The following is a 115343-nucleotide window of genomic DNA, read 5'->3' as shown; positions in this document are numbered from 1 at the left end:
GGGTATTGGCAGAATATCCTTTATCTTATTTGCTTTTATGATAGCAGAAGGCTGTCGTCATACTCATGACATTCAAAAATATGTAGGAAGATTATTGTTATTTGCTTTGATTTCTGAATTTCCTTTTCAATGGATGATAAGCATTATCACAGGGACATCATTTGCTTTTTCTTTAACTATGACAAATATCTTTTTCACTTTAGCATTAGGCGCAATTGCTATTGCTGGCTACCAATTCTTTTTACAAAAGGCTTTAAAGAAATGGATTCCTTTGATATTGTGTAGTCTTGTATCTTTGCTTATTCAATGTGATTATCATATTTTTGGAGTCATTACTATTTTTATCTGTTACTATTTTCAAGATAATAAAAAAAGAAGTTTATATTTAACAATACTTATGGTTATTCAATATTTAATTTATGATCCAATCGTTTATGGTATTGGTTTAACATTTTTTGGATTTGACCCAAGTTATCTTATCTATTTTGGTTATACCTGTGTTTCTTTATTCATAATTAAGCATTATAATGGAAAGCGTGGTAAACATATTAAATATTTTTCTTATGCATTCTACCCACTTCATTTACTCATATTATGTTTTCTCTATTATTATTTATAGAACAAAGTTGAAAAACTTTGTTTTTTACATACATATTCAAAAATGTGGAAAAATAAAATGATGAATAGTTTGATAATATGCTTATGATACAAACAACTATTTATCATATTTGAGAGAGGAGTTTGATATTCTATGAATTCAAATCAAAAAAATATCAAGCATATATGTTATTGTCTTATCATTGTATTTGCTTTGATTATTATGAACTTATCAACGATCTACGCAACTGAATTGACACCTAAAATAGAATTACTTAAACAATATCACTTTGAAAGTGTAGAAACGTCTTCATCAGTTACAATCCCCCACATAATAGGTCTCGATAATCCCCAAATAGAAGAAGAAATTAATCAACTCATCACACAATCAATACAACAATATTTAAATCAATTTAAAGAATCTAATAACACTTATACAAATATCAATGATCCATTAATAAAGAAATGGATTGTTGATATAAATTATCAAGTCTATTTTATTGATTCATCCCTTGCTTCTTTTTCTATAAATGCTACTCAAATCAAGGCATCTTCTTATCTTCAAAAAACTTTTTTTAATATAGACTTAAAAACTGCTAGGCAATTAACAGTTGAAGACTTCTTAGGTAAAAAATATAGCCAAATAATTCAAACAGAAATCCAGAAACAAATAAAAGAAAACAAGAAAAACTTAGAATACAGCTATTTCGATGATGTTATCCAAAATTTGAATATACAAAAAGAACAACCTTTTTATATCAATCAGCAAAATCAGGTGGTTGTAGTCTTTAATGAATTTGATATTGCTCCTGGATATATGGGAATGCCAGAATTTATTATCCCCACTTAAAAAGTGTATCATAAGCAAAAAATGACGTTGGTTATCCAGCGTCATTTTTATGTTCATTAATCCCATCATTTTCATGAATAACGTAGCCATTTTTATCAGTTTTGATATGTCTTCGCTTTAATACATTATGTATCCAACGTCCAAATAATGTATAGGCAAAAGCAGTTAATGGAACTGCCGTGATCATACCTACAAGACCAAAAAGGTCACCAAGTATAAATATTGATAACATAACCCATAACCCTGGTAATCCAACAGATTTCCCAACAATACGAGGATAGATCAAATTATCTTCAATCTGTGATAGAACTTGGAAGAAAACGATAAACCAAATCATTGTTACAAAATCCTGTGACATCACGAGGAAAGCTCCAATAATCATCGCTGATATTGGACCAAAAACAGGCACCAAACTAAAAACAGCTATAATCATTGCAATTAATTCTGGATAAGGAAAGCCAAAGAATATCATCCCAATATAATAAATTATTCCAATAATACATGCTTCTGTCAATTGACCTGTAATAAAATTTTTAAAAATAACGTTAGCTTGATGACCATAATCAAATAATGCCATTGCTCTTTCTTCTCTTAAGAAAACAATAAATACTTTTCTCAATTGGCTAAGTAACCTTTCTTTCCCACTTAAAATATATAATGAGAACATAAAAGCCATAAACCATACAAAGAAAGTTCCCGTAAAAGTGACTGCATTGTCTAATAAACCGTTTGCACTGCTTGCTAGAAAATTAATTACATTTTTAAAGATATCATTCCAAGGCATATTCACAATATTATCAATTTGAACAATATTTTCTACACGATAATCAATATTCAACCAAATAAAAACCTCATCAATACTTGTGACAATACCCTTTAACAGATTCCCCATATTTGATAATAATTGTGCAAGGCTTTCAATGACTTTAGGTAATATAAAACTAACAATCAGTATTAAGACAATCAGTGCAAATATAATCGTTAATGTAATCGCAATACCTCTTGCACCCCGATTAATAATCCCTCTATCGTGAGAATGTTTTTTTATCTTTTGTTCAATGAACATCATCGGAATATTTAAAATATATGCAAAAACAATTGCTATAATCAACGGTTGCAATAAATCCAATAGAAAAAGAAAAACTTTTTCAATAATTATAAGATGACTTGCTACTAAATAAAAAGTAATAGAAAGCATAGCAAGTATTAACCATGGTTTTATCTTATGAAATTCTTCTTTTGTCATCCAATTCTTCATCTTATCCCTCTATTCATATTTATATTATAATATATTTTTTTAATAGTTGATACAAAAAAGAGCCCTAAGGACTCTCATCTTACTTATTCTACTCCTAATATAAATGAATACACAGGTTGTTTTCCATCTACACATTCAAGTTCAGCATCAAAATGTTCTTCAACATAAGTTTCTGCTTCTGCAACTTCTTCAGCAGTTACGTCTTCACCATAAATTAATGTAATAATTTCTGAATCTTCATCAACCAATCCATTTAAAGTTTCCTTTAATGCATCAATCTTACTAGGTACACATGCCGTAATTTCTTTTTCACATAATGCCATATACTGATTAGCTTTAATATCAACACCATCAATATTTGTATCCTTAATTGCAAAAGTAACTTGACCAGTTTTGACATTAGCAATAGCATCATTCATTTCTGCAAGATTTTCTGTTAAAGAAACTTCTGGATTATACATAATACATGCAGATAATCCCTGAGGAATTGTTTTAGAAGGAATAACCTGAACATCAATTTCATCTTCTAAAATAATTGCAGCTTGCTGAGCAGTCATGACAATATTGGAATTGTTTGGTAATATAATCGCATGCTTTGCATTAACATCACGGATAGCTTGAACAATATCTTCTGCTGAAGGATTCATTGTTTGCCCGCCACTAACAACATAATCACAATGTAATTCTAAGAACATATCTTTAATTCCATCACCAGCAGCCACACTAATAATTGCTACTTCTTTTGCTTCTTTTTGTTGTGGAACAACAGGTGTTGCCTTACCAGCTGGAATATCAGCATTTGATTCAATAATAGAATTATGCTGTTCTTGCATATTCTCAATCTTTAACTTTACAAATTCTCCATATCTTTGAGCAGCATTTAAAGCATTCCCTGGTTTTAAAGTATGGACATGAACTTTCACTATATCATCATCTTGAACAACAACAATACTGTTTCCAGGTAATCTTTCTAATTCGCTCTTCAAGCTATCTTCTTTAAAGGCTTTCATTTTTGCTTCATCTAATCTTAAAATAAATTCAGTACAATAACCATAGCCTTCTTCTCCGTCAGATTCTACATCTGCCAAAGCTTCTTTCGCTGCTTCACCTTTGATTTCTACTCTTTCAATTTGTTCTCCAGCTAATGCTGCCATAAATCCTGTGAACACCAATAACAAACCAGCTCCACCACTATCTACAACACCAACTTCTTTTAAAACTGGTAAAAGTTCTGGTGTTCTTTCTAATGATTCTTCGGCTTCTTTCACAAAATATGAGAAGACATCTTCAATTTCCATATCATCTTTTGCATATTTCACAACAGCATCACTTGATTCTCTAATAACAGTTAAAATAGTTCCTTCAACTGGTCTCATAACTGCTTTATATGCAACCTTTGCACCATTTTGGAAGGCGTTTGCGAATTCAACAGCATTAACTTCTTTCTTTCCTTCAAAGGCCATAGAAACACCTCTAAAGATTTGTGATAAGATGACACCTGAATTCCCTCTTGCTCCCATCAACAATCCTTTAGATAATTTTTTAGCAACTTCATAAATATCATTAGAGTCAAGTTTTTCAATCTCACTTGCTCCAGCACTAAACGTTAAAGACATATTTGTTCCAGTATCCCCATCAGGAACAGGGAAAACATTTAATGCATCAATTTCAGGATGATTGTTATGCAACACAATCGCTCCAGTTACAACCATCTCTTTAAATAGACGACCATCTATAATCTTCATGACTTACCTCCAACCTAATCTATTACTCGAATGCTTTGTACAAAAACATTCACGGCTTCAATATCAACGTCTAAAGTCGTTTCTAATACATATTTGACTTTCTTTTGGACTTCATAAACAACTTCAGATATCTTTACCCCATAACCAACAATAATATATACATTTAAAATAATCCCAGTATCGCCATCTTCTACAACAATACCTTTAGAATAATTTTCTCTCCCCAATAAATCATAAAAGCCATCTTTCATAATTTTCTGGCTTGCCATTCCAACAACCCCATAGCATTCAGTAGCAGCCCCACCTGTTATACTTGCAACAACATCTAATGAAAGATTAATATCTCCTAAATCTGTAGTCTTTGTGATCATATCTCTTCCTCCGATCTTATTTTATACATATATACAGTATATATATTATATCTTATTTTTAAATCATTGACAAACATTTCACACATAATGCATACGAATTATACCCCAGTTAAAATCATATGTAAATGAAAAGCGTAAAAAAATGTTGAAATATTCGCACATTTCATATATGATAGATATGCAAATCAAGTCAATTGATTAAATACAGCACTTTTTTAATTCTTTCAAAAAAAGTAAAAAAAGTGTTTGCAATTTTTCTTTTTTAGTGATATTATATCAAAGTATGTGAAACATAAGTTGTAAAGGATGGTGAAGAAAATGGCTAGAAAATGTGAAGTTAGTGGTAAAGGACCAATGTCTGGTAATACTCGTTCTCATGCATTAAATGCATCAAGAAGAAAATGGAATGTAAACTTACAAAAAGCTACTATTTTAGTCAATGGTAAACCAAAAAAAGTAAAAATTTCAGCGAGAGAATTAAGAAGTCTTAGAAAAAGCGCTTAATAATAAAGATTGTATCCTCCGGGATACTTTTTTTATTTTTATTATATGAAACTTTATTTCATTTATTCGTATATTTTAATATGTTTTATGAAACCCATAACCTATCTCTCCTTCTGCTCTTTTCATATCCCTTATTTTTTTATACAATGAAGAGGAAATCATTAAAGGAGGACAAATAATGAAATTTCCAGAAGGTTTTTTATGGGGCGGAGCAGTTACTGCCCATCAAAGTGAAGGTGCATATACAGAAGGAGGAAAATCACCCGCTGTCTGTGATTTATTCCCTAAGCCTGAACATTCGGATTTTAAAGATGGTATTGATGCCTATCATCGTTATGATGAAGACTTTGCATTATTTGAAGAAATGGGATTTACAAGTTATCGCTTCTCAATTGACTGGTCACGTGTTATGCCAGATGGAGAACATTTTAGTGAAGAAGGCATGGCTTTTTATGATCGTTTTATCAATAGTATGATTGCTCATGGTATGGAACCAATGTGCTCATTATACCATTTTGAAATGCCCCAAGTCCTGATGAACGAATATAATGGATTTTATTCAAGAATTGTTGTTGATAAATTCATTACATATGCAAATAAGATGATTGAACGTTATGGTGATCGTGTTAAAAAATGGATATCTTTTAACGAACAAAATGGGATTGCTTTAGAAGGCCATAAAATTGCATATGGTGCCATTTGCCCAGAAGGTGTCAATGAGGAATCTTTTATCAATCAATTGATTCATAATTCCTTATATGCTCATGCTAAAGTTGTTGAAAAAGTTCATACAATAAAAGATGCTATAGTTTTAGGAATGGTTATTTATATTCCACATTATGCAGCAACTTGTCATCCACTAGATGAATTGGCAGCCAGAAAACAAATGAGCAAAACAAATGTCTTCTTAGATATGTTTGTTTATGGTGAATACTCATCATATTATTGGAGTCAAATGGTAAAAAATAATACATTGCCTGACATTCAGGAAGGTGATTTAGAAGTCATGAGAAAAAATACAGTAGATTGGCTTTCATTCAGTTATTACATGAGCGCGACTGCAAAGGATGGAAGTAGTGGTGTAAAAGCTGGTGGCAACTTACAAGTTGAACTCAATCCTTATTTAAAAGCATCTGAATGGGGATGGACAATTGACCCAATTGGTATAAGAATCGCTTTACGAGATTTATATGAAAAATACAGAATGCCAATCATGGTTGTAGAAAATGGTTTTGGTATGCGTGATATATTTGAAAATGGTACTGTGATTGATGATGAACGTATTTATTATATGAAAGATCATATTGAACAAATTGGTATTGCTATAGAAGAAGGGGTAGATTGTAGAGGGTATCTGATGTGGGGCCCTATTGATATTTTATCTTCACAAGGCGAAATGGGAAAACGTTATGGTATGATTTATGTCAATAGAGATGACAAAGATTTAAAAGATATGAAACGTTATAAGAAAAAATCATTCAACTGGTATCAAAAAGTTATTCATACAAACGCAAAAGACATTGAAATCGATTAACATTTTCCTTAAGCAGCACACATGTGCTGCTTTTATACTGTAAAGTTCCTTTGTCAATACACACTAAAAGTATTTTAAAACTTATTATTACCAAATGCATTGTAACAATGTCATTCATGGATTTCTCTCATTTATTTGCAGATATTATAACTCTTTTATTTCTCCCATGTTCTTGGTCTCAATAAATTCTTTGGTATCTTTGTATAACGATTGCCATGACATCCATTCAACTGAATTTGTGTTAAAAATAAACTTTGACTCAAATCTGCATTTTCAACTTTAGCATCTCTCAAATCAGTTCCTAAAAACACATAATTACAACAATCCTTTCCACGAAAATCTTCACCTATCATTATTCTCATACTCAAATCGTGAGTGTATTGCTGACATATTTCTTTTAATCGTTGGCTTACTTTTTGATGATACTTATCTAAATCAACCGTTGAATTATTCAAAACATTCTCTCTCACTTTTAAATTCTCGAGAATTAACTGTTCTAATTGAAAATTCGGATGAATATGATAAGCATCAATGAGATAACTAAGCATCTGTTGGAGTTGAACAACTTTCTGAAAAACTCCAAATATAACCATAGCATTTTCACTACTACGCCATGAAGGCAACTTTTGTGAAACGATTTGTCCTGCTCCAAAGCAATCATAAATCATACATCCCTTCATCTTCATTTCTTTTAGTGAATTGTAAATATGACACTGATTATTATCTAATAAATGATTGCATGGGTTCCCTGCTAATTTATCTTCTGGAAAACCATCTATTTTAGAAAAATATAAGGCCACACAACATAATCCATGGCATTCATGACATTGAATCTTCAAATTCTCCTGTAATCGTTCAATATTTAGTTTCATAGTAGACCTCCTTTGTTTCATTATAATGAAACAAAAGAAAAAGTACAATATCATAATTGTACTTACTTTAACGAAAATTCATGTGCTGGTTGATCATATTTTCTTCCCATAATCATTTTTGCTGTTAAATCCGTATTATTATAAAGAATAGACCATTGTGTTGCGCTCTCTTCTCCTCTTTCATTTTTATGTATATTAGAAGATGCTGCTTTTAAAATATCCATTCCTGCCTGTTCATCTTTTAAAATCCCTTTATTTTGATCTAAGATTGTCTTCATCTTTTCATAACGATCTTGTCCATGTCCAAAGTCATAATCTCCAGGTGTTAACAAGAAGTTCGTTGCCATTTGGTAAGACTTATCATCTTTAACCAGACTTATCTCGTTATTAATATATTCAACAACAACACTTTTCCCATTTGCATCAGCAATTTGGAAATGATAAGCACTTTTGGCAGAAGAATGCATATCATATTGTTTTAAAAATTCAATTGCTTCATCAACCGTTGAAGCTTTATCCAAAACCAATCTCACAGCAGTTGTTGTTGTAATATCAATTTTATCTGTCTGCTGGTTAGTTGCTTCATCAGGTATTAACAAGACTCCAATTGATAAACCTTTCTCATTTAAGCCATCTAATGGCGCATAAGGTGCAGCCAAGGTAATAATTTGCTTTGTTAACGAATCAGGTTGCTTATCTTCATTAAACCCTAAAAACCCTAAATTAACAGTCGACATAGATGCATACCCATTATCAGGTTGCGTCTTCACAAATAATGCTGGTGAATAAGTTAAATCAAAATTTCTGCCAAAAATTCTATCTCCATCTTGCGTCTCAGCATTAAATGTAGAGCAACCCAAATTAGGAATAGAGAATTCAACAGGTAATCCCTTTAATAATTTTTTGACAACAAAATCAACCAATTCAGCATCATTACTTGCTCCAGTTTTTAAAAAGTCATCAAATCCATAATCGCCATCATATTCCATAGTATACAATGTATAATCATCTATTTTTTCTAATGACATTAAAGATGAAATTTCATGTCTAAACACTATATAAAAAACACTTCCAGCAACAATCACTATAACCAATATAGTCAATAAGGTTCTTTTTAATATTTTCTTCCAGTTCATACTTTCCCTCCAAATTTCCAACTTGTTGTATTATAACAAAGATTATCACAATGTCAATATACTTTAAAAAATTTAATTAAATATTTTAAAGTAAAAAAGATAGTGCTGAAGGGCACTATCTTTTTTACTTCTTAAATCCTTTTTTGAATTGCTCAAAAATGGAATCTTTTTTAGCATTCTTTCTTAACTTAGTATACAAATCTTTCTCATCTCTAGAAAGTTTAGTTGGAATCTTAACATCAATTTTAACAAACTGATCTCCATAATTATCACTACGTAAATCCTTAACACCTTTTCCCTTAAGACGTAAAGTTGTTCCAGGTTGGGTACCTTCAGGCACCTTGAGTGTAACATCACCATAAACAGTTGGAACATCAACATCACATCCTAAAGTTGCATCTACTGCCGAAATTGGAATTGTTATATAAATGTTCTTACCATCACGTTGAAAATGCTGATGTGGTCTTACATAAATTTCTACATAAAGATCTCCATTTTGTCCACCATTGGCACCTCTATGTCCTTTACCTTGAACACGTAACTGTTGATGTGTATTAATACCAGCAGGTATATTTAGTTCAACAGTAATATTTTTATTGATATATCCTTTACCCTTACAATGATCACATTTTTCTTTAACAACTTTACCAGTTCCATTACAATCAGGGCAAGTTGTTTGGTTCACAAATGTACCAAATGGTGAACGTTGTTGTGTACGGATTGTTCCAGTACCACCACAACGTGAACACGTTTGAACATCATCAGGTGACTTTGCTCCACTTCCATGACAATGCGAACACTGTTCATCAAAATTAATTTTAATCTCTGTTTTCTTACCTTTGATTGCATCCATGAAGTCAATCTCTAATTGAACAAAACGATCTTCCCCACGCATTGGACCTGTCTTTCTTTGACGCTGTCCTCCACCACCAAAGAATGAACCAAAAATATCTCCTAAGTCAACATCTTCAAAGCCACCAAATCCACCGAATCCGCCAGCTCCTCCAAATCCTCCTGATTGATCAAATGCCGCATGACCATAACGATCATATGCAGCTTTTTTATTATCATCTGATAAAACATCATACGCTTCTTGTACTTCTTTAAATTTATCTTCTGCACCAGGATCCTTGTTAACATCAGGGTGATATTTCTTAGCCATTTTTCGATATGCACGTTTGATTTCATCTGCACTGGCACTTTTAGAAACACCAAGCACCTCATAATAATCTCTTTTATCAGCCATATTCTCACCTCTTGACTAGATAAAACCAAGGCAAAGCCTTGGCTTTATACTATCCTAATTTTTTTCTGTAAAGTCTGCATCGACAACATCATCATTATTTGATGCTGTTTGTGTATCACCTGTCGGATTAGCTCCTTGACCTTGTTGATATTGATATGCTGCCATTTGTTGTGCAACTTGTTCTAATTCAGTCATCTTAGTTTCAAGTGTAGCCATATCATTATCATCTAAAGCTTTCTTTAATTCATCTCTTAAAGCAGTTGCTTGTGTTTTTTGATTTTCATCAATCTTATCACCTTGTTCAGCTAATGCTTTATCAATTTCATTAATCATTTGTTCTGCTTTATTTCTTGTTTCAATATCTTTACGTTTTTGTTCATCTTCAGCCTTATTAGCTTCAGCCTCTTTTACCATTCTATCAATTTCTTCATCACTTAATCCAGTTGAATTTTGAATTGTAATAGATTGTTCTTTTTGTGATTTCATATCTTTCGCTTTAACATTAACAATACCATTAACATCAATACTGAATGTAACCTCAATTTGTGGAACACCTCTTGGAGCTGGTTCAATACCATCTAATTTAAATAAACCTAATTGTTTATTATCTTTAGCCATAGATCTTTCACCTTGTAATACATTGATATCAACAGCTGGCTGATTATCTGCAGCAGTAGAGAAAATTTGTGATTTTGTTGTTGGAATTGTTGTATTTCTTTCAATTAATACAGTCATAACTCCACCCATAGTTTCAATACCTAATGATAATGGTGTAACATCTAATAAAACGATATCTTTAACATCACCAGTAATAACTCCACCTTGAATAGCTGCACCCATAGATACAACTTCATCAGGATTCACTGATTTGTTAGGTTCTTTTCCAAGTAATCTTTTCACTGATTCTTGTACAGCAATAATACGAGTAGATCCACCTACCAATAAAACTTGATCAATTTCACTTGGAGAAATACCAGCATCACTTAATGCTTGTTTCACTGGTCCTTCAGTACGAACAACCAAATCTTTAGTTAATTCATCAAATTTAGCTCTTGTTAATGTTAATTCTAAATGCAATGGACCTGCTGCACCAGCAGAGATAAATGGTAATGAAATTTGTGTTTGCATAACTCCTGATAAATCTTTTTTCGCTTTTTCAGCAGCTTCTTTAACACGTTGCATTGCCATTTTATCAGCACTCAAATCAACACCTTGATCCTTTTTAAATTCAGCAACAATCCAGTTCATAACTTTTTCATCAAAGTCATCTCCACCTAAACGGTTATCTCCAGCTGTCGCTAATACTTCAAACATACCATCTGCCAAATCAAGGATTGAAACGTCAAATGTTCCTCCTCCTAAGTCATATACCAATACTTTTTGTTCAGTATCTAATTTATCAACACCAAATGCTAAAGCAGCAGCAGTAGGTTCGTTAATGATACGTTCAACATCTAGTCCCGCAATTTTACCAGCATCTTTTGTAGCTTGTCTTTGTGCATCATTGAAATATGCTGGTACAGTAATAACTGCTTTTGTAACTGTTTCACCCAAATATGCTTCTGCAGTTGCTTTTAAGTTTTGTAAAATCATTGCAGAGATTTCTTGAGGTGTATATTCTTTACCATTTACATTTTCTTTATAATTTGTACCCATATGTCTTTTTACAGACATAACTGTATCTTTATTAGTAACAGCTTGACGTTTTGCAGCTTCACCAACAACGATTTCTCCATTTTTGAATGCAACAACTGATGCAGTTGTTCTTAATCCTTCAGGATTTGCAATAACTTTTGCTTCTCCATTTTCCATCACACTTACGCATGAGTTTGTAGTACCTAAATCAATACCAATAATTTTGTTTCCCATAATATAAATCCTCCTTATAACTATTCATTAACTTTAACTAAAGATGCACGAATAACGCGATCTTTCAATTTATAACCTTTTTGAAGTTCTTCCACAACGATATTTGAATCAAAATTTTCATCGTTGGTTGTCATCACAGCCTGATGGAAATTTGGATCAAATTCCTTACCTTGAGCTTCAATCGCTTCAACACCATTCTTTTCAAGAATAGCCATTAACTGATCAAAAATCATTTGATACCCTTTTAAGAATGTTTGAATTTCTTCACTCGGTTCCTGAACATTCAAAGAACGTTCAAAATTGTCAACTACAGGAAGTAATTCTTCAATAAAATCTTGCATCATAAATTTCATAGAGTTTTGATGTTCTTTTTCTAACCTTCTCTTTGAGTTTTCCATATCTGCAAAAACTTTATAATAATCCGTCTTCCATGTATTCACTTCTTCTTCAAGCTTTGCAACTTTATCCTCAAGTGAATCAGTTGCTGTTTCTTCAACAACTTCTGTTTCTTCTTGCTTTACTTCTTCATCAACTTTTTTTTCTTTCTTTTCCTTTGCCATACTTTCACCTCTATTCATCATCTTCATCATTGCTTAGCAAAACTGTTTCTAAACTTTTAGAAATATACTCAACCAAAGAAACAACTTTTTCATAAGGCATACGTGTTGGCCCTATAACCGATATTGATCCTTTGGATTCATTGCCTGTTTTAAACGATGCACTGATGACAGAGACATCACTTAAATCTTCAATGGGTGATTCACTTCCAATCCTTACACTTACACCCTCTTCAATAGCAATAGGTTCTAAACTTTTCCATGACTGTGAATTCTCAAAAGCAGAGACCAGCTGTCTAAGTTTATTCACATCATTATATTCAGGTTGATACAACATATTTTCTTTACCCGAGAAATAAACATTACTATTGGCGAATTTCATAAATGATTCTAAAAACGCATTGAATAAAACTTCATGTTCTTTAATTCGAGCACTCAATATTGGCCGCACATCTCTTTCCAAGCGATAAGCCACTTGATTAATTGGTGTTCCATCCAACAAATCATTCATAACATTCACACAACTTGTTAAATCTTCTAAATAAGCATTATTCTTAACTTTAAAAATACGATTTTCAACATGCCCTTTGTCTGTTACAATAATTGCTGTCACACTATGCTCTGTCAAAGGAACAAGTGTAATATTTTGCAATCGTTCATAATCAGAATTAGGACCTAAAGCTACTGTAGTCAAATGAGTAAGTTCACTTAAAATTTGACAACTTTCCTGAATAATCTCATTTAAAGAGCGATGCCGGTCACCAAGAATCATAGCAACTTGATTTTTGACATCGTCATCAACATTAGGCTGCATTAATGTATTGACATAAAAGCGATACCCTTGTGTTGAGGGCACACGTCCTGATGACGTATGTGTTTTTTCTAAATATCCATTTTCTTCAAGAAATGACATTTCATTACGAATTGTCGCACTTGAATAAGGAAGCATATACTTTGTCATAAGTGTTTTTGAACCAACTGGTTCAGCTGTTTCAACAAACTCTTCAACAATACACTTGAATATAAGCAATTGTCGTGCACTCAGCATATCACAACCTCCTTTTAGCACTCCTTTTATCTTTGTGCTAATTTTATTATACTCATGTTTTTAGCACTGTCAACACTTTTGTGCTAAAAAACAAAAATAACTGAATTCAATTCAGTTATCAACTCTGCACTCCCCTTTATATAAACAAAAGAGATCAATACATATATGAATATCAACAGGATGTTTCTTAAATACGTTTTCCTTAGTTCTTTTTGTTGTTTCATAAAATAAGTAAAAATATCTTGTAGCATCCTTTTCAGTTCTAAAAACAAAATCCTGCTAAACCTAAACCACACAATGAGAACATTAACAATCATCGAACGGATCATTTCGAACCAATCGTATAGTTGAGTTTTTCCTATAATAGTTCTTATTTTTTACTAAATACACATAGATAAAAACTAGCAACTAACACATATAAACAACAAAACAGGAATATATATAATATATAACAATCATGCAGAAAACAAATCTAAACAAGCTAATATAAGTTTAAAATATTTGAATGTTCTCATAAAAAAGTATCCTCCTTATAATTATTAATATATGAGGGATAAATCCCCCATATATTAATAAAATACTCTATGTTTATCTAAATATAATACAGCCACTCCAACTCCTAATACTGCTGCACACATAAACGCTACACCACCAATATATAACGCAGCGTTAGCGATTGCAGGTCCAAATAATGCAACACCTTTCCAATAAGCAATAGTAGCTAAAGATTTCATAAAACCAGCTGTGATACCACATTGATATGATGCGATTTTTCTAATGGCACTACTTCTATTCCATAATCCCTTTAAATTCCTTGCTAATGTAGCACTACCACCTTTCCCATTTTCTTCAACATCTAACTCTAAAAACTCTTTATCTTCAATAAAAAGATACATATCAGACTTTCTTAGAAATAAAGCCTGATTATATATATATCCTGCATCATATACAAAAAAGTAAAAAGCTCTTTTTTTTCATTTGATCAGAGTTTCTCAATAGGTCATCTAATGTCTTTATAAATTCATCAACTTCTTCCTTCACCTTTGGTATCCCCATTACAATCAGTGGAACAAAATGACTTTATAATATTTTTAAATAGATATCCTTTCGACAAACATCTTTTCGATAATCAATCTTGATAAAATAAATAAGCATCCCTTGAACAAATAGAAAAACAAGCAATGTACCTAGATTTAAGACTTCATTTTCTAAAAAACGCATGACTGTTGACCATAGAATAGTCATTTCAACTATCCATAAATAGACCTTAATGACCTTAAAATTAAAAACTTTAATAAAAGTATAAATAAGCAAAAACATGCTATAGTCATTGCACCACCAAAATAACTCATCATCACCTTCACTCTCACCTCTTATTCACTATACATTTATAATCCCTATTTGTAAAATCAACAGTACAAAGAGCAATTATCTTGATATCTTTATTGACTTACTATTTTATGAAGATTTAAAGTGATCAAATATTAATAAATACAATAATTAAGACTATGCCAATAACTGTTCCCAAGCGCAAAGAAGTAAATAACAATTTTTTCGTTTATTGTCAATGTTTTAAAAATCAATCAGATTCATTTTTTACCATAAATAAAAATCCCAATAGCAACAACAATAGAAATAATATTATAAATCAAATAGTATCATCTTGAAAAGGAATCACTTATCTTGAACCTAAAAGTAGCAATGCTAATATATATGTAAACCAATCACTAAATTTCATTTTCCCCTCTCATAAGAACAACATTTAATAAATAAATTATATATGATAATAATTCCGATAGAAATCAAGTAAAAATATTCAAAATCATTTATAATTTATATTTAATTATATAGTACATAGTTCCTGATACAACAATATCAAAACAGATCATTCCAACTTGAAGTACAAGAGGCATACTATCAAAAAAAAGATGGTAACGCCAGGAATCCAGTAACTATTAACAAAACAAATAAAATACATATAATAGCTATTTTAAGTTTTTCCAATTTATTAGACTCCATTCTTTTACTTATAATTTCCATACTCCATAACAATTATCCTATAATCATGTATCGTGTTTCTCCCATATTTTAATTATCACAGAACTGATAGAAGACCGTTTTATACTCCCATTATCATTCCACAGAAATCACTAAGTTCCTGTGCTCCAAGCCATCTACATGTATATTTTTTTATCATATTTTTTATTGTACTACTCAAAATATTTTTAATAGATTAGCCCCCATACAAATCATAAATTGCAAAGACAACAATATTCACATGATTTAAAAAGACAACATCTAAATACAGTATTCCACCTTCTTCAATTTCTACGTAATTTAATATAAATCAGAAAGCAATGTTATAGTACATTGTTATAGTACATTGTTATAGTACATTGCCTTGCAATATTGTAATTTTTAAAATCCAAACGAAATTGATGAATAGTCCCAATCGTAAGAGTATCACAAAAATTAAGTTGAAAAGCCTCATTCATTATAGATACAAGATAGAATCCCATAAAACGCTCGTTAAGAATCATTAGACTATTATTAGTCATTTACTTATGCAGATATATTTATCAATATTATATTCCTTATCAGTATCATAAACAGAAGAATCAATCTGATAAACATATCTGATGTTATTCTTGGTCTAAATTTAAGTGGTTTTGAGACAGCAAATTCTAAAATCTTTTAATAACATAGATTCATTAAATTGAGTTATATTTTTTGATAAATCTAACTAAATATTCTAAAAGCATTTATAGCCAACTGATTAAATCAATAATATATACAATCCATTTCCTTATTTTAGAATCACAAACACCCAGATAGAAAGTAACTCCTATCGAATAACAAACAAAAAATATTATGGATCCCAACCAAATAGCTCCATTACATAACTCAGAATTTAAAAGAATAGCAATAATACCTAATATTGATAAAACATCTGTAATTATCAACAAATTAATAACTAACTTCTTATTAACAAACTTCTGGTTTTTCATCAGCATCTTCCTTTCATTTTTATTTATTTTATCGAAAAATATTCCTATAAATTTTCCTTCTTATTTGTATACTGGATGTACCATTTATATAATTTTTCAATTCATTAATTCTCGTATTATATAAATCAATAATTTGAAAATTCCAATTATCTTCTTCACAAAACAAATTCAACATTGACAATATTTTTATTTTATTGCTTTCTCTATTCAAACAAATTCTTAAGTCTATATAATCAAATATCAAATCTAAACATTCTATTTCTATTGATTGACCATATTTCAAAATAATGAGTTCTATTATATTATCTAATTTAAATAAATATTCACTTAAATAATTTTTATTCAAAACAATCATTAATTTTAAGCAGTTCAACATTTCATTTGGTTTATTAATAACATCATCAATATTCTTTTCTAGATAACTAATATGCCAACTGATTAATTCTAAATTGACAACACTAGTGAAAAGAAGTTCATTAAAAAAATATTTACTATGAGTGTCTTTAAAACTATTAAGAAAATTAATTGTAACTTTATATAAAATATATGAAAACAATAAAAATAGAAACAAATATAACTGCCAGTATATTCCAATCGCAAATAAAGTGAAAGCCAATAAAAAAATATATATATTTTCTTGTTTATATATTTTCTTCATTAAAGAATATTTCTCATTAAAATTATTTAAGTTAACATCACTTAGATCACACAAATTTTTATAGAAAACATAATTTGATGGTCCAAATAGAACGATTAATTTTCCATCAACCAAAACAATCGGATATAAACATATAACTGAATATTTTATTTTTTTTATTTTGCATAATAAAATAAAAAAAATAGTTTTTAAATAATGGAGACATAGCCCAGAAGTCATCAATACCATAATATAAAAACAAAAATAAAAAATAGCATGATCAACAAATATTTCTATACTAATTATATAAATATACAATAAAAATGAAATAAGTGTTGTTAGTATAAGCATACCTAAATAATAAATATAAGTTTTCATTATTGTTTCACCAAATATCTTTCTATATAATTTTTTTTATAAACAATATCTAAATAGCAGCAAATAAGCAGCTGCCATTTAGGACAATGTAATACTTCCCTTGTTAATAAAAAGTTCTTTTATTATACAGATATATCATAAATGCTGCAGTTCCTGCAAGCGCTATTCCAGCTAGCCAAAAACCGCCAATAGTCAAAGCAGTTCTTGTTACAACATATCCGAATTTGCAGACTGCTTTAATATAAGACATCTTAGCAATTGTTCCAATAGTTCCTAAAGTTATCCCTACTGCCTTACAAGACATTCTAAACCCTTGACTTCTACCCCATAATCCCTTGATATTCTTATAGAGCATTGTCATGCTTCCACCATCTAAATACATCATCTCCTCTTCTTCAATTTCTACATAGTTTCTTGGTAAATTCATTGTTAATTCCATAACATTCTCCTCCTTTTCTTTACCAAAATTTATATAAAATAGAGTTATGTATATACTCTACTTTATACCATATTAATTCTTAAAACTCAATAATTCTAATAGCCAATCTAAATAAGTTTCTTTCTCATAGACAATTCTCGCTACAACTGGCATTGATTTTATAACATCTATCTGAGATCCATCTGTCGAATGAAGCTGTTTATTGTCCAAAGACACAAGACACTTATATAACACAATATTTCCTTGTTCTGTTTCTTGTGTTAATGTTCCTGAATCTATCGAAACAAGTTTTCCATTTAGTGTTCCATATTTTTGTATATTGACTCCATTAATCGCAACCTTCACATCATTGTTAAGTTGTACCTTAGAGATATCAGTTGCCTGTATATAGGCTTCTACAATCATCTGATCATCTTTATTGGTACTAATTTCAGCAACTGTTTGTCCTTTTTGAATGGTCACACCTTCCTTGATTGTTGAAAGATAATGAACATAACCATCCTGTGATGCTTTCACTGTTGTAAGAGCATCCTGTGACTGATATGCTTTTAACTGTCCTTCTAGCTCAACTAAGGTAGACTGTAATGCTGTACGAGTATTCCCTGCTTCACTAATCAACTGAATCTTTGTTTGTTCTGCTTGTGAAGAACTTGTCTGAGTTAACTGATTGATTTCTTCTATTAGAGACTCTAGTTCAGATTGTTTTGTTTCTAGAGAAGAATTGAGTTCTTCCTTTTTGGCTTTATCTTCCTCTGTATCTTTCAGTTTATAAATTTGATCTTTTAGAGATTGAATTTCTTGTTCTTTCTTTGTTTTCTTTTCTTCTTTTTGTTTTATTGATTTTTGATTATTTTCTTTTGTCTGATTCTCATCCTCAAGAGAGGATATATAATATCTGACTTTCTCATAATATTCCTGTTCTATTCCTGAATTAGACATCTTATTCTGATGAATATTTAATGAATTGATATATTTATTAATAGCTGATATCTTATCCTTTGTATTTGATATTTGTTTTTGTAGAGCACTGTATTGTACCCCTTCACTCCCACTTGATATTTCAAATAAGATATCACCCTTTTTTACAAAAGTTCCTTCCTGAGAATTGAGTGAAGTGAGAACACCATCGGACAAAGCACTTATATAGATGTTATCAGTTGTCGTAATTGTTCCATTTGCTTCGACAATATAAGACTTGCTCATCCATGAACTCATCCAAATCGCAAATATAATCATAAAAAGAATAAAGAGAATAAACATTGTTAGAAACATGGGTGGTTTCTTATCAAAGAAAATACGTGAATCTTTCAGTTCTGATTTTTGATAAAGTTTCATAACTGCATCACCGGTCTAAAGAAGTCTGTAATGACATATTCCTCACTATCATGAATACAGACAGTATAACTTTCACCAGTACTTTCTAAATCATTTTCATAGAAATAAAGATCAAGTTTTGAATTCACAAAATTGATTTCTAAAGGATTCCCTTCATAATGAATATAAACACAATGAGGACAATCTACTTTTTCAACAATATCAAATTGATTTTTATATTGTCTATAATCATGAGCTTGAATCAACAAATCGTAATCAGTTGTAATATCCCCTTCTTCTGAAATGTTTGTTCCACAGAATTTAATAACTAACGGGCCAAAAGTTTGGACCTTTAAGATATCTAACCGATTGGCAAACTTATTGATTTGCTGATCTATATCTTCAAATGAAATTCCTCTCAGTTCTTTTTTCAGAACATTCTTTAAAACCAACTTTTTATTTTCTAAGACTTCTAACTTAGCCATAATTGATTTCCTCCTCATTTATTACTGTTTTATTGACTTTTAGCATTGTCATATTTTGTAAAGAAATCATCTTTGCATACTGACCATTCATTGCGATTAGTTCATCATGAGTTCCTTGCTCAATGATTCTGCCATTTTCAACAAAACAGATCAGATCACAATTGACTATCGTTGACAAACGATGTGCAATAATAAGTGTTGTTGTATTTTTAATCTTTTTAAACAGTAAATCATGTATCTTTCTTTCACTAAAAGAGTCAAGATGACTGGTTGCTTCATCAAAGATAAAGACTTGTGACTTGGAAAGAATAGCTCTTGCAATAGCTAATCTTTGCTTCTCACCACCAGATAAATTGCTTCCCCCTTCTTCTATGAACGCCCCATAACGATTAGGTAATTTTTCAATGAAGGAACTTGCTCCTGCCAGCTGACAGGCTGTCATAATTTCCTCATACTTTGCTTCTGGATTTCCTATTTTTAAATTATCTATGATTGTTCCAGTAAAAAGTTCTATATTCTGTGGAATATAAGCTATATTCCTTCTTAAGTATGCTTCATCTATATCATGAACATTACAACCGCTTATTGTCACTTTCCCCTCTTTAACATCCATAAACTTTAACAGAAGTTTAGCTATCGTACTCTTCCCTGCACCACTTTCTCCAACAAGTGCAACTCGTTTTCCACTAGGAATAGTGAGATTAAAATTCTTAATGACAGGTGGTCTTGAACCATAAGAAAACTGTACATTTTCAAAACAGATATCACCTAACAAATCAATATCATCAATCAGTTCTTCCCGATGTTCATCTTCTCTATCTAATGACATTAATTCATTCAGTCTTGTCATTGCAATATTCGCTTCCTGAAACGTTAACTGCAAAGATACTAAGCTTTGTATAGGCTCTGTAAAATATTGACTCAATGTCTGGAATACCAATAAGTCCCCAATACTCATTTTTCCATCTATGATAAACATTGCACCAATAGCCATAAATACCAATCCACCTAGTGAATTAATGAAACTCGAAATAACTCCCTGAACATTCTGTAATGTCCCTTCTTTATAACCCAACTTCAGCAATGATACAAAACGATTTTCTAATTTATGAATCTGCTGCATTTCATCATTTTGTGATTTAACCGTCTCTATGTTTTGCATAGATTCGATCAGATGACTATTCAATATGGCATTAGATTCCATTTGTTCATAATTCAATTTCTTATAAGGTTTCTTAAATACATAAATAAGAATAACATTAACAACAATCATCACAATCAATATCAAAAATAAACTTGAATTTAAATGAAACAAAATAACTCCTGTTATGAGTGACAAAACAATATCCAATATTAATGAAACAGATACTGTTGTAAAAATATCTTTAATTGTTAATGCATCTTGAAATCTGGTGATGATATCTCCTACTCTTCTCGATGCAAAAAACTCATAAGGTAAATGAATAATGTGGTTGTAATATCCCATTAACAATGGAATATCAACCTTTCTTGAAAGAAACAAGACAATCTGTTGCTTAAATGCTGATAATAAGTTTTGTGATAAAACAACCAATCCATATGCTAACAAAAATATGTAAAGTTTATTCTTTAATTGATAAGGAATAATTTCATCCATTAACACCTTAGAAAAAGTACTTGAGAGAATTCCTATAATACTTAAAACAAAGCTTGCCAGTATAATCGTTAAGAGCAATCTTTTTTGTGGTAATATTAATGCACAAAACAAATCAAACATCCCTTTATCCTTGTACTTCATCTTTTCAAATTCAGATGTAGGTATCATCATGATTAAAACGCCAGTATAGAGTTTCTGTATTTCCTCTCGTTTCAATTTTATATTTCCTTTCGCTGGATCAGAAACATAAAAGATACCATGACGAACTTTTTGAATGACTACAAAGTGATTCAACCCCTCTGTTGTATGAATTTGTGCAATAGCCGGATATGTCATATCATCTGTTATATCTTTCATCTCTGCACGAACTGCCTTGACTTGAAATTTGAGTTTTTCTAAACCATCAACAATACCTTTTACACTTGTACCATAAAGATCAGTTCCAATAACTTCTCTAATTTTCATTAAAGACATTTCCTGTTTATATACAAGTAATACAGTTGAAATAGCAGCTGCCGCACAATCTGATGCATCATGCTGCATTGTACATGGATATTTCTTAAACATATATTTAACTTCCTTCCTTTTTAACATCCCCAAAATTTAAATAGCCAACTCCAAAAGTATCTACACATATCAATCGCCTCCTTGTATTCAACATACAAAGAAATCTCTTTTCTAACGATTGATTTGTCATATCTGACGTTATTTTGTCATATTCAACAGTCTATGCATAAAAAAAGAAAGATGTTTTTATTCATCTTCCTTACCAATATCAATAACATTATTAAAAAAAACTTCAATAGATAGTCTCCCATTTTCTATCTGTATATCAATGTCGCCATTATATTTATTAGCAATATCTTTTATATTTTTAATACCAATACCATGATTAAATTTATCTTTCTTTGACGTCTTATTTTTTCTTATAAAGTTAATACACTCATCATCATTAACATCATTAACAATTTCTATAAGCAAGTCCTCTTGACTTCCCATAAAATTTAAAGTAATAATTTTTTCATCTTTCCCAACTTTCTTTTCTGCTTCAAATGCATTACTCAAAAGATTATAAACAACAGAATCCAAGTCTATGACATCAATTTTTATAAACCCCGTAACACTATATATCACTTTTAATTCTATATTCTCAGATTTCATATCTTCAATATATGAATTCACAATAGCTGAAATATGACTGTGTGAACATTGGAAAACTTGTTCCTTTTGCATAGTCATTTTTAATTTTTGAATGTAAGAATGTAATTCATTATATGACTTTTGACTTTCCAATTGTGATATAACTCTAAAGTGCCCTTGTATATCATGTTTGAACTTTCTTAAGTGTTCATAATTCTTTACTGTATCAATAAAATAACGTTCTTGCATATTTAAAAGTTCATTTTTTAATTGATTTTGTTTCTTCAATCCATCTTTTTCCTTATAATTTTTCACAAAAACAAAGACACTTATTAAACTACATATAATTGAAAAGTAAGAGACACATAATATTGATATTCTTAACCGTATAGGTATTTCATTCTCCAAATAATTGACAAGCGTTAAAGGCAAAATCCCAGCACATATTCCTAAGATTATATTCATATAAATATAGGAAGGAATATCAGACAAATGGATAACAAATTTTAAATGCTCTCGTACATATTTTATAAAGAAAGAGACACCAATGACAACAAATGCACAACATATACTATATAAATCAATTTGTCTATTGTTATTCATGATTTCATAGGGAAATAAAGATAAAGCCAAATATTGTTGAATAATCATAATTATACATACCACTGATAAAACTATAACACTTCTATGTATTATATATGTTTGTGACATCATAAATAAGAGAAGAATTGGTAAAATAAATGCCAATGTTATATGCGTATAATGTTCTAATGTAAATATACAAATTGCAATCAAAAGAAAACTCATATATATTTTTTTTATTTCCTTTAATCTTTTCTCCAAATAATGAATAACCTAAAAAAAGATATAAACAACAATCAATTAATTGCATGATACTCCAAGATAAATTAGCCATTTCTACACCTATCTTTCCTATAATGAATATACTTTTGAGAGACTTCATTAGTATACTTTCTTGAAACAGATAAATACAAAAGACCATTTTTCCTTTTTAATTCAACACTTCCATATGAACATTTCTGAACATGATCAAAATTAACAATATACGATTGATGAATCCTTGAAAATTGTTTATATGGAGATAAGATTTTCTCCACTTTATTTAACAAAATTCTAAAAACCTTCTCATTTCCTTGTCTATCATAAAAATAGCAATATCCTCCAGACGAATGAATATAAGCGACATTAAAAATATCTATACTTTCTCCAGTAATATTGATTAACTGATGTGATTTATATTCATGCATAATTGTATTTAAATGCTTTTCTAATCTATTCATCTCATCTTTTGGAACAAAGCCATATACATTTCTACCTACAGACTCTATTGCCATATCTCTATGACTTGTCAAAAAAATAATCTTGGAATTTAGTCTTTCCATACATATTTTATCTTTAACTGCTATTCCATTCATAATTTTCATTTCAATATCTAAAATGACAATATCAAAAATCTCATCTGACTCCAATAAATACATGCCATCAGCAAAGAAATAATAAAGGACTGTAATATGCTGTCTAGAAAAAAACAATTTTAAAAAATCATGCACTTTTTCACACATGTATTGATCATCATCACAAATTGCCACTTTAATTATGCCCATCTTCAACACCCCTATGTGAATATTATATCATAGTTTCCATAATTTAGGAATCTTGTCGAAATAACAACAACATTATAAAAAATCAATTAAAATGCTATTTAAATAATTCATTCCTAAAGATGTAGTTTTGATATATCCATCTTTAATTTCAAGCATCTTTAACTTAAGATATTTTTGAATAGGTTCTTGATACTTTATCAGAAAATCAATATCAAACATCTGATTTACTTCATTAATTTCAAGTCCTTCAATTAATCTTAATCCCATCATTATTTTTTCAAACAATTCATCTGCTGGTTCAAGTATGATATCTTCACTCAGATACTGATGATTAAGATATTGAGTAAGACTTTTTGTATTTTCTAAACGGTGATGCTGAATCAAAGAATGGGCAGATAATCCTATTCCATCATAATCTTCATAATGCCAATAAACAAGATTATGTAATGATGGTTTATATTTATAGTAGTTACTGACTTCATAATGAATCATTCCCTTAGTTTCAAGATAACGATTAATTTCCTGATACCATTTCGCATCCTCTTCATCATCTAAAGGTTGATAGTTTTGATTTTTTAAAAGAGTATGCTCCTCTAAAATTAATGAGTAAATAGAAACATGAGAAGCATCTAAAGAATTAACTATATCAATATCTTTATAAACATCTTTTAAAGTTTGATTTGGTAGACCATACATCAAATCAACATTAATATCTGTTATCCCTTTCGCTTGCGCTTGTTGAATAACCTCAATGGTTTCTAAAGATGTATGAACTCTGTTGATAGCTCCCAATAATTTATCTTGAAAAGTTTGAACACCAACACTTAATCTATTAATAGAATTGTTTACAAACAAATCTATTTTTTCTTGATCCATAGATTCAGGATTCACTTCAATAGTGAATTCTTTCACGCATTTGGTAAAAGGTGACAAAATATCAAATAACTTTTGAAGTTGTAATAAATTTAACGAACTAGGTGTACCACCACCTATATAAACCGTATCATAATTACCACTTATTTGTTTATGCTGAATTTCGTAAACCAAAGCATCAAGATATTTTTCTACCCACTCAGTTTTATAAAAAACCTTACAAAAATCGCAATATGCACAGATGTGATCACAAAATGGAATATGAACATATAATGATTTCATTATAAGCCAAATTCCTTCGCCAATCCACCTAATGATGTCTCTTTATACGCACTTGATAAATCTTTTCCAGTTTCTTTCATAACACGAACAATTGCATCAAAAGAGACTTTATTTTTACGTAGATATCCCAATTGTTTAGCCAACATAGCCGCATCTAGAGCTCGAAGTGACCCATAGCCATTTCTTTCAATACATGGAATTTGAACATAGCCACCAACAGGATCGCATGTTAAACCTAAATTGTGTTCCAATCCCATTTCTGCTGCATATTCGATTAATGAATTGTTTAATTCATAAATCCACGCCATCGTTGCAGCTGCCATTGCACAAGCTGAACCAACCTCTGCCTGACATCCACCATCAGCTCCAGAAATTGTAGCATTGGTTTTCACAACATTCCCAAAAATTCCTCCAACTGCTAATGCTTTAATAAGGTCTTTCTTTTCTATATGTAATTGCTTATAACAATAATATAAGATAGCTGGCATAATTCCACTTGCACCACATGTTGGAGCCGTCACAATTTGTCCACCATCAGCATTTTCTTCTGCAACAGCATAGGCATAACTTGAAATAAACAATCTCTCACGGTCAGCCTCACGGCGTGTATTTTGAGCTTGTTGAAACATTGATTTTGCAACTCTTTTGAGTTTCAGTTTTCCTTGAATCGTTCCTTCTTTTTTTAAGCCACTTTCAACACTTTGAAACATTGCATCTAATATTTTATAAAGAAATTCTACAAAAGAATCATCTTCATTTTCTAACACATAATCATACAACGAAATGCCTTGTTCTTCTACATATTTTAAGATTTGATCCATGTTTTTTTGTTTGTATACTTCTTTAGGCTTTTCTTCCATATCACCTTTAAAAAGTATTGAACCACCACCAATTGAATAAACTTCAATTGCTTTTATTTCTTGATCCTTTTGATCAAAAATATGAACAATCATTCCATTAGGATGATACGACAAAGCATCACTCTTAAATGAAAAGGTAACAGGAATAGGTGAAAATGTCTTTTCAATAATATAGTCTGTTAAATGCCCTTTACCTGTTAATGCTAACGAACCATGTAAATCAACATGAAAACGCAAGGCATCAGGGAACAATTCTAAAATACGTTTTGCAGCACGTTGTGGCCCCATTGTATGTGACGATGAAGGTCCTACTCCTATTTTATATAATTCTCTTAATGATTCCATTTATTGTCCTCCAATTCTAATGAGAAAAAGTTCTAATCCTCTAAATCTATCAATTTTACCTGTCTTTATATTCACATCAAGTTGTGAAAGTTCATCTAATTTCTGCAATAATTCTTGAATATCATAATCTTTTCCATCTTGACGCACATATTTTAATCGATATGGATTTAACGATAACATTTTTGCTATTTCTTGATCATTATACCCTTTTCGGTCTAATAACTTCACTTGATATAATAAACGTAAAGAATTAGCTATCAAAACAATCAATTTAATAGGTTCTTCATTGTTCATCATTAAATCTTTATATATTTGAATACTTTTCCCTGTTTCTTTATTTAAAATAGCTTTGGTTAATTCAAAAACATTCTCTTCTACTTGCTTTGCAACCATAATATCAATAGTTTCTCTTGTAATATGTTGAGAATATAAACACAACTTATTAACCTCTTGAGAAATCTCCAATAAATCATTTGGCATTCTCGATAACAGAAGTTCTAAAGCATCATCATCTATTTCACATCCACGTTTTTTAATTGCCTGATGAGTTGTTTTAAAAAGCTGATGGTGATCAAGTTTTCCAACCTCAATAAATCGTAAATCTTTTCTTAACTTCTTAACAATCTTTTTTCTTTCATCAAAGTTCTTTTGATCATGATAAATAACAAAGATGGTTGTTGGATTCTCTTTAGATAAATAATCCATTAACATTTGAATATCTTCCTCATTAACATCCTTTTGCTTTTGAGTTGTTAAAAACAATGGATTTTTCATAATAATCATTTTGTATTCAGTTAGAAAAGGTGGGGTTAAAGCATCTTCAATCATTTCTGAAATAGATGTCTCATGACACCAATATGTTATCACATTCATATCTTCCTCATGAATACGATATTGTTTTTTTAAAGCAGCTAATTTTTGTTCCATTAGCATCTTTTCTTCACCATAAATAACACAATTCATTTAACCACCTCACCTTTATCATTATACATGAATCACTTCAAAATGTAACGTGATTTTCCATAAAATCGTATATGAAACATTCCATCTTCATCAGTTCTTAAAATTGTTATTTGTTTACGTTTTAATCTTTCTATAACTTCTGATGATGGATGATGATACATATTATTTTTCCTAACTCCAATCATAGCAATGTCAGGTTGTATCATTTGTAATAAAGAGGCAGAAGTTGCTGTTTTGCTTCCATGATGAGATATTTTTAAAATATCCACATTTAAATTTCGATATTGTTTCCTTAAATCTTCTTCAACCTGTGATGAAGCATCTCCTGTGAATAGAATACGATTTTCAAACAACTCAACAAGCATAATCAATGATTGATCATTATTATCAAAATAAATTTTATTGCTCTTGAACATCTTGACTTTCATACATCCGATTATTCTTTCTTCTTCATATCGATCAATTACCTGGTCAACATGAAAATGTTCTATCAGTGACTCTAAAGCTCCACAATGATCGAAATCACTATGTGATATATAAACATAGTCAAGTTTCTGAATTCCGATAGACTTCAAATAAGGAATAATTGTCTGAGTTGCTAAATCGTAATCTTTATTCCCGCCTGTATCAATGAGAATATTCCCTTGATTCATAGGCAAACGAATCAAAGTGCAATCACCCTGTCCTACATCAATCATAGTCACTTCTGCATATAATTTATATTGACTATAAAATGAAAAAGTCACTAGCAAAGCAATCATAATAGAAATATTTATTTGTATAGATTTGTGCTGCTCTATTCTATACAGAATCATAAAATAGAGAATATAATACATGATGATGAAAGAAAATGATGGTTTTGAAAAAACAATAAATTGATTTATACGCTCTACAAATATCATAATACTTTGTAACCATTGAATACATAGTGAAAGTGGTAACAAGAAGACTGGTATTATAATTGATAAACAACAAAAACAATAAAATGCCTCTATAAAAGGCGTTAAGATATTTCCCACAACAAAAGCAACAAGAGGAATCTGATAATTTAGAGTTAGGATAATTGGTAAACCAGACAAATAAATCATCAATGCAGAAGACTTTATGTGTTTAGTTACTAAAACAATAAAGTAAATAAAATATGAAAATATAAATGAAATATTATAAATGATATATGGATTATAAAGCAAGGAAACAATTACAAGCAAAGAAAGAACATCCAATTGATTCAACCATTTTTTCATAATTTCATATAGAACCATAACAAAAAAAGCACGATACAAAGAAATATTTATAGGAATTGAAAAAACATAAATTCCTATAAAAACATAGGCTAGCCATTTGGCATACTTTTGATGAACACATATTCCTAAACCCTTTTTTAACATCATATATAAAATATGAACATGCATTCCTGATAAGGCAAACAAATGAATTAATGACAGTTGAGAAAGCTGTTGATATTCATTTTGAATATCTTCCGTTCTTTCTCCCAATAAAAATAATCTTTGATAATTAGACACATCTTTTTCAGACGATAAATGATCTTCAATCCATTGGTACAAAGAATATGTTGAATTCTTAACAGAAAGTTGTTTTAGCTTTCCTTTATAAAATATTTTTTGACTATATAAATAAAGTTTTTCATTAAAGGCATTATCATTAGTATTTTCACTCATATCTAATATCTTAAAAGTAAATTGAACTGTATCACCATAGCGAATATCTTCTTCATGATAGAGTTTCATGACCCCCTCATGAAATCTTACGTAACAGTATTTGTCACTCGTTTTGATAACTTGTCCAGTTATACTATGAGGTAGTTCTTGAATACCATCTCTAGGAATAACAACAATAATTGATAGTAGAATTGCCACAATAACATATCGAATCCCAAATCTTTTATATAAATAAAACATAAAACCAAATAAAAATAAGAATGACAACTCATGATAATAAACACCAATTACCACCAACAGACAACTGACAGCATAATAAAAGATATGATATCTTATAAGCATAATAGATCTCTCAATCTCAAATAAGTTTTCTCACCAATTCCTTTAACTTTCATAATATCTTCAATTGTATAAAAAGGTTGTTCCTTTCGATAATCAATAATTTTCTGTGCAGTTTTTTCACCAATTCCACTTAGTGTCATCAATTGTTCTTGTGTCGCATGATTAAGTGAGATAGATTCTTTTTGGATACTTGGCAAATAGAGTCGTGATTCATCTACAACTGATAAATTTAATGACAAAGCTGATAAATTAGCTTGTTGTGTCACACCTACCTCATCAACAATATCTCGAATCGTTTTTTCACCATCATATTCATATTTTCCTTCTTTTAAAAATTCTCCTTCCAAAATAACATAGGAATGACTTTCTTGAGTTTCTATAATCTTTTCCGGCTTTTGAAAATCATAAGCAACTGAACATAAAAACAAAATAATAAAACCACATATTTGATATTTCTTCTTCATCCTATCCTCCTTTAAAATGTCATACATCAGTATGTAAAAAAAGAATGACATTGATTATTCTACAATGTTATTCTCTAGATTATTCCACCAACTATATGACCCTTGTTTTGAACTCTTCATAATTTAAATCATTCATAACAAGATAAATCGCTAATTCAAGTTGAGTATATGTACAATGTAATATCCTATGAATAGGATTAACACTATATTTCATTTTTATCAATTTCTGAACAATCTTCAACATTTCTCCTCTTCTTTTCTGCCTTGTCTTTTTCCTCTGTTGAGTTCTGTTTTCATCCATAATCTATCTTGCTAAATTCTTTATATAAGAAATACTCCTTCTTCATTAAATACTCTTATATATGTCTATCGCCCCCCCTGTCACATCACTTTCCTGTTTTCCTTCACGACTTTTCTCATTATCAAATAATATCCTAAGATTATCCTTCATAGTTATATCAACAATAAATTTCTTGTATAAAAAAAGAGACCTAAGTCTCTGAATCTCTTGAAATATGAAAATGCTGATAAGCTAATTCTGTAACAACTCTTCCTCTTGGTGTTCTTTTAATGAGACCAGTTTGTAATAAATATGGTTCATAGACATCCTCAAGTGTCATAGGTTCCTCACCAATACTTGCAGCCACAGATTCCAATCCAACTGGTCCTCCTCTAAAACGATGAATAATTCCTAAAATATATTTATGGTCAACATCATCCAGCCCTAATTCATCAACTTTTAATCTTTGCAACGCTTCCACTGTTCGGGCTTTAGTGATGATATCATCACCATTGTACTGTGCAAAATCACGTACTCGTCTAAATAAACGATTTGCAATTCTTGGAGTTCCTCTTGAACGTTTTGCCAGTTCACTTTGAGCTTCTAAATCCATATCCATATGATAAACACGACTTGTACGATTAATAATCTGAGTTAATTCATCTTCATTATAATACTCCAATTTTGAAACAATCCCAAATCGGTCCCTTAATGGCGCAGATAAATCTCCTGCTCTTGTCGTAGCCCCAACAAGTGTAAAAGGTGGTAAATCAATACGTATAGACCTTGTTGAAGCTTCTTTACCAATAACAACATCCACACAAAAATCTTCCATTGCTGGATATAATATTTCTTCAACAACCTTGTTCAAACGATGAATTTCATCTATAAACAAAACATCACCTGGCTCTAATGAAGTCAATATAGCTACCAAATCACCAGTTTTCTCTATACTTGGCCCTGTTGTTGTTTTTAAATGAGTACCCATCTCATTTGCGATAATCATTGACATTGTTGTCTTTCCAAGTCCAGGTGGTCCATATAACAAAACATGGTCTAGAGTTTCATCTCTTAGTTTTGCAGCACCAACAAAAACTTTCAGATTGCTCTTCAAATGACTTTGTCCAACATATTCATCAAACGACTGAGGACGAAGTTGATTTTCTTCATCTTCATTATGTGATTTCACATCTAAGACATCACGTTCATAATCCATAATTATCCCCCCCTATCCTTTAACAAGCAAATTTAAAGCTTTCTTAACATAACCATTTGTATCTAAGTGTTCTTGTGACAAAGTATTCATAACTTTATCAACTTCTTGACGCTTATATCCTAATGCTATCAAAACTTCAATAGCTTCATCAAACTCTACAGATGTCAATATCATTTCACTAATAACACCATTAAACTTTCCTTGTAAATCTAAAATAATCTGTTGTGCTGCTTTCGGTCCTATGCCAGGAATTTTCTTGAGATAAACAATATTCTTAGATTCAATCGCCTGGATAATTGCATTCACATCTCCAGTGGCCAAAATACCAATAGCCGTTTTACACCCGATACCTTTAACCATAATTAATTTCAAGAATAAATCCTTCTCTTCTTTAGACAAAAAGCCAAATAGTAAAATACCATCTTCTTTCACTTGCTGATATACATACACCAATGTTTCTTTACCTTTTGTAAATTGATATGGATTAGAAACATATATTAAATAACCAATTCCTTGATTATCAACAACGATATGATCTCTTGCCATATCAACAATAATACCTTTAATATAACTATACATACAAGACTCCTATTTCTTAACATTTGCATCTATTATAACACAGAAATTAGCGGATACAAAAAAATGAGAAACATTTTCTCATTTTTTATATAAACAAACATAATAAAATAGGTAAAAACATTGCTGGAATATAATTCATCAATTTTATTTTTGTAATCCCTAATAAATTCAAGCCTGTTGCAATAATAACCAATGACCCAACACAAGTCATTTCGTTAATAACACTTGTTGTCAAAAGTGGTGCGGCAAGTGAAGCTAACAAAGTTAATCCTCCTTGATAAACAAGAACAACTGCAGCTGATAACATAACACCAATCCCAAGTGTTGAAGCAAAAATCATTGATGAACAAAAATCTAACGTTGATTTTGTATATAACATTGTATTATCATTCATTAATCCAGCATTTAAACAACCTACAATTGTCATTGAACCTACACAAAACAATAAACTCGATGTAATTAATCCCTCAGCTATTGAATGTTTTTGTCCTTCTTTTTTCTTCATATATTTCTTTTCTAAACGATTTACAAATTCTGTAATACGTCTATCAATATCAATGCTTTCCCCTATCACAACACCAATAACCATTGATATAATCATAATCAATGTATTTTCACCCTTGAAAGCGCCTTGTACACCAATAAAAAGAGTACACAAACCCAACGCCCTCATCATTTGTTGTGAAATTCGCTCTGGAATACCTTTATTCACAACTAACCTAATGAAACTGCCTCCTATAACAGTCATTGTATTAATAAGTGTTCCTAACATAATAGCTTCACCCTCTTATTATTCGTAAAAATCAAATTCAAAATCAAGAATTCGAATGGTATCACCTTGTTGAACACCAGCAACACGCAAAGCATCATCCAAACCAATATTACGCATTTTCTGAGCAAAACGTTTGATCCCATCATCGCTATTTAATGCAGCCATTTGAACAATTCTTTCGACTTTTTCACCAGAAACTTCCCAAACACCATTTCCTTCATTGAAAATTTCGAAACCAATTTCATCATCACTCTCATATTTATACAGAACACTATTTTCAACTTCCTCTTCTTCTGTAGCAAATGATGGCGTTTTATCTAATAAATCTGCAATAGCATAAAGTGGCATATCTACGCCTTCTTGAATCAAAGCAATAACTGGAAAAACTGGAATATCATCTCCTAATTTTTCTTTAAAGATTTTCAAATTCTCTTCAGCACCAACCTCATCCATCTTATTAGCAATAATCACTTGAGGTCTTTCCAACAAACGATATTTATAATCACCTAACTCTTTATTAATTGCCAGATAATCTTCGTAGGGATCACGTCCTTCAGTTCCACCCATATCAATAATATGAACAATAACTCGGCATCTTTCAATATGTCTTAAAAACTGATGACCTAAACCTTTACCTTGGCTAGCCCCTTCAATTAAACCAGGTAAATCAGCCATAACAAATGATCTTCCATCTTTTGCTTGAACAACACCTAAATTAGGAACAATTGTTGTAAAATGATAATCAGCAATTTCAGGTTTAGCACGTGTAACAACTGATAGGAAAGTTGATTTCCCAACTGAAGGAAATCCTACCAAGCCAACATCAGCCAATAACTTTAACTCACAAGTCAAATTATATTTAATTCCTGGTTCCCCACGTTCACAAATTGTTGGGGCAGGATTGCGGCTTGTCGCAAAACGGGTATTCCCACGTCCACCACGTCCACCTTTAGCAATAACAGCACGCTGTTTGTCTTCAGTTAAATCAGCCAATATTTTTCCAGTATCTTCATCGTAAATAACAGTTCCAACTGGGACTTTCAAAATCATATCACTAGCATCAGCACCATGCATCTTTTTCGCCATACCATTTCCACCATTACGTGCTTTATACTCACGATGATAACGAAAATCTAACAATGTTGACAAGGATGTTGTTGCTTCAAAAATGATACTTCCACCTTTTCCACCATCTCCACCAGATGGACCACCTTTCGGAACATGAGCTTCACGTCTAAATGCAACAACTCCATCTCCACCTTTACCAGCTTCGACATAAATCTTAACTTTATCAATAAATTTCATTTCTTCACCTTCTCTCATATTTATTCAAAAAAAGAACCCCATTACAAGGGGTTCCCCATTAAGCAGCTGGATAAACTGAAACTTTAGTTCTTGTTCTTCCGTCTCTTTCGAATTTAACAACACCATCTACTTTAGCAAATAATGTGTCATCTCCACCTTTACCAACATTTACACCTGGATGAATTTTCGTTCCTCTTTGTCTGTAAATGATTGAACCTGCTGTACAGAATTGTCCATCAGATAATTTAGCCCCTAATCTTTTTGAGTGAGAGTCACGACCATTCTTAGTTGACCCAACACCTTTTTTAGAAGCGAATAACTGTAAATCTAATTTGAACATCATGGTTTATACCTCCATCTTCGTGATTTTCATGTATTTTGCATAAGATTCCTCTATTGTCTCAAGGATTGTCACAAATGTCTCTAGTACCACTTGTATATCTTTTTGACTTTTCAGAACCTCAATATGAACATAACCTTTTTGAATATCAAGATTTCCTAATTGATCTTTAAGGAAATGATTCTTAACTAATGCATTTGCAATTCCAACACAAGCCGTACTTACTCCTGCACAAACCAAATCTTTTCCATGTTCTGCACTATTGGCATGACCAGAAACCTCAATATCTAAGATTTGTTGATTTTTTTCTTTGATAACGACCTGTATCATTACTCTGCAGTAGCTTCTTCAGTTTTCTTAGCAGCAGCTTTTCTAGCAGTTTTTTTAATATCTTCAATAACTAATTTTGTATAAGGTTGTCTATGCCCTTGTTTCTTATGATAATGTTTTTTAGGATTATATTTGAAAATAACAACTTTCTTTTCTTTACCTTGTTTTTCAACTTTAGCTGTAACAGTCGCACCTTTAATATAAGGATTACCGATTTTAGCAGTCTTATCACCAATGAATAAAACTTTATCTAATACAACTTGTTCTCCTTCAGCAACATCTAATTTTTCTACAAAAATAGTATCTCCAACTTCAACTTTTAATTGTTTTCCACCAGTTTCAATAATTGCGTACATGATGTACCTCCTTCTTTATAAATGATCTCAGACTCGCCAACCAAGGCAGCTTTGCTTTAACACCTTTTATGTGCGGTTGTAGCTAGAGGTCTACAACATTAGTATATTAGCATTTTCCGTTCTATTCGTCAACATTTTTCTAAATATTTTGTATTGTTTGCCATTTATGCAAGATTTCAACTTTTAGTTCACTTCTTACATATTGACTCTTGTAACCATCTGAAGACACCTTTAATCTAAGCAAATTCAGGATTTATTTATTCCTTGGATGAGCATGATCATAAACTTCTTTTAAATGCTGATTTGTGACATGTGTATAAATCTGGGTTGTTGACAAATTAGAATGTCCCAATAATTCCTGCACAACTCGAATATCCACTCCTTGTTCAAGCAGATGAGTTGCAAAAGAATGTCTGAATGTATGTGGATGAACTTTTTTTGTAGCATCATACCTTTGTGTTACACGATTAACAATATCCTCGATTCCTCGATTTGTCATTTTCGCACCATTCTTATTAACAAAAACAAATTGATGTTCTAGATGTTTCACCGCCATCAATTCAGGACGGTCCTCTTCAATATAAGTTTTTAACCAATCAGCAGCATAATCATGAAATGGTACATAACGGTCTTTGTTCCCTTTTCCATGAATCAATAACAGCTGTCTTTCAAAATCAATCTGTGACAATGTTAATTCAACAACTTCAGAACAACGCAATCCAGATGCATACATAAGTTCCAGCAATGCCTTGTTGCGTCTACCAAGTAAAGTCTGAGTATCTATACTGTCTAATAAATCCATCATCTCATCAATATATAAAAAATCAGGATTTCTGAGTGGTTGTTTCAATGAATCAATTAAAAGAAATGGATTGTCATCGATATATCCCTGAGTTTGTAAATAACGATAGAGTCCTCTTAAACTACTCATCTTATGATTGATTGTCTTTGGAGATAGGTTTTCACTATGCAGCTGTGCCAGATACCCTCTTAAGAAAGGATATCTAACATCTTTAAAATCACAAATATTTTCTTTATTGAGATAAACAATAAAATGTTCAATTTCTCTTTTATATCCATCAATTGTTAATGATGAATAATTCTTTTGGTATTTAAGAACATCCAGATATTCCTGAACGTATTTATCAAATTGATTCATCTTTTAAGAATTCCTTCATTTTCTTAATAGCACGTGTTGCATAGGCATCTTTACGTTCTTTCTTCTTAACACGTATTGCCAAATCAGGCAATATACCAAAATTAGCTTTCATGGGCTGAAAATTCGTTTCATCACCATGTGTAATATAATAAGCAAGAGAGCCCATAACCGTTTCCCTTGGGAACACTAATAACTCCTGATTATGTAAGTAGCGAACCATATTCATACCAGCTACCATACCGCTTTGGGCAGATTCCACATAACCTTCAACGCCAGTCATTTGTCCAGCAAAAAATAAATCTTCTCGCTCAATAAATTGATAGGTCGGCTTTAAATAACGTGGTGAACAAATAAAACAATTTCTATGCATAACTCCATAACGAACAATTTTCGCATTTTCCAATCCTGGAATCATATGAATAATTCGATCTTGCTCTGGCCATTTTAAGTGGGTTTGAAACCCCACTATATTATAAAGCGTTCCAACAGCATTGTCTTGTCTCAACTGTACAACAGCATGTGATCTTTTCCCACCATCTTTTTCTAATCCGACCGGCTTCATTGGACCAAAAAGCAATGTCTGTTTTCCACGTCTTGCCATTTCTTCAAAAGGCATACAACCTTCAAAAAACTTTTCTTCATAATCTTTTGGTTTCACAACCTCCGCATTCATCAATGCATCATAAAAAAGATCAAATTGTTCTTCTGTCATTGGACAATTAATATACTCAGCATCACCCTTATCATATCTTGATTTATAATAGGCAATCTCAAAATTAATACTTTCTTTTGTCACAATCGGTGCAGCAGCATCATAAAAATAAAAATAATCCTCATTCAATAAATCTTGAATACTTCTTGATAAAGGTTCACTTGTTAATGGTCCCGATGCAATAATAGTCGGTCCCAAAGGAATACTGTGAACTTCTTCATGAATCACTTCAACCAGTGGATGTGTTGATATGTATTCTGTAACAGCCTTTGAAAAACCAATACGATCAACTGCTAAAGACCCTCCTGCAGGAACTCTATGTTCTTCTGCAAATTTCATAATGATGCTTTCATTCATCCGCATTTCTTCTTTTAAAACACCAACAGCATTCCCTAACCCATCAGCACGTAATGAGTTTGAGCAAACAAGTTCAGCAAAATACTCACTCTCATGTGCGTCAGTCATTTTGACTGGACGCATTTCATACAAACGTACAGGAATACCCTGTTTAATCAATTGATGCACTGCTTCAACTCCAGCCAAACCAGCTCCTATGACATTTACTTTTTCCATTTCATTAGCCCTCTTTCCAATGAAAAAGTCCCTTGTGGGACTTTTTACTTAATGATTGTTTTGCATTTAGGATAAGCAGAACATGCCTTGAATTCGCCAAAACGTCCTCTCTTAATGACAACTGGACTTCCACAATTTGGACAAACTTCATCTGTCACTTGTGGTTCTGCTTTCTTTTTCTCATTTTTAATGTATTTACATTCAGGATAATTAGAACATGCTTCAAACTGCCCAAAACGCCCCTTCTTATAAATCATCTTACTTCCACATTTTGGACAATCTTCACCAGTATATTGAATATCTTCTGGTTCCTTTTTCACATACTTACAAGTCGGATAATTAGAACACGCTACAAAATCTCCATACTTTCCTTTTCTAATGACCAGATCTCCTCCACATTCAGGACATGTTTCACCAGTTTTTTCAGGTTGAATTTGTTCCATATTTTCATAAGCATTTTCTAACAAAGGTTCAAACTTATCTTCAAAAGTCGTTAAAGCATGCACATAGTCATCTTCACCTTCTGCAATTTCATCCAGTTCTTTTTCCATTTGAGCAGTATACTCAACATTAATAATACTTTCAAAGAATTGAACCAGCTTTTCATTCGTAAGAAGTCCCGAATCAGTTGGTTTAAACGCTTTATCAACAGTATCCACATATCGTCTCGTTACAATAGTATCAATAATACTTGCATAAGTACTTGGACGACCAATCCCTAATTCCTCTAATTCTTTAATCAATTTTGCTTCAGTGTAACGAGCTGGCGGTTTTGTAAAGTGTTGTGACTTTTGAATATCTTTACTCAGTAATTTTTCTTCAACTGTCACTACTGGTAATATTTCATCACTTTGTTTCTCATATGCTCCATACACTCTTAAATACCCATCAAACTGAATAACTGATCCACTAGCCTTAAACTCATATCCATTATTATCTAATGACAAAGTTGTTGAATTCAATTTTGCTGGAGCCATTAACGAAGCAACTGCACGCGCATAAATAAGTGCATATAATTTATATTCTTCTGGCTTTAAATACTCCTTAAGACTCTCAGGTGTACGCATAACACTGGTTGGACGAATTCCCTCATGAGCATCTTGAACATTCTCAGTTTTTTTAGAAACCTTTACACTACCAACGTAATCTTTTCCGTATTTCTCTTCAATATATGGTTTCGCTTCTCCAATAAAAGCATCCGACAAACGAATAGAGTCAGTTCTCATGTACGTAATCAAACCTACTGTCTCTTCTCCAATATCAATTCCCTCATATAATTTTTGAGCAATCATCATTGTACGTTTGGCTTTAAAATTCAACTTAGAAGATGCTTCCTGTTGAAGTGTAGATGTAATAAACGGTGGCTTTGAACTACGCTTCTTCTGTGTTTTCTTAACATCTGAAACAATGAATTGCTTATCTAAAGATTCAAATACACGCTGAGTATCTTCAGCATTTTTTAATTCAATCTTTTTATTTTGATACTTAGCAAGTTCGGCTTCAAAAGCAATATCATCTTTCTCAAAGCTTGCTTTGACTCTCCAATATTCCTCTGGAATAAAATCTTCAATCTCTTTTTCTCTTTCGCAAATCAAACGTAAAGCCACTGATTGAACACGTCCAGCTGATTTTGATTTGATCTTCTTTTGTAATAACTTAGATAACTTAAATCCAATAATTCTATCTAAAACACGTCTTGTCTCCTGAGATTTTACAAGATTTTGATCAATCTGACGAGGATTATTTAAAGCAGCAACAACTGCATCATGAGTCACCTCGTTGAAAACAACACGATTTGTTAAGTTTGTATCTAATCCTAATTCATCTGCTAAATGCCAAGAAATAGCCTCTCCCTCACGGTCAGGATCGGTTGCCAGATAAACATAATCCGCTTCTTTCACACATTTCTTTAAATCTTTTACGACATCTTTCTTATCTTTATTAATAACATAATTTGGTTTAAAGTTATCTTCTATATCTATACCTAAGCCACCTTTACCAGTTGTTGCTAAGTCTCTAATATGCCCCTTTGATGAAGTCACCACATAATCAGAACCTAGATATTTTTCAATTGTTTTTGATTTTGATGGTGATTCCACAATCACTAAATTCTTACCCATAGCTTACCTCCTACGTTTTTTCTATTATTAGTTTTTTTTTCCATTTTGTCAACCCAAATCTTCATCTTCAATGATATCAAGAACATTTGTAACCATTTTTGCCCCTTGTTTAATCAATTCATTACAACCATTATAATCATCATAACGGCCTGGTATACAATAAACTTCTTTACCTTGTTCCAAAGCATAGCCAGCAGTAATCATAGTTCCACTTTTTTGACGTGCTTGTGTTACCAAAAGACTGTTTGATAGTCCTGATATAATTCGATTACGAAATGGGAACAGCTTACGTTTTGGTGCTGTCATAAAAGGATATTCACTCATTATCAAATGATGCAACTTTAATTCATCATAGAGTATCCGATTTTCTCTTGGATAGCAATACTCTATTCCTGTCCCCAAAACAGCAATCGTTTTACCATTCTTATTGATAGTACTTTGATGTGCAATTGTATCCACACCCCGTGCCATACCACTAACAATAATATAATCCTGTTCAATCAACTGTTTAACAAAATCCTGAGTAGCACGTTTACCATAATCATCCACTTCACGCATTCCAACAACACCAATACATTTTTCTTTCACTAAGGATAAATCTCCATAATAATACAAGACAAATGGTGGACAATTAATTAACTTTAATTGTTCAGGATAGTCATGACTAAAGAGTGTTGTATATTGAGATTTCAACTTTTTCTTCAATTCACATCGCAATTTTTCATCCACCTGTTCTTTACGCATCAAAGCATTATATATGCTTTGAAAATCACCTTCATACTTTAACGAAAAATACAATACTAATTCTTCCATAATAACCCTCCTACTTCTATATTCATCTTTTTTATGCCATTTTTCTTTTTTTATTTTAAAAAAGTTTTATTTTTTTAAAAAAGATGACTTTCAAGCAAGAGAAAACACTTAAACCTCAAGTTCAAGTGCTAATTGTTCATTCAATATATCAATAACAGGTTGAAAAGAACGACGATGTATTGGCGTCACGCCATACATTTTTAGTAATTCCTTATGTTGTTTTGTAGGATATCCCTTATGTTGAGCAAAACCATATTCAGGATATTGCAAATCATATTTTTTCATAATTCTATCCCTTGTCACTTTTGCCAATATACTGGCAGCACCAATACTCATAGAAAGACTATCACCCTTAATAATTGCATTATGGGCAATTTCATCACCTAATGGCATTGCATCAGACAAAGCAAAATCAGGTTGAATAGCGATATGATGAATGGCATCTATCATACCTTTTTTACTAGCCTGATAAACGTTCAAGCGATCAACATCTTCAACATCAATAATTTCTATCTGATAAGCCAATGCATCACGGATAATTAAGTCATATAAAGATTCTCTCTTTTTTTCAGACAATTGCTTAGAATCATTAATAGCTTCATGATAATATCCTTTTTCAAAAATAACACCTGCAACAACCAACGGACCAGCCATTGGTCCTCGACCAGCTTCATCTAAACCAATAATGTAAGATTTTCCTAATGCATAAGCAGCTTTTTCATACCTTAATCTTTCACACATGTATAGTCCTCCCATGTGACCTTCCCAATACTGCCATCATAAATTTCACTAAAAACCAGTTGAATAACACGATCATAATCTGTTTCTCCACGCAATAACTTGATCTTGCGTTTTTGAGCAATATGATCAAATGCTTTTAGTAACCAATCCGAATCATCTAAATCAATTTCTAGACCATACCTCTCTTTTAATAGATCAGGATAATATTTTGTCAAATATGTCATGACATATACAAACAAATCATCTAAAGGAAGAATATCTTGTTTAATAGAGCCTAAAAGAGCAATATTTCTAGCAATATGTTCATCCTCAAACTTAGGCCATAATACACCTGGTGTATCAAACAATTCAAAATCTTTAGCAACTCGTATAATCTGTTGTGCCTTTGTCACTCCAGGTTTATTCCCTGTTACAGTCGCCTTACGATTAGCCAATTTATTAATAAAAGTAGATTTACCAACATTAGGTATTCCTAAAACCATAGCACGGATTGCTCTTGGTTTGATGCCTCTAGCTTTTTCTTTATCCATTTTAGGTTTCAAAACCTTGCGACATTTCTCAATAATCTTTTGGTATTCATTAAAGTTCTTTAAATTTACGCTCATAGCCTGATAACCAATAGATTCGTAGTAATGAACCCATTGTTTCGTTTTTTCATCATCAGACATATCCTTCTTAGTTAAAACAATCAATCTTGGTTTTTGATTAATAATATCATTTAACATTGGATTTTTTGATGAGTAAGGAGCCCTTGAATCAACCAATTCAATCACAATGTCAATAACCTTCATACGTTCACTTATTTCTCTTCGTGCCTTTGCCATATGGCCAGGAAACCAGTTGATACCACTTTTATTAACCCCCCCTTGGTTTTCTAAATTGTTCATATAAATCTACTCCTTTCGCACTAAAATTTTTTATAATAAAATCAAGCGTTTTTCTTATATATTATATCACATTATTTTGTTTTTTCAGATACCTTTCTGCCAATTTATATTGATCACTATATCTAAAAATTATATCTACACCTTTTTCATTATCAACAAATATATTCTTAATAAAACTATCTACGGTGTTTCTATCAACTGATTCTATCATTCCTGTTTTTTTAAATTTATTTAACCATTCAAAATCATAAGAGTTTATTTTATTGATTTTCAGATTTTCTTTTTCTATATTTAGTTTATTTATTTCATATAGATATTTTTGTTTAAAATCATCATAATCTTCCTCTGAAACAAAATCACATTTATAATCTTTTAATAGCTCATTTAATAATGATTTATATTTTTCTAATTCTTTATCTATCTCGACTATTCTAATTTTTTTTATTTCAGCATTATACTCTGCCCTTGATAATGAAATAGTATCATCAATTTTTTCTTTTATATTACAAACCAATTCTATATGTTGATTTAAAGTACTTAAAATAATTTCGTCCAATTCCTTTTCTTGTATATAATGTTTATTGCATTGCTTGGTTTTGATATAAGTGCTGCAATAATAAAAAACTTTTTCTTTTTTGTTTTTTATTTTTGTAAGTCTATATAAATTTGCACCACATTCAGAACATCTCAAAAAACCAGTATATTTATAAAATTTACCCTCTTTATTAACTCTAACATTTCGATTATATAGAATATCCTGTACTTGATTAAAAATTTCTTCATCAATAATTGCATTATGTCTTTCTTTTGAAATGACCCATTCATCTTCTGGAACTCTTACAATATTATGTGTTTTATGACTTATTCTAGTTCTCTTGCACTGAACAAGTGAACCTATATATGTTTGATTTTGCAATATAGCATCTAACATTTTTGTATTCCATTTCTTTGATATTTTACCAACCTCTATACTATATTTTTCTTTTAAATAAATACTTGGTGTTAAAATATTATTATTAGTTAAATCTTCTATTATTTCCTGTTTGCTTTTTCCCTTTAATACTAGATTAAATATTTTTTTTATGATAATTGCAGCGTCTTTATCAACAATAAGTTTATGAACATCTTCTGGGTCTTTCAAATAACCGAAAGGAGCAATTTTGCCTATAAAGTTTCCAGACTTTTTACTTGCTTTAAGTGATGAACGCATCTTTTTTGAAGAATCCTTAGAATAACTTTCATTCATAAGATTTTTAAATGGTATTTCTAATGAATCCATTACATTAGGTTCTAAATAGGAATCTACTTTATCATTTATTGAAATAAATCTTAATCCATACTGTGGTACTATTTCGTCAATAAAATTTCCTACCTCAATATAATTTCTCCCTAATCTTGATAAATATTTTACTATGACACCATTTATTTTTTTCTTTCTTATATCATTAAGCATTTTTTTATATCTGGGTCTATCAAAATCTGTACCAGTATAACCATCGTCAACGTAATCTTTATATATCATTATATCATCCTTGTCAACTAGGTAGTCATCTATAAGTTTCTTTTGGTTTACAACACTATTTGATTCTTCTTCTATTTTTTCATCGAACAAACGCCTGCGATATATTCCTAATATCCACTTTTTCATTTTCCTTTGCTTCCTCCTCTAAATAATTTACTAAACTTTGATATTCATCTTGATACTTGAATTTAATATCCAAAGTTCCATCTTTTCTAACGAAAATAACATCTATAAGTTCATTTAAAACTTCTTTCGTTAGTCTTTTAATCTTCCTATTTCTTTTATAATGACCTATCCAATAATCATTCTTTCTAATTTTTTTGATATTTTCTTTATAAGTAAATGTATATAATTCTATATCTTCATTTAATTTAGTAATTTTATTTTCAATTTCTTCGGATAATTTAATAAATTCTCTTTTTTCTATTTTATTAAATTTCCATTCTTCATAATATTTCCTTTTATCTTCTTTTAAATTCGATATTTTAAGTTCTGCAATTTTCACTTTATTCTTATATTCATTTTCAATAGAGCCCTGATTATTTTTAAAATAGAGTTTAGATAAACTTTTTTCCAACTCTATTACTAATTTAACTTGTAATTGAATAGATTCTAAAACAGCATTTTCTAAATCACTTGTTTTTATTTTATGAGGCGAACAAGACTTACTTACCTGTAAATAAGTCATACAAAAGTAATTAGAAATTTGGGTTTTCCCTCTTAAATCCTCTTGCTTAGTCATTGCTCTACCACAATCAGAACATTTAAGTATTCCATTAAATATCGAATAATTTGTTGGTGCTTTATGTTTTTTATTTTTATCATTTTGTTTTATTAACTTCTGTACCTTATTAAAATCTTCCTTAGATATAATTGCTTCGTGAGTGTTTTGAGAACGAATATATTCATCTTCATCTTTTGAAATGATTTTTTTACTTCCAAAAGTTGCTCTTGTTGTTTTTAATTGAACTAAATTACCAATATATGATTCATTATGGAGCATTCTACCAATCGTAGATGTACTCCATAGATAATTCGACTTTATTTCAAATGGGTCTAGTGTTAATTTTCTTTTCTTTCTTCTTTGAATTTCTTTTCTACATAAAATCCCACTATCATTAAGATATTTACAAATCGTTGGTCGTCCACTTCCAGATAATGCCATATCAAATATCTTTTTCACAATATCAACTTCATCAGGATCTATTACTAAATGATGTTTATTCTCCGAGTCTAACATATATCCATAAGGTGTTGTTCCTGCAACAAATTCACCGTTTTTCGCCATTACTTTATAAGCACTTGCAACTTTTTTAGATATATCTCTTGAATAGTTCTCATTCATAAGATTTTTTACAGGTACTATCAAACTACTTATTGAATCTGGATCTAAATAAGAATCTACATTATCATTTACGGAAATAATGCGTATGTCATAAACAGGAAATACTTCTTCAATATATTTTCCAACTTCTCTATGATTTCTCCCTAATCTTGATAAATCTTTTACTATAATACCATTTATTTTTCCATTAACCACATCTTGCAACATTCTTTTAAAATCCGGTCTTTCAAAATTAGTACCGGTATAGCCATCATCAATATAGTAATCTTCAATCTCAATGTTAGCCTTATTTTCCAGAAACGATTCAATCAACGCTTTTTGATTTTTAATTGTATAAGATTCACTATTTTCTCCATCATCAAATGATCTTCTCCCATATACACCAATATGCCATCTTCTATTTTCATCGTTTTTTCGACTTAGTTTTTTATTGCCACGACCTGACATTTCCACCTCCTCCTTCCAAATTACAAACAAATCATAATTCAAATTTTATTTTTTTACGAAGGTAGAAATTTTAATTTTGTAAACTTGACTATCTATATAGATTTTTAAGTACATTCGTCAAGCAATCATTGGCGGTTTTGTTTGTATCAGAAAATCTTATTCTTACTAATTTTCCATTAACTTTAAAAATATAAGGGTTTTTTACCTTATTTAAAAAATCAAGTATTCTTTCTCCACTTTGTTTTCTTTTATCAATTTTTATATCAGTTATTTCATCTACTTCATCTTGATTAACTTCATCTAAGGATATTTTTCTACATCTTTCTAACTTTTCTGCCAATTTTTCAATTTCTTTATTGTTCATTTTTAATCTTCCTCTCCTTTAATATGGAATTTTTCTATTCCTACATATGAGTTTATAAACTCATATCTTCTTACACAATAGTTGAAAGTTATCTTTTGATACAAAAGGAAATAAGTCACATTTCATTAAAACATCTATAACCATATTTTTTGCCTCTTTTTTGTTTTTTGCACTTACTTCTACATATTCCATTTTTTTATTACTACTAATACTTACAATATATTTTTTTCTTTTATTAAAATTTTTTAACATCTTTTCCCTCTCTTTCTATTCTTCTAATATCTATTTCAAAAACATTTATTAAAGCCTTATCTATCTTTTGTATTTGAGGCTCTGTTAGTTTACCTAAATAGGCAAATATTCTTATTTTATCAATTACTCTAACCTGCTCTAATAAAATTAAAGAATTATACCTTAAAAAATCATTGTTATGAATTAAAATATGTGTTGGTAATTTTTCTTTTTTTATTATCTTTGTTAATGGAGCAACTATAACAGTCGGACTATATTTATTGCCACAATCATTTTGAAGAACCACCACTGGTCTTTCTCCTTTTTGCTCACTTCCAATAGCAGGATTTAGTGTCGCATAATAAATATCTCCTTTTTTTATATCAGATTTAATCATCTTTCTTTTCAACTTTATATATAATGTGTGGTGGTCTATCATTAAATAGATTTAATATATTTAACTTCTTATCTTTTAAATAATCTGTTAAAACACGATTAACATCTTCTTGTGCCTTTTGCATACTTGTTTGTGAATGATCCATAGTTGTTTCAAATATCAATTTAACTTTTACTTTATAATTTTTTCTTTTCATTAAAATTTCCTCCTTAATATGTAAAAAAGCCAAAGTACATATAAATACCTTGACTTTCATAATATTTATTTCTTTTATTTTTTTAGTTTTAACTGATATTTGTCTTAATACCCTCAGTACGGGATTTCATCAAACTATTGACTTGCTAAATCAATATCACAGGAATTTCACCTCCCCGAGGATCTCTCCGGGCTGCACCCATTGCTTGAGTCTGTGGCTATGCAGGAGTATCTTTAATACTGTTAGATGTAATCGCAAATTAGGTGCTACCTAATTTTATAACCAAGTATAAACCGACAAGCGTACTTGTTAAAGTGCTGAATCTAACAGGAAAGTATCTGATGAATGTGTATCAAATTTTCAAAGAACACATCCTGCTCCACTAAATTAAAAGGAACAGGTGGAAAAGGATTAACGGCTCTATAATTTAACTGGAGGAATTAAATAAATCTTTCAGTTTTATTTTATATTAAAATAGACATAACTATAACCTTGCTATAAAATTTATGTGCTACCAAAATTCTAGGAGGTTATATATTATGTCCAATACTGATTATATCAATGTTATTCTTGAAATTCTACAAATTAATGTTTTTTCTCATCTTTTTGTCCCTGCACCTTTTATGGATTCTTCTTCCTGTATTAAAAAAATTCCTGATTCCAATGGTGTCATTACCTTATTCATTCATCTTCAGTCTCCTGTCGTTCCTCTTGTCTGTCCTCACTGTTCTTCCTTTAACCATCATATCTCTAAAGGTTTGAGATCTATCGAACTTAAACATTTCTCCTTTGGCTCTATCCCTGTCGTTCTTGTCGTTTCCTATCACCTTTATATCTGTAAAGACTGTTCTTCCTATTTCTCTGAAAATATTCCTTTCCAGTTCGACAACAGAAAAGCAACTGTCCCTAATGTTCAGTCTGCTCTTTTTGAAATGAAGGAAAATTATTCTATGGCTTCCATCTCCAGAATGCATGGTCTTGGTAAAAATACAATATATCGTATCTTTAATGAAAATATTCATATCCCTGACAGATTCTATCATCTCTCCTCTGTTATCTCCATTGATGAATTCAAGGCAACTTCCGATAAAGGAACTTATGCTTTCAATATCGTTGATCCTATCACTGGTAAAACTCTTGATATTATTGAAGATAGAAAGGCTTCTTTCCTTAGAAACTATTTCCTTAGATTTCCTTTCCATGAAAGAAAAAAGTAAAATTCATTATTATGGATCTCTCTTCTTCTTTTTACTGTATTATGCATTCTCTTTTTCCTCATGCCCAGATCATATGTGACAGATTCCATTATATAAGACTTGCTGGTCAGAATTTCATACAGTCAAGACTTGATGCTTGTTCTTTCCTTCATGACAAGCCTTTAGCTAAATCCATTAAAAGAAATTTGAGATTATTCTATAAATATAAAAAAGATCTGGATAATGACAAAACATGGTATGATTTTCATCTCAAAAGATATTTTACCTGTGCTTCATATATTGACTATCTTTACACTCTCAGCGAAAGAAGAAACAAGGATAACTGTCATCATAATACTATGTTTGATTCTCTCATTATTATGGAAATGCTTGACAACTATGAAATCTATCAGAATCTCTTAAAACTTATTCATGAGAAACATGATGATTATAAAAATGAATTAAACAGATGGCTTGATTATATCTTTGATACTCAAAACAGTTATTATCTTATAACTGCAAAGAACTTCAGGAAGAAATGGTTTATTCCTCTTTTGTGTTCACTTTCCTATACAACTATTTATAAAAGAAGAACAGGCTCATATAAGACAAGTTTCAATAATGGCTTTATTGAGGGTATGAACAATAAAATCAAACTTATCAAAAGAAATGCATATGGTTTCAGATATTTCTACAATTTAAGAAAGCGCATATTTTTACATCTTGGTTATTCTTACTCTTTTACTTACAAAGATACGAAAAAAGGAATCCCTATTTTTCAATAGTTATTCCTTTATCCTCCACTCTTGACACAGAGCCTATATTTTTTAGAACCTTGTTTTTATTTTTCAAATGCTTTAAAAAATTATTTTGATAAAGATCCATTTCTTGAACTAATTGACTACTTCCTAATTTAGAATTTAGGTAACTATCATTTATAAAGTTAGAAGTTAAAGGACTACAAATAATTATAAAAGTATTGAAGAAAAGGTTCAATCTAATATACCAAAAGAAATTTTAAGGCTGATAAACCTAATCAAAAATGAATATTTCAGACATTTAAAAACCTATAAAATAGAATTAATAGATATTTAAATTTTAACGGGGTATACCCCTTACTCCTCAATTTAGCGGGGAGTGTCTTTTTTTTACTCTAAAATTTGTGGGGTGTATATTCATGTCACTTCCTCCCCGCTAAAAAAAGAGTCCTTTCATATGTTATCATTTGTTTGCGAAAACAATCTTAACTATGAAAGGAGAGTGCTTAACTCATGGATTATGATACTATAAACTTATTTGGTTTACAACCTACTGATGTTCAAAATCTATCTATTACTAGAGAAAATGATTTGATCATTATTTCTATTACTCTTACTCAAAAAATTGAAGTCTGTCCTATATGCGGTAGTCTTCATTCTCATGTCAAAGATTATAAACTTAGAAAAATATCTCATTCTCTCTTTAATATGAATAAATCTGTCATTTATTACAGATGCAGAAGATTTAAATGTATTGATTGTGGTAAAACATTTGTTGAATCTAACCCTTTTTCTTCTCGTAAACAAAGAATTTCTAATGCTACCATTCTCGTTGTCCTCAAAGATTGTAAAAGGCTTAATTATACTTTCTCTTCGATTGCTGAAAAAAATCATATATCTCCTTCCACTGTTATCAATATCTTCGATCAATATGTTGATATGAAACCTGCTCATCTTCCTAGAGTTTTATCTATTGATGAATTTTATTTGGGTACTTTCAAAAATAAATTTGCTTGTATTTTCATCGATTGGGAATCCGCTCAAATCATTGACATTTATCCAAGCAGAAAGAAATATGACCTTTATTCATATATGCAATATATTGATAAAAAGGACTTTGAAAATGTTCAATATGTCAGTATTGATATGAATACAACTTATAGAGATTTTGCTTATCATCATTTTAAAAATATCGTTGTCATGGTTGATTCTTTTCATGTCGTTAAAAACATCAATGATGCTCTTAAAAATTTAAGAATACATATCATGTATAAGTATGATAAAGATAGTGTTGAATATTATCTTCTTATGATGAGAAAAGGTGATATTGAAGATAACTTACCTAAATTTAATAAGAAAATTGGATATATGATCAACAAACCTCAAATATTGTCATTGATACTTGATATAGATCCTTTACTAAAAAAAGCTTATCTTTGGAAAGAAAATTATTTAGACTTCAATGAGGATTATACATTTGATACTGCTTCTATAAGATATGATGAATTATATAATGAACTTAAACAAATGCGTATCAACGAATTCAAAGATGTCATAAGTTTTCTTGAAAATTGGAAAACAGAAATATTAAACTCATTTATCTACATAGATGAAAGAAGAATATCAAATGGTCCTATTGAATCTATCAACGGAAGAATAAAAGTACTTATGAAAACATCATTAAAATATAAAAATTTTGAAAGATTAAGAAACAGGATCATGTTTTGCATCAATAAAAATTCACTACCATTAATGACAAATGAAAAAAACTCACATAAAGTAGAAGGCAAAAAAAGAGGAAAGTATAAAAAAAATAAATAACCAAAAAAAGAATTGTTTTCGCACAATAAAAGGTATCTAAGACCCCGCTAGATTTTAGACACCTTTTTTCAACTATAAATAAAGTGGGGAGTTAATACTCCCCGCTAAATTATAGAGTCTTATTTTGACAAACCCCGCCAAAATTTAGAGACCCGAATTAATCTAATTTATAGATTACTTAACATTTAATTATTATTATGTTTTTTTACTTTACATATAATAATTATTAATATAATAGAAATTGCAACTATAACATATATACATTTGTTATATTCTTTTTTTGAATCTTCCAATAATTCAGAGGGTTCTTTTTTATTATCTATTTTATCATTAGTTTGCTTATTATCTGAATTTTCTTTATCAGTTTTAACTTTATCTTCATTATTAGGTTTATCTATTTTATTACTAGTATTGTCATTTTCGCCATCATTATCTATTTTTCCATCAGTTTTATTATTTTTGCTATCATTATTACCTACGATAGTATTACTAATATTAATTATAGATGAGTTATCATTTAAGTTTATTTTTTTATCACTTGATGTGGCTGCAGTTATTTGTTTTATTTTAATCTCTGTACTTCCTTTAATATTATTTTTGATTTTAAATTTAAATGTCACTATATCAGATGGTGTTATTACAGAATCAGATTTTATTAATATTGTGAATTTACCGTTATTTTCATTATATAAGGGTTCTTTTAATTTATTATTTGCACTTTTTACTTCTACAAATTCTAATTTAGATGCATCATATTCTATTTTCCCTGTTAAAGCGTCAATACCTTCATTTGCTTTTTTTACATTCAAAGTAACTATTACATTTTTGTCATTTACACTTGAATTTAATGTTGAATCTATATTACTTAATGCTTTTACATTTATTGAATAAAATATTAACCCCACAATAATACTTATTAATATATTTTTGTACATATTTTTCCTTTATTAAGTTAAGATAACTTATTTGTTAATTTTCTTATTTAAAATTGATAAATCCACAATATCTATTTTTCCATCTTTATTTAAATCAGCAGCAATTAACCATTTAGAATCAATAATTCTTTGAGTTTCGATTAGATGCTTATTTAATATTGTTAATTCTACAATATCAAAAACGCCATCTCCATTTATATCTCCTTTTATTATTTCTTCTATTTCTTGTTTTTCTTCAATCCGTGTTACTTTTGCTACTATTTCACCAATATTTCCAGCATTATCTCTAATTTTGAATGTATATTCCCCATTTTTAGTAAATGTGTATGTTCCATCTGAACCATCAATTATTGTAACATTTTTCTTAGATATATTTTTTAATGTTGCTTTTACTTGAAATTGAGTTTCACCTGTAACATCATATTCTACAGTAGCTGTTGGTATTATTTTATCTATCCATGTTACTTTTGCTATTAATTCTTTTTCTTCACCATTTACATCTTTATATTTAAATGTGTACATACCATTTTCTGTAAATGTATGGCTGTTTTTTCCAATAGATGTGCAACCATAGGTAAGTTTTATTTTAGCTTCTACATCTTTGTTTGTTATTGAATTTATTGAATATTCAATTTCAGGTTCTTTAAATTCTTTTGTTGTATCTTCATAGTAATTAAATCTTGTTCCACTTACATACTTATTTGGTCCTTCATGATTTCCATATGTTTCTGTGGCTTCTATTTTAACAAATCTTGCTGCAACAGACTCATCTAATTTGATATATTTCCTATTTGCATCATTTGCTAAAACATTTGAATTTTTAACTAAATTCCATTCAACGCCATCTAAACTTATATAGATTTTTGCTGTTTTAATTCTACCATTTAATCCAGCCGGATCATATGATATTTGTGATAGGTATTTAGCTTTATTAAAGCTTATCACATATGTTTTATCTTGTGCTACTTCACCCCATTTAGTATGCCATGAAGTGAATGGACTTCCATCAATCATGTTTTCAGGAGCAAATCCACCTTGGAATGAACCAGATTGAATATAATTAATATTTTCTACATAAACGTATTCTAATGTCTTATCATCATTTTTAGTAAAATGATATTCTCTGATTTCTCCATTTAAAGTTGTACCATGAGATTTATATCTTACTTTAATTTTTTCTTTTGTTTCAAATCTTTGATTGTTATAATCATTCCACGAAATACCATCATTTGAACTATATTCTAAATAATCCGTTTTACCAATAAAAATATTTTCATCATCATTCATATTTAATGTTAGATCATCTACTGTTTCTCCATTTGTAATATCTATAGTAAATATTTGACTTGATCCACTAATTTTTACCTTTATGTCATCTTTTGAATTAATACTTTTAACTTGCTTTTTTGTTAATGTTATAACATGATTTAAAGTTGCTATCCATGTATTTCCGCCATCTAAAGAGTATTGTACTTGGAAATCATAATTATCATATTTTGAATTCATTACAATTTTATTAGCATTTTCACCATCAAATGAGAATGATGCAAGATCTACTTTACTTGTTCCTAGTAGAACTTCTGCTATTTCAGCTGTTGCATCAGGTTGTATTGTATCTTTATTTGTTGCTGTTTTTTTAGCATCTGCAGCTGTCTTTAGACTTTCTGTTTTTAGCATATCAATTTCAATTGCATCAGTGTTATCTAAGTTTGGTTCTATCAATTTTAATAAATCTACCATTGCCATTGGATAATAAGTGTAAGCATCTATTATTTTTTTGCAAGATTTTTCCAATCTGTGCTAGTTTTATTACCAATTTCTTTATAAATTGTAATTAATTTATCATAATCATCTAAATTTATATCTAAGATAGATAACGATTTATTATAAATTTCTTCTTTTTTATTTAAATCAGAATATGAATTAGCAATCAAATAATAAAAGTAAGATTCTAAATATTTATCATATTCATTTAATGCTGCTTGTCCAAGTAATTGGTATCCAGCACTATTTCCTGCTTTTGAATCATTAGCTGGTTTAACAGTAAATGATTTATTATTCCAATTAAATAATAAACGTACAACATTACCGCCATACCATGATGTCGAACTTTTCCCCCATCCGAAGATATTATTTCCTAATGACCAAATTCCTTTTTTATCAGAATTTAACGAATAATTTAAATATGCTTCATGAGCTGGTTGATATACTCCAACAGATGGAATTCCATGTGTTTTTGCTAAGTTTTGACCTAATCTTGATATATTCCAACATATACCTCCGGCTTCCATTACCATCCATGTTTTTGGAGTTTTTGTTTCATCATCATTTAAGCCATATTTTATATTATATTTATCTAATAAGTATTTTTCATTAAATTGTTTTTCGTTTTCTTTAGAATATAATCTATCTTGATTATATTTTGGATGAATATAATTCATGTAATTATAAGGATTTAAACGTTTATTTAAGTCTGCATACTTATATTCTGCATATTCTCTCAACCAATTTAATTCATCATTTGCAATAGAATTATTCATTATAAATCTTAATAATTCCATTTCATAATTTTTAAAATCTTCTTTATATAACATTAAATTATTATCATAAAGATTTTTTACAAGATCAAATCTTTTGTTTATATCATAGCTTGCCATAGGAGAATTAAATGTTAGTGGTGTTGCTGGGATATCAGAACTATAGGCAAATGCTAAAGCTATTAACATTTTTTTATAAATTAACCCATCTTTATCATCACCAATGATTTTTTTATTATTTGTATATAGATTATTTAAGGCAATTAAAAATTTTTCAGAATTATTGATATTTCCAGATTCTATAAACAATTGTAAATTTTGCATATCATTTAGTATCCAAGTTAAGGTTTCTTTCATTGTTTTAGTTGAATCATCTCTCACTGCAGTTTGTATGTTCCAATAACCTAATCGATTAACCAACTCTCTTTTGAAAACTAACTCAAGATTATCTTTATAATTTTCTTCTACACTATTTTTATTTAAAATATTATCATAATATGAAAGTGGTTCTATTTCATTAAATAGTTCTGTTTTAATATTGTAATTTTCTTCGACTAATCTGGCATCTGCGTAAACAGCATGATCTACAGCATTTGAGCCGTTTTGATCAGCATATAGTCTTAAATATTTATAGTTTTTGATATTTAAATCTATCTCAAGTGCATTATTTTGTGATGTCACAGGATCAGATTTATATATTTCTTTCCAATCTTTCCCATCATTAGATACTGATATTTTGAACCAAACATCACCAAGACCATTTTTTGAACTATCAACACCAAGTTTTGCAACAAATCTTGTATATTTGTTTGAATATGTTGATATATCGTATGTAAGTTGACTAGTTGCGTGAACTCCCATTCCTTTATTAAAAAATACCTTTTCTCCGTCAACTAATAAACTTATTTTTTTTCCTTCGATGTTCTTGTCTTTTTTTATTTTTCCCCACCCTACATAAGACCACTTATTTGCAGATATATAGTCCATATCAGAAATATAGTAATAATTTTTTGTTGGAACATCTGTTGCATAAGATTTTATTGGTAACATTAATTGAACCAATAATAAAAGCATTAGTGCAATTGATATAATTTTAAATTTAACTGTTTTTTTCATATTTACCTCACATTTTTTATTAAAAAAGATTAAAAATTATATGGGAAATTATATCCAAAAAATTAATATAGATAATTAATTGGAATGCCACTACTTGTCTTTTTTGATTTTAAAACATTTTTATTATGTCTTACAAGAATTTTTTCTAGCAGAACTATGTTATCATTTTTTTTATATTTTTTCAACACTTTTTGTAAAATTTCTTGATAAAAATTTCAAAAAAATATAAAATTCAGGAAAATTCTTTTTTTTAATTTGAGTACTTAAATGAGGGTGTAAAATTACTATTTCAAAGAAAGGAAAAAGTATGAAAATTAATTATATTAAAAATGGCGATTATTTAATACCTAAATTAGGTATTACTACATCTACCACGAATAGTATCAACAGATATGGATTATTAAAACTAAATTATATTAAAAAACATAAAAAACAATTATATAGAAACCTACCAATGAACAATCACCTTACTGACTATCTTTCTTCGGTAAGTAATGAATGTAACATAAAATTTGAAACTATAATGAATAGAATAATTATAAAAATGTTGTTGATGAAATTATTTTGAAAGAAGATATTTATATATGATTCTAAATGGTAAGTTTTATCATTCCAGAAGCAGTTGCATTTTATTTGAAAGATTGTTTCTATAAAGGTTGTTTATGTGATTCTCCTCTGTATAATCATATTAATTCTACTTTTGATATGCTGTGTTGTTATCAAGAATCAATAGATGATATGATACCAAAAATCAAAGAAATACTTTTAATAAAATATAATTTAAAAATTAAGAATGATAATCCGTTAATTTTTGAAAAAAATAATAAGCATTAGTGAAAAAAACTAATGCTTATTTTATTAAAATTATTGTCTTAGCCAGCCCTGAATTTGTCCTCCCGACAAATTCAATATAGGAAAACTCAAACCCTCTAAAATTTAAAATTAATGGAAATCTTAAACTAGATTTAGTTTTTCTTTTTTGTTAATACCGGTCCTTGTTCTTGATTCTTTTTATAAAAGGAATTCAAATTATCAATTATTTCTTCTACTGTACAATTTTGTTTTATTAATTCTAAATATCTTTTTCTTACTTCATAAAATGACATGAAAGTTTCCATAGGCGATAAATTAGTTTTTATTATATGTCTTCTATCATTCAAAGACATTTTATAATCTTTATGTTTACCACATTCTAAACATATGCATTCATAATAAACATTATTTTCCATGTCATTTGAGTATTTTTCAGATACATCATCTATGTATAATAAGGCTTTGTGTTGCTCTAATTTACAAGACTTATTATTTTTTCTATCATCTTCATTAAATACTCTAACTTCATATAGTTCTTTTTCAATTTCATCTTGTTTAGATATTGCTTCTCGACCATCTTGACTTTGATTTATTGAATTATTCTTTATATTAAGTCTACTTGATAGATTATGAGCTAATTCATCCATTTTTAAGTTATATTCTGTTGAATAATTAGATGAAACATCTTCAAGAGATGACCATATCATACACATATTTGTACCTTGTATAGGATTACTTAACAATCCAACAAAATGTGCAAACACTAAAGCATCATCGAATTCTACATAATTTTCTTCAATTTGTTCTTTTAATGTTAAATCTTCAAATAAGAATGCATATTCTTCCTTTGAATAATAATCAGCTAACAAATATTTTAATTTCATCGGATCTATTTTTGATATTCCGTTTTTTAATAATTTAGATAAAAGTAATTTTATAAAATCTTGTTCATTAAATGCAACACTAGATGTTTTAATTCGCATTATTTTTCTTATCTCTTCACCAGTTGTACTTTTTTCAAAACTACTTTCTGTACTACACATATCATTTAATGCATTTTTCATTACAACTTTTACTTCTTCCGGATTTGTATTATTAGTTATTTTCATTTTGATACCTACTTTCTTGTTCTTAATTCTTTTTATAAAAGGAATTCAAATTATCAATTATTTCTTTTGAAGTAAGTGTTTCTAATTCTTTCTTGTAAGAATCAAATTCACTTTCTAATTTAGAATATAATTCTTCTCTAATTTTTTCTTCCATAATGTCACTTTCCTTTCTATAAAATAAAAAAGAGCGAAGATAGTTTTTACTAAAATCGCTCTCTTTGGTTATTTTACCAATTCCATTTCTTTCATAAGATAGTAGAAATATTTTCCTCCTAAATAAAACATTTTCTTTTGTTCAATAAGCATTCTATCAATACAAGAAGTAAAGTATTTTACTAATAATTCTACTTCTTCTTTTGTTAATGAAACTGATTCGTTATTCTCTATTATTGATTGAATTTTACTATTTGTACCAGTTATCTCTTGGCAAGTTCTGTTGAGTTCCATATACTCTTTTTCCTTGTTTAGTTGATGTGTTTGTTCATTAAGCACATACCAAAATAATTCATCAAATTTCTTCTCCATTTCCTTATCAAAATCCATATATTCATCACCTTTCCTTTTGGATGTGAATATTTTAACACAATAGCCTTTTAGAATTAAATGTGCGATTTATCTCTCATATTCTTTTTTACAATCTTGACTATCATCACTTATGTCTTTACCATCATCAATGATTTCTTTGTCTTTGTTATTAAGATTTAATTTTATATTTAATTCATCTAATCTCTTTGACTTTGTTTTCAATTCTTCCTCTTGTGGGAATGGCTTTTCAATTTCTTTTTTAGCACTTTCATAATTCTTTTTAGTATCTTCAAGATTATTTTCTATACTAGAAAGTCTTGTTTCAATACCATTTAAGACATTATCAATACGGGTTATATTTCCACTAGGATCACTACCCAGTTCAGTTTTATATGATAAATTATTCTTCATACTAGCATAGAACTTTCTGTCCATAGTATCAAAAGATAATATAATTTTAAAACCTTTATATTCTCCAACTTCAAGTGGTTCTGGATTAGTCATAGACTTACATATTTCAATAATCTTTTCTCCTGCTTCTTTTCTTTCAGTAAAGTTTGTACCTTTTATACTCATTTTTTCAAAAGAATTATCCGGAGTATTATTATTGTTAAATACCTCAATATCTTCTTTCATATCTTCAATTCTATTTTCTAATCTTTTTATTTCATTTGGATAATATTTAATAACTTTATCTTCTAATGCATACTTTTCACTCAAATAATTTTGTTTTAATAATTTTAATTTTGCGACCTGTGTATCAAGTTCTGTTTTTTCAATTATATCTGGATTTCCTGCTGCTAGTGCTTTAATTTCAGCATAAGACAATGCAGTTTCATCAATGTCTTCTGCGAACCTCACAGGAGTTTTTGATGTCATTATTTGTGAAATAAATCTTTGCTTATTTTCTACTAATTGATATAAGTATGCGTCAAAAGTTCCCTCTGTTACATATCTATAAATATCTACTTCTGGATTTTTATTTCCTTGTCTTATTATTCTTCCTGACCTTTGTATTAAGTCACTTGGTCGCCAAGGACAATCTAAATCGTGTAAGGCTATAAGTCTATCTTGACAGTTAGTTCCTGCACCCATTTTTTGTGTACTCCCTATAAGAACTCTAACTTGTCCTCGTCTTACTTTATTAAACAATTCTTGCTTCCTTGCGTCTGTGTTTGCGTCGTGAATAAAAGCAATTTCTTCTTCTGGTATGCCTCTATCTATAAGTTTTGTTTTTAAATCATCATAGACATTAAACTTGCCATCATTATGAGGGGTTGATAAATCACAAAACACTAATTGTGCAGATTTATCTTCACTTGTTTTATCCCAAATACTATAAATATTATCAGCACAAGTTGCTACTTTGCTATGTTCAAAATCTTCTAACATATCATTTGTAAGTCTTTGGTCTAGTGCTAATTTTCTTCCATCATTAGTTATTTTTAGCATATTATCAACTGATGAATCTACCATTCTATTTCTTATCTTTTCTGCTCGTTCAGATAAGTCTTTTACTAATTCTTTTTGAATTTCACTAGGCTCTATAACCACATTATGATAGTTGGCTTTTGGTACTGGAAGATTAAGCATTTCAGAAGTTTGAATGTCTGCCACTTCTTTAAAAAGTGCCATTAGTTCTGGTAAATTAAAGAACTTGGCAAACCTTGTTTTTGCTCGGTAACCTGTTCCCTCTGGACTTAATTCTATTGCAGTTACAGTTTCTCCAAAAGTTGAAGCCCAAGCGTCAAATTGTTGAAGATGTCTTTTTTCTAGTTCTCCATATTGCAAGTATCTTTGCATTGTATATAGTTCTACCATAGAGTTTGAGATTGGAGTTCCGGTTGCAAAAATAACACCTTTTCCACCAATAAGTTCATCTAAATATCTACATTTCATAAACAAATCTGATGACTTTTGTGCTTCTGTTTGTGCTATACCACCGACATTTCTCATTTTAGTGTAAAGAAATAGATTTTTATAGTAATGGGCTTCATCTACAAATATTCTATCAACACCTAACTCCTCAAAAGTTACGACATCATCTTTTCTTGAAGTGTCATTTAATTTTGCAAGTCTTGTTTCTAAACCCTTTTTAGTTTTCTCCATTTGTTTGATAGAAAATCTTTCTCCATTATTATTTTTTAAATCTTGAATGCCCAAAGTTATATCTTCTATTTGTTTTTGGATTATTGCAAATTGTCTTTCAACTGACATTGGTATTTTCTCAAATTGTGAATGGGAAATTATGATAGCGTCATAATCTCCTGTGGCTATTCTTGAACAAAACTTTTTACGATTAGCAGTTTCAAAATCTTTCTTTGTAGTTACTAAAACATTTGCACTCGGATATAGTTGTAAAAATTCTTGACCAAACTGTTCTACAATATGATTAGGCACTACAAATAATGATTTATTACATAAGCCTAATCTTTTTGATTCCATTGCAGCAGCAACCATTTCAAAAGTTTTACCTGCTCCAACTTCGTGTGCTAAAAGTGTATTACCTCCATAAAGTATTCGTGCAATTGCATTTACTTGATGTTTTCGTAAGGTTATTTCTGGATTCATTCCATCAAAACTGATATGACTTCCATCATACTCTCGTGGTCTGATAGAATTAAATCTTTCATTATAAACCTTTGTTAATCTTTCTCTACGCTCTGGATCTTTCCATATCCATTCCTCAAAAGCAAGTTTTATTTGCTCTTGTTTTGCCTGTGCTATTGCAGTTTCTTTTTTATTTAATTCTGCTACTCTTTTACCATTTTCATCTTCATAGTAATCGTAAATTCTTGTATCTTTAAGATTTAAACTATCTTCAATAATTTTGTAAGCACTTGCTCTACCAGTTCCATAAGTATTAGTTGCTTTAATATTATATTTATCATAATTTTTACCCTCTATCCACCACTCAGAAGTTGCTTCATTATAATGAACATTTATATTTTGACAAGCATAATTGCTAGGATTTAATAAATATTCTATAAACACTTTTATATCTTCAGGTGGAATCCAAGTAGAACCAAGTCTAACGCTTATTTCACTTGCACTTAAATCTTTTGGTTGAACCTCTTTTAAATATTTAACATTTGTAATAAAATCATATATGTCTTTTTGACTATCTTTTTATATCTTCTTAAATGTCCGCAAATCCTTATTTTATAGGCTCTACGGGCATTTTGCTTTTGTGGTAAACCTCACATATCTAGGTCTATCTTCTTATATTTTCGCTATCAAGCGTGGTTAAAATCGTGGTAAATACTTCTTATGCGATTAGACGCTGAACCTCTGATTTTGCGGTATCTATGGACGCATGAGCATACCAGTTCATTGTGATACTGATGTTTGAATGTCCCATGATATACTGTAAATCTTTCGGGTTCATGTTCTTGCTTGCCAGTCTTGTGCAGAACGTATGGCGTAGCGTATGTGGTGTGATATGTGGCAAGGGGTTATCCTTGTGGTGTTTGTTATATTTCTTTACCATACGGACAAATAAGGCGTTGTAATCAATCGCAACTTTAGGATTGCCTTTCGGATTGACGAACAGAAAATCTTTGTATCCGTCTATCTCTATCAGTTTCCCTTTTGTGCGTTTCCTTATGACCCGTTGAAATGCCTGTATCGTTTCTCTGCTTAATGGCACTTGCCTTGTTCCACTCTTTGTCTTAGGCGTTTCAATATAATAGCCCTGTTCCTTGCTCTTTAATAACTGGTGGTCGATAACCACAACCTCATTCTTGAAATCAATATCGGCTACTGTCAGTCCGCACAGTTCTGAGATACGAAGTCCTGTCTTTAACAGTATCAGCACATCATCATAATACTTGTGATACACGTTATCCGTCTTGATGAATGACAGTAAGGCTTGTTCCTGTTCCTCTGTCAATACTACTTTCTCTTTGGTATCATTTTCTATGATTTCACTTAACTTGAAATTAAAAGGGTTTTTCCTTACACAATCGTCTTGTATGGCGATATAGAATGACGCTTTTAACGAGCGTTTATGGTTGTTAATAGTGTTATAGGAAAAGCCTTTGTCTTTCATGCGTAACGCCCATTCCTTAGCGTCAGAGGGTTTTATCGTATCAATGCTCCTAGCACCTAACTTGTCCTCTTTCAATAACCGCATGAGTTGTTTCCGTTGTTTCTGTGTGCTTTTCTTCACATTTGCCCTCTGTGCGTTCTGTTTGGCGTAGAGTTGGCAAAGCGTCATTTTCTTGCCTGTGCTGTCGATACCGTCCTCAATATCCCGTCTTATCTGCTGTTCCAGTTCACGAAGTGAGGGTTTTTCCCGTTTTCCCTTTGGTGTCGGGTCTGTGGGTGTCAATCTCCAAGCATACACATATTTTGTGTTTCCAAATGCGTCTACATATTTATATAAGTATTTTCCGTCTGTTCGTTGGCTCTCTCCAGTATGCAGGATACGTTCTTTACTATCACGTCTTTTTTCTTTCATGGTGTCTGCTCCTTTCCTTGTTGGAAAGAGCCTTGATATGACTTGTATTCATCATAACACATACAAGGCTCATTTGCATTAGATTGCGTCCAATTTATCAATGACCTTTTCAAACTGTCGGCGTTTAATCTGTATGCGGTTGCCATTCATAATGAGCCAGCCAGCGTCCTTGTTTTCCTCTGCCAAGCGTCTTAACTTGTTTTCTCCGATACGGAAATACTTTGACGCTTCTTCAATGGTAAGGGTGTATTTTTCCCATACGGGAATATCGTTGTTATTCATCAGATACCCCCTTTCCCATGTTTCGTGTCATACTGGATATAGGGGATAAGGTCGGTGCGGTCTATCCTCTGTAAGTGGGCGGTTAATTTACTGGAAAGGGAACTGCTGTATCTTGCCCTGTCAAGCATAGTTCCCACTTTTTCCAGTCCACCTAATGCATCATGTTCTTCTAAGAAATAAAAACTTTTGACAGCAGAAATCACGCCACCCTCTGTGAGCCATTGCTGTGTTTCCTCAAGGGAATTATGTAGTTTCGGTACTTGCAGTTTCAAGACTTCCACAGCCCCTAAAAATCGTTCCCAAAACCGACACGTTTTCCATCTGCTCTTATTACTTTCATTTCTGTTTTGCACGACAAAGCGTAGGTTGTTTGCTAATAGCCCGAAAGCCAGTTCCCCAAGTTCCAGCGGTCTGTCTTTGAATGTCATGGCAAAAACATGAGCCTTATCATCACGCAGTTGCATTTCTGTCCGTTTCCAACTGCCGACTTCATCAAGTGTCTTATTATGTTTTGAACAGACTTCCTTATCCTTATCATAAAAGCGGTAGGATAATCCCGATTTACCAGCACCGATATAAACAGTCTTTGCGGTGTCGAAATCATCAAACTTGCTTTCGTCAAAGTGGTAGCCCTCACTATTAGAAATAAATTCCTCTTTTTCGCATTTCTTCTTTATCTGCTCTATGGTAAAGAATGGCTTTTCGTTCTTATCATCAATGGCAATATCAAGTCTTGTGAAATGAAAGTTATCCAGTCCGTATCTTCGCTCACAGCGTCGAAACATATCCCCAAAGGTATAATTCCTACTGTCGAGAATACGGAAAATATCATCACAACCTCTGCCAGTCATAACAAGATAACAGCCTAGCCCCTGTGGGTTATCCTCTGTCTTTCTTGCGTCCCCCGATACATAAATATCTCCAATCTGCCAGCGTGCTTGATAAGTCTTGAATTTTATCATTGCTGGATAAACATTGAAAATGTCAGTCGGTAAATCTAAAATGTGCATGATTATATCTTCAGCGGTTGCCGTTTCAAATACAATGCTGATGTAATCAATCTTAACGGATAAATTTTTGTGTGTAGTTATAGTGCATTGCTCCTTTCGTATGCCCCGTTTTTTGCGGGTAAAAATCGTGTTTTTTCCTTTATTTATCACAGTTTCTAGGTACTATGACATGTATACGCAGGGCGGTGTTACATATACGCCCTTTATGAACGCCTAAAGGCGTTCCCTTTCTTCCTGTGTCTGATCCGTTCTTAACGCTCACGAGCCTTGTAAGACTCGTGGCTAAACGGAACAGCCCCAGTCAGAAACCTTATTTTCGGTCTGATAGTCCATGCTTATTCATGCTATCAAAATGAAAATACATCTTTTCTATGCTTACTCAAGCGTGTGATTGACCCTAGCGTGCTTAATCACCCTATCTAATACGATAATAACGCCATTAGAATTACTTGTCAAGAAGTTTTGATTGACTTTTTAATAAATATTAAGTATGATATGCTTATAAACACCGAGAAAAGCAACGAAAGGAGCGGTTATACTAAGTTATGGAACATTACGAAAAGAAAATCAGTTTCTTAGGAGAGAATATACAGACCATAAGAAAACACAGAGGAATGAAACAACAGGAACTTGCGGATAAAATCGGTATCAATATGCAGAGCCTTTCCAAGATTGAACGGGGTGTGAATTATCCTACCTTTGACACATTAGAAAAGATAATGGACGTGCTGGGAGTAACGCCCAATGAATTATTATCAGGAGAATGGAAGTATATTGACCACACCGAACCATATATCATGGATATTATCAAACGGGAACAGGACTTCAATGTTTCCTTAGATTATCTGTCTGAAAATGAATTTTTCAATGATGAAAAAGAATGCAGATTTTACATGGAAACCAAACTCATACAGTATATCCATAACTACATTACCAATGAGGTTACGGAGTTAGAAGAACTTATGGAAATCAAGCAGTTGATACAACGTCAAAAAATAGAACGCATGATGAAAGTACATAAGGAAATGCGAGGGTTAGACCGATACAGAGAACAGCCCAAAGAGTATAAATACCATGACCCTTATGATGACTGGATATTCCGTCAACTTGCGGACATAGACAGCAGAAATAACATTCCCGACACTTCGCCACAGTTAGATTTTGATGAAACGGACTATGAAGATTATCTGAAAGAGAAATGGAACAGAGGTCTTTAATTTTCCTCTTGAATGAAAGATACAGCAAACAAAAAGCCCAGTAAAGAGTGCAAAGCACCACCAATGGTGGCAAGGCTCTTGACAGGGCTTTTTCTTTTCTGTGGTTGGTAATCAAGAGGAAGAAAGAAAAAGTGTGTATTTTTCAAGACAGAAAAATGTCAAGGGGGGTGTGCTGATTTTTGTTGTGGCGGATATATGGAACTGTTATAATATGGATATGTTTAAATTACGTTATAAGCAAGAATATTCTGCTGATTTGTCAAAAAACATCATTGCAACTGCCAGTTGACATATTTCCATATCTAAATGGTGGCTATGCAACTGATAATATTGCTAAAATTACACCATGAAAGAAAGGAGTGTTAGCTAATGAATATGGCAGACAGAATACAATATTTAAGGAAATCAAAAGGAATATCACAAGAGGAACTTGCGGATAAAGTTGGAGTTTCAAGGCAGGCTGTTTCCAAATGGGAAAGTGAACAAAGCACGCCTGACTTAGAAAAAATAATTATAATGAGTGATTTTTTTGGAGTAACAACTGACTATATCCTAAAGGGAATTGAACCAGTAGCAGACAAAGAACAAAAAAATAAAGAGCTTACGAGTAAGGTACTTTATATATCATCAACAGCTTTTGTTGCTATTGGGCTGTTTTGTGCATTTGGTAATTGGTATGCAGAACAAACAATGGAAGCAGTTTGGGGTTCAATGATTATTCAAGCTATAGGGATTGTTGGATATTTTATAGCGAGAATACTATCGGAAGAAAAATCCCCCTTTTATGTAAATTGGCTTAATATAATCGGAGTTGCTTTTATGCCTATTTCTATGATTACAGGATATATTTCAGGATTGGTTTTCAAACTAGAAGGGTGGATTGCACCTTATCCGATAGGAATATTTCATACTTTAGTTTTCGTGTTAGTATTCTTTGTAGTTGTGATTGCAAGCTATATTATTCTAAAGAAACAAACAAAATAGTGATTACCTTTATTTTGCAAAAGCAGTTAGTCTTAGGATTGACTGCTTATTAATAAAAGACACCACTTCAATGTGTCAATGGTGTCTTTTTAGTGCTATTTTATCGTCATATCAAGGCTCGTTCAATCGTGGTATATTCGTGGTAAAATGAGTGTTTTTCTATACTTCGAAATGCTTGAAAGTGTAATATTTATAGGGATAATCAAAAATCAGATATAAAGTTTACATTAAATCTTTCATCTGTTTCAGCAAAATGTTCTGCAATCTTTAATTTCTCTCTTACATTACCAGATAAATACTCATCTGCTGTAACCCAATGATTAGGCTCTCCATATTCAGGAACATTGAATATTTCTCCCTCCAAATCTTTAAGCATTTTGTCCATATCCATATTACAAAGTTTTTGCATAAAGGTTATATCAACTCTTGCCTTTTCGGATAGTGAAACAATTAAAGCGTCGTTTGCATTATCAACTGATGTTATCTCTGTTTTAGGCTTGATAGTTCTTTTTGTGAACATATCTGCTTTTCTTGCAAGATTTCCATTCTCATCTAAAATTTCAAGAGAACATAATAGATAATAACTTGAATCATTTGAAAAAGCAGAGTTGTTTCCTCTACTATTGATTAGTCCATATTTCTTTGTAAACCTATCATATAATTGATTTAATTTTACTTGTTCTCTCTTTATATCTTCATCTGGATAATCTTCCGTTTGATATTCCAAAAGAGTTCTAACACAGTCCATTATTTCAATTAAGCCTTTAACTCTATTTTCAGTAGTCATTGCTAATTCTTGTGGGTACATTCTACTATTTTCTCTAAAATAGATTTTGTCATCTATTAAAGTGTATGAGAAGTTTCTTACCGTTAAATCGGCTTCAATGGAATTATCTTCTTCTCCTATATCATCTAATTCATACTCTTTTACTTCGGCGTGTATATTTGATATTGCACTTTCTAACTTATCTTCCAAATTTTCTCCATCAGAGATACAAGCAGAATCATAGCCAAACCTAGTTGAAATCATTTCCATATTTCCTAGTATCATTTCTGGATTATCAATGAAATACTGATTCATTTTTATACCATAATCATTTTCTCCAAGATATACCCAGTCTGGCTCAATATCAGTTATTGAATCTCTTTTTTGTAAGAAAATAATGTCTGATGTGACTTCGGTACCTGCATTTGCTTTAAATGTGTTATTAGGTAGTCTAATAGCACCTAATAAATCTGCTCTTTGAGCAATATATTTTCTAACACTTGGATTTTCTTTATCTAGTGTTCCTTTGCTTGTTATAAATGCAATAACACCACCGGGTCTGACCTTATCAAGTGTCTTTGCAAAAAAGTAATCGTGAATTAAAAACTTATGCTTATCATATTTCTTATCTAATACCTTGAAATCTCCAAATGGAACATTGCCAACTGATACATCAAAAAAAGAGTTAGGAAGATTAGTATCTTCATAACCCTGTACTGCAACGGTTGATTTTTGATAAAGTTGTCTTGCAATTCTACCACTTATGGAATCAAGTTCTACACCATATAACTTACAATCTTCTAATGAATCTGGTAACATACCTATAAAGTTACCAACACCACAACTAGGCTCTAATATATTGCCTGTTTTAAGTCCCATATTCTCTAATGCTTTATACATTGACCTAATTACTACTGGTGGTGTATAAAAGGCTGTTAAAGTAGATCCTCGTGCTTGTGAATACTCTTTTTCATCAAGTAAATTCTTTAATATACTATATTCATTACTCCAAGAAGAATCTTTTTCATCAAAGGCTTGTGGAAGTCCACCCCAGCCGACATATTTCGACAATATCTCTTGTTCTTGTGGAGTTGCAAATCTATTTTCTTCTTCACATTTTTTTAGAACTCTTATTGCTTCAACATTATTATTAAATTTTTCTCTTGGACTACCCTCACCTAAATTATCATTTGTAATTTTAAATTGATTTCTATCAAAAATAGGTATTTCTGGGTGAATATCAAAACTTCTTATTTTATTACTTTTCTTTTTTTCAAATACTGGAACAATGTTTTCTTCTTGAACTTCTGGTTCTTCTTCAATAGAAAGTGATATTTCTTCTTTTACATTTACCTCTATATTGCTTGGCTCTTCATTTATATTATCTTTAATATCACTTACTTTAACTTTAAGATGATCATTTGCAGGATTTTCTTGTACTTTCCTATCAAATTCTTCTTTGGATATTTCACGATTAAATAATGGATACCTAAAATCATATAATACGACATTACTAATCCCAATACTTAATATTTCATATTCATCTGCTCCAATATAAACTCTATCTCCTAAATGATATTGATATTCATATTTTTCTTCGGCTGGTTCTTCAATTATTTTTTCTGTCAAATTATTACTTGCTTCAATAAATTCTCTTTCTTGGTCTTTTTCATCAAGCCACTTCGGATATTCTTCTAATTCTTTTGAATTAAGGTATCTATCTTCGTGAATAAGAGTTTTTATTCTTTTTTCAATATAATTCCACTTGAATAATTGTTCTTTGGCACTAGCGTCAAAATAACCTCTATTAAATCTTACACCTTTATAATCAGTATTAACTCCAATTCCTGCTCCTTTTATTGTAGAAGTAGCACCACTTATTCCATATAAGTTTTTAAGATAATTTATATTATTCTCTGTTGATAAACTATTACTAAATTGTTCGTAAATACTAAACTTTGTATCACGGTGTTGTTCTGTTAAATATCTATCAACAAACTCCTGTGTAAATTCTAAATCAGATACTGATTTTTCACTATTTTCATCAAGAAAACTTAATTGGTCTGTTACACTTGGCAATGGTTCTATTCTATCATTTAACTGATTTAATAAAATCATTGAGTCATAGTGATAAGTTAAATCTTCCCAACTTATAAAACTTTCTGTATCTCTTGATAAGAAATTTCCTTTCCAAAATAAAATACCGTTGTCAAAAGTTTTATAACCATACATTTGGTCATCAACTATAACACCGGTATAATCTTTGTTAAATATTCCTTTGAGATACTCTGCTCTTTTTGTAACATCTTTTTCATTTTGTATAAAGACTTTTATTTCCTTATTTGATTTTCTTAAATGAGGGGTTGTACTTAATATTTGATTTATCTTTTCATCAACTACAACATAATGTGTTTTACTTTGACTTGAATCATAATTGTTTAAGCGTAAATTAATTCGTTCGCTACTATCTCCTCTGCTGATGTCTTCAAGATGTTCATTAAGCCTATCCATTTCATAGGGTCTTGTTGTTTCATTTGTTCTGTTATCTTCTCTTTGGCTTTCATTTCTGATACTATCTGTTCTACTCTCTCCATTGCTACTTCTTGAATATTCATCAAGTGTTCTGGAAGTTGATTGCTCATTAATAGAGTCGTGTATAGAGATTTCTTGTTCTCTTTCAAGTACCTTAACCTCATCATTGCGTATTTGCCCTCCACTTGAATCTTGTTCTCTGGTATCGCTAGGTCTGGTATCTCGTAATCCCCTTTGCGTGTGTAAGTTATACTCATCATTATTCCTCCTTTCAACAGTTTCTCTGCTTTCACTTACATCATAAGATAAATCTTTATCTATATCAAATGTGCGAATTTTATTTATTTCATTTATTCGTAACTTTTTTATAGTATTATAAATTTCACGAATACCCATTTCAGATATTTCGCTAGTGGCTACACCTAATCTAGTTATAGTTTCATAACTATCAAATGCTAATATTGGTGTAAAATCTTCATTAGTGAAATAATCATTCGGATTTAATCCACACCTTTTAATCATTGAAAATGCAATACTATTTTCTAGTGCATTTTGAACCAATAACTGAACTGCTTCATCAGTCATTGGTTCAAGAGAACTATTTTCTCTATAAAACTTTAAATCTTCCAAATAATCTTGCATATTATCTTCAACAAGTATCTTTGATACAGACTTAATTGCAAGTCCAAGAGAACTTTTATCTTCAAGTTCTCCATACTTGTTTTCTAATGATTCAATAATATCTACTTCATAAGGTTTTGGAACTGACCATAATCTAAAACTTTTTCCGAACTTGCTATTAGTATCGGCAATATCAAATACATATCTTAAATTAGTATAGCCATTATCTTCTGAAAGAAGTGCTATTCCTTTTGCACCACGATTAACCCATCTACCAACTTGTTTGTTCCAAGCCTCTATCTTCGCACACGCTACTGCTTCTGGTCTTTGTGCATAAATTAAAACTTTGTCATTAAAAGGGTATTTGTAGTTCATTGCTGCACATTCCAAGAATGACATCCAGTCATCCGGATTCTTGCTTATTTGTGTTAAAGTTTCTCCATATAGGTCTGTTATTAGTCTTAATTTACTCGCCATATTGCACCTCCTGTTCTAAATTAGACTATTATTCTTCTGACATTTTGCTCTTTTTTATTTTCTCCCTTACACTTAATAAGACTTCATAATAATTAGTATTGATAGGAATATTACCTATCTCATAAAACAATATCATAAATAAATCTACAATCTCGTTATTATAAAATCTCATATCAACTATTGTAGTTCCATCTTCTTCTGTTATTGGAACACTATATCTTAATAGTTTATCTTTCATTTTTGATGATTTATTTGAATAATTTTCATTATCAGAATCTATCATATTTTCTAATATTTCTAGTAGTTTATTATATTCGTCTACATTTAATTTAATTTTAATTGGTGGTATTCTTTTTGAATATGCCATTTTAATTCCTCCTATCTTTCTCTATCTTTGTCTTGTTTTACTTTTTCATTTAAAACAATGTTATTTCTGTATGATTTTATCGCCTCTTTTACAGAAGTGTTGCTTAAAATATCATCTACTTTTGCTTGTGCCTCTTTTTTGTTTTTGGCTTCAACCTCAAAAGTAATAGTTCCATTTATATCAACATCAATTTCAAACTTTTTCATTTGCTATCATTTCCTTTCTCTTTATAACCACTTAAAAATTCTATAAATAATTGAGCAGTTTTATTATTGTTCTTTTTTACTAATTCCCATAAGTCAGAAATAATATAAAAATCTGACATTGTTAAATTGGGAATCTTTCTTACCTCTTTTATATCTAATGTTGCTATTTTTTTGCTTGTATTAAATCCAGCATTAAATAGTTTTTCAAATGCTTTTGATATACTGTTTAAATTATATTTTTCTTCCAATTTAATCCTCCTAAACCTTTTCTACTAACTCACAAATATAGATAATTTGCTTATTAGTGTTGTGTCTGCAAGTTATTAAAGTTAAAGTGCTTTTTTCGGCATTTCTAACAATGTTAGCAGTTCCTGTTTTTTCTATATCGTATTGATTAACAACTTTGTATTTGTATTCACTACCTCCATAAAAAATACTAACCTCATCATCTGTTTCCAATTTATATAAGTTCTTAAAAAATGCTGTTCTACCACTACCAGAATGTCCTGCTATTATAACATTCCCGTTTTCCTTATCTGGCATATCAGATTCATTAAGTATTAAAATGTTTCGATTAACATTATTATAATAACTACCTTTACTTGCTAGACCTTTTTCAAGTCCTATCTTTGGTATTTTAATAACTGCAATATAATCAACCTTTTTAGTTTGAGTTGTAGTTGGCTTTTGGTGTTCTTCTTGCTCTTTTTCTTCGGTTGGTGTTGTTTCATCAGTTATTTCTTTTTGTTCTTCGTAAAAAGTATCTATTAAATTTTCTTCATTTTGATTTTGAAAATAATTGTATAGATATTTACCTCCAACTATTCCAATTCCAACAACAATTAGCAAAGAGCCAACTATTATAAGTTGACTCTTACTAACCTTTCTATCTTTATTTTTGTTTTTTCTTTTTAACATAGACAATTACTCCTATTCCTCCAAGAACAAATAATGCTCCGGCAATTTCAATAATATGAGTATCAGTAATTCCTGTACTAGGAACTTCAATTACTACTTTTTCATCAGTCATTGTTGCCTTAACCACTTTTCCATCTTCTAAAATTTCAAAATACATTCTTTCAGGATTTAAAGTGTAACCCTCTGGGGCTTCTTTCTCTAAAATATAGTATTTTCCATATCTAATTTCTGGAATAGTAATTTTACCATTTTCGTCTGTTCTACCACTAAAAATAAGTTCATCTTTTTCATTATAAATTTCAATTAGTGTGTTAGGTAATGGTTCTCCTGTTGATACATCAGTCTTTGTAAATTCAAGAGTTCCAGTAATAGGTTTATCTTTCATTTCAGCCTTTGTAATTTCTCCATTTTCTTTTAATTCAAAATAGATTTTTTCATCTGTAATTGTATAACCCGTTGCTGCCTCTTTCTCAATGATATAGTATTTTCCAACTTTTAAATCTGTAATAATTACTTTACCATCTTTGTCAGTTTTACCAGTAAAGATTAGTTCATTATTTTCATTATAGATTTCAACGATTGTGTTTGGAATAACATCTCCATTTACAAGATCCTTTTTAGTAAATTCCAAAGTACCTTTCTTTAAGTAGTTTAAATTACTGTATGATTCAAAAACTATTGGTGTTTCATCATTTACTTCTTTTAATTCAAAATAGTGTTTATTACTATCTAATACATATTCATCTTGTGTTTTTACTTCAATTAAATAGTATTTTCCAAGAGGTAATTTTTTAGAAATTGCATAACCATTTTTGTCAGTTGTAATAGTATCTACTTTTGTACCTTTTTCATAATAAAGATGATTTCCATCAGCAGATTTAATATCTTCTTCTGCATAGATTTCAAATGTTACACCACTTAATTTTTTATCTTTGTAAGTGTATTTACCATCTTTAATTACTAAATTTTCTCCTGTTTTCTTAATTTCAAGTTGACCTTTTATTGGTGTGTTTTTATAAGTTACTGTTATAAAAGCACCATAAGTTGTATATGAATAATGAGTATCATTTCCTATTGTGAATTTTAATCCATCTTTGTCTTTTAAATAACCATTAGGAGCAGATACCTCAATCAATTTATAATTTCCAGCAGGTAGTTTTAAGTAAGTTATCATTTTACCATTTTCCATTACGATTAGTGCAAATAATAATATTTTTAACATTTAATTTCCCTCACTTTCCGAAAAAAAATGACTCTTTATTAAGAGCCACTAATATTTACTTTTTAATTCTTGATCCAGTCCTTCACCACTTCTGCAAAAGAAATGCAAATAATACCAATACTTTCCGTTTTCATCTATTGCAGATGGATAAACTCTAAAATAATTTATCTCTGGTTGTATTTGATTATCTGGGTGTTCTTCGTTCCAATCTAAAACATAATCTAACTCTTTGCTTTGAATTTCAGTACCTCTCCTTAAAGCCTCACTTTCAGAAGAAAACTCTTTTTTTCCGTGAGTAATAGAATCATAAAAAGTTGTTGACTCTTTGTTCTGTTGTCCTTGATTACTTGAACCATTATTTTTATTACTTTCAGTTGTTTTATTCTCTTGTTTTTCTTCTTGTGATTTGTTACTTGTAGTTGGTACATTGCTAGATTTAGTTTCTGCTTTTTTTGGGGTTTCTGAAACCTTTGTTGATGTTTTAGATTTATTTTCTTGTTTTGAAGTATCTTCTTTTGGACTTTCACTATTTCCATTTGCTGTTTTGTTTCCGGTTTCATCTGTTTCAGTAGTTATATCGTCTTTGCTTTGTTCTTCCTCTTGCAAGTTAAATTCCTCATCTTTATCTTCTACAACATTTACCTGTTCGTGGTTTGAATTTGTCTTAAAACATTTGGTTAGAACAAACGCTCCACTAACTGCTACTGCAAAAACAACAATGACAACTAAAATGATTTTCTTTTTCATAACAATCACACTCCTTTATTTCTTTCAATCTAGCATATTCTAAAATATTTTGCATTTGTGTAAATACTTATATACTTTTTTCAGTTAGTAAATAAATAGTTAGTAATAATACTAGGGAGGATTGTAAGGAGGGATTTGTGGAATATTAACTCCCACTATCTTGCGTCCATAGACTTTTGTCTTTGGAGATGTTTCCCATAAAATTCAATGGCATTAACAACAAAATCTTCAATTTTTTTCTCCTCAATATTCTTTGGGAGTACATTTCTTATTCTGTCTGCATTAAATTTCATTTTGGGAATCTGGTTGGGTTTCTCCTCTGATAAAAAATCTTCTATTTCATCAGTCGTAAGTGTTCCCTCTTGACTCATCTTTTTAAGTCTTATTGCTTGTGCGTGAGATGGTGTTGCTACATTACACTCAATGCAATCTAAAACTGCATATTGTTCTTCATCTTTTAGAAAAGATAATTCAACGGCTGGACTCAATGCGATTTGCTTTTCATCAACTAAATCTAATAACTCTGGTATTAGTGCAGTAAGTCTTATAAACCTTTGAATTTGGCTTCTACTATCTCCAACTTCTTCTGCAAGTAATTGAACAGAATATTTACTTTCTAACTTCTCCCCAACTTGGGCAGAAGTTAAATCTGTTCTTTTGCCTTGATGTGTTAGGGCTTCCAATTTCATTTTATATGCAAATGCTTTTTCACTCGGTAATATTTCTTCTCTTTGTAAGTTGCTATCTACCATTATAATAACAGCCTCATCATCTGTTAAATCTCTAACAATACAAGGTAGTGTTTCATTATTTGCTAATTGACTTGCATACTTTCTTCTGTGTCCAGATACCATTTCATATCTACCATCTGGCTTTTGTCTAACTAATGCAGGAACTAATACTCCATTTTCTTTTATGCTATCACGCATATTAAACATATCTTCATTTTCAATGACTTTAAATGGGTGGTCTGGAAAATCATCAATATCACTTATTTTAATATCAATAACTTTTTCCAACTTATCATTAGTTCTTTCTTCTTCTGTTGTAAAAAGGTCATCTAACTTTGGCAGTGGCATTTTTGGTATGTTCTTTGCCATCATTAAGCACCTCCTTTGCAAAAGAAGAATATGCATTTGCTACCCTTCCACTTTTATCATAAGAAAACACACTTCCTCCTGATGAAGTAGATTCGGCAGTCTTAACTGCTCTTGGTATTTGAGTATTAAATAGTTTTAATATACTCCCATAATTGTCTTTTAATTGAGTTGCTATCTCTTTTGGAAGATTAGCCCTTGAATCAACTAATGTTAATAATGCTCCCTCTATTTTAAGAGTAGGATTTATTTGTCGTCTAACTTTATTTATTATCTTAAATAAATCAGTCATACCTCTTAAAGCAAAGTATTCACTTTGAACTGGTATGATAACACTATTTGCACTAGCAAGAGCATTTATTGTAAGCATACCTAAACTTGGTTGACAGTCTAAAAGTATATAATCATAGTCATCTTTAATACTAGATAAGCAATTCCTTAAAGTATATTCTCTACTCATTGCATAAGTTAACGAATTTTCTAATGCTGATAAAGAAAGATTAGATGGAATTAAATCCACATTTTCACTATGGTGTAATATACTTTCCTTTATTTTAATTTCATCATCATTCATTGATTGCTCCATTAAATCAGTTAAAGTATATTTTAGTTCATTTTCATCATACCAACCTGCATAAGTAGTTAAATTACTCTGAGGATCAACATCTACAACTAACACTCTTTTTCCTTGTTTAGCCAATGCTACTCCAAGATTAAATGTTGTTGTGGTCTTACCAACTCCTCCTTTCTGATTTGTAATTGCAATTACCTTGCACTTACTTTCTTGCATATTCTCGCCTCCTTTCTTTTAATTTAGCCACCTTAATTTAATAAGATGACTATGTATTCCATTTCTGGCATAAAAAAAGAACTGACCATTTTTAATCAGTTCAAATATGTTTAATAAATTTTATTTAATTTTAAGATTAGTTCATCAATAGGTTCTGGATATTTTCCTTGTTGGATTATTATATTTCTAAACTCATTTAAAGCATTTAATACAATTTTTACTTCATTATTATAGATTGGTAATTTAATCTTTTTTTTCATAATAGTTCCCCCATTTCTTATATATAAATTATATCACTTCCATTTAAGAAATAAAAATGTGCAACCTACAAAACAATGGGGTTTAAATGTCGTAATCACCTCTCTAATTCCTAGTTTAAATAATATCAAAATTACTATATTTTGATCATTTTTTTGTTAATTTAACCGTTTTTTGATAAAATCGTGCAAGATATAAAATCGAGAAAGTCCTTTATTTATAAGGGTTTGTTAGTGGGTTTAAATAAATCGTAATCAATCACTGAATTTGTGCCATATTATCCCCCTATTCTAACCATTGAACAGAATCAAAAGGAAAAATAACCAACCCTTTCATTCCAATAATATCATCAATTGTAAAAGTGCCTAATTCTCTTGAATCTGTAGATCTCAACCGATTATCACCCATCACAAAATATTCACCTTCACCAACAACCACTTTAAAATCATCAGTAAATCGTTCAACATTATATGTAATCTTGGACTCATTCACAAAATTCATATCTAAAAAATCTTGTGGTGTCACTTGATTATTAACATACAAAACATCATCTTTAAATTCAATCGTATCTCCAGGCAAACCAATAACTCTTTTTATAATTTTCTCATCTAAAGCTTCACTATATAAAACAATAATATCAAAACGCTTAATATTTTCTGCCTTGATCCCAATACCATTAATTAAAGCTATACTTTGATCATGCAAAGTATTTTCCATAGACGTTCCATCAATTCTGACTGGAATCACAACAAATTTAAATACACAAATTGTCACAACTATAACAACAATCATTTCAATGATTGAATAAAGATATCTTTTCTTCAGTTTCATATTATCACCTTTTACCATTATACCCTTAATATCCAAAAAAGACTAGAAAAAAAGTACGGGAATTTCCCATACTTTTTATTTACGAATTTCTTTAATTCTAGCAGCTTTACCAGATAAACCACGTAAATAATGTAATTTAGCTCTACGTACTTTACCAATCTTAACAACTTCAATTCTATCAATAATTGGAGAATGAATTGGGAAAGTTCTTTCTACACCAACTTGGTAAGAAATTTTTCTAACTGTGAAAGTTTCAGAGATTCCTCCACCTTTTTTAGCGATACAAACACCTTCAAATAACTGAGTACGTGTTTTGTCACCTTCTTTAATTTTTACGTAAACTTTAACAGTATCCCCAGCTTTGAAATCAGGGATGTCGTTTCTTAATTGTTTTTTAGTAATATCTTGTACTAATTGCATATTCATAATATGACTTCCTCCTAAACATTTGTAATCTTCGAAGTTCATACGTTATCATAACCAGCGGAACATCTGCCGTCCAAAGACTGATATATATTATCATTTTATAGCGACAAAATCAATCTTTTTTTTGAATTTCTTTTAATATATTGATTTCCTCTTCAGTAAACTCTCTTTTTTGTAATAAATCAGGTCGTTTATAATATGTCTTCATAAGAGATTGCTGTAAACGCCATTTGCGAATATTTTCATGATGCCCACTCATCAATACATCTGGCACAACTGTCCCATCATATTCATATGGTCTTGTATATTGAGGATATTCTAACAACCCATCACTAAATGAATCATCCTCATGCGATGTTTCTCTAATCGCACCTTCAAGTAATCTAATCACCGAATCACAAACAACCATACTGGCAAGTTCCCCACCAGTCAACACATAATCACCAATTGATATTTCAACATCTACATAATCACGAATTCTCTCATCAAATCCTTCATAGTGTCCACAGATAATTATCAAATGCTTTTCTAATGATAATTTTTGACTATAAGCCTGTTGAAGAGTTTGTCCCTGTGGTGACATTAAAATCACTAGTGAGTCCTTTGTCACAAGTGATTTTAAACAATCTAAGATAGGCTGACACATTAAAACCATTCCTTGTCCACCACCATAAGGATAATCATCAACCTTTTTGTGTTTATTATCAGCAAATTCACGAAAATCATGAATTCGAACTTCCACAAGTGAAGTATCAATTGCTCGCTTAATAATTGATGTATTTAAAAAACCATCAAACATTTCAGGAAACAATGATAAAATATCAATTTTCATTATAAAAACCCTCTATCAACTCAACGTCAATACGTTTGTTTACAATATCTTCATTTTTAACAAAAGCATCTACATATGGAATCAAAATTTTCTGAGTTCCACTCACTACCAAAACATCATGATGATCATATAATTGAACATCCTTCACCGTTCCAATAAGAATTCCTCGATTATAGACTTCACACCCAATTAAATCTCCAACATAATACTCTCCATCATTCAATAAAGTCTCATCCTTATAAGCGTACACTGTACACCCTTTATATTTTTCAACTTTATTAATATCCTGAAAATCAACAAATGAGACCAAAACATGTCCCTTATGAATACGATGCGTAGCAACTGTCATATCTACCATTGTACCATGATCATCAATCAATAAATGGTTCCCTTTTTGAAACCTTTCTTCAATAAAATCAGTAGATACATTAACCTTTAATTCACCCTTAATTCCATGTGTATTGACGATTTTACCAATAATGACTTGTTCCATAATATCCTCCTTAAAAAAAATAGATGTGATATCACATCTATTCTCCATACGATTCAAATTTGATATCTAATTTTTTTTCATGTAAACGCCCGCTCACAGACATCAATTGACGAATTGAATTAGCCATCATACCTTTTCTACCAATAAGCTTTGCAATATCATCATGAGAAGCATAAACATAAAGTACAATTGTATCTTCATCCAATGAAGGCATTTGACGAACCTCTAGTTTATTCTTATCATTGACCAACTCACAAGCAATATCGTGTAAAGTTTTTACGTAATCCATGATTACTCACCAACTTATTTCTTTGCTTTTGAATCAGCAAATTTTTTCATGATACCTTTTTGGCTTAATAAGTTTCTTACAGTATCAGAAGGTTGAGCACCCTTGTTTAACCAAGCCAAAACTTCATCTTCTTTAATTGTAACAACTGCTGGATTTTGCCTAGGATCATAAGTTCCTAATTGTTCGATAAAACGTCCATCTCTAGGCATTCTTGAATCAGCAGCTACAATTCTATAAAATGGTGATTTTTTAGCACCCATTCTTTTTAATCTAATTTTTACAGCCATAATATTTCCTCCATTATTTTTTCATTTGCTTATATATAATATCACAAATAAATTATCTGTCAAGTGTTTTTACTTAACACTCATTTTTTATGAAATCTAATAGGTGTATAAACTATGCTCTCACTTATTATTAATGATAGCATTGCTAAACTAGAGACAATTTCATATTCTTTTTAGTTTCAATAGCAATATGATGATTTTCTATTCTTTATCAAAGCATCAATATTGTAAGATTTTCTCTATGATATTATGACACTAAATATAACCTTTAAATATGCAATATTTCCTTTAGGTTGCATAAAACATTTCCAAAAATATATATCAATTATTCTCTTACCTACTTTGATACAATAAATGCATCTCTATTCTTATATCTGAATAATGAGATGCATCTCTTTCTTATCTTTTCTTTTTCTTTTTATGCCTTTCTTTTTTACGATGAGGATCAAACATCATATTAGATTTTGGTTTTTGAGTTGGCATACCTGTTGTTGGATCCAAATTACCCATTTGCTTCATCATTAACTTAGATTGTTCAAATTGCTTAATCAAACGATTAACATCAGCCACATTACGTCCACAGCCTTTAGCAATTCTTTCTTTACGTTTTGCATTTAAGATTGAAGGATCTCTTCTTTCTGCTTGTGTCATAGAATAAATAATAGATTCAGTCTGTTTCAACTTCTTATCAGTATCATCATCATTGATATTTGGTAATTTAGGCATACCAGGTATCATCTTCATAATTCCAGATAATGGTCCTAATTTACGCATTTGATGCATTTGTTCAAGCATATCATCAAGCCCAAAAGTTCCTTGTTGCATACGATTGAATGTTTTCATTGTTTCTTTTTCATCATAAACATCTTGCACTTTTTCAACTAAAGAAACAACATCTCCCATTCCCAAAATACGATCTGCCATACGATCTGGATAGAACAAATCAATTGCATCTAATTTCTCACCAGTCCCTACAAACTTAATTGGAACATGTGTAATATGACGAACAGATAAAGCTCCACCACCACGAGAATCACCATCTAATTTTGTTAAAACAGCACCAGTAATACTCAAGTGTTCATTAAATGATTGTGCCACATTAACAATATCCTGTCCTGTCAACGCATCAACAACCAATAAAATTTCACTTGGATTTGTAATCTCTTTAATGTTTTGTAATTCTTGCATCAATGGTTCATCAATATGTAAACGTCCTGCTGTATCGACAATGATAACATCATGTTGATTTTCTTGCCCATAAGCCATAGCCTGTTTAACAATATCTTCAGCTGAAATATCAGTTCCTTTTTCAAATACAGGAACATTTAATTGTTGCCCTAACGTTTTCAACTGATCTACAGCAGCCGGACGATAAATATCAGCAGCAACCAATAATGGTTTTTTCGCATATTTTTTTGTTATTAATTTGGCAATCTTTCCAGAAGTTGTCGTTTTCCCACTTCCCTGCAAACCGACCATCATAATAACAGTTGGTTTTCTTGAAAAATCCAACTCACTAACACTTGTACCTAACAATTCCACCAGTTCATCATGAACAACCTTCACAACGACTTGTCCTGGTTTTAATGAGCCTAAAACATCTTGTCCCAATGCCTTTTCCTTTGTATTTGCAATAAATTCTTTAACAACTTGAAAATTGACATCAGCCTCAAGTAACGCTAAACGAATTTCACGAAGCATTTCATCCATATTCGCTTCAGTTAAAGTTGCCTGCCCTTTAATTTTTTTAAGACTATCCTGCAACCTTTCTGAAAGAGATTCAAAAGCCATAAGTCACCCTCCTATATCCTCTTTAACATTTCTAAATAATCATCCAATTGTTCACGAGATGTATTTTGTTCATCCTCTATACGCTTTATTAAATCCATTCTCTGAACATGCTTTTCAAGCAAATGCAGTTTACTTTCATAATCTTCCAATGAAGCGACTGCACGCTTTAAATTATCATAAACAGCATTGCGTGAAACATTTAAATCCTCCGCAATTTCTGCCAAAGATAAATCTTCTTCATAATACAAAGTCAAATAATCTTGTTGTTTATCTGTCAATAAATCACAATAACAATCCATCAGAAGATTAACTCTTTGCTTCTTTTCTAAACTTGACTCCATTTTATTCCTCCATCAAGTTCTTACACAATCCGTAGATATATTGTTCAAGATCAAATTCTTGTAAATCATCCATACTTTCACCTAGACCCATAAATTTAACAGGAATATTCAAGGTATCTTTAATAGATAGCACAATTCCACCTTTAGCAGTTCCATCCATCTTTGTTAAAACAATACCTGTAATATCAGTGATTTTAGAAAATTCTTGAGCCTGAGAAACGCCATTTTGACCTGTCGTTGCATCAATAACCAAAAGTGTTTCTTGTGGTCCACTAGGAACCACACGTTTAATGATACGATTCATCTTTTCTAACTCATTCATCAAATTCACTTTGTTTTGTAAACGCCCAGCAGTATCGCAAATAAGGACATCAACACCTTTATCCTTTGCCTGATTTAAAGCATCAAAGACAACTGATGAAGGATCACCGCCTTCCTTACCTTTTATACATTCAATTCCTAAACGCTCAGCCCAAACAGCCAGTTGATCAATAGCTCCTGCTCTAAACGTATCACCAGCAGCAACCATTACAGTTTTTCCTTCTGATAACATCATATGAGCAAGTTTTGCAATCGTAGTTGTTTTTCCTGCACCATTAACACCTACCATTAAAATCACTGTTAAATCCTGATCATCATAGTTGATTTTTGTTGTCATATAAGAGTCATTGGCATAGATAACAAACATTTTATCAATAATAATATCATTAATCATTTGTGGATTTTTGATATTCTGTAAACGCACTTCTTTTTTGATTTCATCAATGATTGTCATAACCATTGACACACCAACATCACTCATAATCAAAACATTTTCTAATTCTTCAAAATAATCATCATCAATTTCACGATAACGTGCTGCCAATTCGTTAATCTTAGCAGAAAAAGAAGAACTTGATTTATCTAACCCAGCTACATATTTGTCATTTTGCTTTGCTGAATTCCCTACAATTGCATCTTTAATCTTACTAAAAAATCCCATCGAAGACCCTCCTTATGCTGTCTGTGCCAAATCAATAGCATCTTTCAATTTGACACTTACTAATTTTGTAACACCTTTTTGCTGCATTGTTGCTCCATACAAAAGATCACATTCTTCCATTGTCCCTTCTCTATGTGTAACAACAATAAATTGTGTTTCACTTGAAAATTCCTTTAAATACTTTGCAAATCTCTCAACATTTGCAACATCTAATGCTGCTTCAACTTCATCTAAAATACACATTGGAACTGGACGAACTCGTAAAATAGCAAACAAACAAGAAATTGCAATTAATGCTTTTTCTCCTCCTGAGAATAAAGTGATATTTTGAACCGCTTTTCCTGGTGGCTGAACATCTATATCAATACCTGTTTCTAAGATATTATCTGGATCACTATAACGCAATTCCGCTCTTCCTCCACCAAATAAATTTCTAAAAACAATATTAAATTCTTTATTAATCTTCTCAAATGTTTCACTAAAGCGTGTCACCATAATCTCATCCATTTCATCAATCGCTTTCAAGATACTATCTTGAGCACTAATTAAATCCAAACGTTGTGTATTTAAACTCTCATAACGAGTTGAAACGTCTTGATAATCCTCAATAGCCTGTAGATTAACATTTCCTAGTGAATCAATTTTATGACGTAAAAGTCGCACAGTTTCTTTCGCTTCATGCATATTCACTTCAGTTGCTAATTCTTCCTTAGCATATTCATAAGTCATTTTGTATTCGTCATTTAAACGCAACAAATAGTTTGATAACTCTGTTTCTTGTTTTGCCTTTTCAATCTGTTTTTGTGTCATATCTGATTGAATTTCACGTAAATGTGAACGTGAAGCCCTAAGGGTTTCTTCAATCTTATCATTCTCATTAACAAAACTCATACGTAATTCACGTTTAGCCTGAATAGCTTCAGTTAAACGGTCACGACGTTTTTTAGCTTCATTTAATTCATTAATTAGTTGATTATCCTGAGCCCCACTTTGAATCTCAGATAACTCAATACTCCGATTTGTTAAATTCTCATACTCACTTTTAGCGACTTGTAAATCACTTTTCTTGTTCGTCACAACAACTTCTAATTTGGCAAATGACATTTGTTTTTGTAGTAAATTATGAGAAATTTCACGTGCCATGTTATCTAAATCATTTAATTTTGATTTTTTCTCAGTCATTTCTTTTTCTTGCGATTCAATAACCTCTTTAATCATTTCTAATTCACGTTTACTAGCAAACGATGAAGATTGTTGTTTATAACTTCCTCCAGTCAAAGAACCTCCAACATTCACAACTTCGCCATCTAATGTGACAACCTTATATCTTGCAAAAGTTGCACGTGATAAGGCTGATGCATGTTCTAATGTGTCAACAAGAATAATATGCCCCAATTGATTCAAAACAACACTATCAATTGGTGTATTATATCTCACAAAATCACTCATCACACCTAAATATCCTGATGTGTTTTGACATACAACCTGATGTTCTTCTCTAATTCTTCTGGCTTGCATTGTTTCTACTGGTAAGAATGTGGCACGTCCTGATTTATTGTCTTTTAGGAAACGAATGGCATCTCTTGCACCTTCATCTGTTTTGGTCACAACAAACTGAACAGCATTCCCAAGCGCAGTTGACAATGCCAGTTCATATTCTGGGTCGCTTTCTAATAAATCTCCAAGCACACCAATAATGCCATTTAAAGATTGCCTCGCTTTCATAACCGAACGAACCCCATAACTATAACCAGATTTATTTTCGACCACATCAATTAATTGTTCTTTACGTGCACGATTATTATGTAATTGTAAATTTAAGTTTTCTATATTTTGTCTAAGAGCCATCATATCATTACGATTGCGTTCCTGTGATGCTTCTAAATCCATTTTTTCTTCTTTAGTTTCATTATAACGATGAACACGATCATTATATTCATTCACAGCATCCTGTAAAATAGCCTTCATTTGAGCAATACGTGCCTGCAGATCTTCTTTATCTGTATTCTCAAGGATATGCTTACGATTTGTATCAATCTCTACTTTTTGCGTTTCTAATTCATTCACATTATTCATTGCTGTTAAAAGTTGACCTTGTAATCCATTAACCTCTTGATCTAAATCATACATTTTTTTCTTTAATGTTTCATTCTGCTGTTCATTTAAAAGGATTTGTCCATCAATTGTCACTTTCTCTTTATCTAAAAAATCCAGAGATACATTAAGGTCTTTCAAAGATTCAGATAAATTTTCTATTTCTTTAACCAAAACACTCACTTCGATAGACTGTAATTGATCTTTAAGTTCTAAATAAACCTCTGCTTTTTCTTTTTGTCTCTTTAAAGGAGCAATTTGTTTTTCGAGTTCTAAACAAATATCTTCAACACGATCTAGATTATCTTTGGTTCTTTCTAGCTTACGGATAGATTCTAGTTTACGTTTTTTATATTTTGCAACACCAGCAGCTTCTTCAAACATTCCACGTCTTTCTTCTGGTTTACTATCAGCAAAAGTAGAAATATTTCCTTGAGATATAATTGATAAAGAATCTCTTCCAAGTCCTGTATCCATAATCAAATCAACAATATCTTTTAAACGACATGGTTCTTTATTAATTAAATACTCTGCTTCATTATTTTGGCGATAGAGACGTCTCGTAATTTCAACCTCATTATAGTCAAAGTTCATAAAACGATCTTCATTATCAAATACCAAAGTCACTTCTGCCAAACTTTGAGGTTTACGATCTTCGCTGCCATTAAATATAACATCTGCCATATTAGAACCACGTAACGACTTGACTGACTGTTCTCCTAAAACCCAACGCACTGCATCACTAATGTTTGATTTTCCACATCCATTAGGACCTACAATCCCTGTAATTCCTGGTTGAAATTCTATGACCGATTTATCAGCAAATGATTTAAAACCGTGTAATTCAATTCTTTTTAAATGCATAGATTCAAATCCTTTCCTAAAGTGAATTATCCTTGTCTTTTTTCATTAACCTTTCTGTAATATGAAAAGTTCTTTCCTGAGGAAGACGAATAATAAACTTACTTCCTCCATCCTCTCTGGATTTTACATCAATTGTTCCACGATGTAAATCAATAATTCTTTTGACAATAGATAATCCTAATCCATTTCCTTCAATACTTCTTGATTTATCCTGACGATAAAATCTTTCAAAAATATGAGAAATAGCCTCTTTGCTCATTCCTACTCCTGTATCTTCAATTGTCACTTCAACTTCTTTAGATGACTTTTTAACAGAAATAGTCACAACACCATTCTCGTTTGTATACTTAATTGCATTATTTACCAAATTAATCCAAACCTGTTCTAACCTTGATTCATCCGCTTCAATCCGAATATCATTTTTGGGCAACTGAAACTCTATTTCAATATTTTTACTTAAAGCCAAATTATCTTGTGTTTCAATAACACGACTTAATTGTTCAATTAATGAAAATTCACTTGTTTCTAATTTTACATCTTCCCCATCCAAAATTGTTAACTGTAACATATTCTTAGATAAGGTTGATAAACGCTTACTATGAAACAATATAATATCAGCATATTTTTGTCTTTGTACCAATGGCAATTCTTCATTTTTTAATATTGTTGCAAAACCTTGAATAGCAGTCAGAGGTGTTTGAAACTCATGGGAAACATCTGAAATAAATTGTTGCCTTGTTTCTTCCTGTTTAGCTAACTGCTGTGCCATTTGATTAAAACTGCGATTCAATCGGGCAATTTCATCATTACCTGTATAATTAACACGAACACGATAATTTCCTTTAGACAATTCATTTGTTGCTTTATTTAATCGTGAAATTGGTTTAACAATAATATCGGCAATAATCAAGAATGTAATACTCCCTGCAACTAACATACAAAAAACAGCAATCATAGCCGAATCTACAAAGACCATTTCTTTTTTCCCTATATCTTTTTGAACAAAAATAATGTATTTTTGTCCATTAATTTGAAATGATTTCGCATATTTGCGCATTGAAGAATCTCTTAAGGTTATCACTGTCCCTAAATGGTCATTCAATTTCTTATAGTCTTCACTAGATAACTGTCTTCCCGATATTGTTCCATAATCTGTTCTTTGCCCATTGCTTTCAATATAAAAACTAGCCTCTGATGTATCAGCATAACCTGATAAAATTTTAGGCAAATCACCATCCTCAATAATCTGTAAAAGATCAGCAATATGTTCAGAAGAACTTTCTAATTCTTCTACTGCTAATCTTCCTAATTCATCCGAATTTTTACGTAATGAAAAATATCCAGCAATGGAAAAACTAAACAAGATACTAACCAAGAATCCAAGAATCAATTTTCCATAAATGGATTTCATTGTTCAACCTCAATCTTATAACCAAGCCCACGTACTGTCACAACTTTAAAACCTGGCAAATGACCTAAATTTTCTCTAATTCTCTTAATATGAACATCAACAGTACGATCAAATCCATCATAATCCATTCCCCAGATCTTTTCAATCAGTTGTTCACGAGTAAAAATTTGATTAGGATTTTTAGCAAGCTCAAAAGCAAGTTCAAATTGTTTTAAAGGCAAATGTAATGTCTCATCATGATAACGAATTTCATACTTATCACCATCAAAAATAACATCTTGAATTTGAACAATATTTTGGCTATTAATACTATAACGCTTAAGTATTGTTTTTACTCTTGCAAGGAGTTCATCTGGATCAAAAGGCTTTGTCACATAATCATCAATTCCTAATGAAAAACCTCTTAATTTATCAGCTGACTGAGATTTTGCTGTTAACATAATCACAGGAATATCTTTAAATTCTTTCATTTCCTCAACCAATTGAAAACCATCCATGACTGGCATCATGATATCAACAATAGCCAAATCAATATACTCATTTTCCAATATTCCTAAAGCTTCTTCTCCACCGCTTGCCTCTCTTACAGAAAAACCTTCTTTATCCAAATAGAAACGTATTAGCTCTCTAATATGCTCTTCATCATCAACCACTAAAATTTTAGATTTCATGATCATACACCTCGATTCATTTTGTAATTATATCATAATTAAAAGGAAATTCCTATATCTATCAAATAATAAACCAGTAAAACTCTGTTCTTCTTTTTTTATTTATAATTTTGTTAGAATTGTTTTTAATAATCTTTATATTTTCCTGTCTCCAAACTCAAAAACAGCCTTATAATGCATATAAAAAATGGAGTTACATACTCCATTTTCTCACCTTATTGCTCTTTTCTTCATTATTAATGTCTTTTAAATATTGAAAAACCTTTTTTCTTCTTTGCTTTTTCAGAGATTTCTAATAACAATTCACTTGCACCATCAATTTCTTTTTCCACTGCTTTTTGACACCATACCTGAGCTTGTTCTAGATCAATCTTTGTCCCTTGTCCATACGTATAAGCTCTAGCAAGATTCATAAATGCATGGTAATCACCACCATCAGCAGCCTTCTTAAATAATTGGAAAGCTTTCTCAAAATCCAATGGTACTCCATCTTCCTCTTTATAACAAACTCCTAAGTTATTCATTGCTCCATAATGCCCTTTATCAACAGCTTCCTGATAATATTGAATTGCCTTTGTCATATCCCGATACTGTTCCTCTGCCTCAAAATCATATAACACCGCCAAATTATACATAGCTGAAACATGACCTTTATCTGCCGCAATAGTATAATATTTTAACGCCAGAGGGGTATCTTTTTCAACACCAAGTCCTGATTTATATAGAGTGGCAAGAGCATAATATCCACGTGAATAATCTTGATCCACTGCCTTTGAATAGTATTCAATAGCCTTCTGATAATCTTGAGAAACTCCTCGTCCAAATTCATACATATTTCCTAAAGCAATATCAGCATCAAGGTAACCCATTTGAGATGCTGACTGATAATTTTCAAACGCCAAATCATAATCAACATCACAACCAATACCATATTCTAAAAAACGTGCAACATTATATAAACCTCTCGTTGAATTTCGTTGAGCAGCTGCCTTATAAAGTTCAAAAGCCTTTTGCAGATCGATATCAGTACCAATTCCGTCTTCATAACAGCAGGCAAGATTACACTGAGCTGGTGGATATTGAGAATCAGCAGCTATTTGATAACATTCAAAAGCTTTTTGTTCATCAATTGGACCAGCCTTTCCTAGTTCATAAAACAGCCCTAAATTAGAAACAGCACGAGGATAATGACTTTGAGAAGATATTTGATAGTATTCAAAAGCTTTTTGCATATTGACTTCGAGACCAATTCCCATTTCATAGCAATATCCTAAATTACATTGTGCGACTTCATCTCCAAGTTCTGCAGCTTTATAATAATATTCTACAGCTTTTTTATCATTCTGTTCAACGCCAGTGCCTTCTTCATAATACAAACCTAAATTACAAAGAGCACGCGTATAATTCATTGCCGCAGCTTCTTCATAAAGTTCTACCGCTTTAGCAAAATTGCTTTCGCCATCAACACCAATTTCATAAAGATTAGCCAAATTACACAAAGCTCGAGGATTTCTTTGCTGGGCTGCAAGTTCATAATATTTCTTAGCCAATTGGAGATCTTTCTCAACACCAATAGCCATTTCATAGCAATATCCCAAATTACATTGTGCAACATCATACCCTAATTCAGCAGCTCGTTGATAAACTTCTACTGCTTTTTGTAAATCAACAGATGTTCCGATTCCCGCTTCATAACAATATCCTAAATTTGTCATTCCACGAAGATTACCACCTTGTGCAGAGCGTTGATAATATTCAAACGCTTTTTCTAAGTTTCTCTCACACCCAATACCATTTTCATAGTAGTAACCTAACGTACACATTGCCATTGGATCCCCTAATTCAGATGCTTTTTGATAACATTCAAATGCCTTGTTCAAATCTTTATCAACTCCTAGCCCATCTTCATATAGGAACCCAAGACTTGCATATCCTCTTGGATAATTATATGCAGCTGCCTGTTCATAAAGTTCTTTAGCTTTTACATAATCAGGAGCACCATCAATACCTTTTTCATAAAGATACGCAAGATTGCACATTCCTCTCAAGTTGTTTTGCTGAGTTGCTAATTCATAATATCTTTTCGCCTGTTGAAGATCCTGTTCAACACCAATTCCAACTTCATAACAATATCCAAGATTACATTGTGCAATATCATAGCCTAAATCACTTGCCTGTTGATATATTTCTACTGCTTTTTTTTCATCAACTGCTGTTCCGATCCCCGCTTCATAGCAATATCCTAAATTTGTCATGCCACGCAAACTTCCTGCATCACTAGATTGTTGATAATATGCAATCGCCTTCTCTAAATTCTTTTCACAGCCAATCCCATTCTCATAATAATATCCCAATGTGCATAATGCCCCAGAATCATTTAAATCTGCTGCTTTTTGACAATATTCAAATGCCAACTCCTCATTCTTATCACAACCTATTCCATTTTCTAAGTAGTAAGAATATTTACACATTGCATAGACATAACCAGTTTCAGCACTCCGTCTTAGATAATCCATAGCCAAAGACATATTTTCATCTTCAATTAATTTTCCATAAGACATCATTGCTCTTGGATATCCCATTTCCGCACTTCTCAAATAATATTCTTTTGCTTTTTCAATATCTTTTTCTATACCAATACCCATTTCATAGCAATACGCTAAATAGCAATGGGCTGGTGCATAGTTTTGATGAGAGGCTTGTTGATACCAATATACAGCCAACTGCGGATCTTGTTCAACACCCTCTCCAGCTTCATAAAAATATCCCAGTTGTAACTGAGCACTTTCCAATCCTTCATTAGCAGCCTCCTGATACCAGGTTGCTGCTTCATGATAATCTTCCTGAACTCCTATTCCATATTCATAACAATATCCAACACTATACTTAGCTTGTGTAAAACCTAAGTCTGCAGCTTTTTTATAATGCGTCATTCCTTTAATTTCATCTTTATCAACACCTCTACCGAAGCAATAGCATTCTCCTACATAGAACAATGCTCTAGGCATATCTTTTGCTGCTGCTTTTTCAAAATATTCGAATGCTTTTTCATCATCAACTTCACAGCCAATTCCCTCATAAAGACAAAAAGCATAATTACACGAAGCGATTTCATCATCTAAATCAGCAGCCATTCGATAAAAAGCAACTGCTTTTTCTTTATCCATTGGTGTACCTAAACCAATCTCATTCATATAACCTAATGAACAGATTGATTTTGCATGATTCATTTTTGCAGCTTTCTCATAAAGCTGATAAGCCATATACTCATCTTGAACTCGTCCACGCCCATTCATATACATAAGTGCTAATTGAAATAAGTCTTCTTCAAAAGTGGGTGTTTTTTCTTCCTCTAAGGAAGATACTACTGACAGCAAGCAAACATCTGCCCCAATGATTTTACCATCTTTCTCAACATAATAATGTTCTTCTTCAAGATATGGCGAGTTTGTTAAATCCGGATAAGTCATCACATCATAATTCATCATTAATGCGTACACATTCCTTTCCACCAACTCCTCTGGGCAAGTCAATGTTTTAACTTTCATTAATGCTGTCTCATTCTCTATACCATGATCATCTACTAAATAAACCCAAGCCATATCATCATAGTTCATGGCAATAAAATCTACTTTCCATCTGTTAAACAATGGCTCATACATCTTCAATCTTTCTAACAACTCATTCATAAGTTCCCCTCCTTTAATGAAAGGGTACATCTTAGTACCCTAATTAATTTTTATAGATGAAACCGTTTCACTATTTGATTCATCTTCTACATATTCAATTGTAACTGTATCACCAGCTTTTAACAATGGTAACCCATCATTTAATGAAATTGGAGCTATAAAATTTTTATTCAATCCTTCTAAACGGAAATAATAATGAGAATTCCCATTAACAACAGCTGACTGAATACGCTCAATCTTTGCAGTGACTGTTTTTGCTTCAAAATCCACTTTGACTTTTCCATTATCACTCAACAATTTGTAATATTGTTTTTCTGCCTCTGCCACACTGTCTCCTACAGCTACAATTTGATAGTTTTCTACACTTACAAAAGCATATTGTTTTACAAGTCCAGCACCATCTTTTAGTGACATAAAATATGTTGGCTGTCCTCCAGCATTAATGAGAATTGGGAAAGTTGCTGTATATTTTAAATTCTGTACTTTCCCTTCAGCTGAAGACATAGCCGAAAACTCTTCTGCTCCACTAATTGCATAATACTTTGATTCTTTTGTACGCATATTAATCAAAGCAAAACCAACATTAGAGGCATCACTTGATACAGAAGTTAAACCTGTGTATAAATAAACATCATCATCTAAAGCAATATAGTTATAACCATCCGTTGGTTTTAAAACACCCTTTTGTGAGAAAATTGTATTAAAATATCCATTTGTATATTTCCCCCAATTCTCTAATTGGCTTAATAATAAATCAGAAGGATAAACTCTATCCACCCACGTCGGAACATCTTTAATATCATAATACTGACTGCTGCCATCAATCGCATTAACCATAATAGCTCCAGTAATATCCTTACCTCCAAATAATCCAATTTTATAATTATATACTGGTGCAATCCAATATGGTTTTCCATCATCATCAATTTCAAACGATGGTTCTTCAAACATCATTGTTGGATAATGTAATCGAATATGTCTGTTAATATTTCTAAAAAATAAATCTGAATGTGAATATTTCATTCCTTCTTCTAATCGAACAACTTCTGATTCTTGTGTAACCATATCAACACGAATATATGCTGGCAATCCTTCTCCATGGTTTGTAAACCATTTAATCAAATCACTATATGAGATTGTTGTCACTCTAAATGGCTTGTCATTAAAGTTGATTTGTCCATACTCATCATCTACTTCAAACTGTGATACATAATCTACGATTTCTCCCATTTTACGATCACCTAATCTTTGTGCACTATCCTTATCTACAACTGGTATAGATTGATAGTTCACCTTTTCATTATCTTTATAAAAATCTGCATTTTTATCAACATTCAATTGTTCTTGATAACGAGAAGCATGAAAAATAGGTGAACTTATTAACTGTCCAATAAATACATAAGCAATAAAAATAACTGCAACTCCTAAGATATATTTATTGATTTTATCAAAAGAAGCATTAAACAAACTTCTTAGTCCAATAAATATAATCAAACAAAAACTAAAGAAAAAGACGAAGTCTGGTGATCTTAGATTAATAGGCAAGAGTGTAAAATACTCTGCAACCAAAAAGAAGATAAGTGTAATAACCAGTGCTTTGATTGTCCCATTTTTCTTCGGTGTTTTTGACTGGAAGAACTCACCTCTATTGCCTTCTACAACTCTTCCAAAAAACTTTTCAAAAATTTTATCCATTGATTTTCTCCTTTAATTTCCCAACTAATACTTCTAATTCATCTAGCGAACTTAAGGTTGCCCCACTTGCATACATATGTCCACCGCCATGAAATTGATTTGCGATTTCATTCACCGCTATCCCGCGACTGCGAATACTCACACGATAGTTGTGATCAATATCATTTTGTGTAACTGCTAACCACACTTGGAATTCTTCTATATTGGCAAGAGTATTCACATAGTTAGACCCCTGTTCCCTTGATATATCTAACCATGTAAGATCTTCTGTACTTAAATAATACCAAGCCACTCCGCTATCTTCTTGATAATGATTATAAATAAATTTTGTAACTTCTAAGTCAGTTTTTCTTCGCATATATAATTTTTGATAAAGCTGTTCAATATTGATACCCGCATCTAACAAATAAGATGCTGCCTCAAAAGTCTTTGCAGATGTAGAACTATACATAAAACGATTACTATCTCCAATAATTCCTAAATACAAAGCATTCGCTGCTTCAATAGGTATTTCTACACAAGCTTCTTTAAATAATAGAGTAACAATTTCACTGCATGAAGATGCACTTTCTACTTCTATATTGATATCACCATATGTATCAACAACAATATGATGATCTATCTTTATGACTTGATCACATACAGATAAATCACCATCAATACGCTCTCTATTTGCTGTATCCAAAACAATACCAAGCGTTTGACCTTTAATAATTTCCCCCTTTTCAAAATCAGGATATAAATGCATCAAATCACTATCCATATTCCCATGTAATACAATATTTTTTTGTGGAAATAATTTCTTCAATGTCCAATACATGCCTAACTGTGACCCAAATGCATCTAAATCGGGATTCACATGTCTATATAATACAATTTGATCATATTTTTCTTTTATATCTAATATTTTATCCATTCTTATCACCTTACTCAATATAATACCATAGAATGTCTACAATATGAACTTAAAGAAGAAAAAAAGAACTCTTTTGAGTTCTTATAAACCAAGTAACCTTACTGTATCTCTCGCAATCATCACTTCTTCATTTGTTGGAATAACCATAACTTTGATTTGTGAATACTGATGAGAAATCACTCTATTCTCAGGTCCTCTAATAGCATTCAATTCCTCATCCAAGAAAACACCAAATGCTTTAGATACATCATCAATAATAATACGTCTTAAATAGGCGGCATTTTCACCAACACCAGCTGTAAAAGCAATTGCATCACAGCCACCCAATTCAGCATAATAAGCGCCAATATATTTAGAAACAATTCGTGCATATAACAATCCAGTTAATAAAGCACGCTCGTCTCCTTCTTTAAACAGTGCGTTTTCAATATCTCTAGAATCTGAAGATATACCAAAGATTCCCAACATACCAGATTTCTTATTATAGATATCCAAAACTTCATCAGGTGTCTTATTGAGTTTCTTACATAGGTAAGGCATAATTGATGGATCAACATCACCACAACGTGTTCCCATCATCACACCTGCAAGTGGTGTAAATCCCATAGATGTATCAATACACTTCCCATCCAAAACCGCAGAAATACTAGCACCATTTCCCAAATGACAAACAATAACTCTAGAACCTTTTGGTTTCCCAAGCATTTCAATGACTTGTTCTGAAACATATTTATGACTTGTTCCATGAGCTCCATATTTTCTCACTTTTAAATCAGTATAATATTCTAATGGCAAAGCATATAAATATCTTTCTTTATCCAACGTTTGATGAAAAGCTGTATCAAATGTGAAAACATGTTTCACTCCAGGCAATGCATCTTTAAAAGCACGATATCCAACCAAATGTGCTGGATTATGTAAAGGTGCCAATTCACAAAGTTCCTCCACTTTGCTTACAACATCCTCATCAACAACTGCACTATCATTAAAATATTCTCCGCCATGAACAATACGATGTCCAACCGCATTAATTTCACTCAGTTCCTGAACAACACCTTCTTCAACAAGTGCCTTCAATAACATATCTACAGCAACCTGATGATCTGGAATAGAACAAGTATCTGTTTTTTTCTCTCCATTATATTTAATCGTAAAAATTGCATCCTCCATTCCAATTCTTTCAACAATTCCTGAAGTAATAACATCCTCACTTGGCATATTAAATAATTGAAATTTTAAAGATGAACTTCCAGCGTTAACCGCCATAACTTTTGTCATATATTTCATTCCTCCTACGTACATATTCATATTGTACAAAAAAAAACAAAATAACTCAACTAGAAATTGTAAGCGATATCAAATTTTCACATATTTTGGCAATAAAAAGAAATAGATATTCCTTCTTTTTCATTTTATATTTGCTTTTATCATTAAGAAAAAACCCTACTCATAAATGAATTATGACTAGGGTTTTCGTATCTTAATCTCAATGATTATTGTTGTCTACCAGCGATTTGATTTTGTCCCATTTGAACTAATCTCTTAGTGATTTCACCACCAACAGATCCGTTAGCACGAGAAGTTGCATCAGGTCCAAGGTTAACACCAAATTCATTTGCGATTTCGTATTTCATTTGATCGATTGCATTTTGAGCACCAGGAACTACTAATTTATTTTTGCTTGAGTTTGTATTCATAACTTTCACCTCCTGACACAATTAGTTTGTGTCAGATATGAAATCTTATTCAAAAAAATTAAAATAAATTTTCAACATTTTTATAATCGTTATTTATGACAATAAAAGTTGTTTGTTCAATACAGTCCTGAACCATTTTATCAAAGTCCCAGTTTTCTTCAAAAGCTTTTGCCTTATAACTTTTTGGCTTTGTGGCAGGTTGTTTAGGTGTGAAAATTGTACAGCAATCTTCATGTGGTCGAATCGAAATATCATATGTTCCAATTTTATTTGCTAAATCAATGATCTCTAATTTATCCATACATGCAACAGGACGCAGTACTGGCATAGAAATCACTTCATTAATAACAGACATACTTTCTAAAGTTTGCGAAGCAACTTGTCCGATACTTTCACCATTTACAATTGCTAAGCAATTATTTTTTTGAGCAACTCCCTGAGCAATACGATACATCATTCTACGCATAACTGTCATTGCATAACTTTCTTCACAATGTTCATAAACAGCCAATTGCAATTCTGTGAATGGGACAATATGTACAGTAATCTTTCCATGTGTATAATGTCTCAAAACATCAACCAAATCTAAAACTTTTTCTCTAGCTAAATCACTTGTATATGGTGGTGATGCATAATGTATACATTCTATATCAACACCACGTTTTAGAGTTAAATAACCTGCTACAGGTGAGTCTATTCCTCCAGATAACATCAATAAAGCTTTACCACCAATTCCAACTGGATATCCACCTGCACCCAAAATCACATTATCCATTACATAAGTGAATTCTTTTCTCAATTCTACTTTTACAAGAATATCCGGATGATGAACATCGACCTTTAATTCTTTTGATGTATGATGAAATACATGTCCAGCAATTGCTGTATTAATATCATGTGACTGCATAGGAAATTCTTTATCATTTCTTTTTGTATCAATTTTAAAAGTATTTCCAGGATTATTTTCAATAACATGCAGGCATGCTTCTTTTATACTTTCTAAATCACTTTTTACTTGATAACACAACGAAAAAGAATGAATTCCAAAGACTGTTTTTAATTGACGACAAACAGCCTTTGCATCCTCTCCATTTAATAGTATATACATACGATCAAAAGATAATTCATATTTTAAATTTTGAAATGAATTTAAGATTTCTTTTGTATTTTGACATAATTTACGAATAAACAATTTACGATTTTTTCCTTTTGTAGTCAGTTCTCCAAAACGGACTAAAATATGATTACATTCCATCTATTTACCTCTGCTTCTTAATTGTCTTTAACGTTGAAGAAAGATGATATAAAAATTCATCAATTTCTTCTTGCTTTGTATGGTGTGAAAAACTTATACGTATAGCACTTTGAGCAATTTCAATAGGAACACCCATAGCCCCTAACGTTCTTGAAACATCATTCTTACGTGAAGAACATGTACTTTTTGTAGAAACATAACACTCATGTGCCTCTAATGCATGGAGAATCACTTCAGGCTTATATCCAACACATGAAAAATTCAAAATATATGGAGAACTTTCTTCCATTGGTGTGTTTATCACAATATCAGGCTCTTGTATAAATGCATTTCTTACATATCTATTTAATGATTTAACATATTGATATTTATTGTCTTGATTTTCCAGTGCTAAACGCAATGTTTTTGCAAACATAATATGTGTAGCTGTATTTGATGTTCCACCACGTAGCCCTGATTCTTGCTGTCCACCACAAATCAATGGAATTAAAGAAGTTGACTCTTTCTTGAAAAGAACACCGCTTCCTTTTAATCCATAAATTTTATGGGCCGAAAAACTTGCCATATCCACAACAGATAAATCAATAGGTATTTTACCTAATGCCTGAACCATATCAACATGAAACTTTGTTTTCTTATTTTTTTGAGATATGATTTCTCTAACTTCATGAATAGGATTGATAATACCAACTTCATTATTGACATACATTAACGATACTAAAATTGTATCATCACGAATTTTATGACTTAACTCATCTAAATTTAACCGTCCATTTTGATCCACAGAAATAAAATCTACCTGAAATCCAAAAACATCTCTTAACTGAATACAAGCATTGTATACACTTGAATGTTCAATTGCACTAGTAATAATATGTTTCCCTCTATTTTGATATTGAAAAGCACACCCTTTAATCGCAATATTGTTAGATTCACTTGCTCCACTCGTAAAAAAAATCTCTGTTGGTTTAACATCTAACATATCAGCAATCAAACTTCGTGACTTTTCCATCAATGAACTTGTTTGTAACCCCAGTGAATATAATGAATCAGCATTTGCAAAATAATCATTTAATAACGATTGATACATTTGATTAACCTCTTTATCCAATGGTGTTGTTGATACATAATCTAAATAAATCATATATTCCCTCCATATCTCAATATATGTATATATATCATGTTCAATTCTTTTTTTCCAGCAAAAAAGTCCTTAAACGGACTTTTCAGATGATTTTTTTATCAATTCTTCATAAGAACCAGGCTGAATCTTCTCAATAATATCAACAGCTGTTGATAAAGCTTTAGTATATTCACCATTTCTAAACAAAACTTCTGCCTTTGTTAATTCAGTATTGACTTCTAAGAAAGTTGAACGATAACGATTCCCAAAAACAATAGCTTCTTCAACCATTTCTGCAGTCACAATTAAGTTATGTACATTATCATACAATTTATAAATAACATCTCTCGCACCATCAACGCGTTTTGATAATTCAGATAATTCTACAGGTCTATTTTGGCGATAAGCTTGAATTTGTGCAGCCTTATCATAAGAATCCTGAATATAATCTTTGTAAGATTCATTAATCATAGGTAAATGCTTGTTTTTAATTTCAGATTTAATTTCCAATAAAACTATATTAATATTTTCAAGTTCATCAACTGCACGTTGTTCTTGTAAATAGAGATGATCTCTTAGTACAAAGAAATCATTTAAATAACTTTGATGAACAGCTGCATTATCTTTCATAGTTTCAACCTTAACTATCATTTGAGAATAAGAGAAATTTCCTTTAACCATTTCCGCTTCTAAATCATAAGACTCTCTTAAAAGAGCATCAAACTCTTGAAACTTTTCATCAATAACAATATCCAAATCATCTATAACATACAGACTTCTCATACGATTATAATCAATCATCACTTGTTTATATTGATCATAAATTTCCGTAATCAATGTATAACTTGCATCCCATTTTTCTTTAAATTCATCAAAAGAACGCTTTTCACCTTCTAAATCTTGAATTAATGAATCGATCGCATCAGATAAATTCTGTAAAACCTCACCAATATTATCTAATTCTAATTTTTTAATATGACCTATAGATTCTTCTAAAGTCGTTTGAATCATATTTAAACGATTATACGCATCTAATTGATTTAAAGAAAATTTTTCTTCAGTCATTATTTGAATTAATCCCTGAATATGAGCGACCTTCTTAGGCATATATTGGCGAACAACTGCAATGTAACTTGGCAAATCTTCTAAACGCTGATTCACCCAAATCACCTTTGCTTCAATATCTTTAGTAAATTCTTTGGCATCTTCAAATAACTGATTATTCATCATTCCTTCAAGTTTTACAAATGAATCATCAATTTCATTAAATATATCTAAAAGATTTGGAACAAACTCTTCAACTTTAAAACGTATAGATTCAAAATGATCAATTGTTTCCCGATACATTTCTTTTACACGAATAATTTCTATTCTTTGAACATTTTCAATTTCAGTAATCTTTTCAATTTTCTCTAATAATTCTTGAGAATCTTTTTCATAAACAATAAGCATTTCATCTAATTGTTTCATTTTCTTTGAAACTTTACGCAATTTACCATAAAAAAGCTGTTCATCTACTTCATTCACTAATATTCCAAGTTCATTTTTTTGATACTCACAAATTCTTTCAAACTCTTGAGCATATTGTTCATAAAGTTCTGAAACTTCTGGCATATTTTTTGAAATACTTTGTACTCTTCCTAAACGATACTGCAAAGGCAATGATTTCACAGCATTCATTTTATTTTCTACATCAACAATTAATTTTCTATATTTTCTTATACGCAATCCTCTATACACAAATAAGAAAACAATCAGAACGACAAGACCAATACCAGCGAAAATAAGATTTCTTGTTCCAATTTTTTCAATAATCTCCATAATCTTATCCATATTTCCAAAATCCTTTCTTTTACACTTTTATATTTTATCATAAATTCTTTCGAATTTCATCATTTTATGCTAAGAAAGGATAGAAAAAATGGACACATCGTGCCCATTTCATGATTAACCAAGTCTGTTATAGTATTCAACGATTAATGATTCGTTAATTTCTTGATTTAATTCAGATCTTTCAGGTAATCTAATGAATTTACCTTCCATTTTATCAGCATCAACTTCAACAAATCCAGGTACATGGTTTTGAGAAGCTAAACTTGTTTTAATGATTTCTAAAGATTTAGATTTTTCTTTAACTGCAACAACATCTCCAACTTTAACTTGACAAGATGCAATATCTGTTTTTACACCATTTAATAAAATATGACCATGGTTTACCAATTGTCTTGCTTGTCTTCTTGTTGTTGCAAAACCTAATCTGTAAACAACATTGTCTAATCTTGTTTCAAGTAAACAGAAGAAGTTATAACCAGTAATTCCATCCATTTTACTTGCTCTAAAGAAAGTATTACGGAATTGTTTTTCATTCACTCCATACATATGTCTTACTTTTTGCTTTTCAGCTAATTGTAAACCATATTCTGTAGGTTTCTTTCTTTTTTGTCCATGTTGCCCTGGAGCATATGGTCTTTTTGATAATTCTTTTCCAGTTTCTAATGTAGAAAATCCTAAACGTCTAGATTTTTTCCATTGTGGTCCTGTATAACGTGCCATTGTATTTCCTCCTATTGTTTTATTTTGCTAAAACAATAACATGCATAGATCCGTGAGGTTGTGTCTGTACTAAGTATTTCTCTTTGCAGCCAGATACTCTACATCCATATGTTACAAACGCAATTTCTTACACTCTATGTGCTGCTATCATTTATTGCACTAGGTATTTATATCATAAAACATGCTTTAAGTCAATATAATTCAGAAATTTCCTAGGTTTTCTGTGTATTCAATGAAGAGTCCTCTATCTTTTAATTCATTTCATTGCTTTTTTTAATTTTTCGATATACCTTTTCACTATTCTCACATCAAGGTGATTCTATTATTTGTGAAAATACAACATCAGCATACTATTGATTTTTGATCTTTTTACATAATTTTAAAATATATATATCATACAAAAGACTTCTCATTCGTTCTAACATCCTTTCTATTATGGCTTGATAAACTTCACATACAAACAATAATATAACTAACCTATATTGACAATTCCAATAGTTTCTAGACCTATAAATTTAATCTATTTCTGGATAAATTGATAATGGAATTTTTATTCCTATATTTCTTCTCCGTTGCTTGCTATAACCTTTTGATACCATTCAAAAGATTCTTTTTTATATCTTTTGCAACTTCCCTGTCCTTCATTATCTATGTCCACATATATAAAACCATAACGTTTTTTCATTTCTCCTGTTGAACAGCTAACCAAATCAATACATCCCCATGGAAGATAACCCATGAGTTCAACACCGTCTTGAATCGCTTCTTTCATCTGTTCAATATGCTTTCGTATATAATCAATACGATATGTATCATGTACTGTTTCATTTTCTAAAATGTCTATAGCTCCTAATCCATTTTCAACAATAAACAATGGTTTTTGATATCTGTCATATAATTGATTTAAGTAAATTCGTAACCCTTTACTGTCTATTTGCCAGCCCCACTCACTTGTCTGCAGGTATGGATTAGAAACACCTATTGACATATTTCCTATTTTCTTTAACTGTGAAGTATCACTCATCACGACACTGCTCATATAATAACTCAAAGCTAAATAATCCGATGTATTATTTTTAATGATATCTAAATCACCCTCTTTCATTTCTAATTGAACATTTAATTCTTCAAACATTCTTGTTGTATATGCTGGATATACTCCTCTCATCATAACATCAGAAAAAAACAATGATTGTCTTGATTGCTTTAAATTTGCAAAAACATCATCTGGATTGCATGAATATGGATAACTGAGTTGCCCTGCTAACATCATGCCAATTTTTGCATCTGGTATGATTTCATGACATGCTTTTACCGCTAAAGCACTTGCTACAAACTGATGATGTGCTGCCTGATAAATCCTTTGAAATCTTGAAGGATCATCAAAGGATTCATGAAATCCTCCACCTAATGCTGGCATAATAGCTAAGGTATTTATTTCATTAAAATTCATCCAATATTTCACTTTATCTTTATAACGTTCAAAAATCGTCCTGGCATACTTTTCATACAAAGCAATCAACTTTCTATTTTTCCATCCTCCATACTCTCTCGCTAAATAAAGCGGTGTTTCGTAATGAGTAATTGTGATAATGGGTTCAATATTATACTTTAACATTTCATCAAACAAGTCATCATAAAACTGCAATCCAGCTTCATTTGGTTTTTCTTCAATCCCCTTTGGATAAATACGTGTCCATGCAATAGATGTACGCAATGCTTTAAATCCCATTTCAGCAAACAGTTTGATATCTTCTTTAAAGCAATGATAAAAGTCTATTGCTTTATGACTAGGATAATATTTGTTTTGATTGATATATTCTCCATAATGTTCAAACCTTTCTTCATTAACCAGTAAAGTATCAGCTGTAGATGGTTCTTTACCATCTTCGTTATATGCCCCTTCAACCTGATGTGCAGCAATCGCTCCACCCCATAAAAAATGAGAATCAAAAATAGATTCTTTCATACTTATAATCACTCTCCTTTTTCGAGACAATTATATCGTATAAAAAAATCTATGACCTTATCATTTATTTCCTCATTTTTTATTTTTATTGAACATGATGTGATTATTGTTTTTCTCATAATTGATAAAAAACGGATAGTACAAACACATGTCTACAATTAATATTCCTATACATAATAGCAATCCTAACCAACTATTATTAGTCAACATTGCCCCCACTCCAAATGGCATATAAGTACTTATTTCAGCTCCAGTAGGAAAAGGAACTATTGGAATCAACTTCATAAAAATAATACATATCAATAAATTTATAAGGGGTATGCTTGTAAATGGTATAAACATAAAAGGATTAAACACTATTGGAAACCCATATATCAACGGCTCATTAATATTAAATAATGAAGTCATTAATGCAAGTTTACCTAAAGTTTTTGTAGATGTATGTTTAGATTTTATAATCATTAATACATTTAAAGCTAAAGTCGCACCTACTCCACCCATAAATACCCAAGGCATTAAAAACCAATAAGGGTATGGAGCGGGTAAGTTTGAAGCAAAAGCAGTAATATTTGCATAATATATTGTTGTATGCAAAGGAAGTATGAGTGTATAGATAAGTTGCGGTCCATGTATACCTATAAAATATAACAATGATGATAAAAATATAAAGACTGCAAATCCCCATACTCCCTCTGAAATAGGCTTTAAAAGCATTGAGATAAATTGATTAAAATATACAAATATATTTTGATACGATGTTAACATAAAAATATATCTTATACATAAATAGATTGTTAATACAACAACACATGAAACAGCCATCTTCATCAAGTCATCTTTTAAAAATTTCAACCTCAAAATATAATCATAAATCTTTGAAAATATCAAAGAAGATATCATAGCTACAAATATACCAGAAGAATTCATATATTGTAAATCAATCATTGCCGTATAAATACTAGTCAAACTTCCCTGACGAGCAACATCAATAGGTATCAGCAGTAAATAACAAGCCATACTTAAAAGTCCAGCAAACAGTTTATCTTTGTTGTCAATTCGATATTGATATGCGACAACAAAACTAAAAATCAACCCTATAGAATTAGACAATACAACAATCGGTATTTCAAAAAAGGATTTCAATCCTGATGAATCAAGGAAATTCTGATAAGCCTCTAAAGGCAAAGACAAAATAAGCGAAAATAAAGCCTGGACAATCATCAAAGCCCCCAAGGCAACAGAAGAATTAACCAATACTTTGACAAATCTATGCCTAGAAATATCTCTCATAACATGAACAAACCCAGTAAAATACTGTTTTTCCTCACTTGTTTTCATGGGACTTTCTATGAACTGAAACAATAATTGACAATCCATACTTGCATAAATACTTTCAGGAATTATTTTGATGCATGAACACATATTATTAAGTGATTTTATTTGTTCTTGTGATGGCTTTGTTTGAGGTGCAAACAAGATTATGTCATACTCTCTTGCATATTCATCAACAAATGTATCACTTATTGAAGAAAAGTGATATGTCAACTGATTCAACTGAACATATTGATTCAATTTCCTGATAAAAATCTTACTTGTAATCCCTCCACTACAACAAATCAAAATTTTTTTTCATAAAATATGAATCAACTCCTCATAAGAAGATATCTTATCCAATTCTTGAAGCCATTGATTATTCATAATCAAATCAATAATATTTTCATTAATAAATTCACATTCTTCTTTAGAGTTTTTATTCCCAGAAACAAGAAATATATATTTAACATAATTATTTTTCCACAAAATACTTTTCTTTAATGTCATAATCATGACAATTGATTGCTCTGTGCATAATGAAGAAGGATGTGGCATTGCAACTAAGTTTCCAACTTCTGTAGAAGATAAGTCCTCTCTTTCCTCTATGAATTTTTGAAAAGAAAAAGGCAATGAATAAATATTCTCAATTTTATGACACATATCATTCAAGATATCTTCTTTTGTTTGAAATGTTTGCTGTAATAAAACAAGATCTTTCTTAATAAATGATTGCAAATTTCTCATATGTTGACTTTCCTGTAGTTCAATATCATCAAAAATATTTTCCATATATATAATAGGCTTATCTAACTTTAAATTTAATTTTACTGTACTTATTATATAATCAATATGACTTAAATTTACTGATCGTATTGATTGAGCATCATAAACCTGAATATGTGAGTCATCAATATCAAACTTCTTCATCAATCGTTTCTTTAATATTGATGATGTTCCCATACCTGAAGAACAGATAATAACAATGTTTTTCATCTTTGTTTGTTCTTGCAATCTTTCAATTGCCATACTGTAATGCAAAGCGAGATACCCTAATTCACCTTCAGCAATAGGTTTATGGTATTCATCTTGAATAACTTGTGAAGCAATAACTGCACATTCATATGCATCAGCCATTTTCAGTTTAATATCCTTTATAATAGGATTAGGCATATTCAGACCATATTGTATTCTGACTACTAAAGGCATCATATGTAATGCTAATAATGTAAACAATTCAAAATCTCCATCAAAATGATATCCCAGCTTCATTAAAATCTGTTGATTGATTTTTTGTATCATCTGTTCCATTTCATGAGATATTTGTGCAGTTTCTCCATCCATTTGTGTTAATTTCTTTCCATAAAGATGTATTATTACATATTCTACTTCTTCTTTTGGAAAAGTGATAGAGAAATAACTTTGAAGTTCTTCGACAATATCATTAGCTAATAAATATTCAATACCTACATTATCAACTTGAATAGGATAAGTCGTAATCAATTGTTTCTCTTCAATTCTTTTTATTGCAACTATAAGATGAATAATGAGATTTTGAAAACCAGTATCTGTTAACTTATAATTATATTTTTTGAGATGTTTTAAAACAACTTGCCTGATACATTGACAATTTTGTAAATCTATATGATATTCTTCCATAAAACGTTCTAAAGAACTTTCTCTTTTTTGAATACAATTATGAACCAAACAAATTCTTTTATCTATTTCATTTCCCTCTAACTTTAAACCATAAGAGGGCTTTGAAATAACTGTTAGATGATATAAAGCAAATCTCTTTCTCACTTCTTTAAATAATCTATTCATGGTCGAACGACTGATCCACAATTCATCACATAAATCATCTAATTTTATATAGCCTTCTTCTAAAATAAACCGTTGAATAATATAAGTCATTTTATCTTCTGTCTCGCTTGGTATAATACTTCTATTCTCATCTAAAAGAGTTTTCCAATTATTTCGATATTCGTCTTCAATAGAAATGCTATAACCACTTTTAAAATGTGATTTTATTTCTATTCCAATCAATTTTAAATGACTTTTATTCTGATGAATTGTTTCTCTTACAGTACGACTGCTTATACCTATAATATTTGCAATCTCCTGACTGGTAACCGGCCTGCCATAAGACACTAAAAGTTCAACTATTTTTATTATTCTTTCATCTAGTGACATCATTTGCTTTCCTCCATCTTTTCCCCATTATACATGATTTTATATGCAACAAAAAGAGGATTTTCTCCTCTTATTCATTCACGACTTCCTGTTCACTTAATTGTATTTCATTTTTTAAATTTATTGAATCTTGACGTTTAAAGAATGGATAATAAATAATCAAGTCTATTGCAACTAAAGCAATTGCCCAAACAACACCTGTCCATGAACCATTATTGAGTGACTGATAAAAACCAAAAGGCATAAATGTATTGATAGCGGCGCCTGTTGGAGCTGCAACTAATCCAATTCTTGTGACCAATGATGATAAGAACAAATTGACCATAGGACAGGCAATAAATGGTATGGCCAAATTAATATTCATAATAACTGGCGATCCAAACATGATAGGTTCGTTTATATTGAATAGTGATGTTGCGATTGTTAATTTCCCTAAAGTTTTAAATTGTGATGACTTTGCTCTGGTTAACATCAACAGATTTAATGCCAATGTTGACCCCACTCCTCCAATAAGTGTATAACATAAGAAATTCCACTCTGGATATGGACAAGCCGTTCCTGCTGCAAATGCAGATAGATTAGCCATTGCCATAGCATTATAAATAGGAGCCATAGCTGCATAAGTAACCATTGTCCCATGAACGCCAAACAACCATAAAATATGACCTATTAATGTATAAATAACAAATCCCCAGAATCCTCCATCAACATTCGTTAGTGGCTGTTGTAATAATGTATAGATTAAATTTTGAGCAGTCCCATATGTAGTATAAGATAGTGCTATTCTTATTAACATAAATATAATAAAGACCAAACCCGCCGGAATCATTGTTTCAAACATATTAGACACATTTGGTGGAACTGATGCTGGCATTTTAATCTTGATATTTTTATCTAAACACCAAACATAGATTCTTGCTCCAGCAATTCCTGCAATCATGGCTAAAAACAATCCAGTTGCTCCAAATGATGAAACTGGTAAAACATTATTTACAATACCTGAAACTTCTGCCCCAACTGCATCCGTTAATACTGCTGCTGTTTCAAATGGAGTCAGTAATAATAACGCTCCTAAACTAATCATCGCTCCTGAAAAAGGATTTTTACCAAATGACTTTGCAGTAAAATACCCCAAAGCGATAACCAAATATAACGAAATCAAATCACTCGTAATCATAACAGGAAAGTTTAAAATATCTACCAAGCCTGTACTTGTTAAAAAATTTGTATACCAATCCCCTAATGGTAAAGAACGAATTAACATGAAGATTGATCCTCCAATTGTTAATGCACTTACACCCATAAAACCATCCATAATAATCTTTACATATCTTGCATTTGTAAACTTATCAATATTAGGTACAATTTTTTCTTCAAAATAATTTTTGAGTTTACTCATTTTTCTTCCTCCCTTTCTTTATCTCAATCATACCAGCATATTAATTTAAGTTAAATTTCATTATTTTCCATAATTTCTATATGAATTTGACATTTTTTAATAACGACTCTTTATAGTTACTTAATATAAGAGTAACCAATTATACAAAGCTTTTATGAAGTTAAATTCATAAAACTCATTTCCTATTTTTTTATTATTCTTATCTTTTAATCTCTTCGCTAATAGTCTTTATCAAATCCATCACTCATTTCCTGCAAGCAAATCACTAAAATAGTTCTTACTCAAGAATCCCCAAACTTTTGAATATAAGCCAACTAAGAAACATTTTTTTACTAACATCTTATTTTAGCATAACATTAACTACATTAGTTTCAATTTTTAAAATTATACTGAAATAAAAATTTTTCACTTTATTAAAACAGTTACTATACCATTTTTGCATTAATTTAAGCATTACTGACAACCAAATTATAAAGAGTGAATGCCAAAAATGAGCCTATAACTTCATGGTTCATGTAACTGTAATATTTGCATTGTACCTCTAGTGATGCAACATAAGTATAAGATAATGAATATTGCTATCAACTTTTAAATAGATAAAAAAGAATAAAAAGATGTCAACATTTCTGTTAACACCTTTATTTCATTATTTAACAACGACATTGACAATCTTATTCTTAACAACAATCACTTTAACAATATTTTTTCCATCAGTATGTGTTTTCACATTGTCTTGAGATAAAGCTGTTACTTTTACAACTTCATCATCTTCATCTTTAGCCACTGTAATTTTAGAACGTAATTTTCCATTGACTTGTACTGCCATTTCAACAGTTGCTTGTTCTAACATAGCTTCATCATACGTTGGCCAAGATTCATAAGCAATTGTTCCTTCATGTCCCAATAATGTCCACATTTCTTCACAAATATGTGGTGCAATACAATTTAACATTTTAACCAAGCTTTCAGCATAAGGACGATAAAGTGTTGGCGCTTTATATGCTTCATTGACAAAAATCATCATTTGGGAAATCGCTGTATTAAACCCAAGTGTCTCATAATCATTTGTAACCTTCTTGACTGTTTGATGATAAACAAAATCCAATGAATGATCATTATTATCCGTTAACTTACCTGATTCAATAATTAGGCGATAAACACGATCCAACCATTTTCTTGCTCCATCAACACCACTTTCACTCCATGGTTTACTTGCTTCTAGTGGCCCCATAAACATTTCATAAACACGCAATGTATCTGCACCATATGTATTCACAATATCATCAGGATTTATCACATTTCCTTTAGATTTACTCATTTTTTCACCATTACCACCCAAAATCATACCTTGATGATATAATTTCTGAAAAGGCTCTGGATGTGATAAATATCCTTTATCATACAAATAACGGTTCCACATACGAGAGTATAATAAATGACCTACTGCATGTTCTGGTCCACCAACATATAAATCAACAGGTAACCAGTGGTCAAGCAACTTTCTATCAGCAATTTCTTTATCATTATGTGGGTCGATATATCGCATATAGTACCAACTGCTTCCAGCACTTCCTGGCATTGTACTTGTCTCACGTTTTCCTTTTTGACCATTCACATCTATATTGACCCAATCTGTCGCTTTATCGAGTGGTGAAGCACCAGATTTAGAAGGTGAATAATCTTCAAGTGGAGGTAAAATCAAAGGCAACTGGTCATCTGATAATGCCACTGATGTCCCATCTTCAAAATTAATAATTGGAATAGGTTCTCCCCAATATCTCTGACGAGCAAAAATCCATTCTCTTAAACGATAATTAATTTTTTGCTGACCACAATGATGTTCTTTTAGCCATTGTGTCATCTTTGCAATGGCATCTTCTTTATTCATACCATTTAAGAAATCAGAATTAATATGTAATCCATCTTGTGTCCATGCTTCTTTTGAAACATCTCCACCCTCAAGCACTGGAATAATATCTATACCAAATTTCTTTGCAAATTCGTAATCACGCTCATCATGCGCTGGAACAGCCATGATTGCACCAGTTCCATAACCAGCCAAAACATAATCCGAAATCCAAATCGGAATCTCTTTTTGATTCACTGGATTGATTGCATAAGCTCCAGTGAAAACCCCAGTTTTATCCTTATTTAATTCTGTACGCTCCATTTCTGATTTTGTTGAACATGCCTGGACATAATCTTCAACAGCACTTTTTTGAGAAGCCGTTGTTATTTTAGCAACCAATTCATGTTCTGGTGCCAATACACAGTAAGTTGCTCCAAATAAAGTATCGCAACGTGTTGTAAAAACGGTAAATTTTTCATCATGTCCAGCAACCATAAAATCAACATGTGCTCCAATTGATTTACCAATCCAATTTCGTTGAATTTCTTTTGTTGATTCAGGCCAATCAATTGTCTCTAAGCCATCCAATAATTTCTCAGCATATTTTGGAATATCAATAACCCATTGCTTCATATTCTTTCTTACAACAGGGTACCCACCACGTTCACTTTTTCCATCAATAATTTCATCATTAGCCAAAACAGTTCCTAATTCTTCACACCAGTTCACAGGAATATCAACATTTCTAGCCAATCCATCATTATAGAGTTGTTTAAAAATCCATTGTGTCCATTTATAATAATCAGGATCACATGTTGAAACACACTTCTCCCAATCAAAAGAAAAGCCTAGCATTTTTAATTGTTTTGTAAATGTTGCAATGTTTTCTAAAGTAAACCCTTCTGGATGATTTCCAGTTTTAATAGCATACTGTTCAGCAGGTAAGCCAAATGAATCAAATCCCATTGGATGTAAAACATTATATCCCTGCATTCTTTTCATACGTGACATAATATCAGTTGCAGTATATCCTTCTGGATGACCAACATGTAAACCTTGACCAGATGGATAAGGAAACATATCTAAAGCATAATATTTTGGCTTAGAAAAATCCCAGACATCTGTATAAAATGTTTTGTTGTCATCCCAATACTTTTGCCACTTCTTTTCTATTTGTTTGTGATCAAACGGCATAATTCATCCTCCTTAAAATATAAAAAGTCCTCCATCTAAGGACGACTTTATCGCGTTACCACCTTAGTTCATATATATTTTCATATACATGCCCTTAACACCTTAACGCAGTGATACGGTAAAAACTACTCCATTCATCTTTACATCTCCAAGGCGAGTTCATTGCGGTTTTTCACTTGCTTCCACCTTACACAAGCTCTCTGCAGAAACCCATACAACTACTATTCCTTTTCATTGATTTTACATATTCAACATTATAACATATGATTTTTGAATTTCAACTCTTTTTAATCTTTTAAAGCAGCAATTGTATTCAATCTAAAAACATAAAGCAATGGTGGTAACTGACTTATGAAAACAAGAAGAAAAGAAGCACTATACACAAACAACAATAATTCATAATCAAAAGACAAAGTCAAATGATTATTCAATAAAAGCTCTTGACTCATGACATTAACAAGTGATAACAACTGATAATATAATCCAGTACATATCATTTGAGCACTTAAAACAATTTCCAAGGATTCAAATAATACAATCTTTAATAAATGCCAACGCCTCGCACCAAAACAAATCAGAATCGCAAAATCCTTTTTCTTTTGGATAACATTTAAAAACATCACTTCTCCAATTAAAAAAAGTGATGACAATATAGCCAGACCAGAAAATATCATCAAAACAACTCTCACCTGCTGCATAGATTGTGAAATATTTTGAGTTGTTGTCGCTCCAACTTCTAAAAACTTATAATCCGGATACTGCTTTTTCAATTCTTTAATAATTTCACTACGCTGATAATCTTTATGAATATAAATCATCCCTAAATCACTTTGTATATCCTTTTCATCAAATTGATAAACATCTTTTAAAAGATGAATATAGGCATTTTCTCTTTGATAAAGAGTATCTAGTGCTGTCGTCTGATTGGTAATTCCAACAACCTGATAAGCAATTGATTTCACTTCATTTTGATATTGATACCAAGCATAAACTTTCTTATTAAGCAATGTTGATAAACTTTCATCCTTACACAAATGTTGAGCAGTAGAAAGAGAAACAATGATTTCATGGTCCTCTTGAGGATATTGCCCCATATCAAGTTGTATGTCCTGATAAGGCGAAGCATCATCACCAATAAAAAGAACCTGTGAATCCTGATACCTTTCACCAACAAAACCGATTCCTAAAAATTCATACTCCTGAAGATACAGTTGTGTCCTTGTAATAGAGGGTTGAGACTGTAATTCATTCACAAAATCAAGTGTCAATGATTGATGATTATGTGCTTGAAAACTAATACATGAAGAAGGAATTAAAGAATATATATAATTTTGTATCTGAGTTTCCAATCCTCTACTCATTGTGAGTGTCATAATAATACATAGAAAAGATATCGTTAATCCAAATATTAATTGTAAAGAGCGCCCTTTGTGAGATTTTAATGACATCCATGATAATCGTAAAAGTGGAAAAATTTTTTTATGACGTGAGACTATCTTATTTTGAGTCAACGGTGTATGGCGGAAACATTGATGACTTTCAATCTTTCCATCACACATTGTATAAATCTCATCACTATACCTTTCAACCAACTTTAAATCATGCGAAACAACAATGACCAATCTACGTTTTGACTCTTCCTTTAACAGGTTCATGACTTCATCTGCATGAACTGGATCAAGTGATCCCGTTGGCTCATCACATAATAAAATATCACTTGGCTGATAACATGCACGCAAATAAGCAATTCTTTGCCTCTGACCCAAAGAGAGGGATGACATCTTTAAATTCTGAAAATCATCAATATCTAAATTTTCTTCTCCACCACCCCTTTGGAAAAATTGTGACATCGTTATATTTTGATGAACAGAAAGCCACATAATCAAATGAAATTGCTGAAAAATAAAACCAATATGCTTTTGAGAATAATGCGATAAATGTTTTTTGACACTTCTTTCTTGCCATTTGATATCTCCCTGAAAATCTTGATCTATTCCTCCAATGATATGTAGCAATGTACTCTTCCCACATCCTGATGGACCAACAATCGCTATCATTCCTGTCTTAGGCAAATCAAGCGAAATATCATCAAGCACTTTTTGATAATGATAACGTTTGGTTATATGAACAATTTGCAGCATATCTATTCCTCCCTCAAAACATCAATCATATCAGTTGTTATCATCTTTTTCATAGGTACTAATATTCCTAATATACACATGAAAAAATAAGCTAAAAAAATAATTCCATACAAATCCCATTGACAAAATATGATTTTATGTAACTTCAGTTCAAAATGAATATATTGTGATATGTGGTAAACCTGGTTGATATAGTAATAAACAAGCAAAGACAACAAACATCCACCAATTGAAATCACCCCACCTACACATATCGCTTCCCCTATAGATAGAAACAATAACTGGTGTTTCTTTAATCCAAGTGATAACAAATAAGCAACATCATGTTGACGTTCTACATAGATTGTTGATTCAACAATCATAATTAATAATAATGATATGACAAAACTAATACCAATAAAAACATATGCAATCATTCGAGCAAGACTTAATAAAGCCTGATAATTTTCAACTCTTTCTAAAACATCACTATAAACAAAATAAGATTGATTAAACTTATTATAAAGATAACGATTTTTACCACTTTGAGCTTCAACCAATAAAGCATATTCATTTTTTAACATATCAATTTTTTCCTTTACCTTAGGTGAACAATACAATTCATCTTGACTAAAAAAAGAGTCTTCTAATACTCCAACAATATGAATATCTTGTTGAAAACTTTGATATTCCCAATGAAGATTCCTATTACCAGATAGATTATGAAATAAACTTTCGCTCACAACAATCTCATGATCATCCTTGGGTAATCTTCCACTCTTTAAAAGAATATGAGATGTTTGATGAGGAAGAAAAGAAATGAGACAATTCACTTCTTTTTGCTGAGAAGAAATATTTAACCGTTCTAAATGATAATCATATGTGACCTCCTTTGTACCTTGATGACTTACCAACTCTTTAAAAACTTCTCCAGATTTATTCTCAATCGTCATCATATTGACACACACTGATCCTTTCTCACTTTCTTCAATCGCATCAAATACTCCATTCATAGCTGTCACAATAATAAAAAAGGCCACAATAACAATCCATTGAAATAAAAAAAGAAACAAAAGCTTGTTTCTTTGATATATAAATTGACGAATTGGATAAAACCATAGCGAATACAAACGATGTTTTTTCTCCTTACATAAAGTTGCCTTATTTTTAATAACTTTTCGATTTAATTTCCCTTTCTTGAGAGTCAGAACACAATCACAATAATCTTTAAGTAAAACTGGATCATGGGAAACAATAATGACCAAAGCGTCTTGTGATATTGTTTGTAAAAGTTTCATCACTTCTTGAGCTTGTGAAGCATGCAATGCTCCTGTTGGCTCATCACATAGGATAATTGATGAATCTTTTAACAGTGCTTTTGCAATAGAAACTCTTTTAAGCTGCCCACCAGAAAGTTGTGATGGATATTGATTCATGAAGTCTTGAATACCTAATTGAGTGACAATTTTTTTCAACTGTTGAGAAGAATATGACAGTTCACTCACTTGACACGATAAAATAATATTTTCTTTAACTGTCAAAGAAGGAACATAATCTTTATTTTGCATCATATAAGAAACATGTTGACGAATAAAATCTTCACGATTATCGATGATTTGATGATCATATAATATCTCACCTTCAAAATTCCCATCTAACATACCTATAATATATAATAACGTACTCTTCCCACACCCACTTGATCCCTGAATACCAATCAGTCCAGTATCTGGCAACTTTATTGAGATGTCGTCTAAAATGAGATGATCATGAAAACTTTTCGAAATATGTTTTAATTCTAACATCATATCCTCCTTTGTGTTATAATCACATTTGGTGATTATAATGAATACTTTTCCTTACTCATTTGATAACAAGCGTTATCATACATATAACTATTTTTTAAAAAATAAATACAAACAAAAAATTGCAAAAGTGTCCTTAAACGCAGGTTTTACCTGTCCAAACAGAGATGGAACTCGTGGCTTTGGTGGGTGTATTTTTTGTTCTGACAGTGGCTCTGGTGATTTTGCTGGTAATGTTCACGATTCTTTACAGAAACAATTTGAAAATGTCTCTGCTATGATGCGTCGTAAATGGCCTGACTGTCAATTTATTGCTTATTTTCAAGCCAACAGCAACACCTATGCACCTGTTAAACAGCTTAAAGCAACATTTGAGCCCTTTCTTCAACAAAAAGACGTTGTTGGTTTGGCCATTGCTACACGTCCTGACTGCTTAAATGAAGATGTCTGTGATTATCTTTATGAGTTATCTCAAAAATGTGATCTTTACATTGAACTGGGTTTACAGACAATTCATAATCAGACAGGACAATTTATTCATCGTGGGCACGACTATCAAACTTTTTTAGATGGGCTGTCTCGTTTGCGTAACCGAAAAATTGATGTTTGTGTCCATATTATCAATGGGCTTCCTTATGAAACCAGAAAAATGATGTTAGAAACTGCCAAAGCAGTAGGACAATTAGATATTCAAGGTATCAAAATTCATAATCTCTTTATCCTCAAAAACACAATTCTTCATCATATATATGAAAGCAAACCATTCCCCCTCCTCTCAAGAGATGAATATATATCCTTAGTTGTAGAACAGCTTGCTTATATTCCTGAACATATTGTTGTGGAACGATTAACTGGCGACGCACCTATACAAGACTTGGTGGAACCACTTTGGTCAATAAAAAAAGTAACAATATTAAATGATATTGATAAACTCATGAAAGAAAAGAATATATTTCAAGGGAGCTATCTCACTAAAGAAAACATTAAAAATGCTGATATTCCCCTTTGTTGCATAAGAAAAGACCCTGAATGAGGGTCTTTATTGTTTATTCTGTTTCAATCAATCCGTATCCACCATCATGGCGTTTATAAGCAACACTAATTAAATTTGTTTCAGTGTCTCTATAAACAAAAAATGAATGTCCAATTAATTCCATTTGCATAATAGCTTCTTCCATATCCATAGGTTTTGGACTAATTGTTTTTGTTTTTACAACAATATCTTCTTCCTGATCTTCTAAAGGTACAATAGAAGCAATGTTGAATGCGAGTTTATTATCTTTAGATTTTCTGCTCAATCTTGTTTTGTACTTTCTAATTTGTCCTTCTAATTTGTCAATAACTAAATCAATGGCATTGTAAAGATCTTGATCAACAACTTCAGCTCTTAATAATACATATTCAGTTGGAATTGTGACTTCGATTTTTTGACCTAAAGGATAAGTTCTAATTAAGACTTTTGCTTCAACATTGTCACTCATGATAAAATATTTATCTAACATGTTTAACTTTTTGTTGATTTTAGATTCAATTCCTTCAGTCAATTCAATGTTTTTTCCTCTTACAATGATTTTCATAAATATTCCTCCTTTGATACTTATATTATACATTAATTTTGGGTAAATTACACTCCTATTATGTAAAAAAGTCAAAAAGCTCCGACTGGAGCTTATAAATATTTTTTTAAATCTTCAACTTTATCTAAATTCTCCCAAGGTAAGTTTAAATCACCTCTTCCAAAGTGTCCATAAACAG

At 30.9% G+C, this 115343-nt stretch carries 103 protein-coding genes, 1 pseudogene and 2 other annotated features (2 of these 106 running past the window's edge); of the genes and pseudogenes, 10 read left to right on the top strand and 94 right to left on the bottom strand.

Annotated elements, in window-relative coordinates; all coding sequences use genetic code 11:
* Together GQF29_RS15475 and GQF29_RS15470 are read left to right on the top strand one after the other, a co-directional pair.
* On the top strand, positions 1–619 hold the 3' portion of the coding sequence (locus GQF29_RS15475) for a TraX family protein (protein ID WP_117598793.1). 152 nt of this gene lie to the left of the window's left edge; only the last 619 of its 771 coding nucleotides appear in the window; its start codon lies off the left edge, out of view; it ends in the stop codon at positions 617–619.
* A 132-nt stretch (positions 620–751) separates the two neighbouring features.
* Positions 752–1447, top strand: a complete 696-nt coding sequence (locus tag GQF29_RS15470; protein WP_008789921.1) for a DUF3298 and DUF4163 domain-containing protein — start codon at positions 752–754, stop codon at positions 1445–1447.
* 31 nt (positions 1448–1478) lie between these two features.
* On the opposite strand, the gene GQF29_RS15465 is transcribed toward GQF29_RS15470, so the two are convergent.
* The 3 genes from GQF29_RS15465 to GQF29_RS15455 form a co-directional block, all read right to left on the bottom strand.
* Positions 1479–2705 carry an AI-2E family transporter gene (locus tag GQF29_RS15465; protein ID WP_017143775.1) on the bottom strand — a complete coding sequence of 409 codons (1227 nt, stop codon included), beginning with the start codon at positions 2703–2705 and terminating at the stop codon, positions 1479–1481.
* Positions 2706–2788: 83 nt separating this feature from the next.
* Complete coding sequence (locus GQF29_RS15460; protein ID WP_008789923.1) at positions 2789–4450, bottom strand: DAK2 domain-containing protein; 1662 nt, start codon at positions 4448–4450, stop codon at positions 2789–2791.
* Between the two features lie 14 nt (positions 4451–4464).
* Complete coding sequence (locus GQF29_RS15455) at positions 4465–4821, bottom strand: Asp23/Gls24 family envelope stress response protein (protein WP_008789924.1); 357 nt, start codon at positions 4819–4821, stop codon at positions 4465–4467.
* Between the two features lie 318 nt (positions 4822–5139).
* On the opposite strand from GQF29_RS15455, the gene rpmB reads away from it, so the two are divergent.
* Both rpmB and GQF29_RS15445 read left to right on the top strand, forming a co-directional pair.
* Positions 5140–5325: a 50S ribosomal protein L28 gene (gene rpmB / locus GQF29_RS15450; RefSeq protein WP_008789925.1), complete on the top strand. Its 186-nt coding sequence runs from the start codon at positions 5140–5142 to the stop codon at positions 5323–5325.
* Positions 5326–5503: 178 nt separating this feature from the next.
* A complete protein-coding gene (locus GQF29_RS15445) occupies positions 5504–6859 on the top strand; it encodes a glycoside hydrolase family 1 protein (RefSeq protein ID WP_054325111.1) in 1356 nt (451 codons plus the stop codon).
* Between the two features lie 155 nt (positions 6860–7014).
* On the opposite strand, the gene GQF29_RS15440 is transcribed toward GQF29_RS15445, so the two are convergent.
* The 41 genes from GQF29_RS15440 to GQF29_RS15240 all read right to left on the bottom strand — a co-directional run bounded on the left by GQF29_RS15440 (position 7015) and on the right by GQF29_RS15240 (position 46742).
* Positions 7015–7731, bottom strand: a complete 717-nt coding sequence (locus tag GQF29_RS15440; protein WP_008789928.1) for a hypothetical protein — start codon at positions 7729–7731, stop codon at positions 7015–7017.
* Positions 7732–7793: 62 nt separating this feature from the next.
* Positions 7794–8867 carry a C45 family autoproteolytic acyltransferase/hydrolase gene (locus tag GQF29_RS15435; protein ID WP_008789929.1) on the bottom strand — a complete coding sequence of 358 codons (1074 nt, stop codon included), beginning with the start codon at positions 8865–8867 and terminating at the stop codon, positions 7794–7796.
* 124 nt (positions 8868–8991) lie between these two features.
* Positions 8992–10113 (bottom strand): molecular chaperone DnaJ, encoded by a 1122-nt coding sequence (gene dnaJ, locus GQF29_RS15430; RefSeq protein WP_008789930.1) that lies wholly within the window; start codon positions 10111–10113, stop codon positions 8992–8994.
* A 54-nt stretch (positions 10114–10167) separates the two neighbouring features.
* Positions 10168–11982, bottom strand: a complete 1815-nt coding sequence (gene dnaK, locus GQF29_RS15425) for a molecular chaperone DnaK (protein ID WP_008789931.1) — start codon at positions 11980–11982, stop codon at positions 10168–10170.
* Positions 11983–12002: 20 nt separating this feature from the next.
* Entirely contained in the window at positions 12003–12542 is a 540-nt protein-coding gene (gene grpE, locus GQF29_RS15420) for a nucleotide exchange factor GrpE (RefSeq protein ID WP_236916450.1), read from the bottom strand.
* 10 nt (positions 12543–12552) lie between these two features.
* Entirely contained in the window at positions 12553–13587 is a 1035-nt protein-coding gene (hrcA, locus tag GQF29_RS15415) for a heat-inducible transcriptional repressor HrcA (RefSeq protein ID WP_008789933.1), read from the bottom strand.
* Between the two features lie 569 nt (positions 13588–14156).
* A complete protein-coding gene (locus GQF29_RS15410) occupies positions 14157–14483 on the bottom strand; it encodes a hypothetical protein (protein WP_008789934.1) in 327 nt (108 codons plus the stop codon).
* Between the two features lie 184 nt (positions 14484–14667).
* On the bottom strand, positions 14668–14832 hold the full coding sequence (locus GQF29_RS15405; protein ID WP_008789935.1) for a hypothetical protein: 165 nt from the start codon (positions 14830–14832) through the stop codon (positions 14668–14670).
* A gap of 1517 nt (positions 14833–16349) precedes the next feature.
* Positions 16350–16595, bottom strand: a complete 246-nt coding sequence (locus GQF29_RS15400) for a hypothetical protein (RefSeq protein ID WP_017143778.1) — start codon at positions 16593–16595, stop codon at positions 16350–16352.
* Positions 16596–16623: 28 nt separating this feature from the next.
* On the bottom strand, positions 16624–17610 hold the full coding sequence (locus GQF29_RS15395; protein ID WP_008789937.1) for a hypothetical protein: 987 nt from the start codon (positions 17608–17610) through the stop codon (positions 16624–16626).
* A gap of 103 nt (positions 17611–17713) precedes the next feature.
* Complete coding sequence (locus GQF29_RS15390; RefSeq protein WP_008789938.1) at positions 17714–18049, bottom strand: hypothetical protein; 336 nt, start codon at positions 18047–18049, stop codon at positions 17714–17716.
* A 72-nt stretch (positions 18050–18121) separates the two neighbouring features.
* Positions 18122–19384 (bottom strand): HlyD family secretion protein, encoded by a 1263-nt coding sequence (locus GQF29_RS15385; RefSeq protein WP_008789939.1) that lies wholly within the window; start codon positions 19382–19384, stop codon positions 18122–18124.
* Entirely contained in the window at positions 19381–19848 is a 468-nt protein-coding gene (locus tag GQF29_RS15380; RefSeq protein WP_008789940.1) for a hypothetical protein, read from the bottom strand. Before GQF29_RS15380 ends, GQF29_RS15385 begins: the two co-directional genes overlap by 4 nt.
* Positions 19841–22051 (bottom strand): peptidase domain-containing ABC transporter, encoded by a 2211-nt coding sequence (locus GQF29_RS15375; RefSeq protein ID WP_008789941.1) that lies wholly within the window; start codon positions 22049–22051, stop codon positions 19841–19843. The genes GQF29_RS15380 and GQF29_RS15375 overlap by 8 nt, the downstream gene beginning before the upstream one ends.
* 186 nt (positions 22052–22237) lie before the next feature.
* A complete protein-coding gene (locus GQF29_RS15370) occupies positions 22238–23431 on the bottom strand; it encodes a sensor histidine kinase (RefSeq protein WP_017143780.1) in 1194 nt (397 codons plus the stop codon).
* Between the two features lie 101 nt (positions 23432–23532).
* A complete protein-coding gene (locus GQF29_RS15365; protein ID WP_008789943.1) occupies positions 23533–24249 on the bottom strand; it encodes a LytR/AlgR family response regulator transcription factor in 717 nt (238 codons plus the stop codon).
* A gap of 72 nt (positions 24250–24321) precedes the next feature.
* Positions 24322–25404: a radical SAM family heme chaperone HemW gene (gene hemW, locus GQF29_RS15360; protein WP_008789944.1), complete on the bottom strand. Its 1083-nt coding sequence runs from the start codon at positions 25402–25404 to the stop codon at positions 24322–24324.
* Positions 25404–26609, bottom strand: coding sequence for an L-serine ammonia-lyase, iron-sulfur-dependent, subunit alpha (locus tag GQF29_RS15355; RefSeq protein WP_008789945.1), 1206 nt, complete (start codon positions 26607–26609; stop codon positions 25404–25406). The genes hemW and GQF29_RS15355 overlap by 1 nt, the downstream gene beginning before the upstream one ends.
* Positions 26610–27572, bottom strand: a complete 963-nt coding sequence (gene holA, locus GQF29_RS15350) for a DNA polymerase III subunit delta (protein ID WP_008789946.1) — start codon at positions 27570–27572, stop codon at positions 26610–26612.
* Positions 27573–27604: 32 nt separating this feature from the next.
* Positions 27605–29593, bottom strand: a complete 1989-nt coding sequence (locus GQF29_RS15345) for a DNA internalization-related competence protein ComEC/Rec2 (protein ID WP_008789947.1) — start codon at positions 29591–29593, stop codon at positions 27605–27607.
* Positions 29584–30057, bottom strand: coding sequence for a ComEA family DNA-binding protein (locus GQF29_RS15340; RefSeq protein ID WP_017143781.1), 474 nt, complete (start codon positions 30055–30057; stop codon positions 29584–29586). The genes GQF29_RS15345 and GQF29_RS15340 overlap by 10 nt, the downstream gene beginning before the upstream one ends.
* Positions 30058–30148: 91 nt before the next feature.
* Positions 30149–30358 carry a hypothetical protein gene (locus GQF29_RS15335; protein WP_017143782.1) on the bottom strand — a complete coding sequence of 70 codons (210 nt, stop codon included), beginning with the start codon at positions 30356–30358 and terminating at the stop codon, positions 30149–30151.
* Between the two features lie 190 nt (positions 30359–30548).
* The gene (ruvB, locus tag GQF29_RS15330) at positions 30549–31553 is read right to left on the bottom strand and encodes a Holliday junction branch migration DNA helicase RuvB (RefSeq protein WP_008789949.1); all 1005 of its coding nucleotides are present in this window, start codon (positions 31551–31553) and stop codon (positions 30549–30551) included.
* A gap of 12 nt (positions 31554–31565) precedes the next feature.
* Positions 31566–32132, bottom strand: coding sequence for a Holliday junction branch migration protein RuvA (ruvA, locus tag GQF29_RS15325; protein WP_008789950.1), 567 nt, complete (start codon positions 32130–32132; stop codon positions 31566–31568).
* A gap of 85 nt (positions 32133–32217) precedes the next feature.
* Entirely contained in the window at positions 32218–32904 is a 687-nt protein-coding gene (locus GQF29_RS15320) for a DUF554 domain-containing protein (RefSeq protein ID WP_008789951.1), read from the bottom strand.
* A gap of 18 nt (positions 32905–32922) precedes the next feature.
* On the bottom strand, positions 32923–34209 hold the full coding sequence (gene obgE, locus GQF29_RS15315; RefSeq protein WP_008789952.1) for a GTPase ObgE: 1287 nt from the start codon (positions 34207–34209) through the stop codon (positions 32923–32925).
* A 58-nt stretch (positions 34210–34267) separates the two neighbouring features.
* On the bottom strand, positions 34268–34552 hold the full coding sequence (gene rpmA, locus GQF29_RS15310) for a 50S ribosomal protein L27 (protein ID WP_008789953.1): 285 nt from the start codon (positions 34550–34552) through the stop codon (positions 34268–34270).
* Positions 34553–34555: 3 nt separating this feature from the next.
* Entirely contained in the window at positions 34556–34879 is a 324-nt protein-coding gene (locus GQF29_RS15305; RefSeq protein WP_008789954.1) for a ribosomal-processing cysteine protease Prp, read from the bottom strand.
* On the bottom strand, positions 34879–35235 hold the full coding sequence (rplU, locus tag GQF29_RS15300; RefSeq protein ID WP_008789955.1) for a 50S ribosomal protein L21: 357 nt from the start codon (positions 35233–35235) through the stop codon (positions 34879–34881). The genes GQF29_RS15305 and rplU overlap by 1 nt, the downstream gene beginning before the upstream one ends.
* 19 nt (positions 35236–35254) lie before the next feature.
* Positions 35255–35323 (bottom strand) — a sequence feature (ribosomal protein L21 leader region).
* A gap of 165 nt (positions 35324–35488) precedes the next feature.
* Positions 35489–36394 carry a site-specific tyrosine recombinase/integron integrase gene (gene xerA, locus GQF29_RS15295; protein ID WP_008789956.1) on the bottom strand — a complete coding sequence of 302 codons (906 nt, stop codon included), beginning with the start codon at positions 36392–36394 and terminating at the stop codon, positions 35489–35491.
* On the bottom strand, positions 36381–37679 hold the full coding sequence (trmFO, locus tag GQF29_RS15290) for a methylenetetrahydrofolate--tRNA-(uracil(54)-C(5))-methyltransferase (FADH(2)-oxidizing) TrmFO (protein ID WP_008789957.1): 1299 nt from the start codon (positions 37677–37679) through the stop codon (positions 36381–36383). Before trmFO ends, xerA begins: the two co-directional genes overlap by 14 nt.
* Positions 37680–37723: 44 nt before the next feature.
* Positions 37724–39799 (bottom strand): type I DNA topoisomerase, encoded by a 2076-nt coding sequence (topA, locus tag GQF29_RS15285; RefSeq protein ID WP_008789958.1) that lies wholly within the window; start codon positions 39797–39799, stop codon positions 37724–37726.
* A gap of 48 nt (positions 39800–39847) precedes the next feature.
* The gene (dprA, locus tag GQF29_RS15280; RefSeq protein WP_008789959.1) at positions 39848–40612 is read right to left on the bottom strand and encodes a DNA-processing protein DprA; all 765 of its coding nucleotides are present in this window, start codon (positions 40610–40612) and stop codon (positions 39848–39850) included.
* A gap of 108 nt (positions 40613–40720) precedes the next feature.
* Positions 40721–41353 (bottom strand): ribonuclease HII, encoded by a 633-nt coding sequence (locus tag GQF29_RS15275; RefSeq protein ID WP_008789960.1) that lies wholly within the window; start codon positions 41351–41353, stop codon positions 40721–40723.
* The gene (gene ylqF / locus GQF29_RS15270; RefSeq protein WP_008789961.1) at positions 41338–42240 is read right to left on the bottom strand and encodes a ribosome biogenesis GTPase YlqF; all 903 of its coding nucleotides are present in this window, start codon (positions 42238–42240) and stop codon (positions 41338–41340) included. Before ylqF ends, GQF29_RS15275 begins: the two co-directional genes overlap by 16 nt.
* A gap of 61 nt (positions 42241–42301) precedes the next feature.
* Positions 42302–43888, bottom strand: a complete 1587-nt coding sequence (locus tag GQF29_RS15265) for a recombinase family protein (protein WP_008789962.1) — start codon at positions 43886–43888, stop codon at positions 42302–42304.
* Positions 43842–45554 carry a recombinase family protein gene (locus tag GQF29_RS15260; protein WP_008789963.1) on the bottom strand — a complete coding sequence of 571 codons (1713 nt, stop codon included), beginning with the start codon at positions 45552–45554 and terminating at the stop codon, positions 43842–43844. Before GQF29_RS15260 ends, GQF29_RS15265 begins: the two co-directional genes overlap by 47 nt.
* Positions 45555–45642: 88 nt before the next feature.
* Positions 45643–45918, bottom strand: coding sequence for a DUF6870 family protein (locus tag GQF29_RS15255; RefSeq protein ID WP_008789964.1), 276 nt, complete (start codon positions 45916–45918; stop codon positions 45643–45645).
* A 60-nt stretch (positions 45919–45978) separates the two neighbouring features.
* A complete protein-coding gene (locus GQF29_RS15250; protein WP_008789965.1) occupies positions 45979–46170 on the bottom strand; it encodes a hypothetical protein in 192 nt (63 codons plus the stop codon).
* Positions 46154–46546, bottom strand: coding sequence for a type II toxin-antitoxin system PemK/MazF family toxin (locus tag GQF29_RS15245; protein WP_008789966.1), 393 nt, complete (start codon positions 46544–46546; stop codon positions 46154–46156). The genes GQF29_RS15250 and GQF29_RS15245 overlap by 17 nt, the downstream gene beginning before the upstream one ends.
* Positions 46539–46742 (bottom strand): hypothetical protein, encoded by a 204-nt coding sequence (locus GQF29_RS15240; protein ID WP_008789967.1) that lies wholly within the window; start codon positions 46740–46742, stop codon positions 46539–46541. Before GQF29_RS15240 ends, GQF29_RS15245 begins: the two co-directional genes overlap by 8 nt.
* Positions 46743–47281: 539 nt before the next feature.
* On the opposite strand from GQF29_RS15240, the pseudogene GQF29_RS19105 reads away from it, so the two are divergent.
* Positions 47282–48723 (top strand): annotated as a pseudogene (locus GQF29_RS19105) (transposase).
* Positions 48724–49209: 486 nt separating this feature from the next.
* Positions 49210–50517: an ISL3 family transposase gene (locus GQF29_RS15230; RefSeq protein ID WP_017143787.1), complete on the top strand. Its 1308-nt coding sequence runs from the start codon at positions 49210–49212 to the stop codon at positions 50515–50517.
* A 185-nt stretch (positions 50518–50702) separates the two neighbouring features.
* Here the strand turns inward: GQF29_RS15230 and GQF29_RS15225 are convergent, their stop codons facing one another.
* From GQF29_RS15225 to GQF29_RS18730, 3 genes are read right to left on the bottom strand one after another with little or no spacing between them, the layout of a single operon-like run.
* Positions 50703–51452 (bottom strand): cohesin domain-containing protein, encoded by a 750-nt coding sequence (locus tag GQF29_RS15225; RefSeq protein WP_008790883.1) that lies wholly within the window; start codon positions 51450–51452, stop codon positions 50703–50705.
* A gap of 27 nt (positions 51453–51479) precedes the next feature.
* A complete protein-coding gene (locus GQF29_RS18735) occupies positions 51480–53246 on the bottom strand; it encodes a discoidin domain-containing protein (RefSeq protein WP_236916449.1) in 1767 nt (588 codons plus the stop codon).
* Entirely contained in the window at positions 53222–55105 is a 1884-nt protein-coding gene (locus GQF29_RS18730; protein ID WP_236916448.1) for an NPCBM/NEW2 domain-containing protein, read from the bottom strand. Before GQF29_RS18730 ends, GQF29_RS18735 begins: the two co-directional genes overlap by 25 nt.
* 307 nt (positions 55106–55412) lie before the next feature.
* On the opposite strand from GQF29_RS18730, the gene GQF29_RS15215 reads away from it, so the two are divergent.
* Positions 55413–55673 (top strand): TnpV protein, encoded by a 261-nt coding sequence (locus tag GQF29_RS15215; RefSeq protein ID WP_008790881.1) that lies wholly within the window; start codon positions 55413–55415, stop codon positions 55671–55673.
* A 397-nt stretch (positions 55674–56070) separates the two neighbouring features.
* On the opposite strand, the gene GQF29_RS15210 is transcribed toward GQF29_RS15215, so the two are convergent.
* The 7 genes from GQF29_RS15210 to GQF29_RS15180 form a co-directional block, all read right to left on the bottom strand.
* Entirely contained in the window at positions 56071–57027 is a 957-nt protein-coding gene (locus tag GQF29_RS15210) for a hypothetical protein (protein WP_017143790.1), read from the bottom strand.
* Positions 57028–57049: 22 nt separating this feature from the next.
* Positions 57050–57181 carry a hypothetical protein gene (locus tag GQF29_RS18920; protein ID WP_017143791.1) on the bottom strand — a complete coding sequence of 44 codons (132 nt, stop codon included), beginning with the start codon at positions 57179–57181 and terminating at the stop codon, positions 57050–57052.
* A 68-nt stretch (positions 57182–57249) separates the two neighbouring features.
* A complete protein-coding gene (locus GQF29_RS15205; protein WP_008790885.1) occupies positions 57250–57570 on the bottom strand; it encodes a hypothetical protein in 321 nt (106 codons plus the stop codon).
* A 69-nt stretch (positions 57571–57639) separates the two neighbouring features.
* Complete coding sequence (locus GQF29_RS15200) at positions 57640–60546, bottom strand: helicase-related protein (protein ID WP_008790886.1); 2907 nt, start codon at positions 60544–60546, stop codon at positions 57640–57642.
* 274 nt (positions 60547–60820) lie between these two features.
* Positions 60821–62014: a site-specific integrase gene (locus GQF29_RS15190; RefSeq protein ID WP_017143792.1), complete on the bottom strand. Its 1194-nt coding sequence runs from the start codon at positions 62012–62014 to the stop codon at positions 60821–60823.
* A gap of 78 nt (positions 62015–62092) precedes the next feature.
* Positions 62093–62296, bottom strand: coding sequence for an excisionase (locus tag GQF29_RS15185; protein ID WP_002610247.1), 204 nt, complete (start codon positions 62294–62296; stop codon positions 62093–62095).
* Positions 62296–63357, bottom strand: a complete 1062-nt coding sequence (locus GQF29_RS15180) for a replication initiation factor domain-containing protein (protein ID WP_181976724.1) — start codon at positions 63355–63357, stop codon at positions 62296–62298. Before GQF29_RS15180 ends, GQF29_RS15185 begins: the two co-directional genes overlap by 1 nt.
* Before the next feature lie 494 nt (positions 63358–63851).
* Between GQF29_RS15180 and GQF29_RS15175 the strand changes: the two genes are divergently transcribed.
* Positions 63852–64523, top strand: coding sequence for a helix-turn-helix domain-containing protein (locus tag GQF29_RS15175; protein ID WP_008393244.1), 672 nt, complete (start codon positions 63852–63854; stop codon positions 64521–64523).
* A gap of 375 nt (positions 64524–64898) precedes the next feature.
* On the top strand, positions 64899–65507 hold the full coding sequence (locus GQF29_RS15165; protein WP_236916447.1) for a helix-turn-helix domain-containing protein: 609 nt from the start codon (positions 64899–64901) through the stop codon (positions 65505–65507).
* A gap of 202 nt (positions 65508–65709) precedes the next feature.
* On the opposite strand, the gene GQF29_RS15160 is transcribed toward GQF29_RS15165, so the two are convergent.
* From GQF29_RS15160 to GQF29_RS14975, 38 genes are all read right to left on the bottom strand, one after another.
* Positions 65710–69903 (bottom strand): hypothetical protein, encoded by a 4194-nt coding sequence (locus GQF29_RS15160; RefSeq protein ID WP_008790633.1) that lies wholly within the window; start codon positions 69901–69903, stop codon positions 65710–65712.
* A gap of 28 nt (positions 69904–69931) precedes the next feature.
* Positions 69932–70270 (bottom strand): hypothetical protein, encoded by a 339-nt coding sequence (locus GQF29_RS15150; protein ID WP_008790632.1) that lies wholly within the window; start codon positions 70268–70270, stop codon positions 69932–69934.
* An 11-nt stretch (positions 70271–70281) separates the two neighbouring features.
* The gene (locus GQF29_RS15145) at positions 70282–70476 is read right to left on the bottom strand and encodes a dsRNA-binding motif domain-containing protein (RefSeq protein ID WP_008790631.1); all 195 of its coding nucleotides are present in this window, start codon (positions 70474–70476) and stop codon (positions 70282–70284) included.
* A complete protein-coding gene (locus tag GQF29_RS15140; RefSeq protein WP_008790630.1) occupies positions 70473–70724 on the bottom strand; it encodes a hypothetical protein in 252 nt (83 codons plus the stop codon). The genes GQF29_RS15145 and GQF29_RS15140 overlap by 4 nt, the downstream gene beginning before the upstream one ends.
* A 10-nt stretch (positions 70725–70734) precedes the next feature.
* The gene (locus GQF29_RS15135) at positions 70735–71394 is read right to left on the bottom strand and encodes a sortase (protein ID WP_008790629.1); all 660 of its coding nucleotides are present in this window, start codon (positions 71392–71394) and stop codon (positions 70735–70737) included.
* Positions 71369–72616, bottom strand: a complete 1248-nt coding sequence (locus GQF29_RS15130; protein ID WP_008790628.1) for a SpaA isopeptide-forming pilin-related protein — start codon at positions 72614–72616, stop codon at positions 71369–71371. Before GQF29_RS15130 ends, GQF29_RS15135 begins: the two co-directional genes overlap by 26 nt.
* A gap of 48 nt (positions 72617–72664) precedes the next feature.
* The gene (locus tag GQF29_RS15125) at positions 72665–73363 is read right to left on the bottom strand and encodes a hypothetical protein (RefSeq protein WP_008790627.1); all 699 of its coding nucleotides are present in this window, start codon (positions 73361–73363) and stop codon (positions 72665–72667) included.
* Positions 73364–73518: 155 nt separating this feature from the next.
* Positions 73519–74463 (bottom strand): ParB/RepB/Spo0J family partition protein, encoded by a 945-nt coding sequence (locus GQF29_RS15120; protein ID WP_044927288.1) that lies wholly within the window; start codon positions 74461–74463, stop codon positions 73519–73521.
* Positions 74420–75250 (bottom strand): ParA family protein, encoded by an 831-nt coding sequence (locus GQF29_RS15115; protein ID WP_008790625.1) that lies wholly within the window; start codon positions 75248–75250, stop codon positions 74420–74422. Before GQF29_RS15115 ends, GQF29_RS15120 begins: the two co-directional genes overlap by 44 nt.
* 110 nt (positions 75251–75360) lie before the next feature.
* Positions 75361–75510, bottom strand: coding sequence for a hypothetical protein (locus GQF29_RS18430; RefSeq protein ID WP_008790624.1), 150 nt, complete (start codon positions 75508–75510; stop codon positions 75361–75363).
* 283 nt (positions 75511–75793) lie between these two features.
* Positions 75794–76339: a signal peptidase I gene (gene lepB, locus GQF29_RS15110; RefSeq protein WP_008790623.1), complete on the bottom strand. Its 546-nt coding sequence runs from the start codon at positions 76337–76339 to the stop codon at positions 75794–75796.
* 75 nt (positions 76340–76414) lie between these two features.
* Positions 76415–76765 carry a 50S ribosomal protein L19 gene (gene rplS, locus GQF29_RS15105; protein WP_008790622.1) on the bottom strand — a complete coding sequence of 117 codons (351 nt, stop codon included), beginning with the start codon at positions 76763–76765 and terminating at the stop codon, positions 76415–76417.
* Positions 76766–76877: 112 nt separating this feature from the next.
* Positions 76878–77597, bottom strand: a complete 720-nt coding sequence (gene trmD / locus GQF29_RS15100) for a tRNA (guanosine(37)-N1)-methyltransferase TrmD (RefSeq protein ID WP_017143794.1) — start codon at positions 77595–77597, stop codon at positions 76878–76880.
* Positions 77587–78090, bottom strand: a complete 504-nt coding sequence (rimM, locus tag GQF29_RS15095) for a ribosome maturation factor RimM (RefSeq protein ID WP_008790620.1) — start codon at positions 78088–78090, stop codon at positions 77587–77589. The genes trmD and rimM overlap by 11 nt, the downstream gene beginning before the upstream one ends.
* Positions 78091–78127: 37 nt before the next feature.
* Complete coding sequence (locus GQF29_RS15090) at positions 78128–78379, bottom strand: KH domain-containing protein (RefSeq protein WP_008790619.1); 252 nt, start codon at positions 78377–78379, stop codon at positions 78128–78130.
* Positions 78380–78393: 14 nt separating this feature from the next.
* Positions 78394–78666, bottom strand: coding sequence for a 30S ribosomal protein S16 (gene rpsP, locus GQF29_RS15085; RefSeq protein WP_008790618.1), 273 nt, complete (start codon positions 78664–78666; stop codon positions 78394–78396).
* Between the two features lie 399 nt (positions 78667–79065).
* A complete protein-coding gene (ffh, locus tag GQF29_RS15080; RefSeq protein WP_017143795.1) occupies positions 79066–80457 on the bottom strand; it encodes a signal recognition particle protein in 1392 nt (463 codons plus the stop codon).
* A gap of 11 nt (positions 80458–80468) precedes the next feature.
* Complete coding sequence (gene ylxM, locus GQF29_RS15075; RefSeq protein ID WP_008790616.1) at positions 80469–80798, bottom strand: YlxM family DNA-binding protein; 330 nt, start codon at positions 80796–80798, stop codon at positions 80469–80471.
* Between the two features lies 1 nt (position 80799).
* Positions 80800–81780 carry a signal recognition particle-docking protein FtsY gene (ftsY, locus tag GQF29_RS15070; RefSeq protein ID WP_008790615.1) on the bottom strand — a complete coding sequence of 327 codons (981 nt, stop codon included), beginning with the start codon at positions 81778–81780 and terminating at the stop codon, positions 80800–80802.
* A 12-nt stretch (positions 81781–81792) separates the two neighbouring features.
* The gene (locus tag GQF29_RS15065; RefSeq protein ID WP_008790614.1) at positions 81793–84738 is read right to left on the bottom strand and encodes a chromosome segregation protein SMC; all 2946 of its coding nucleotides are present in this window, start codon (positions 84736–84738) and stop codon (positions 81793–81795) included.
* Between the two features lie 16 nt (positions 84739–84754).
* Entirely contained in the window at positions 84755–86149 is a 1395-nt protein-coding gene (locus tag GQF29_RS15060) for a sensor histidine kinase (protein ID WP_008790613.1), read from the bottom strand.
* Entirely contained in the window at positions 86146–86820 is a 675-nt protein-coding gene (locus GQF29_RS15055; RefSeq protein WP_008790612.1) for a response regulator transcription factor, read from the bottom strand. Before GQF29_RS15055 ends, GQF29_RS15060 begins: the two co-directional genes overlap by 4 nt.
* 236 nt (positions 86821–87056) lie before the next feature.
* Complete coding sequence (locus tag GQF29_RS15050) at positions 87057–90509, bottom strand: tetratricopeptide repeat protein (RefSeq protein ID WP_117769014.1); 3453 nt, start codon at positions 90507–90509, stop codon at positions 87057–87059.
* 39 nt (positions 90510–90548) lie between these two features.
* Complete coding sequence (locus GQF29_RS15045) at positions 90549–92204, bottom strand: CvpA family protein (protein ID WP_117769015.1); 1656 nt, start codon at positions 92202–92204, stop codon at positions 90549–90551.
* A complete protein-coding gene (locus GQF29_RS15040) occupies positions 92197–93120 on the bottom strand; it encodes a DHH family phosphoesterase (RefSeq protein WP_008790609.1) in 924 nt (307 codons plus the stop codon). Before GQF29_RS15040 ends, GQF29_RS15045 begins: the two co-directional genes overlap by 8 nt.
* An 81-nt stretch (positions 93121–93201) precedes the next feature.
* Positions 93202–94398 (bottom strand): acetate/propionate family kinase, encoded by a 1197-nt coding sequence (locus GQF29_RS15035; RefSeq protein ID WP_054689254.1) that lies wholly within the window; start codon positions 94396–94398, stop codon positions 93202–93204.
* A 215-nt stretch (positions 94399–94613) separates the two neighbouring features.
* A complete protein-coding gene (locus GQF29_RS15030; protein ID WP_008790607.1) occupies positions 94614–94817 on the bottom strand; it encodes an alpha/beta-type small acid-soluble spore protein in 204 nt (67 codons plus the stop codon).
* Between the two features lie 58 nt (positions 94818–94875).
* On the bottom strand, positions 94876–96072 hold the full coding sequence (gene thiI, locus GQF29_RS15025) for a tRNA uracil 4-sulfurtransferase ThiI (protein WP_017143796.1): 1197 nt from the start codon (positions 96070–96072) through the stop codon (positions 94876–94878).
* A gap of 4 nt (positions 96073–96076) precedes the next feature.
* Positions 96077–97216, bottom strand: coding sequence for a cysteine desulfurase family protein (locus GQF29_RS15020; RefSeq protein WP_008790604.1), 1140 nt, complete (start codon positions 97214–97216; stop codon positions 96077–96079).
* Between the two features lie 69 nt (positions 97217–97285).
* Positions 97286–99028, bottom strand: a complete 1743-nt coding sequence (locus tag GQF29_RS15015; protein WP_008790603.1) for a septation ring formation regulator EzrA — start codon at positions 99026–99028, stop codon at positions 97286–97288.
* Between the two features lie 114 nt (positions 99029–99142).
* Positions 99143–99748 carry a 30S ribosomal protein S4 gene (gene rpsD / locus GQF29_RS15010; protein WP_008790602.1) on the bottom strand — a complete coding sequence of 202 codons (606 nt, stop codon included), beginning with the start codon at positions 99746–99748 and terminating at the stop codon, positions 99143–99145.
* A 556-nt stretch (positions 99749–100304) separates the two neighbouring features.
* Positions 100305–101717 (bottom strand): glycoside hydrolase family 1 protein, encoded by a 1413-nt coding sequence (locus tag GQF29_RS15005; protein WP_008790601.1) that lies wholly within the window; start codon positions 101715–101717, stop codon positions 100305–100307.
* 72 nt (positions 101718–101789) lie between these two features.
* Positions 101790–103337: a PTS transporter subunit EIIC gene (locus GQF29_RS15000; RefSeq protein WP_108912071.1), complete on the bottom strand. Its 1548-nt coding sequence runs from the start codon at positions 103335–103337 to the stop codon at positions 101790–101792.
* A 9-nt stretch (positions 103338–103346) separates the two neighbouring features.
* Complete coding sequence (locus tag GQF29_RS14995; RefSeq protein WP_008790599.1) at positions 103347–105224, bottom strand: BglG family transcription antiterminator; 1878 nt, start codon at positions 105222–105224, stop codon at positions 103347–103349.
* Between the two features lie 67 nt (positions 105225–105291).
* Positions 105292–106620 carry a PTS sugar transporter subunit IIC gene (locus GQF29_RS14990; protein ID WP_008790598.1) on the bottom strand — a complete coding sequence of 443 codons (1329 nt, stop codon included), beginning with the start codon at positions 106618–106620 and terminating at the stop codon, positions 105292–105294.
* A 646-nt stretch (positions 106621–107266) separates the two neighbouring features.
* Positions 107267–109663 carry a leucine--tRNA ligase gene (gene leuS / locus GQF29_RS14985; protein ID WP_008790597.1) on the bottom strand — a complete coding sequence of 799 codons (2397 nt, stop codon included), beginning with the start codon at positions 109661–109663 and terminating at the stop codon, positions 107267–107269.
* A 34-nt stretch (positions 109664–109697) separates the two neighbouring features.
* Positions 109698–109907, bottom strand: a binding site (T-box leader).
* A 43-nt stretch (positions 109908–109950) separates the two neighbouring features.
* On the bottom strand, positions 109951–111804 hold the full coding sequence (locus GQF29_RS14980; RefSeq protein WP_008790596.1) for an ATP-binding cassette domain-containing protein: 1854 nt from the start codon (positions 111802–111804) through the stop codon (positions 109951–109953).
* Between the two features lie 2 nt (positions 111805–111806).
* Entirely contained in the window at positions 111807–113588 is a 1782-nt protein-coding gene (locus GQF29_RS14975) for an ABC transporter ATP-binding protein/permease (protein ID WP_236916446.1), read from the bottom strand.
* Positions 113589–113628: 40 nt separating this feature from the next.
* Between GQF29_RS14975 and mnmL the strand changes: the two genes are divergently transcribed.
* Positions 113629–114621 carry a tRNA modification radical SAM protein MnmL/YtqA gene (gene mnmL / locus GQF29_RS14970; RefSeq protein ID WP_008790594.1) on the top strand — a complete coding sequence of 331 codons (993 nt, stop codon included), beginning with the start codon at positions 113629–113631 and terminating at the stop codon, positions 114619–114621.
* 13 nt (positions 114622–114634) lie between these two features.
* On the opposite strand, the gene hpf is transcribed toward mnmL, so the two are convergent.
* Together hpf and metK are read right to left on the bottom strand one after the other, a co-directional pair.
* Positions 114635–115165, bottom strand: coding sequence for a ribosome hibernation-promoting factor, HPF/YfiA family (hpf, locus tag GQF29_RS14965; RefSeq protein ID WP_008790593.1), 531 nt, complete (start codon positions 115163–115165; stop codon positions 114635–114637).
* Between the two features lie 92 nt (positions 115166–115257).
* Positions 115258–115343 carry the end of a methionine adenosyltransferase gene (metK, locus tag GQF29_RS14960; protein WP_008790592.1) on the bottom strand. 1057 nt of this gene lie beyond the right edge of the window, so 86 of the gene's 1143 nt are visible here — the last part of the coding sequence; the start codon falls outside the window, past its right edge; it ends in the stop codon at positions 115258–115260.

It is taken from the genome of Coprobacillus cateniformis, from assembly GCF_009767585.1.
Lineage (GTDB): Bacteria > Bacillota_I > Bacilli_A > Erysipelotrichales > Coprobacillaceae > Coprobacillus > Coprobacillus cateniformis.
Note: the sequence above shows the minus strand (reverse complement) of the source record. Positions and strands in the feature narration are given on the sequence as shown.

Bases quoted from the DNA above. Each gene is read 5' to 3' on its own strand.
- GQF29_RS15035 (WP_054689254.1), bottom strand. From the start codon at position 94,398: ATGACAAAAGTTATGGCGGTTAACGCTGGAAGTTCATCTTTAAAATTT.
- GQF29_RS15305 (WP_008789954.1), bottom strand. From the start codon at position 34,879: ATGATACAGGTCGTTATCAAAGAAAAAAATCAACAAATCTTAGATATT.
- GQF29_RS14980 (WP_008790596.1), bottom strand. From the start codon at position 111,804: ATGCTGCAAATTGTTCATATAACCAAACGTTATCATTATCAAAAAGTG.
- grpE (WP_236916450.1), bottom strand. From the start codon at position 12,542: ATGGCAAAGGAAAAGAAAGAAAAAAAAGTTGATGAAGAAGTAAAGCAA.
- GQF29_RS15015 (WP_008790603.1), bottom strand. From the start codon at position 99,028: ATGGATAAGATTATGGAGATTATTGAAAAAATTGGAACAAGAAATCTT.
- GQF29_RS18730 (WP_236916448.1), bottom strand. From the start codon at position 55,105: ATGAAAAAAACAGTTAAATTTAAAATTATATCAATTGCACTAATGCTT.
- obgE (WP_008789952.1), bottom strand. From the start codon at position 34,209: ATGAAATTTATTGATAAAGTTAAGATTTATGTCGAAGCTGGTAAAGGT.
- GQF29_RS15390 (WP_008789938.1), bottom strand. From the start codon at position 18,049: ATGGAATTAACAATGAATTTACCAAGAAACTATGTAGAAATTGAAGAA.
- hemW (WP_008789944.1), bottom strand. From the start codon at position 25,404: ATGAAATCATTATATGTTCATATTCCATTTTGTGATCACATCTGTGCA.
- GQF29_RS15345 (WP_008789947.1), bottom strand. From the start codon at position 29,593: ATGCTTATAAGATATCATATCTTTTATTATGCTGTCAGTTGTCTGTTG.
- GQF29_RS15460 (WP_008789923.1), bottom strand. From the start codon at position 4,450: ATGAAGATTATAGATGGTCGTCTATTTAAAGAGATGGTTGTAACTGGA.
- rplU (WP_008789955.1), bottom strand. From the start codon at position 35,235: ATGTACGCAATTATTGAAACTGGTGGAAAACAATTAAAAGTTGAAGTT.
- GQF29_RS15380 (WP_008789940.1), bottom strand. From the start codon at position 19,848: ATGGCTAAGTTAGAAGTCTTAGAAAATAAAAAGTTGGTTTTAAAGAAT.
- GQF29_RS15355 (WP_008789945.1), bottom strand. From the start codon at position 26,609: ATGGAATCATTAAGAGAATTATATAAAATAGGAGTAGGACCTTCATCG.
- GQF29_RS15400 (WP_017143778.1), bottom strand. From the start codon at position 16,595: ATGAAAAACCAGAAGTTTGTTAATAAGAAGTTAGTTATTAATTTGTTG.
- GQF29_RS14975 (WP_236916446.1), bottom strand. From the start codon at position 113,588: ATGTTAGAATTAAAACATATTTCGAAAAGTTTTCATGATCATCTCATT.
- GQF29_RS15120 (WP_044927288.1), bottom strand. From the start codon at position 74,463: ATGGCAAAGAACATACCAAAAATGCCACTGCCAAAGTTAGATGACCTT.
- GQF29_RS15440 (WP_008789928.1), bottom strand. From the start codon at position 7,731: ATGAAACTAAATATTGAACGATTACAGGAGAATTTGAAGATTCAATGT.
- GQF29_RS15225 (WP_008790883.1), bottom strand. From the start codon at position 51,452: ATGTACAAAAATATATTAATAAGTATTATTGTGGGGTTAATATTTTAT.
- GQF29_RS15045 (WP_117769015.1), bottom strand. From the start codon at position 92,204: ATGGATAAAATTTTTGAAAAGTTTTTTGGAAGAGTTGTAGAAGGCAAT.
- GQF29_RS15240 (WP_008789967.1), bottom strand. From the start codon at position 46,742: ATGAAAAGAAAAAATTATAAAGTAAAAGTTAAATTGATATTTGAAACA.
- GQF29_RS15050 (WP_117769014.1), bottom strand. From the start codon at position 90,509: ATGAATGAGTTGTTAGAAAGATTGAAGATGTATGAGCCATTGTTTAAC.
- holA (WP_008789946.1), bottom strand. From the start codon at position 27,572: ATGAATTGTGTTATTTATGGTGAAGAAAAGATGCTAATGGAACAAAAA.
- trmFO (WP_008789957.1), bottom strand. From the start codon at position 37,679: ATGGAAAAAGTAAATGTCATAGGAGCTGGTTTGGCTGGAGTTGAAGCA.
- GQF29_RS15190 (WP_017143792.1), bottom strand. From the start codon at position 62,014: ATGAAAGAAAAAAGACGTGATAGTAAAGAACGTATCCTGCATACTGGA.
- trmD (WP_017143794.1), bottom strand. From the start codon at position 77,597: ATGAAAATTGATATTTTATCATTGTTTCCTGAAATGTTTGATGGTTTT.
- GQF29_RS15090 (WP_008790619.1), bottom strand. From the start codon at position 78,379: ATGGATTACGTAAAAACTTTACACGATATTGCTTGTGAGTTGGTCAAT.
- GQF29_RS15445 (WP_054325111.1), top strand. From the start codon at position 5,504: ATGAAATTTCCAGAAGGTTTTTTATGGGGCGGAGCAGTTACTGCCCAT.
- GQF29_RS15245 (WP_008789966.1), bottom strand. From the start codon at position 46,546: ATGATTAAATCTGATATAAAAAAAGGAGATATTTATTATGCGACACTA.
- GQF29_RS15320 (WP_008789951.1), bottom strand. From the start codon at position 32,904: ATGTTAGGAACACTTATTAATACAATGACTGTTATAGGAGGCAGTTTC.
- xerA (WP_008789956.1), bottom strand. From the start codon at position 36,394: ATGAATCAATTTGATAAATACGTTCAGGAATATCTGGATGTTCTTAAA.
- GQF29_RS18920 (WP_017143791.1), bottom strand. From the start codon at position 57,181: ATGGAAGAAAAAATTAGAGAAGAATTATATTCTAAATTAGAAAGTGAA.
- dnaJ (WP_008789930.1), bottom strand. From the start codon at position 10,113: ATGGCTGATAAAAGAGATTATTATGAGGTGCTTGGTGTTTCTAAAAGT.
- GQF29_RS15115 (WP_008790625.1), bottom strand. From the start codon at position 75,250: ATGCAAGAAAGTAAGTGCAAGGTAATTGCAATTACAAATCAGAAAGGA.
- GQF29_RS15065 (WP_008790614.1), bottom strand. From the start codon at position 84,738: ATGCATTTAAAAAGAATTGAATTACACGGTTTTAAATCATTTGCTGAT.
- GQF29_RS15215 (WP_008790881.1), top strand. From the start codon at position 55,413: ATGAAAATTAATTATATTAAAAATGGCGATTATTTAATACCTAAATTA.
- ruvA (WP_008789950.1), bottom strand. From the start codon at position 32,132: ATGTATAGTTATATTAAAGGTATTATTGTTGATATGGCAAGAGATCAT.
- GQF29_RS14995 (WP_008790599.1), bottom strand. From the start codon at position 105,224: ATGATGTCACTAGATGAAAGAATAATAAAAATAGTTGAACTTTTAGTG.
- GQF29_RS15130 (WP_008790628.1), bottom strand. From the start codon at position 72,616: ATGTTAAAAATATTATTATTTGCACTAATCGTAATGGAAAATGGTAAA.
- topA (WP_008789958.1), bottom strand. From the start codon at position 39,799: ATGGGTAAGAATTTAGTGATTGTGGAATCACCATCAAAATCAAAAACA.
- rpmB (WP_008789925.1), top strand. From the start codon at position 5,140: ATGGCTAGAAAATGTGAAGTTAGTGGTAAAGGACCAATGTCTGGTAAT.
- rpsD (WP_008790602.1), bottom strand. From the start codon at position 99,748: ATGGCACGTTATACAGGACCACAATGGAAAAAATCTAGACGTTTAGGA.
- thiI (WP_017143796.1), bottom strand. From the start codon at position 96,072: ATGGAATGTAATCATATTTTAGTCCGTTTTGGAGAACTGACTACAAAA.
- GQF29_RS15370 (WP_017143780.1), bottom strand. From the start codon at position 23,431: ATGAGTTTTCTTTTGATTGCAATTTGTATATTTACATTAGAACATTAT.
- GQF29_RS15205 (WP_008790885.1), bottom strand. From the start codon at position 57,570: ATGGATTTTGATAAGGAAATGGAGAAGAAATTTGATGAATTATTTTGG.
- GQF29_RS15020 (WP_008790604.1), bottom strand. From the start codon at position 97,216: ATGATTTATTTAGATTATGTATCAACAACACCATTGGATAAAGAGGTT.
- GQF29_RS15150 (WP_008790632.1), bottom strand. From the start codon at position 70,270: ATGGCATATTCAAAAAGAATACCACCAATTAAAATTAAATTAAATGTA.
- GQF29_RS15055 (WP_008790612.1), bottom strand. From the start codon at position 86,820: ATGAAATCTAAAATTTTAGTGGTTGATGATGAAGAGCATATTAGAGAG.
- GQF29_RS15365 (WP_008789943.1), bottom strand. From the start codon at position 24,249: ATGGGCATAATTAAAGTGGCAATTTGTGATGATGATCAATACATGTGT.
- dprA (WP_008789959.1), bottom strand. From the start codon at position 40,612: ATGGAAGAATTAGTATTGTATTTTTCGTTAAAGTATGAAGGTGATTTT.
- GQF29_RS15375 (WP_008789941.1), bottom strand. From the start codon at position 22,051: ATGTTTAAGAAATATCCATGTACAATGCAGCATGATGCATCAGATTGT.
- GQF29_RS15250 (WP_008789965.1), bottom strand. From the start codon at position 46,170: ATGTTAAAAAATTTTAATAAAAGAAAAAAATATATTGTAAGTATTAGT.
- GQF29_RS15405 (WP_008789935.1), bottom strand. From the start codon at position 14,832: ATGACTATTCTATGGTCAACAGTCATGCGTTTTTTAGAAAATGAAGTC.
- mnmL (WP_008790594.1), top strand. From the start codon at position 113,629: ATGAATACTTTTCCTTACTCATTTGATAACAAGCGTTATCATACATAT.
- GQF29_RS15160 (WP_008790633.1), bottom strand. From the start codon at position 69,903: ATGGCGAGTAAATTAAGACTAATAACAGACCTATATGGAGAAACTTTA.
- GQF29_RS14990 (WP_008790598.1), bottom strand. From the start codon at position 106,620: ATGAGTAAACTCAAAAATTATTTTGAAGAAAAAATTGTACCTAATATT.
- GQF29_RS15210 (WP_017143790.1), bottom strand. From the start codon at position 57,027: ATGAAAATAACTAATAATACAAATCCGGAAGAAGTAAAAGTTGTAATG.
- rpsP (WP_008790618.1), bottom strand. From the start codon at position 78,666: ATGGCTGTAAAAATTAGATTAAAAAGAATGGGTGCTAAAAAATCACCA.
- GQF29_RS15275 (WP_008789960.1), bottom strand. From the start codon at position 41,353: ATGTGTGAAAGATTAAGGTATGAAAAAGCTGCTTATGCATTAGGAAAA.
- rplS (WP_008790622.1), bottom strand. From the start codon at position 76,765: ATGAATATGCAATTAGTACAAGATATTACTAAAAAACAATTAAGAAAC.
- GQF29_RS15230 (WP_017143787.1), top strand. From the start codon at position 49,210: ATGGATTATGATACTATAAACTTATTTGGTTTACAACCTACTGATGTT.
- GQF29_RS15470 (WP_008789921.1), top strand. From the start codon at position 752: ATGAATTCAAATCAAAAAAATATCAAGCATATATGTTATTGTCTTATC.
- GQF29_RS15435 (WP_008789929.1), bottom strand. From the start codon at position 8,867: ATGAACTGGAAGAAAATATTAAAAAGAACCTTATTGACTATATTGGTT.
- GQF29_RS15005 (WP_008790601.1), bottom strand. From the start codon at position 101,717: ATGAAAGAATCTATTTTTGATTCTCATTTTTTATGGGGTGGAGCGATT.
- GQF29_RS15060 (WP_008790613.1), bottom strand. From the start codon at position 86,149: ATGAAATCCATTTATGGAAAATTGATTCTTGGATTCTTGGTTAGTATC.
- GQF29_RS15385 (WP_008789939.1), bottom strand. From the start codon at position 19,384: ATGAAACTTTATCAAAAATCAGAACTGAAAGATTCACGTATTTTCTTT.
- ruvB (WP_008789949.1), bottom strand. From the start codon at position 31,553: ATGGATTATGAACGTGATGTCTTAGATGTGAAATCACATAATGAAGAT.
- GQF29_RS15335 (WP_017143782.1), bottom strand. From the start codon at position 30,358: ATGGATGAAAACAGAACTCAACAGAGGAAAAAGACAAGGCAGAAAAGA.
- GQF29_RS15260 (WP_008789963.1), bottom strand. From the start codon at position 45,554: ATGTCAGGTCGTGGCAATAAAAAACTAAGTCGAAAAAACGATGAAAAT.
- rpmA (WP_008789953.1), bottom strand. From the start codon at position 34,552: ATGATGTTCAAATTAGATTTACAGTTATTCGCTTCTAAAAAAGGTGTT.
- GQF29_RS15410 (WP_008789934.1), bottom strand. From the start codon at position 14,483: ATGTATCTTTTTATTGAAGATAAAGAGTTTTTAGAGTTAGATGTTGAA.
- GQF29_RS15340 (WP_017143781.1), bottom strand. From the start codon at position 30,057: ATGAAGAAGAAATATCAAATATGTGGTTTTATTATTTTGTTTTTATGT.
- GQF29_RS15465 (WP_017143775.1), bottom strand. From the start codon at position 2,705: ATGAAGAATTGGATGACAAAAGAAGAATTTCATAAGATAAAACCATGG.
- GQF29_RS15175 (WP_008393244.1), top strand. From the start codon at position 63,852: ATGGAACATTACGAAAAGAAAATCAGTTTCTTAGGAGAGAATATACAG.
- lepB (WP_008790623.1), bottom strand. From the start codon at position 76,339: ATGAAACTGAAGAAAAGATATCTTTATTCAATCATTGAAATGATTGTT.
- hrcA (WP_008789933.1), bottom strand. From the start codon at position 13,587: ATGCTGAGTGCACGACAATTGCTTATATTCAAGTGTATTGTTGAAGAG.
- hpf (WP_008790593.1), bottom strand. From the start codon at position 115,165: ATGAAAATCATTGTAAGAGGAAAAAACATTGAATTGACTGAAGGAATT.
- ylqF (WP_008789961.1), bottom strand. From the start codon at position 42,240: ATGAACAATTTAGAAAACCAAGGGGGGGTTAATAAAAGTGGTATCAAC.
- ftsY (WP_008790615.1), bottom strand. From the start codon at position 81,780: ATGGGATTTTTTAGTAAGATTAAAGATGCAATTGTAGGGAATTCAGCA.
- ylxM (WP_008790616.1), bottom strand. From the start codon at position 80,798: ATGGAGTCAAGTTTAGAAAAGAAGCAAAGAGTTAATCTTCTGATGGAT.
- GQF29_RS15185 (WP_002610247.1), bottom strand. From the start codon at position 62,296: ATGAATAACAACGATATTCCCGTATGGGAAAAATACACCCTTACCATT.
- GQF29_RS15125 (WP_008790627.1), bottom strand. From the start codon at position 73,363: ATGAAAAAGAAAATCATTTTAGTTGTCATTGTTGTTTTTGCAGTAGCA.
- ffh (WP_017143795.1), bottom strand. From the start codon at position 80,457: ATGGCTTTTGAATCTCTTTCAGAAAGGTTGCAGGATAGTCTTAAAAAA.
- GQF29_RS15455 (WP_008789924.1), bottom strand. From the start codon at position 4,821: ATGATCACAAAGACTACAGATTTAGGAGATATTAATCTTTCATTAGAT.
- GQF29_RS15165 (WP_236916447.1), top strand. From the start codon at position 64,899: ATGGCAGACAGAATACAATATTTAAGGAAATCAAAAGGAATATCACAA.
- dnaK (WP_008789931.1), bottom strand. From the start codon at position 11,982: ATGGGAAACAAAATTATTGGTATTGATTTAGGTACTACAAACTCATGC.
- GQF29_RS15040 (WP_008790609.1), bottom strand. From the start codon at position 93,120: ATGGATAAAATATTAGATATAAAAGAAAAATATGATCAAATTGTATTA.
- GQF29_RS15395 (WP_008789937.1), bottom strand. From the start codon at position 17,610: ATGAAAACTTATATTTATTATTTAGGTATGCTTATACTAACAACACTT.
- GQF29_RS15265 (WP_008789962.1), bottom strand. From the start codon at position 43,888: ATGAAAAAGTGGATATTAGGAATATATCGCAGGCGTTTGTTCGATGAA.
- GQF29_RS15255 (WP_008789964.1), bottom strand. From the start codon at position 45,918: ATGAACAATAAAGAAATTGAAAAATTGGCAGAAAAGTTAGAAAGATGT.
- GQF29_RS15145 (WP_008790631.1), bottom strand. From the start codon at position 70,476: ATGAAAAAGTTTGAAATTGATGTTGATATAAATGGAACTATTACTTTT.
- GQF29_RS18430 (WP_008790624.1), bottom strand. From the start codon at position 75,510: ATGAAAAAAAAGATTAAATTACCAATCTATAATAATGAAGTAAAAATT.
- GQF29_RS15135 (WP_008790629.1), bottom strand. From the start codon at position 71,394: ATGTTAAAAAGAAAAAACAAAAATAAAGATAGAAAGGTTAGTAAGAGT.
- leuS (WP_008790597.1), bottom strand. From the start codon at position 109,663: ATGCCGTTTGATCACAAACAAATAGAAAAGAAGTGGCAAAAGTATTGG.
- GQF29_RS15030 (WP_008790607.1), bottom strand. From the start codon at position 94,817: ATGAATACAAACTCAAGCAAAAATAAATTAGTAGTTCCTGGTGCTCAA.
- rimM (WP_008790620.1), bottom strand. From the start codon at position 78,090: ATGGAACAAGTCATTATTGGTAAAATCGTCAATACACATGGAATTAAG.